General features: G+C 45.2%; 107 protein-coding genes, 5 pseudogenes and 4 riboswitches (2 of these 116 running past the window's edge). Of the genes and pseudogenes, 80 read left to right on the top strand and 32 right to left on the bottom strand.

The annotated features are described in order from the left end of the window. Window positions 1-290, top strand: partial view of a TetR/AcrR family transcriptional regulator gene (locus MHH82_RS36175; RefSeq protein WP_072175860.1) — the 3' end only. 853 nt of this gene lie to the left of the window's left edge; only the last 290 of its 1,143 coding nucleotides appear in the window; the start codon falls outside the window, past its left edge; the stop codon is at window positions 288-290. 28 nt (window positions 291-318) lie between these two features. On the opposite strand, the gene MHH82_RS36170 is transcribed toward MHH82_RS36175, so the two are convergent. Beyond that, entirely contained in the window at window positions 319-1,140 is an 822-nt protein-coding gene (locus MHH82_RS36170; RefSeq protein WP_069323024.1) for an SDR family oxidoreductase, read from the bottom strand. A gap of 116 nt (window positions 1,141-1,256) precedes the next feature. On the opposite strand from MHH82_RS36170, the gene MHH82_RS36165 reads away from it, so the two are divergent. Together MHH82_RS36165 and htpG are read left to right on the top strand one after the other, a co-directional pair. Next, complete coding sequence (locus MHH82_RS36165) at window positions 1,257-1,508, top strand: hypothetical protein (RefSeq protein WP_014481429.1); 252 nt, start codon at window positions 1,257-1,259, stop codon at window positions 1,506-1,508. A 167-nt stretch (window positions 1,509-1,675) separates the two neighbouring features. Then, complete coding sequence (htpG, locus tag MHH82_RS36160; protein WP_049140855.1) at window positions 1,676-3,556, top strand: molecular chaperone HtpG; 1,881 nt, start codon at window positions 1,676-1,678, stop codon at window positions 3,554-3,556. A 41-nt stretch (window positions 3,557-3,597) separates the two neighbouring features. Here the strand turns inward: htpG and MHH82_RS36155 are convergent, their stop codons facing one another. The 5 genes from MHH82_RS36155 to iolR form a co-directional block, all read right to left on the bottom strand. Next, complete coding sequence (locus MHH82_RS36155) at window positions 3,598-4,983, bottom strand: sugar porter family MFS transporter (RefSeq protein WP_021481038.1); 1,386 nt, start codon at window positions 4,981-4,983, stop codon at window positions 3,598-3,600. 237 nt (window positions 4,984-5,220) lie between these two features. Then, window positions 5,221-5,529, bottom strand: a complete 309-nt coding sequence (locus MHH82_RS36150; RefSeq protein ID WP_003227046.1) for a YxcD family protein — start codon at window positions 5,527-5,529, stop codon at window positions 5,221-5,223. A 3-nt stretch (window positions 5,530-5,532) separates the two neighbouring features. Next, window positions 5,533-6,183, bottom strand: a complete 651-nt coding sequence (locus MHH82_RS36145) for a hypothetical protein (RefSeq protein WP_003244225.1) — start codon at window positions 6,181-6,183, stop codon at window positions 5,533-5,535. Between the two features lie 261 nt (window positions 6,184-6,444). Beyond that, complete coding sequence (locus MHH82_RS36140; RefSeq protein ID WP_003227049.1) at window positions 6,445-7,377, bottom strand: aldo/keto reductase; 933 nt, start codon at window positions 7,375-7,377, stop codon at window positions 6,445-6,447. Window positions 7,378-7,418: 41 nt separating this feature from the next. Beyond that, a complete protein-coding gene (iolR, locus tag MHH82_RS36135; protein ID WP_038828963.1) occupies window positions 7,419-8,186 on the bottom strand; it encodes a myo-inositol utilization transcriptional regulator IolR in 768 nt (255 codons plus the stop codon). 416 nt (window positions 8,187-8,602) lie between these two features. Here iolR and iolA point away from each other — a divergent pair, with 416 nt between their 5' ends. The 15 genes from iolA to MHH82_RS36060 all read left to right on the top strand — a co-directional run bounded on the left by iolA (window position 8,603) and on the right by MHH82_RS36060 (window position 24,797). Continuing rightward, complete coding sequence (gene iolA, locus MHH82_RS36130; RefSeq protein ID WP_003243682.1) at window positions 8,603-10,066, top strand: methylmalonate-semialdehyde dehydrogenase; 1,464 nt, start codon at window positions 8,603-8,605, stop codon at window positions 10,064-10,066. Window positions 10,067-10,140: 74 nt separating this feature from the next. Beyond that, window positions 10,141-10,956, top strand: a complete 816-nt coding sequence (gene iolB, locus MHH82_RS36125) for a 5-deoxy-glucuronate isomerase (protein ID WP_014478486.1) — start codon at window positions 10,141-10,143, stop codon at window positions 10,954-10,956. A gap of 23 nt (window positions 10,957-10,979) precedes the next feature. Continuing rightward, complete coding sequence (gene iolC, locus MHH82_RS36120; RefSeq protein WP_049140860.1) at window positions 10,980-11,957, top strand: 5-dehydro-2-deoxygluconokinase; 978 nt, start codon at window positions 10,980-10,982, stop codon at window positions 11,955-11,957. 32 nt (window positions 11,958-11,989) lie between these two features. Further along, window positions 11,990-13,903 (top strand): 3D-(3,5/4)-trihydroxycyclohexane-1,2-dione acylhydrolase (decyclizing), encoded by a 1,914-nt coding sequence (gene iolD, locus MHH82_RS36115; RefSeq protein ID WP_072175859.1) that lies wholly within the window; start codon window positions 11,990-11,992, stop codon window positions 13,901-13,903. Window positions 13,904-13,919: 16 nt separating this feature from the next. Further along, window positions 13,920-14,813, top strand: coding sequence for a myo-inosose-2 dehydratase (iolE, locus tag MHH82_RS36110; RefSeq protein WP_064671727.1), 894 nt, complete (start codon window positions 13,920-13,922; stop codon window positions 14,811-14,813). Between the two features lie 14 nt (window positions 14,814-14,827). Continuing rightward, window positions 14,828-16,144 (top strand): myo-inositol transporter IolF, encoded by a 1,317-nt coding sequence (iolF, locus tag MHH82_RS36105; RefSeq protein ID WP_072175858.1) that lies wholly within the window; start codon window positions 14,828-14,830, stop codon window positions 16,142-16,144. Window positions 16,145-16,166: 22 nt separating this feature from the next. Beyond that, window positions 16,167-17,201: a bifunctional inositol 2-dehydrogenase/D-chiro-inositol 1-dehydrogenase gene (iolG, locus tag MHH82_RS36100; RefSeq protein WP_072175857.1), complete on the top strand. Its 1,035-nt coding sequence runs from the start codon at window positions 16,167-16,169 to the stop codon at window positions 17,199-17,201. A 19-nt stretch (window positions 17,202-17,220) separates the two neighbouring features. Further along, complete coding sequence (locus MHH82_RS36095) at window positions 17,221-18,090, top strand: sugar phosphate isomerase/epimerase family protein (RefSeq protein ID WP_064671729.1); 870 nt, start codon at window positions 17,221-17,223, stop codon at window positions 18,088-18,090. Window positions 18,091-18,175: 85 nt separating this feature from the next. Continuing rightward, the gene (iolI, locus tag MHH82_RS36090) at window positions 18,176-19,012 is read left to right on the top strand and encodes a 2-keto-myo-inositol isomerase (RefSeq protein WP_049140862.1); all 837 of its coding nucleotides are present in this window, start codon (window positions 18,176-18,178) and stop codon (window positions 19,010-19,012) included. 20 nt (window positions 19,013-19,032) lie between these two features. Next, on the top strand, window positions 19,033-19,905 hold the full coding sequence (gene iolJ / locus MHH82_RS36085; protein WP_064671730.1) for a 6-phospho-5-dehydro-2-deoxy-D-gluconate aldolase: 873 nt from the start codon (window positions 19,033-19,035) through the stop codon (window positions 19,903-19,905). A gap of 107 nt (window positions 19,906-20,012) precedes the next feature. Beyond that, on the top strand, window positions 20,013-20,702 hold the full coding sequence (yxdJ, locus tag MHH82_RS36080; RefSeq protein WP_003243527.1) for a two-component system response regulator YxdJ: 690 nt from the start codon (window positions 20,013-20,015) through the stop codon (window positions 20,700-20,702). Beyond that, complete coding sequence (yxdK, locus tag MHH82_RS36075) at window positions 20,699-21,676, top strand: two-component system sensor histidine kinase YxdK (RefSeq protein ID WP_072175856.1); 978 nt, start codon at window positions 20,699-20,701, stop codon at window positions 21,674-21,676. The genes yxdJ and yxdK overlap by 4 nt, the downstream gene beginning before the upstream one ends. A gap of 143 nt (window positions 21,677-21,819) precedes the next feature. Further along, window positions 21,820-22,593, top strand: coding sequence for an ABC transporter ATP-binding protein YxdL (gene yxdL / locus MHH82_RS36070; protein WP_014115765.1), 774 nt, complete (start codon window positions 21,820-21,822; stop codon window positions 22,591-22,593). Beyond that, window positions 22,568-24,436, top strand: a complete 1,869-nt coding sequence (gene yxdM, locus MHH82_RS36065; protein WP_021481024.1) for an ABC transporter permease YxdM — start codon at window positions 22,568-22,570, stop codon at window positions 24,434-24,436. The genes yxdL and yxdM overlap by 26 nt, the downstream gene beginning before the upstream one ends. 13 nt (window positions 24,437-24,449) lie before the next feature. Next, complete coding sequence (locus MHH82_RS36060; RefSeq protein ID WP_003227084.1) at window positions 24,450-24,797, top strand: YxeA family protein; 348 nt, start codon at window positions 24,450-24,452, stop codon at window positions 24,795-24,797. Window positions 24,798-24,837: 40 nt separating this feature from the next. Here MHH82_RS36060 and MHH82_RS36055 read toward each other — a convergent pair whose 3' ends face one another. Then, complete coding sequence (locus tag MHH82_RS36055; protein WP_021481022.1) at window positions 24,838-25,803, bottom strand: iron-hydroxamate ABC transporter substrate-binding protein; 966 nt, start codon at window positions 25,801-25,803, stop codon at window positions 24,838-24,840. 177 nt (window positions 25,804-25,980) lie between these two features. Between MHH82_RS36055 and MHH82_RS36050 the strand changes: the two genes are divergently transcribed. Continuing rightward, entirely contained in the window at window positions 25,981-26,379 is a 399-nt protein-coding gene (locus MHH82_RS36050) for a hypothetical protein (RefSeq protein WP_003243293.1), read from the top strand. A gap of 43 nt (window positions 26,380-26,422) precedes the next feature. Here MHH82_RS36050 and MHH82_RS36045 read toward each other — a convergent pair whose 3' ends face one another. Further along, the gene (locus MHH82_RS36045; protein WP_043858345.1) at window positions 26,423-26,776 is read right to left on the bottom strand and encodes a hypothetical protein; all 354 of its coding nucleotides are present in this window, start codon (window positions 26,774-26,776) and stop codon (window positions 26,423-26,425) included. Window positions 26,777-27,023: 247 nt separating this feature from the next. After that, window positions 27,024-27,389 carry an inner spore coat protein CotNE gene (cotNE, locus tag MHH82_RS36040; RefSeq protein WP_003227093.1) on the bottom strand — a complete coding sequence of 122 codons (366 nt, stop codon included), beginning with the start codon at window positions 27,387-27,389 and terminating at the stop codon, window positions 27,024-27,026. 90 nt (window positions 27,390-27,479) lie between these two features. Here cotNE and MHH82_RS36035 point away from each other — a divergent pair, with 90 nt between their 5' ends. The 17 genes from MHH82_RS36035 (at window position 27,480) to MHH82_RS35955 (ending at window position 44,009) form a co-directional block, all read left to right on the top strand. Next, window positions 27,480-27,914, top strand: coding sequence for a DUF3255 family protein (locus tag MHH82_RS36035; protein WP_038828955.1), 435 nt, complete (start codon window positions 27,480-27,482; stop codon window positions 27,912-27,914). Continuing rightward, window positions 27,895-28,452, top strand: a complete 558-nt coding sequence (locus MHH82_RS36030; RefSeq protein WP_038828953.1) for a hypothetical protein — start codon at window positions 27,895-27,897, stop codon at window positions 28,450-28,452. The genes MHH82_RS36035 and MHH82_RS36030 overlap by 20 nt, the downstream gene beginning before the upstream one ends. 39 nt (window positions 28,453-28,491) lie before the next feature. Then, window positions 28,492-29,304, top strand: coding sequence for a sugar-phosphatase (gene yidA / locus MHH82_RS36025; RefSeq protein ID WP_041850318.1), 813 nt, complete (start codon window positions 28,492-28,494; stop codon window positions 29,302-29,304). A 154-nt stretch (window positions 29,305-29,458) separates the two neighbouring features. Beyond that, window positions 29,459-30,445, top strand: coding sequence for a penicillin V amidase (yxeI, locus tag MHH82_RS36020; protein WP_041850319.1), 987 nt, complete (start codon window positions 29,459-29,461; stop codon window positions 30,443-30,445). 430 nt (window positions 30,446-30,875) lie between these two features. After that, the gene (locus MHH82_RS36015; protein WP_003227105.1) at window positions 30,876-32,201 is read left to right on the top strand and encodes an LLM class flavin-dependent oxidoreductase; all 1,326 of its coding nucleotides are present in this window, start codon (window positions 30,876-30,878) and stop codon (window positions 32,199-32,201) included. Window positions 32,202-32,214: 13 nt separating this feature from the next. Further along, window positions 32,215-32,712, top strand: coding sequence for a sulfur-containing aminoacid acetyltransferase SnaB (gene snaB / locus MHH82_RS36010; RefSeq protein WP_072175855.1), 498 nt, complete (start codon window positions 32,215-32,217; stop codon window positions 32,710-32,712). Between the two features lie 24 nt (window positions 32,713-32,736). Then, on the top strand, window positions 32,737-33,531 hold the full coding sequence (locus MHH82_RS36005) for an amino acid ABC transporter substrate-binding protein (protein ID WP_003227109.1): 795 nt from the start codon (window positions 32,737-32,739) through the stop codon (window positions 33,529-33,531). Window positions 33,532-33,553: 22 nt separating this feature from the next. Next, window positions 33,554-34,228, top strand: coding sequence for an amino acid ABC transporter permease (locus tag MHH82_RS36000; RefSeq protein WP_003227111.1), 675 nt, complete (start codon window positions 33,554-33,556; stop codon window positions 34,226-34,228). A gap of 12 nt (window positions 34,229-34,240) precedes the next feature. Beyond that, window positions 34,241-34,990, top strand: coding sequence for an amino acid ABC transporter ATP-binding protein (locus MHH82_RS35995; protein ID WP_049635769.1), 750 nt, complete (start codon window positions 34,241-34,243; stop codon window positions 34,988-34,990). A 15-nt stretch (window positions 34,991-35,005) separates the two neighbouring features. Further along, window positions 35,006-36,148: an N-acetyl-sulfur-metabolite deacetylase SndB gene (gene sndB / locus MHH82_RS35990; protein WP_049635770.1), complete on the top strand. Its 1,143-nt coding sequence runs from the start codon at window positions 35,006-35,008 to the stop codon at window positions 36,146-36,148. Next, the gene (locus MHH82_RS35985) at window positions 36,145-37,482 is read left to right on the top strand and encodes an MmgE/PrpD family protein (RefSeq protein WP_049635771.1); all 1,338 of its coding nucleotides are present in this window, start codon (window positions 36,145-36,147) and stop codon (window positions 37,480-37,482) included. Before sndB ends, MHH82_RS35985 begins: the two co-directional genes overlap by 4 nt. Before the next feature lie 69 nt (window positions 37,483-37,551). After that, the gene (gene eutH, locus MHH82_RS35980; RefSeq protein WP_038429904.1) at window positions 37,552-38,664 is read left to right on the top strand and encodes an ethanolamine utilization protein EutH; all 1,113 of its coding nucleotides are present in this window, start codon (window positions 37,552-37,554) and stop codon (window positions 38,662-38,664) included. Between the two features lie 72 nt (window positions 38,665-38,736). After that, complete coding sequence (locus tag MHH82_RS35975) at window positions 38,737-39,564, top strand: DUF1206 domain-containing protein (RefSeq protein ID WP_072175854.1); 828 nt, start codon at window positions 38,737-38,739, stop codon at window positions 39,562-39,564. Window positions 39,565-39,697: 133 nt separating this feature from the next. Next, window positions 39,698-40,639: a DNA-binding transcriptional repressor DeoR gene (deoR, locus tag MHH82_RS35970; RefSeq protein ID WP_003227124.1), complete on the top strand. Its 942-nt coding sequence runs from the start codon at window positions 39,698-39,700 to the stop codon at window positions 40,637-40,639. Between the two features lie 105 nt (window positions 40,640-40,744). After that, window positions 40,745-41,416: a deoxyribose-phosphate aldolase gene (gene deoC / locus MHH82_RS35965; protein WP_003227127.1), complete on the top strand. Its 672-nt coding sequence runs from the start codon at window positions 40,745-40,747 to the stop codon at window positions 41,414-41,416. An 80-nt stretch (window positions 41,417-41,496) separates the two neighbouring features. Beyond that, window positions 41,497-42,678: a nucleoside permease NupC gene (gene nupC, locus MHH82_RS35960; RefSeq protein ID WP_003227130.1), complete on the top strand. Its 1,182-nt coding sequence runs from the start codon at window positions 41,497-41,499 to the stop codon at window positions 42,676-42,678. A 29-nt stretch (window positions 42,679-42,707) separates the two neighbouring features. Continuing rightward, window positions 42,708-44,009, top strand: coding sequence for a pyrimidine-nucleoside phosphorylase (locus tag MHH82_RS35955; RefSeq protein ID WP_064671740.1), 1,302 nt, complete (start codon window positions 42,708-42,710; stop codon window positions 44,007-44,009). Window positions 44,010-44,051: 42 nt separating this feature from the next. On the opposite strand, the gene MHH82_RS35950 is transcribed toward MHH82_RS35955, so the two are convergent. The 6 genes from MHH82_RS35950 to hutP all read right to left on the bottom strand — a co-directional run bounded on the left by MHH82_RS35950 (window position 44,052) and on the right by hutP (window position 51,525). Beyond that, a complete protein-coding gene (locus MHH82_RS35950; RefSeq protein WP_019712856.1) occupies window positions 44,052-45,479 on the bottom strand; it encodes an amino acid permease in 1,428 nt (475 codons plus the stop codon). A gap of 75 nt (window positions 45,480-45,554) precedes the next feature. Beyond that, window positions 45,555-46,514: a formimidoylglutamase gene (gene hutG, locus MHH82_RS35945; RefSeq protein WP_072175853.1), complete on the bottom strand. Its 960-nt coding sequence runs from the start codon at window positions 46,512-46,514 to the stop codon at window positions 45,555-45,557. Then, window positions 46,507-47,772, bottom strand: a complete 1,266-nt coding sequence (gene hutI / locus MHH82_RS35940; RefSeq protein WP_049140875.1) for an imidazolonepropionase — start codon at window positions 47,770-47,772, stop codon at window positions 46,507-46,509. Before hutI ends, hutG begins: the two co-directional genes overlap by 8 nt. Before the next feature lie 12 nt (window positions 47,773-47,784). Further along, window positions 47,785-49,443 carry a urocanate hydratase gene (hutU, locus tag MHH82_RS35935; protein ID WP_003243634.1) on the bottom strand — a complete coding sequence of 553 codons (1,659 nt, stop codon included), beginning with the start codon at window positions 49,441-49,443 and terminating at the stop codon, window positions 47,785-47,787. Next, entirely contained in the window at window positions 49,440-50,966 is a 1,527-nt protein-coding gene (gene hutH, locus MHH82_RS35930; protein ID WP_085185376.1) for a histidine ammonia-lyase, read from the bottom strand. Before hutH ends, hutU begins: the two co-directional genes overlap by 4 nt. Window positions 50,967-51,078: 112 nt before the next feature. Continuing rightward, window positions 51,079-51,525, bottom strand: a complete 447-nt coding sequence (hutP, locus tag MHH82_RS35925) for a hut operon transcriptional regulator HutP (protein ID WP_003243875.1) — start codon at window positions 51,523-51,525, stop codon at window positions 51,079-51,081. Between the two features lie 288 nt (window positions 51,526-51,813). On the opposite strand from hutP, the pseudogene MHH82_RS35920 reads away from it, so the two are divergent. From MHH82_RS35920 to dbpA, 25 genes and pseudogenes are all read left to right on the top strand, one after another. Continuing rightward, window positions 51,814-51,977 (top strand): annotated as a pseudogene (locus MHH82_RS35920) (hypothetical protein). 135 nt (window positions 51,978-52,112) lie between these two features. Further along, window positions 52,113-53,522 (top strand): arabinan endo-1,5-alpha-L-arabinosidase AbnB, encoded by a 1,410-nt coding sequence (gene abnB, locus MHH82_RS35915; RefSeq protein ID WP_125121036.1) that lies wholly within the window; start codon window positions 52,113-52,115, stop codon window positions 53,520-53,522. A gap of 309 nt (window positions 53,523-53,831) precedes the next feature. Continuing rightward, a complete protein-coding gene (locus tag MHH82_RS35910; protein ID WP_072175850.1) occupies window positions 53,832-54,197 on the top strand; it encodes a YwqH-like family protein in 366 nt (121 codons plus the stop codon). 11 nt (window positions 54,198-54,208) lie between these two features. Then, complete coding sequence (locus MHH82_RS35905) at window positions 54,209-54,478, top strand: YwqI/YxiC family protein (RefSeq protein WP_003218942.1); 270 nt, start codon at window positions 54,209-54,211, stop codon at window positions 54,476-54,478. Window positions 54,479-54,497: 19 nt separating this feature from the next. Continuing rightward, window positions 54,498-55,230, top strand: a pseudogene (locus MHH82_RS35900) (ribonuclease YeeF family protein); the annotation flags it as partial. 834 nt (window positions 55,231-56,064) lie between these two features. Continuing rightward, window positions 56,065-56,313, top strand: a complete 249-nt coding sequence (locus MHH82_RS35895) for a hypothetical protein (RefSeq protein WP_041850329.1) — start codon at window positions 56,065-56,067, stop codon at window positions 56,311-56,313. A 12-nt stretch (window positions 56,314-56,325) separates the two neighbouring features. Beyond that, window positions 56,326-56,604 carry a DUF4176 domain-containing protein gene (locus tag MHH82_RS35890; protein ID WP_041850330.1) on the top strand — a complete coding sequence of 93 codons (279 nt, stop codon included), beginning with the start codon at window positions 56,326-56,328 and terminating at the stop codon, window positions 56,602-56,604. Then, window positions 56,605-56,811, top strand: coding sequence for a hypothetical protein (locus MHH82_RS35885; RefSeq protein ID WP_041850331.1), 207 nt, complete (start codon window positions 56,605-56,607; stop codon window positions 56,809-56,811). 31 nt (window positions 56,812-56,842) lie between these two features. Continuing rightward, window positions 56,843-58,030 (top strand): annotated as a pseudogene (locus MHH82_RS35880) (polymorphic toxin type 50 domain-containing protein); the annotation flags it as partial. A 16-nt stretch (window positions 58,031-58,046) separates the two neighbouring features. Further along, the gene (locus MHH82_RS35875) at window positions 58,047-58,385 is read left to right on the top strand and encodes a hypothetical protein (RefSeq protein WP_015250873.1); all 339 of its coding nucleotides are present in this window, start codon (window positions 58,047-58,049) and stop codon (window positions 58,383-58,385) included. Window positions 58,386-58,808: 423 nt separating this feature from the next. Then, entirely contained in the window at window positions 58,809-60,638 is a 1,830-nt protein-coding gene (bglP, locus tag MHH82_RS35870; protein WP_072175324.1) for a PTS beta-glucoside transporter subunit IIABC, read from the top strand. 21 nt (window positions 60,639-60,659) lie between these two features. After that, window positions 60,660-62,069: an aryl-phospho-beta-d-glucosidase gene (gene bglH / locus MHH82_RS35865; RefSeq protein WP_072175325.1), complete on the top strand. Its 1,410-nt coding sequence runs from the start codon at window positions 60,660-60,662 to the stop codon at window positions 62,067-62,069. 102 nt (window positions 62,070-62,171) lie between these two features. Further along, window positions 62,172-62,618 carry a universal stress protein gene (locus MHH82_RS35860; RefSeq protein ID WP_003227162.1) on the top strand — a complete coding sequence of 149 codons (447 nt, stop codon included), beginning with the start codon at window positions 62,172-62,174 and terminating at the stop codon, window positions 62,616-62,618. Window positions 62,619-62,769: 151 nt separating this feature from the next. Further along, window positions 62,770-63,705, top strand: coding sequence for a DMT family transporter (locus MHH82_RS35855; RefSeq protein ID WP_072175326.1), 936 nt, complete (start codon window positions 62,770-62,772; stop codon window positions 63,703-63,705). Between the two features lie 164 nt (window positions 63,706-63,869). Further along, window positions 63,870-70,901 (top strand): tRNA nuclease WapA, encoded by a 7,032-nt coding sequence (gene wapA, locus MHH82_RS35850; protein ID WP_340797463.1) that lies wholly within the window; start codon window positions 63,870-63,872, stop codon window positions 70,899-70,901. 182 nt (window positions 70,902-71,083) lie between these two features. Continuing rightward, window positions 71,084-71,563 carry a YxiG family protein gene (locus MHH82_RS35845; protein ID WP_043940235.1) on the top strand — a complete coding sequence of 160 codons (480 nt, stop codon included), beginning with the start codon at window positions 71,084-71,086 and terminating at the stop codon, window positions 71,561-71,563. Further along, complete coding sequence (locus MHH82_RS35840) at window positions 71,564-71,950, top strand: YxiG family protein (RefSeq protein ID WP_014481357.1); 387 nt, start codon at window positions 71,564-71,566, stop codon at window positions 71,948-71,950. A gap of 75 nt (window positions 71,951-72,025) precedes the next feature. Then, window positions 72,026-72,352: pseudogene (locus MHH82_RS35835) on the top strand (DNA-binding protein); the annotation flags it as partial. A 72-nt stretch (window positions 72,353-72,424) separates the two neighbouring features. Further along, window positions 72,425-72,877, top strand: a complete 453-nt coding sequence (locus MHH82_RS35830; protein WP_072175368.1) for a hypothetical protein — start codon at window positions 72,425-72,427, stop codon at window positions 72,875-72,877. A gap of 17 nt (window positions 72,878-72,894) precedes the next feature. Next, the gene (locus MHH82_RS35825; protein WP_072175328.1) at window positions 72,895-73,383 is read left to right on the top strand and encodes a DUF2716 domain-containing protein; all 489 of its coding nucleotides are present in this window, start codon (window positions 72,895-72,897) and stop codon (window positions 73,381-73,383) included. A 26-nt stretch (window positions 73,384-73,409) separates the two neighbouring features. Continuing rightward, complete coding sequence (locus MHH82_RS35820; protein ID WP_017697289.1) at window positions 73,410-73,706, top strand: YxiJ family protein; 297 nt, start codon at window positions 73,410-73,412, stop codon at window positions 73,704-73,706. A 15-nt stretch (window positions 73,707-73,721) separates the two neighbouring features. Beyond that, a complete protein-coding gene (locus tag MHH82_RS35815; protein WP_014481350.1) occupies window positions 73,722-74,174 on the top strand; it encodes a hypothetical protein in 453 nt (150 codons plus the stop codon). Window positions 74,175-74,193: 19 nt separating this feature from the next. Then, window positions 74,194-74,322, top strand: a pseudogene (locus MHH82_RS35810) (hypothetical protein); the annotation flags it as partial. Window positions 74,323-74,673: 351 nt separating this feature from the next. Beyond that, window positions 74,674-75,822 (top strand): rhamnogalacturonan acetylesterase, encoded by a 1,149-nt coding sequence (locus MHH82_RS35805; protein ID WP_072175329.1) that lies wholly within the window; start codon window positions 74,674-74,676, stop codon window positions 75,820-75,822. An 82-nt stretch (window positions 75,823-75,904) separates the two neighbouring features. Beyond that, a complete protein-coding gene (gene dbpA, locus MHH82_RS35800) occupies window positions 75,905-77,344 on the top strand; it encodes an ATP-dependent RNA helicase DbpA (RefSeq protein ID WP_041850337.1) in 1,440 nt (479 codons plus the stop codon). 18 nt (window positions 77,345-77,362) lie between these two features. On the opposite strand, the gene MHH82_RS35795 is transcribed toward dbpA, so the two are convergent. After that, window positions 77,363-78,649 carry an MFS transporter gene (locus tag MHH82_RS35795; protein WP_072175330.1) on the bottom strand — a complete coding sequence of 429 codons (1,287 nt, stop codon included), beginning with the start codon at window positions 78,647-78,649 and terminating at the stop codon, window positions 77,363-77,365. A gap of 206 nt (window positions 78,650-78,855) precedes the next feature. Here MHH82_RS35795 and MHH82_RS35790 point away from each other — a divergent pair, with 206 nt between their 5' ends. The 3 genes from MHH82_RS35790 to bglS all read left to right on the top strand — a co-directional run bounded on the left by MHH82_RS35790 (window position 78,856) and on the right by bglS (window position 81,489). Further along, a complete protein-coding gene (locus tag MHH82_RS35790) occupies window positions 78,856-79,536 on the top strand; it encodes a hypothetical protein (protein ID WP_010886641.1) in 681 nt (226 codons plus the stop codon). Between the two features lie 95 nt (window positions 79,537-79,631). Next, a complete protein-coding gene (gene licT, locus MHH82_RS35785) occupies window positions 79,632-80,465 on the top strand; it encodes a transcriptional antiterminator LicT (RefSeq protein ID WP_003242598.1) in 834 nt (277 codons plus the stop codon). 295 nt (window positions 80,466-80,760) lie between these two features. Beyond that, on the top strand, window positions 80,761-81,489 hold the full coding sequence (gene bglS / locus MHH82_RS35780; RefSeq protein WP_128738423.1) for a beta-glucanase: 729 nt from the start codon (window positions 80,761-80,763) through the stop codon (window positions 81,487-81,489). Window positions 81,490-81,647: 158 nt separating this feature from the next. On the opposite strand, the gene citH is transcribed toward bglS, so the two are convergent. Next, window positions 81,648-82,928, bottom strand: coding sequence for a citrate transporter CitH (gene citH, locus MHH82_RS35775; RefSeq protein ID WP_003227205.1), 1,281 nt, complete (start codon window positions 82,926-82,928; stop codon window positions 81,648-81,650). A 200-nt stretch (window positions 82,929-83,128) separates the two neighbouring features. Here citH and MHH82_RS35770 point away from each other — a divergent pair, with 200 nt between their 5' ends. The 3 genes from MHH82_RS35770 (at window position 83,129) to MHH82_RS35760 (ending at window position 86,345) form a co-directional block, all read left to right on the top strand. Further along, entirely contained in the window at window positions 83,129-85,189 is a 2,061-nt protein-coding gene (locus MHH82_RS35770; RefSeq protein WP_072175331.1) for a catalase, read from the top strand. A gap of 49 nt (window positions 85,190-85,238) precedes the next feature. Further along, entirely contained in the window at window positions 85,239-85,529 is a 291-nt protein-coding gene (locus MHH82_RS35765) for a hypothetical protein (protein WP_014478421.1), read from the top strand. Window positions 85,530-85,673: 144 nt separating this feature from the next. After that, window positions 85,674-86,345, top strand: coding sequence for a DUF3298 and DUF4163 domain-containing protein (locus MHH82_RS35760; protein WP_072175332.1), 672 nt, complete (start codon window positions 85,674-85,676; stop codon window positions 86,343-86,345). Window positions 86,346-86,386: 41 nt separating this feature from the next. Here MHH82_RS35760 and MHH82_RS35755 read toward each other — a convergent pair whose 3' ends face one another. Next, window positions 86,387-87,580, bottom strand: coding sequence for a NupC/NupG family nucleoside CNT transporter (locus tag MHH82_RS35755; RefSeq protein WP_072175333.1), 1,194 nt, complete (start codon window positions 87,578-87,580; stop codon window positions 86,387-86,389). 127 nt (window positions 87,581-87,707) lie between these two features. Then, window positions 87,708-87,809, bottom strand: a riboswitch (purine riboswitch). Between the two features lie 385 nt (window positions 87,810-88,194). On the opposite strand from MHH82_RS35755, the gene MHH82_RS35750 reads away from it, so the two are divergent. The 5 genes from MHH82_RS35750 (at window position 88,195) to MHH82_RS35730 (ending at window position 92,792) form a co-directional block, all read left to right on the top strand. Next, window positions 88,195-89,043 carry a methyltransferase domain-containing protein gene (locus tag MHH82_RS35750; RefSeq protein ID WP_120027635.1) on the top strand — a complete coding sequence of 283 codons (849 nt, stop codon included), beginning with the start codon at window positions 88,195-88,197 and terminating at the stop codon, window positions 89,041-89,043. A 153-nt stretch (window positions 89,044-89,196) separates the two neighbouring features. Next, window positions 89,197-90,615, top strand: a complete 1,419-nt coding sequence (locus MHH82_RS35745; protein WP_003243205.1) for a GntP family permease — start codon at window positions 89,197-89,199, stop codon at window positions 90,613-90,615. 23 nt (window positions 90,616-90,638) lie between these two features. After that, window positions 90,639-91,355 (top strand): CoA transferase subunit A, encoded by a 717-nt coding sequence (locus MHH82_RS35740; RefSeq protein WP_041850343.1) that lies wholly within the window; start codon window positions 90,639-90,641, stop codon window positions 91,353-91,355. After that, complete coding sequence (locus tag MHH82_RS35735; RefSeq protein WP_003243049.1) at window positions 91,352-92,002, top strand: succinyl-CoA--3-ketoacid CoA transferase subunit B; 651 nt, start codon at window positions 91,352-91,354, stop codon at window positions 92,000-92,002. Before MHH82_RS35740 ends, MHH82_RS35735 begins: the two co-directional genes overlap by 4 nt. 16 nt (window positions 92,003-92,018) lie before the next feature. After that, a complete protein-coding gene (locus tag MHH82_RS35730) occupies window positions 92,019-92,792 on the top strand; it encodes a 3-hydroxybutyrate dehydrogenase (protein WP_014481333.1) in 774 nt (257 codons plus the stop codon). A 52-nt stretch (window positions 92,793-92,844) separates the two neighbouring features. On the opposite strand, the gene MHH82_RS35725 is transcribed toward MHH82_RS35730, so the two are convergent. The 9 genes from MHH82_RS35725 to MHH82_RS35685 form a co-directional block, all read right to left on the bottom strand. Next, window positions 92,845-93,981: a 5-methyltetrahydropteroyltriglutamate--homocysteine S-methyltransferase gene (locus MHH82_RS35725; RefSeq protein WP_064671767.1), complete on the bottom strand. Its 1,137-nt coding sequence runs from the start codon at window positions 93,979-93,981 to the stop codon at window positions 92,845-92,847. Window positions 93,982-94,058: 77 nt separating this feature from the next. After that, window positions 94,059-94,165: riboswitch (SAM riboswitch) on the bottom strand. A 68-nt stretch (window positions 94,166-94,233) separates the two neighbouring features. Beyond that, entirely contained in the window at window positions 94,234-95,367 is a 1,134-nt protein-coding gene (locus tag MHH82_RS35720; protein WP_072175334.1) for a 5-methyltetrahydropteroyltriglutamate--homocysteine S-methyltransferase, read from the bottom strand. An 82-nt stretch (window positions 95,368-95,449) separates the two neighbouring features. Continuing rightward, a riboswitch (SAM riboswitch) is annotated at window positions 95,450-95,556 on the bottom strand. Window positions 95,557-95,621: 65 nt separating this feature from the next. Next, window positions 95,622-96,110: an LURP-one-related/scramblase family protein gene (locus tag MHH82_RS35715; protein ID WP_014481330.1), complete on the bottom strand. Its 489-nt coding sequence runs from the start codon at window positions 96,108-96,110 to the stop codon at window positions 95,622-95,624. A 128-nt stretch (window positions 96,111-96,238) separates the two neighbouring features. Further along, a complete protein-coding gene (locus MHH82_RS35710; RefSeq protein ID WP_072173222.1) occupies window positions 96,239-96,502 on the bottom strand; it encodes a hypothetical protein in 264 nt (87 codons plus the stop codon). 289 nt (window positions 96,503-96,791) lie between these two features. Then, window positions 96,792-96,920, bottom strand: a complete 129-nt coding sequence (locus tag MHH82_RS35705; protein WP_003227241.1) for a hypothetical protein — start codon at window positions 96,918-96,920, stop codon at window positions 96,792-96,794. Between the two features lie 104 nt (window positions 96,921-97,024). After that, the gene (pepT, locus tag MHH82_RS35700; protein WP_024571478.1) at window positions 97,025-98,257 is read right to left on the bottom strand and encodes a peptidase T; all 1,233 of its coding nucleotides are present in this window, start codon (window positions 98,255-98,257) and stop codon (window positions 97,025-97,027) included. A 49-nt stretch (window positions 98,258-98,306) separates the two neighbouring features. Next, a complete protein-coding gene (yxjL, locus tag MHH82_RS35695) occupies window positions 98,307-98,963 on the bottom strand; it encodes a two-component system response regulator YxJL (RefSeq protein WP_024571477.1) in 657 nt (218 codons plus the stop codon). Further along, window positions 98,950-100,173, bottom strand: a complete 1,224-nt coding sequence (locus MHH82_RS35690) for a sensor histidine kinase (protein ID WP_072175335.1) — start codon at window positions 100,171-100,173, stop codon at window positions 98,950-98,952. Before MHH82_RS35690 ends, yxjL begins: the two co-directional genes overlap by 14 nt. Before the next feature lie 17 nt (window positions 100,174-100,190). Further along, window positions 100,191-100,664 carry a DUF1453 family protein gene (locus MHH82_RS35685; RefSeq protein WP_017697230.1) on the bottom strand — a complete coding sequence of 158 codons (474 nt, stop codon included), beginning with the start codon at window positions 100,662-100,664 and terminating at the stop codon, window positions 100,191-100,193. A 227-nt stretch (window positions 100,665-100,891) separates the two neighbouring features. Here MHH82_RS35685 and galE point away from each other — a divergent pair, with 227 nt between their 5' ends. Beyond that, window positions 100,892-101,911: a UDP-glucose 4-epimerase GalE gene (gene galE / locus MHH82_RS35680; RefSeq protein ID WP_041850350.1), complete on the top strand. Its 1,020-nt coding sequence runs from the start codon at window positions 100,892-100,894 to the stop codon at window positions 101,909-101,911. A 74-nt stretch (window positions 101,912-101,985) separates the two neighbouring features. On the opposite strand, the gene MHH82_RS35675 is transcribed toward galE, so the two are convergent. Continuing rightward, a complete protein-coding gene (locus MHH82_RS35675; RefSeq protein WP_125121167.1) occupies window positions 101,986-102,528 on the bottom strand; it encodes a DUF4352 domain-containing protein in 543 nt (180 codons plus the stop codon). 388 nt (window positions 102,529-102,916) lie between these two features. Further along, a riboswitch (guanidine-I (ykkC/yxkD leader) is annotated at window positions 102,917-103,019 on the top strand. 76 nt (window positions 103,020-103,095) lie between these two features. Here MHH82_RS35675 and MHH82_RS35670 point away from each other — a divergent pair. Beyond that, on the top strand, window positions 103,096-103,932 hold the full coding sequence (locus MHH82_RS35670) for a YitT family protein (RefSeq protein ID WP_003242615.1): 837 nt from the start codon (window positions 103,096-103,098) through the stop codon (window positions 103,930-103,932). A 41-nt stretch (window positions 103,933-103,973) separates the two neighbouring features. Here the strand turns inward: MHH82_RS35670 and MHH82_RS35665 are convergent, their stop codons facing one another. Next, complete coding sequence (locus tag MHH82_RS35665; protein ID WP_021480972.1) at window positions 103,974-105,431, bottom strand: aldehyde dehydrogenase family protein; 1,458 nt, start codon at window positions 105,429-105,431, stop codon at window positions 103,974-103,976. Window positions 105,432-105,614: 183 nt separating this feature from the next. On the opposite strand from MHH82_RS35665, the gene MHH82_RS35660 reads away from it, so the two are divergent. From MHH82_RS35660 to MHH82_RS35650, 3 genes are all read left to right on the top strand, one after another. Then, window positions 105,615-106,508 carry a PucR family transcriptional regulator gene (locus MHH82_RS35660; protein ID WP_021480971.1) on the top strand — a complete coding sequence of 298 codons (894 nt, stop codon included), beginning with the start codon at window positions 105,615-105,617 and terminating at the stop codon, window positions 106,506-106,508. Window positions 106,509-106,628: 120 nt separating this feature from the next. Beyond that, on the top strand, window positions 106,629-107,726 hold the full coding sequence (gene msmX, locus MHH82_RS35655) for a maltodextrin ABC transporter ATP-binding protein MsmX (RefSeq protein ID WP_003242648.1): 1,098 nt from the start codon (window positions 106,629-106,631) through the stop codon (window positions 107,724-107,726). Window positions 107,727-107,833: 107 nt separating this feature from the next. Then, the gene (locus tag MHH82_RS35650; RefSeq protein ID WP_072175336.1) at window positions 107,834-108,673 is read left to right on the top strand and encodes a polysaccharide deacetylase family protein; all 840 of its coding nucleotides are present in this window, start codon (window positions 107,834-107,836) and stop codon (window positions 108,671-108,673) included. A 13-nt stretch (window positions 108,674-108,686) separates the two neighbouring features. Here MHH82_RS35650 and MHH82_RS35645 read toward each other — a convergent pair whose 3' ends face one another. The 3 genes from MHH82_RS35645 to cimH form a co-directional block, all read right to left on the bottom strand. After that, window positions 108,687-108,887: a hypothetical protein gene (locus MHH82_RS35645; protein ID WP_072175337.1), complete on the bottom strand. Its 201-nt coding sequence runs from the start codon at window positions 108,885-108,887 to the stop codon at window positions 108,687-108,689. Between the two features lie 57 nt (window positions 108,888-108,944). Next, window positions 108,945-110,633 (bottom strand): M56 family metallopeptidase, encoded by a 1,689-nt coding sequence (locus MHH82_RS35640; protein WP_072175338.1) that lies wholly within the window; start codon window positions 110,631-110,633, stop codon window positions 108,945-108,947. 121 nt (window positions 110,634-110,754) lie between these two features. Further along, entirely contained in the window at window positions 110,755-112,107 is a 1,353-nt protein-coding gene (cimH, locus tag MHH82_RS35635) for a citrate/malate transporter CimH (protein ID WP_015714950.1), read from the bottom strand. 553 nt (window positions 112,108-112,660) lie between these two features. On the opposite strand from cimH, the gene cydA reads away from it, so the two are divergent. The 3 genes in view from cydA to cydD are tightly spaced (each overlapping or abutting the next) and all read left to right on the top strand, a layout consistent with a single transcriptional unit that may run on beyond the window. Further along, window positions 112,661-114,067 (top strand): cytochrome ubiquinol oxidase subunit I, encoded by a 1,407-nt coding sequence (cydA, locus tag MHH82_RS35630; RefSeq protein WP_003243795.1) that lies wholly within the window; start codon window positions 112,661-112,663, stop codon window positions 114,065-114,067. Then, window positions 114,051-115,067, top strand: a complete 1,017-nt coding sequence (gene cydB, locus MHH82_RS35625) for a cytochrome d ubiquinol oxidase subunit II (protein WP_072175339.1) — start codon at window positions 114,051-114,053, stop codon at window positions 115,065-115,067. Before cydA ends, cydB begins: the two co-directional genes overlap by 17 nt. Continuing rightward, on the top strand, window positions 115,067-115,343 hold the beginning of the coding sequence (gene cydD / locus MHH82_RS35620) for a thiol reductant ABC exporter subunit CydD (protein WP_072175340.1). Its footprint extends 1,427 nt past the window's final position; the window shows 277 of its 1,704 coding nt (coding positions 1-277); the start codon lies at window positions 115,067-115,069; the stop codon falls past the right edge of the window. The genes cydB and cydD overlap by 1 nt, the downstream gene beginning before the upstream one ends.

The raw sequence follows: 115,343 nt of genomic DNA, 5'->3' as shown, positions 1-115,343 counted from the left end.
CCAGTCTGCTTTCTGCTTTGTCAAACATGCCCATTGTCTATTTTCTCAATCGGGAATGGGGTGTTCCTCATGTGATACCTGATATGTTCAAAGCGCTGGAATCGTTTTATCTGCATCAGCAAACTGATATTCACGCAGAGAAAAAGCTTTATGCCCATTATGTATCCGCAATGATTATTGGGTTGCTTTTGTATCGGCTGGATGAAGGAAAGGCGCATCCGCCTGAAGTGCTCGCGAGGGAATTTTTGCAGTTTTTGGATGTGAAAAAGTATAAGGTTGTATTGCTTTAAAAGACAAAAAGAGAGGGGGCTCCCTCTCTTATTTCGTTTCTTCCTTCCATTTCTCATCAATCAGCATCTTCCCAGGCCATGTGTACGCCATGATGCCGCCGTCTGCGGTGATGTCTTCTCCCGTGACGTATGAGCTGTCGTCTGACGCGAGAAACAGGGCCACTGTTGCCATTTCTTTGGGCTGGCCAAGACGTCCGAGCGGCGTGATCCATTTGTTGGCTTCGCGGAATTGTTCGCCCATTTCCTGTTCTTTGGTGCCTGCCAGTTTATCAATCAGCGGTGTTTCGATCGTGCCCGGTGAGATAGAATTGACGCGGATGCCGTTTCGAGCGTAATCAATCGCCATCGCTCTAGTCAGGTTCGTGATCCCGCCTTTTGCAGCATTGTAGCCGGAGCGGTCGAGATCCGCGGCACGGCCTGACATGGAGGAGGTATTGATGATGGAGCCTCCTTTTTCGAGCATGAGCGGAATCAGATATTTGCTGCAAAGGAACGTGCCGCGCAGGTCTACGGCGATAATGCGGTCAAACAGGTCAACCGGATATTCGTGCACCTTTCCGCCTTCCTGATCAACGCCGGCATTATTAAACAGTATATCAATCGTTCCGCATGCATCCTTGATTTGATCAGCAAATGCTTTCACACTGTTTTCATCTGACACATCGAGGTGAAAGGATTCGGCCTGTCCTCCGTTTTTTCTGATTGCGTCAACTGTTTCCTCCATTTGATCTTTATTGATATCTCCGATGATCACACGCGCGCCTTCATTGGCAAAAACCTCTGCCGTCGCTTGCCCAATGCCTGTCGCGGCGCCTGTGATCACTGCTGTTTTGTTTTCAAGTCTTCCCATGATACGAGACCTCCTTTTTCTATTTGTCTTCCCGCTATGTGCAGTGATAAACATGCGAGAAAAGAAAGGCCAGCATATGTTAAGATGAATTAGAAATTGTTGGGAGGTTTGTATGTTTGAAGGTACAGCATAAGAAGGAGCTCAAGTTTTATTGCTTCATTACCATTCCATCTGCATTTGTTGTGCTGACTGTCATCTCTTTTTTATTGCAAGAGATTACGTTTCCGGTGACTGCAAGCGCATTTCTGAATGCTTCATGGCATAATCTATTGTTTTTAATACCGTTCGGTTTGTTTTTCTACCCGGTGCATATATGGATGAAGCGGGAGTTTGGCCGCTGGAATGACACAGAAAAAAAGAGAGGATGATGAAGCCTCTCTTTTTTATGAGAATGAGTGAGAAAAAGAGTGAAAACAAATCCAACTAATGTTAAATTTACATATATATGCATCTATCAATCTAATTGACAATTGTCATCTTATGTGATAAATAGATGCTGAAAAGGGTTTACATAATGGTAAAGGAGCGATCAAGAGTGGCAAAAAAAGAGTTTAAAGCAGAGTCTAAACGCTTGCTGGATATGATGATTAACTCCATTTATACCCAAAAAGAAATTTTCCTGCGCGAGTTAATCTCCAATTCGAGTGATGCGATTGACAAAATCTATTACAAAGCGCTTACGGACGATGCGCTTACGTTTGATAAAGACAGTTACTACATAAAGGTCGCAGCTGACAAAGATGCGAGAACATTAACCATCTCTGATACGGGGATCGGAATGACAAAGGATGAGCTTGAACAGCATCTTGGAACAATTGCAAAAAGCGGTTCCCTCGCGTTTAAAAAGGAAAACGAGCTGAAAGACGGACATGACATTATCGGGCAGTTCGGTGTCGGTTTTTACGCGGCATTTATGGTTGCCGATGTCGTGACAGTCATCAGTAAAGCGCTTGGCAGCGAAGAAGCTTATAAATGGGAGTCTGCGGGTGCAGACGGCTATACGATTGAACCGTGTGAAAAGGATTCTGTCGGTACAGACATTATCCTGAAAATCAAAGAGAACACAGAAGATGATAGCTATGACGAGTTTTTAGAGGAATATCGTTTAAAAGCGATCATCAAGAAGTACTCCGACTTCATTCGCTACCCGATCAAAATGGATACAACCATTAATAAGCCGAAGGAAGGCAGCGAAAATGAATTTGAAGAGGTGCAGGAAGAGCAGACGGTCAACAGCATGGTGCCGATCTGGAGAAAAAACAAAAGCGAGCTGACAGATGAGGATTATGAAAAATTCTATGCTGAAAAGCATTACGGGTTTGATAAACCGCTCACACACGTTCATATCAGTGTGGATGGAGCCGTTCGCTACAACGCGATTCTATTCGTCCCTGAAAACATGCCGTTTGACTACTATTCCAAGGAATATGAGAAAGGCTTGGAGCTGTATTCCAATGGCGTGCTGATCATGAATAAGTGCGCAGACCTGCTACCGGACCACTTCAGCTTTGTGAAGGGCATGGTCGATTCTGAGGATCTGTCGCTGAATATTTCCAGAGAAATGCTGCAGCATGACCGCCAGCTGAAGCTGATCGCGAAAAACATCAGCAAGAAAATCAAAAGCGAGCTGCAAAGCCTGTTGAAAAAAGACCGAGAGAAATACGAGACGTTCTATAAGTCGTTCGGCAGACAGCTGAAATTCGGCGTGTACAATGATTTTGGCGCGAATAAGGATCAATTGAAGGAGCTCCTATTATTCTACTCTTCAAAAGAGAAAAAACTGGTCAGCTTAGACGAGTATGTTTCCAGAATGCCAGAGGAGCAGAAATACATTTATTACGCGACCGGTGATTCTTACGACCGCATTGAGAAACTGCCGCAAACGGAAATGGTGGCGGACAAAGGCTATGAAATCCTCTACTTTACTGAGGACATTGATGAGTTTGCAATTAAAATGCTGGCTTCTTATCAGGAAAAAGAATTCAAGTCCGTATCAAGCGGAGACCTTGGCATAGACACGGATGAGGATCAAAAGCAGTCCGAGGAAGAGGAAAACAAGTATAAGGATCTGTTTGAGGAAATGAAAAACATTCTGTCAGACAAAGTGAAAAACGTCAGAATCTCAAAACGGCTTAAATCACATCCAGTCTGCCTTGCTGCTGACGGCGAAGTGACAATTGAGATGGAAAAAATCTTAAACGCGATGCCTGACAGCCAAAATGTGAAGGCGGAAAAAGTGCTGGAAATCAACCCGAATCACGAGGTATTCCAAACGCTGCAGGACGCGTTTGAACAAGATAAAGAGAAGCTGAGCCTGTACACAAACCTTCTGTACAATCAGGCGCTTCTCATCGAAGGCCTGCCGATTCAGGACCCTGTGGAATTTACGAACAATATTTGCAAGGTCATGGTGTAAACAGAAAAAGGAATCGTCCCATAAGGAGACGATTCCTTTTTTTATAATGTACGCTCATTCAGCATTTGGTTTTGGGTGCTTTTCTTCTTTTTAAACCGGTTTTTCAGGCTTGCTTCAATTTCCTCCAAGCTTCGCCCTTTGGTTTCCGGCACCATGTAGAAAGCGAAGAAAAATGAGAGAAGACAAATGACTGAGAAAACCATAAAGACCCATGCGATGCCCATTGCGCTTAGCATCAGCGGGAAGACGAGCGACACGATCAGGTTGGCTGCCGATAACACCAAAGTCGTGAACCCTGTCGCGGCTCCGCGCGCTTTGGACGGGAAGAGCTCAGGCATGAGCACCCACACTACAGGACCCCATGTCGCCTGGTAAAAGACGATATAGACGCCGAGAAAGACTACTGTCATCCACGCTGTTGATGCGGAAAGCCCCAGTGTCAGGAGCACGCCTGATAAAGCAGCAAGGCTCAGTGTGATGCCGACACTTCCCCAGATCAGAAGTTTTTTGCGTCCGACACGGTCAATTAAGATCATGGCAGTGATACACATGATGACGTTAAGGACGCCGATTCCCATTGTGCCGAGTGCGGAAGCTGACGTGCCAAGACCGGCCTTCGTAAAAATGGTCGGCGCGTAGTAGATGACCGTGTTAATGCCGACAGCCTGCTGGAAAATAGCTAGGCCGACGCCAATCAGAAGCATGGGGCGAATCCATTTGGCTTTTAGGACGCTGAGTGTCGTTTCTTTTTTCTCTGCTTCCCCTTGCTTCATCTCTGCCAATTCCATTTCGATGTCTTGGGGATCATGAGTGATGTTCATGATTCGTCTCGCTTCTTCTTCACGGCCGCGCTTCACGAGCCATCTTGGCGATTCCGGCATGAACGCGATGCCGATTAATAGAAGCACGGCAGGCACTGCGGCCAGACCGACCATCCAGCGCCACGCTTCAAACGGTGTGAACAGGTAGTTCACAATATAGGCGAGCAAAATTCCTGTGACAATCATTAAGTTGTTCATTGTGCCGAGTGTCCCGCGAATTTTTGTCGGTGCCATTTCGGAAAGATACACGGGCACAAGCGCCGTTGAACCGCCGACGGCCAATCCGAGTATCACCCTAGATGCAATCAGCATGCCGATTGTTTGAGAAAACGCGCAAGCGAGCGCACCGATAATAAAAATGATGGAAAGGACAAATACAACCTTTCTCCTGCCCCAGCGGTCTGAGCATGTGCCGCTCAAGGCAGAACCGAAAATCGCGCCAAGGAGCAGCATGCTGACAACCAATCCTTCTGTCAATGTCGTTAAAGGAATATCGTTATTGATAAACAGGAGTGCTCCTGAGATAACGCCTGTATCGTAACCATATAGCAGTCCCCCTAGAGCGCCGAAAAAGTAGATCATATATTTCCTTGTGTCTTTCTTCACAAATGTCTCCTCCTCAGTTGTTGAGCCAATGAGTATCTAAAAATATGTAACAAAGTTAATAGATTAGTACCCATTTCCTATCTCATTTGAAACATTTGTTTTGAAAAAACGGAAACGTTAAAGCCAAAAGAGATGATCACAGATCCGCTGAGTTTAGGAAAAACGAAATAACTTTATGCTCAGAGAAACCATTAAAAAAACCTTACCCGCGCGGAGTAAGGTTTGATTAAGACATTTTTATTCTTCTGCTTCGTTGACGAAAACCAAGGCGGAGAAGCCTTTTTTCTTATCAAATTGCAATTCAACGACGGTAACGTCCGGATTGAAGTTGTGGTATTCCTCTAAGAACTGAATAATGCCTTCTGAAATGTCATCTGACATAAGCTGCTTGTGGTGCAGGCCAAATGTAGCTTCAGCGAAGAACCCTGTACGCTTGTTATAAGATAGCTCCTTTACTTCAACGTCTTCAGGGTAGATATCTTCTTCATTGGAAATATACACGCAAATTCCGTCTACAATTTCTTGCTCATTTAATATTAATCTCATTGCCTAAAATCTCCTTCTGTACGTCTTCGGTGCTTTAAATGCGCGAATCAATGCGATGACAATGATTAAAATAATAATCAAAGCGATGATATCAACGATCCAGGCAATGGGTGAAGCGCCATAAGAAACATAGCCGGGGCCTCCGACTGGATGATAGGTGTAACCCCACGGGTGCATCATGCTGATCATGAACATACCCATTGTAAATCCGCTATAATATCCAAACCATCCTGATGGCGCGAAACCTGCGTGATAGTAATGATTGACTGAAACATAACGTCCGCCAACATAAGCTTTAGACGTTTTTCCGCTGTATGTCTTTCCGGTTACTTTTGATGTAGCGCCGGAAAAGGTGCCTGACGATTTTTTAGAGCTTGAGGAGCTTGCCTTTTCCGAAGGCTTCTTTTTAAGCGAAATCGATGATGATGAATCGTCAGACGTCTTGGATTTTTTGCTAGAAGAGCTTGATCCTGAGCTGTAGCTTGATTTCGGGCTTGATTTATAGCTTCCGCTGTATGACGAGCTTGAACTTCGGCTGCTGTAACTAGATGATGAGCGGCCGCTAAAGCTCTTTGCATGAGAAATCGTTGATGGCAGCAGTACACCTAAAGCAACGGTTACTGCAACTAAGGCTTTTACATATTTAAGTTTCATTCTGTTTCCTCCATAGACCATCGAAACGGTCCGCTATTCTGACCAGCAAATAAAAGAAGCTGGGTCAGCTTTATTTCATATGAGCTAGATGATATGAACGTTTCATACTTTTGCTTTCTCAATCACTTTCTTTCTGAGATAAACTACCTTTATTTTATCGGATTTATGGCTCATTTTGTAAGGTTTTGCTTCAAAATCAGTTATTTAGGAATTTATCGCACAAAAAAGCAGCCTTCTCCATTGGAGAAGGCTGCTTTCTTCTTATGCGAACAGCTTATCAATAAATGAAATATCCTCTTGAGAAAGCGTCACGTCGGCTGTTTTGATGTTATCAATCAGCTGATCGGCACGTTTTGCTCCCGGAATTAAAATATCAATTTCCGGTCTTGCTAAATACCAGGCCAATACGATGTGAGGGATATCCACGTTGTGTTTTTCGGCAATCGGCGCAAGCTTGTTGACCTTTCTGATATTTTCTTTGAAACGCTCGCCCTTGAAGTGTTCCTGTTCGTTTCGCAGGTCGCCTTCTGGGAACGTTGTATCTTCTGTATACTTTCCTGCCAATAAACCTGATACGAGCGGGAAGTAAGGGATAAATGAAATATTATGCTCCTTCGTATACGGGAAGAATGTTTTTTCCGCTTCACGGTTTAACAGGTTGTATTCGCCTTGCAATACATCTACCAAACCGTCTTTGTTTGCTTCTTTCAATTGCTCTAAAGAGAAGTTGGATACACCGATGGAGCGGATTTTTCCGGCTTTCTTCATCTCATTCAGCGCGTTAACGGCTTCATCCTTAGGCGTATGTTCGTCAGGGAAGTGAATGTAGAACAAATCGATATAATCGGTATTCAAGCGCTTCAGGCTTTCATCAACTGATTTTTTAAGAAATTCTGGTGAATTATCAAAGACAAAGTCATTGCCTTGTTTTCTGTGAGCGGCTTTTGTCGCGATGACAACATCTTCACGGTTGAATTCACGCAGCACTTCACCAATTAATTCTTCGGAACGGCCGATCCCGTAAATGTAAGCGGTGTCTAACATTGTCACGCCATTACGGATCGCCTCGCGCACCAATTCTTTTCCGGTTTCTTCATTTAGGTTCGGGTAGAGGTTATGTCCTCCGACAGCATTTGTTCCTAATCCGATAGGGAATACCTGCAAGTCTGATTTTCCGAGCTTCGCTTTTTTCATGATCTGCCTCCTAGAATAAAATGGATGATAGACTCTCAACACTATTGTAAACGTTCGGCCAGATGAATGCCGATTTGATGCTCATTGCAGTACTGCGTGTACTCGTCGTCTAATGGCTGAGAGGTCACAATGCAATGCAGCCTGTCAAACGGCGCATATGTCAGAAGCGTTGATTTTCCGAATTTAGAATGGTCAGCCAATAGATACACTTCTTTTGCTTTTTCCGAAATCCTCTTTTTAATTTCATACTCCAGCAGATCCGAGTTGGTCAATCCGTGTGTCAGCGTCGTTCCGGTAGCGGACATAAAGGCTTTGTTGATATTGTACTTATCAAGCATAGCCGGGTCGTCCATGCCGACAAAGGAGCGGGTTTTTCTCTTATAGTTGTTTCCGATAATGATTAAGTTGATATTCTTCAAAGCTGACGCCGCATTGATAATGTCTAAACTGTTGGTTAAGATGGTGACATTTTTGGCTGGATCAAGCGTATCAAGAATAGACTTTGTCGTCGTTCCTGAATCAATGAAGACCAAATCGTGATCTTCAATAAATCGGGAAGCATAATGGGCGATTTTTGTTTTTTCATCCTGGTGCTGAATGGTGCGATTTTCAAAAGGAACTAATGCGGTTTTTTCAATAGATGTTACGCCGCCGTATACTTTTTCAATCGCACCCTTTTCTGTTAGCTTGTTGATATCACGTCTGACTGTGTTTTTGGAAACATTGAACACCTGGCACAGCTCATCTAAGGAAACAGTGCCATGCGATAAAATGTACTCCTCCATTTCCTGAATCCGCATCAGTTTCATATTAAAAACTCCTTCTTGAATCTTTACGTAACATAAATATATAATAAAAACCAAAAGTTAATCAATAGTTGCTTAAAAAATGATAACATCGGTGTATATCTTTTTCAAGATTCGGCGGGCTTCTCTTACCTCTCTTACTTGATTAAAAGATTAATATAATAAAAATAATGAAAAAATTTAGTGTTTATGATTGACTTATGGGTATTATGCGATTAGAATATAACCAAGAAATGACCAAAAAGTAACCTGTTGTGCATGAAATGGTTGCTTGTATGTAAATATGCATCCGCCATTTATTTTTTTGGTTTTTTTGAAAGCGTTTAATTCTTGGCTTGCTGAAAAGTGGATATTGATATGAATCTATCCGGAACCATCCATACAAGTGTATGTGTTTACTAATGAAGGAGGCAATAAGAATGGCAGAAATCAGAAAATTAAAAAACTACATCAACGGTGAATGGGTTGAAAGCAAAACAGATCAATATGAAGATGTCGTCAATCCGGCGACGAAAGAAGTACTATGCCAAGTGCCGATTTCTACAAAAGAGGATATTGATTACGCAGCGCAAACGGCTGCTGAAGCATTTAAAACATGGTCAAAGGTGGCGGTTCCGCGCCGTGCCAGAATTCTATTTAACTTCCAGCAGCTGCTGTCTCAGCATAAAGAAGAACTTGCTCATCTAATTACCATTGAAAACGGAAAAAACACGAAAGAAGCTTTAGGTGAAGTGGGACGCGGGATTGAAAACGTAGAGTTCGCCGCTGGAGCACCTTCCCTGATGATGGGTGACTCACTTGCTTCCATCGCAACGGACGTTGAAGCGGCGAACTACCGTTACCCAATCGGAGTTGTCGGCGGAATCGCGCCATTCAACTTCCCGATGATGGTTCCTTGCTGGATGTTCCCGATGGCGATCGCGCTCGGCAACACATTTATTTTAAAGCCGTCTGAGCGGACTCCGCTATTAACAGAGAAATTGGTTGAGCTTTTTGAAAAAGCGGGCCTTCCGAAAGGGGTATTCAACGTCGTATACGGTGCGCATGACGTTGTAAACGGCATCCTCGAGCATCCCGAAATTAAAGCGATTTCATTTGTAGGCTCCAAGCCAGTCGGCGAATACGTCTACAAAAAAGGAAGCGAAAACTTAAAACGCGTTCAATCTCTGACTGGCGCGAAAAACCATACGATTGTCTTGAACGATGCGAATCTTGAAGACACGGTCACAAACATCGTTGGAGCTGCCTTCGGTTCTGCCGGTGAACGCTGCATGGCTTGTGCGGTTGTGACAGTTGAAGAAGGAATCGCCGATGAATTTATGGCGAAGCTGCAGGAAAAAGTGGCGGACATTAAAATCGGTAATGGCCTTGATGACGGCGTGTTCTTAGGACCGGTGATTCGCGAAGACAACAAGAAGCGCACGCTCAGCTATATCGAAAAAGGTCTTGAAGAAGGTGCCAGACTCGTATGTGACGGACGTGAAAATGTGTCAGACGACGGCTACTTTGTCGGCCCGACGATCTTTGACAATGTCACAACAGAGATGACGATCTGGAAAGATGAAATTTTCGCTCCGGTCTTATCTGTCATTCGTGTGAAAAACCTGAAAGAAGCGATTGAAATCGCCAATAAGTCTGAGTTTGCGAACGGCGCCTGCTTGTTCACATCCAACTCAAACGCAATCCGCTACTTCCGTGAAAACATTGATGCGGGAATGCTAGGAATCAACCTTGGTGTGCCGGCTCCAATGGCGTTCTTCCCATTCTCAGGCTGGAAATCTTCATTCTTTGGAACGCTGCATGCGAACGGAAAAGACAGCGTCGACTTCTATACACGTAAAAAAGTGGTAACGGCAAGATATCCGGCACCTGATTTCAACTAAACGACGAACAGCCGAACGGCGTCCATGTGCGCTGTTCGGACTCATTCTGCCAATAGAAAGAGGAGGGCTTCACTATGAGTTATTTGTTGCGTAAGCCGCAGTCGCATGAAGTGTCTAATGGGGTCAAACTCGTGCACGAAGTAACGACATCCAACTCTGATCTCACTTATGTAGAGTTTAAAGTGTTAGATCTTGCATCAGGTTCAAGCTATACAGAAGAATTGAAAAAACAAGAAATCTGTATTGTGGCGGTAACGGGAAAAATTACAGTGACAGATCATGAGTCGACTTTTGAGAATATCGGCACGCGTGAAAGCGTATTTGAACGAAAACCGACAGACAGCGTCTATATGTCAAATGACCGTGCATTTGAGATCACAGCGGTCAGCGACGCAAGAGTGGCGCTTTGCTATTCTCCATCGGAAAAGCAGCTTCCGACAAAGCTGATCAAAGCGGAAGACAACGGAATTGAACATCGCGGGCAATTTTCAAACAAACGTACTGTTCATAACATTCTTCCGGATTCAGACCCTTCAGCTAACAGTCTATTAGTAGTTGAAGTCTATACAGACAGCGGCAACTGGTCCAGCTACCCGCCTCACAAACATGATCAAGACAACTTGCCGGAAGAATCTTTCTTAGAAGAAACGTACTACCATGAGTTAGACCCGGGACAGGGCTTTGTATTTCAGCGCGTATACACAGATGACCGTTCTATTGACGAGACAATGACTGTGGAAAATGAAAACGTTGTCATCGTTCCTGCGGGATACCACCCGGTAGGCGTTCCGGACGGATACACATCCTACTATTTAAATGTCATGGCAGGGCCGACGCGAAAATGGAAGTTTCATAACGACCCGGCGCATGAGTGGATTTTAGAACGCTAACAAGTGAGGAGTGGCTGTTTACGATGAAGTATACATTCAATGAAGAGAAGGCTTTTGACATTATTGCCATCGGCCGGGCATGTATTGACCTGAACGCACTCGAATACAACCGCCCAATGGAAGAGACGATGACATTTTCCAAATACGTCGGCGGTTCACCTGCGAATATCGCGATCGGCAGCGCGAAGCTTGGCTTAAAAGCGGGCTTCATCGGCAAAATTCCGGATGACCAGCATGGAAGATTCATAGAGTCCTATATGAGAAAGACCGGCGTTGATACAACACAGATGGTTGTTGATCAAGATGGACACAAAGCAGGCCTTGCATTTACAGAAATCCTCAGCCCTGAAGAATGCAGCATTTTAATGTATCGCGATGATGTGGCGGATCTTTATCTTGAGCCTTCAGAGGTAAGCGAGGACTATATCGCAAATGCGAAAATGCTGCTTGTTTCCGGGACAGCGCTCGCCAAAAGCCCGTCACGGGAAGCGGTATTAAAAGCTGTTCAATACGCGAAGAAGCATCAGGTTAAAGTGGTGTTCGAACTGGATTACCGCCCGTATACGTGGCAGTCATCAGATGAAACAGCCGTTTATTATTCTTTGGTTGCCGAGCAGTCTGATATCGTCATCGGCACACGCGATGAATTTGATGTGATGGAAAACCGCACAGGCGGAAGCAATGAAGAATCCGTCAATCATTTATTTGGCCATTCAGCCGACCTCGTTGTCATCAAACACGGCGTCGAAGGCTCTTACGCATACAGCAAATCCGGTGAGGTATTCCGCGCCCAAGCGTACAAGACAAAAGTGCTGAAAACCTTTGGAGCTGGTGACTCCTATGCGTCAGCCTTTATCTATGGCCTTGTCAGCGGAAAAGACATTGAAACGGCATTGAAATACGGCAGTGCTTCAGCTTCCATTGTGGTGAGCAAGCACAGTTCGTCAGAAGCGATGCCGACTGCGGAAGAAATCGTACAGCTTATTGAAGCACAGTCATAATTGAAAAAGATCGAGTAAAGGTGGGATCGTTTGTGGGCAAGAAAATTCGCTTAACAACAGCGCAGGCGCTGATTAAATTCTTAAACCAGCAGTACATCCATGTTGATGGAAAGGAAGAGCCTTTTGTCGAAGGGATTTTCACAATTTTCGGTCATGGAAACGTATTAGGGATCGGGCAAGCGCTTGAGCAGGATGCAGGCCATTTGAAAGTCTATCAAGGGAAAAATGAACAAGGAATGGCGCATGCGGCCATGGCGTACAGCAAGCAAATGCTGAGAAGAAAAATATATGCAGTGTCTACATCCGTCGGACCGGGAGCGGCTAACTTGGTGGCGGCAGCCGGCACTGCATTGGCAAACAATATCCCAGTTCTCTTGATTCCGGCAGACACATTTGCGACAAGACAGCCAGACCCTGTACTGCAGCAAATGGAGCAAGAATACAGCGCGGCGATTACGACAAACGATGCATTGAAACCTGTATCGAGATACTGGGACCGCATTACGCGCCCTGAGCAGCTGATGAGCAGTTTGCTGCGCGCGTTTGAAGTCATGACTGATCCGGCAAAAGCAGGTCCGGCAACGATTTGTATTTCTCAGGATGTTGAAGGGGAAGCATACGATTTTGATGAAAGTTTCTTCGTCAAACGGGTTCACTATATTGATCGCATGCAGCCGAGCGAGCGCGAGCTTCAAGGTGCGGCGGAGCTGATTAAATCCAGCAAAAAACCTGTGATTCTCGTCGGCGGAGGCGCAAAATATTCCGGTGCGCGCGATGAATTGGTTGCCATTTCTGAAGCCTATAACATTCCGCTAGTTGAAACGCAGGCAGGAAAGTCTACCGTTGAGGCAGATTTTGCAAACAACCTTGGCGGAATGGGCATCACAGGTACACTTGCGGCAAACAAAGCGGCCCGCCAAGCTGATTTGATTATCGGCATCGGCACAAGGTATACAGATTTTGCGACATCCTCTAAGACCGCTTTTGATTTTGATAAAGCGAAGTTTTTGAACATTAACGTCAGCCGAATGCAGGCGTATAAACTTGATGCATTCCAAGTGGTGGCGGATGCGAAAGTGACGCTTGGCAAACTGCACGGCTTGCTTGAAGGCTATGAGAGCGAGTTCGGCACAACGATCCGGGAGCTGAAGGACGAATGGCTAGCTGAACGCGAGCGTCTCAGCAAAGTGACGTTTAAGCGGGAAGCATTTGATCCGGAAATCAAAAATCACTTTTCTCAAGAGGTCCTGAATGAATATGCTGACGCGTTGAATACGGAGCTTCCGCAAACAACGGCATTGCTGACAATCAACGAGACGATTCCTGAAGACAGCGTCATCATCTGTTCAGCAGGCTCACTCCCAGGAGATTTGCAGCGTCTGTGGCATTCTAATGTTCCGAATACGTATCACCTGGAGTATGGATATTCTTGCATGGGCTATGAAGTGTCCGGGACACTCGGTCTTAAACTGGCCCACCCTGACAGAGAAGTGTATTCAATCGTCGGAGACGGCAGCTTCCTGATGCTTCATTCTGAATTGATCACGGCGATTCAGTACAACAAGAAAATCAATGTGCTGCTCTTTGACAACTCAGGATTCGGATGCATCAACAACCTGCAAATGGATCACGGCAGCGGCAGCTACTATTGCGAGTTCCGCACAGATGACAACCAAATCCTGAATGTCGATTACGCGAAAGTCGCTGAGGGATACGGCGCGAAAACCTACCGCGCAAACACAGTAGAAGAATTAAAAGCGGCGTTAGAGGATGCGAAGAAACAGGATATATCAACATTAATTGAAATGAAGGTGCTGCCTAAAACAATGACGGACGGCTATGACAGCTGGTGGCATGTCGGGGTGGCAGAGGTATCTGAACAAGAAAGCGTTCAGAAGGCATACGAAGCAAAAGAGAAAAAGCTGGAATCTGCGAAGCAGTATTAGAGGGGAGGCACCATAGATGGGCAAAAATGAAATCCTGTGGGGAATCGCTCCCATTGGGTGGCGGAATGATGACATGCCTGAAATTGGAGCGGGAAATACACTTCAGCATTTGTTAAGTGATATCGTTGTCGCACGTTTTCAAGGCACGGAGGTCGGGGGCTTTTTCCCCGAACCTGCCATCCTGAACAAAGAGCTGAAGCTTCGGAACTTACGCATTGCAGGAAAATGGTTCAGCAGTTTTATTTTGCGTGACGGACTTGGTGAAGCGGCAAAGGCATTTACCCTGCATTGTGAGTATTTGCAGCAAGTAAACGCGGATGTCGCAGTTGTCTCTGAACAAACGTACAGCGTGCAAGGCTTGGAGAAAAATGTGTTCACAGAGAAGCCGCACTTTACGGATGATGAATGGGAGCGGCTTTGCGAAGGGCTGAATCACCTTGGCGAAATTGCCGCTCAGCATGGCTTGAAGCTTGTCTATCATCATCATCTCGGCACTGGTGTCCAAACAGCGGAAGAAGTGGACCGCCTGATGGCAGGAACAGACCCTGCGCATGTACACCTCCTCTATGATACAGGCCATGCGTATATTTCTGACGGCGATTACATGGGGATGCTTGAGAAGCATATCGGCCGCATTAAGCATGTGCACTTTAAGGATGCCCGCCTGAATGTCATGGAACAATGCAGGCTCGAAGGACAATCGTTCCGGCAATCATTTTTAAAAGGCATGTTTACGGTTCCTGGTGACGGCTGCATTGACTTTAGAGAAGTATATCAGCTGCTGTTGAAGCACAGTTATTCCGGATGGATTGTCATTGAAGCTGAACAGGACCCCGATGTTGCAAACCCGCTGGAGTATGCATTGATTGCGAGAAACTATATTGATCAGCAGTTGTTGGATCTGGCTTAATGGGGAATGAACATATGGGCAATACCAATGGAGATTCAGCCTTCAATAAACGGACAATCGCGGCAGCATTGGCCAACTATATTGATGCCGGTTCAATTGTGGCAGGCTCCGCCGGTTTATCATTATGGGTCAGTTACCTTAAGCTATCCGATACACAAATCGGGCTGCTCGGCGCGCTGAGCGCAAATGCGATTTCTGCCGCTGTCGGCGCGCTGCTTGGCGGGTTTCTGGCTGATAAAGTCGGACGGAAGGCTGTTTATACCAATAGTATGCTGGTTTATGCACTAGGGATTTGTTTGGTTTTGTTCGGGGTTAATTTCCCCATGTTGTTAAGCGGTTACATCATTATCGGTTTATCAGTAGGAGCTGACATAACCGCGTCATGGACCATTATTGCGGAAAATGCGCCAAAGAAGAAACGGGCCAGGCATTGCGGCGTAGCACAAGTCGCTTGGGCCGCGGGCGCTGTCGTTGTACTGCTACTCTCCGTACTGGCCGGTGACTTGGGACTCCTGGGAAATAAAATTGTATTTGCCCACCTGCTTGTGATTGCGCTGATTACGTACATCCTGAGAATCAGGCTTCCGGAATCAGACGCCTGGCAGACAAAAAATCAGCCGGAGGATGCTCAGGCAGAGAAGCCGGCTGTACTGAATAAGACATCGTATTTTGATTTGCTCAAGCCTATGTATCTAAAAAGCATACTGTTTTTGATGGGTGTGTACTTGGTTTGGAACTTAGCCGCCGGGGTCATGGGCTTCTTTATGCCATACATTTATCAGCAGGTCGGCGGTGTATCTGCCAACATGGCCAATCTTTTGCAAATGGGGCTGTTTATCTTCACAGGATTGGGGGTCGCTTTGATCTTCATGCCCTTTGCCGACAAATATAGAAAAACCGTATTTGGAATCGCCGCTTTCATGGCGGTGATCGGGTGGACACTGTTTCTGCTGCCAGTTGAAGGCCTGCCGATTCTGCTCCTGTTTATTGTCGTGATCGGCATCAATAACGGAGCAGGGCAGCAAGCGAACTATCAGTTATGGGCCAGTGAAATCTTTCCTACGCAATATCGTGCTTCCGCACAAGGACTGATGTTTTTCCTTGTCCGTATTTCAATAGGGATTTGGAGTCTGTTTGTCCCAATGATTATCACCAATTTCGGCATTGGAACGATGGCTGCAATTCTTCTCGGATGTGTGACGGCCAGTATGATCATCGGGCTGCTCTTTGCGCCGAATACGTCTGGCAAGTCGCTTGAACAAATTCAAGAGGAACTCTACGGGTCTCCTCAGAGCCAAGTAAAGCAAGGAACAGAAAGCAAAATCATGTAACCAACAGAAGGAGTGGCTGTCAATGAGTTTACGTATTGGCGTAATTGGAACTGGAGCAATCGGAAAAGAACATATTAACCGCATCACGAACAAGCTGTCCGGCGCAGAAATTGTAGCTGTAACGGATGTTAATCAAGAAGCTGCACAAAAGGTCGTTGAGCAATACCAATTAAACGCGACGGTTTATCCGAATGATGACAGCTTGCTTGCAGACGAAAATGTAGACGCTGTCTTAGTGACAAGCTGGGGGCCTGCGCATGAGTCAAGCGTGCTGAAAGCGATTAAAGCCCAGAAATATGTGTTCTGTGAAAAACCGCTCGCGACAACGGCTGAAGGATGCATGCGCATCGTCGAAGAAGAAATCAAAGTGGGCAAACGCCTTGTTCAAGTCGGCTTTATGCGCCGTTATGACAGCGGTTACGTACAGCTGAAAGAAGCGCTCGAAAATCATGTCATCGGCGAGCCTCTTATGATTCACTGCGCGCACCGCAACCCGACTGTAGGAGATAACTATACAACGGATATGGCTGTAGTCGACACGCTTGTTCATGAAATTGACGTGCTCCACTGGCTCGTCAATGATGACTACGAGTCCGTTCAAGTCATCTACCCGAAAAAATCGAAAAACGCGCTGCCGCATTTAAAAGATCCGCAAATCGTCGTAATTGAAACAAAAGGCGGTATCGTCATCAATGCTGAAATCTATGTGAACTGTAAATACGGCTATGACATTCAATGCGAAATCGTCGGAGAAGACGGCATCATCAAGCTTCCCGAGCCATCAAGCATCAGCTTGAGAAAAGAAGGCAGATTCAGCACTGATATTTTGATGGATTGGCAGAGACGCTTTGTCGCTGCGTATGATGTGGAAATCCAAGACTTTATTGATTCGATTCAAAAGAAAGGCGAGGTCAGCGGACCGACGGCATGGGACGGCTATATTGCTGCTGTCACGACTGACGCGTGTGTAAAAGCCCAGGAATCTGGACAAAAAGAAAAGGTTGAATTGAAGGAAAAACCGGAATTCTATCAATCTTTTACAACAGTTCAAAACTAAAAAACAGAGGAGTGAAAATATGAAGTTAGCATTGGATCCATCCATGTATCGTGATGATTTAACTTTAGAGGAAACGGTCTATAAAACGGCGGAGCTTGGCTATGAATATATCGAATTGTCTCCGCGTGAGGATTTTTGCCCGTTTTATAAATATCCGAAAGTCGATTCAGCAAAGATCAAACAATTAAAGCGCCTTTTAAGAGATACAGGTGTTAAGCTTTCATCGCTTCTTCCTCTTTACCACTGGGCGGGTCCTGATGAAGACCGCCGGCAGGCAGCGGTGCGCAATTGGAAACGGGCAATCGAAATTGCGGTTGAACTTGAAGTGGATTTGATGAACAGCGAATTCAGCGGTTCAAAATATGATCCTTTAACAAGTGAAGAAAAATTTATCAAATCCATGGATGAGCTTCTGCCAGTCTTTGAAAAAGAAGGTATTAAACTTAATCTTCAAGCCCACCCATACGATTTTATCGAAACGCACAAAGGTGCGATGGATATGATCCGCGCGCTTGACAAGGATTGGATCAATCTTGTCTACTCGACTGCGCATACGTTCTTCTATGATGACGGCAAAGGCGACATCGAGACCATGTTTGACGAAGCCGGCGACCGCCTCACACATGTTTTATTTGCAGATACCTATAATCATAAAGCGGCTCATGGTCTTCGCTATATCGTCAATCCGCCTGACGCGAAAGTAACGGTTCACCAGCATTTGGACATTGGTCAAGGCGAGGTTGATTTTGATACGATTTTCAGAAAACTGAGAGAGATGAAGTTCGACGGAATTGCGACGAATGCCGTATTTGCTTGGGTCGATGAAAGAGCGGATGAATCAAGCCGATTTATGCTTAAGAAAATAAAAGAAGAATTAGGTCTGGCATAAGCTGAGCATGGAGTTCGGCGGGATATGGCGACAGCCTTCCTGCCGAACTCCCTTCATATCTAAAACGCAGATGGGGGAGTCTGGCATGAAACTTTGTTTTAATGAAGCGACAACATTGGAAAACTCAAACCTTAAACAGGATTTAGAACTATGCGAAAAGCACGGCTATGATTATATTGAAATCCGCACAATGGATAAGCTGCCGGAGTACTTAAAAGATCATTCATTGGCAGATCTTGCGGAATATTTTCAAACCCATCACATCAAACCGCTTGCTTTAAACGCGCTTGTTTTCTTCAACAACCGTGATGAAAAGGGCCACAACGAGATCATCACTGAATTTAAAGGCATGATGGAAACATGCAAAACCCTCGGTGTGAAATATGTGGTGGCCGTTCCGCTTGTGACAGAGCAGAAGATTGTAAAAGAAGAGATCAAAAAGAGCAGTGTAGACGTGCTGACTGAGCTGTCAGATATCGCGGAGCCGTACGGCGTAAAAATCGCGCTTGAATTTGTCGGCCATCCGCAATGTACGGTCAATACGTTTGAACAGGCGTATGAGATCGTAAACACAGTTAACCGTGACAATGTCGGGCTTGTCCTTGACAGTTTTCACTTCCATGCAATGGGTTCAAATATTGAGAGCTTAAAGCAGGCGGACGGAAAGAAAATCTTCATCTATCATATTGATGATACAGAAGATTTCCCAATCGGCTTTTTAACAGATGAGGATCGTGTATGGCCGGGACAAGGGGCAATTGACTTAGATGCCCACTTATCAGCACTGAAGGAAATCGGCTTCTCTGATGTTGTATCGGTTGAGCTCTTCCGGCCTGAATACTATAAGCTGACTGCTGAGGAAGCCATTCAAACAGCGAAAAAAACAACAGTGGACGTCGTATCAAAATACTTCAACATGTAATGGATAAAGGAGGGGTGGACATGGCTTTTGTATCGATGAAAGAGCTTCTTGAAGATGCAAAGCGGGAGCAATATGCAATTGGCCAGTTTAATATCAACGGCCTGCAATGGACGAAGGCGATTTTGCAGGCGGCGCAAAAGGAGCAATCACCGGTCATCGCCGCGGCTTCCGATCGCCTGGTCGACTATTTAGGCGGATTTAAAACGATTGCCGCCATGGTAGGGGCGTTAATAGAGGACATGGCAATTACCGTTCCGGTCGTGCTTCATCTCGATCACGGCAGTAGTGCGGAACGCTGCAGACAGGCCATTGATGCCGGATTCAGCTCAGTGATGATTGACGGCTCCCATCAGCCGATTGACGAGAATATCGCAATGACAAAAGAAGTCACCGATTATGCCGCAAAACACGGCGTATCAGTAGAAGCCGAAGTCGGCACGGTCGGCGGAATGGAAGACGGACTTGTCGGCGGGGTCTGCTATGCCGATATCACGGAATGTGAGCGGATCGTCAAAGAAACCAATATCGACGCGCTGGCCGCCGCCCTCGGCTCTGTACACGGCAAATATCAGGGTGAGCCGAATCTCGGATTTAAGGAAATGGAGGCTATCTCCTGCATGACTGATATTCCCCTCGTTCTTCACGGGGCATCCGGGATTCCGCAGGATCAGATCAAAAAAGCCATCACGCTCGGCCACGCGAAGATCAATATCAATACGGAATGTATGGTAGCGTGGACAGACGAAACACGCCGCATGTTCCAGGAAAACAGCGATCTGTACGAACCGCGCGGCTATTTGACACCCGGCATTGAAGCCGTGGAAGAGACAGTGCGAAGCAAAATGAGAGAGTTCGGATCAGCCGGTAAAGCAGCTAAGCAGCAGGTCGGCTAAAGAGACCAGAAACCGCCGAGATGGCGGTTTTTTTGTGCGGTGTTGCGTCCATATGCCCAAAACGATTATGATGATGGCAGCAGTGTAAGAAACGGGAGTGGTTCAGTTTGAATAAAATCATGATTGTGGAAGACAGTGAAGACATTCGCGGACTATTGCAGAATTACCTTGAAAAATACGGATATCAAACAGTGGTCGCCGCGGATTTTACAGCTGTTCTTGATGTCTTTTTGCGGGAAAAGCCCGATGTGGTGCTGCTTGATATCAATTTGCCGGCATATGACGGATATTATTGGTGCCGGCAGATCCGCCAGCACTCCACAAGCCCGATCATCTTTATTTCTGCCAGAAGCGGGGAAATGGATCAGGTGATGGCGATTGAAAATGGGGGAGACGATTATATCGAAAAACCGTTTTCTTATGATATTGTGCTTGCGAAAATCAAAAGCCAGATCCGGAGGGCGTACGGGGAGTACGCCGCAAAGCAGGGAGAGAAAGTGGTTGAATATGCTGGCGTTCAGCTCTTTGTGGAACGGTTTGAACTGCGTTTTCAGGATGAAAAAAGCGAGCTTTCTAAAAAAGAAAGCAAGCTTTTGGAAGTGCTGCTTGAGCGGGGAGAAAAGGTGACGAGTCGGGACCGTCTCATGGAAAAGACGTGGGACACCGACATATTCATCGATGATAATACACTTAACGTGTATATCACGCGGCTCAGAAAAAAACTGCGAGAGCTGAATGCGCCTGTTTCTATTGAAGCGGTGCGGGGCGAAGGCTACCAGCTGAGGGCGCAGTCATGAAGCTGTTTCTCCGGTCTCATGCAGTGCTGATTCTGCTTTTTCTCCTTCAAGGGCTGTTTGTCTTCTTTTATTACTGGTTTGCGGGTCTTCATTCTTTTTCTCACTTGTTTTACATATTGGGCGTTCAGCTTCTTATTTTGGCGGGTTATCTTGCCTATCGCTGGTACAAAGACCGCGGCGTGTATCATTGGCTCAGCTCGGGGCAGGAAGGGACGGATATCCCGTATCTCGGTTCTTCAGTGTTCTGTTCAGAGCTGTATGAAAAGCAGATGGAGCTGATCCGGCTGCAGCACCAGAAGCTCCATGAGACCGAAGCCAAGCTGGACGCGAGGGTGACGTATATGAATCAATGGGTGCACCAAGTAAAGACGCCGCTGTCGGTCATTAATTTAATCATTCAAGAAGAGGATGAGCCCGTTTTTGAACAAATCAAAAAAGAAGTCCGGCAGATTGAATTCGGACTGGAGACGCTTCTTTATTCTTCAAGGCTCGACTTGTTTGAACGGGATTTTAAAATCGAAGCGGTTTCCCTGTCCGAGCTTCTCCAATCAGTCATTCAAAGCTATAAACGATTTTTTATTCAATATCGCGTTTATCCGAAAATGAACGTTTGCGATGATCATCAGATTTACACCGATGCCAAATGGCTCAAATTTGCGATTGGCCAAGTGGTCACAAATGCGGTCAAGTATTCAGCGGGCAAGAGTGACAGACTTGAGCTGAATGTCTTCCGCGATGAAGACAGGACGGTGCTTGAAGTCAAAGATTACGGTGTCGGGATTCCCTCACAAGACATCAAGCGGGTGTTTGACCCTTATTACACGGGTGAAAACGGGCGGCGTTTCCAAGAATCTACGGGAATCGGCCTCCATCTCGTCAAAGAAATTACAGATAAGCTCAATCATACGGTGGACATCAGCTCGTCTCCCGGTGGAGGGACATCAGTTCGATTTTCATTTCTTACAAAAATGTAAGGCTGCGTTAAGAAAACAACATAGCCCGCTTTGTTTCCCCTTGATAACATGGATTTATGTCAAGGGGATTTTTATGTTGAACGTCCCGGCACTACATGAAAGCAGCCCAGATCAACAAGAATAAAACCATAAGGAGGATTTTCATGGCGAATATGCTTGAAGTCAAACATATAAATAAAACCTATAAAGGACAAGTGTCCTATCAGGCCTTAAAGCAAATTTCATTTTCAATAGAAGAAGGCGAGTTCACGGCGGTAATGGGGCCGTCCGGGTCCGGAAAAACAACGCTTTTGAATATCATTTCAACGATCGACCGTCCGGATTCAGGCGATATCCTGATTCACGGAGAAAACCCGCATCGCCTGAAGCGGACAAAGCTCGCTCATTTCCGCCGCAAGCAGCTTGGATTTGTGTTTCAGGATTTCAACCTTCTGGACACGCTGACAATCGGTGAAAATATCATGCTGCCGTTAACGCTTGAAAAAGAAGCGCCGTCTGTCATGGAAGAAAAACTGCAAGGCATCGCGGCAAAGCTCGGAATCGAAAACCTGCTCAACAAACGGACGTTTGAAGTATCCGGAGGACAGCGCCAGCGTGCCGCCATCGCAAGAGCGGTCATTCATAAGCCGTCACTCATCCTGGCCGATGAACCGACGGGCAACCTTGATTCCAAAGCGTCAAAAGACGTCATGGAAACGATGCAGAGCCTGAATCAGGATGATCATGTCACGGCTTTGATGGTGACCCACGATCCTGTTGCGGCAAGCTACTGCCGCCGCGTCATCTTTATAAAAGACGGCGAACTGTTTAATGAGATTTACCGCGGGGAAAACCGCCAAGTATTTTATGAACAAATTCTCGATGTGCTGTCTATGCTGGGGGGAAACGCAAATGACCTTTCTTCAGTTCGCTTATAAAAACGTCACGAGAAACAAAAGGGCCTATCTTGCATTCTTTTTAAGCAGCGCCTTTTCCGTTTTGATTTTCTTTACCTTTGCGATGTTCTTGTTTCATCCGGCATTAAAGGAAGGCTACCTGAATAACATCGCCAAAAAAGGCTTAACCGCCGCGGAATGGATGATCTTTGTTTTTTCTTTCTTATTTGTTCTGTATTCGGTTAATGCATTTTTGAAATCGAGAAATAAAGAATTCGGCATTCTGCTCATGCAGGGCATCACGCCGGGGCAGCTGAGAAAGCTCATTACGGCGGAAAATATGATCATCGGCGTCATGTCAATTGCAGCCGGTATTATCGGAGGATTCATTTTTTCAAAGACGTTCTTTACGGTCGGCGCTTATATTTTAGAAATGGACGCGCTGCCTTTGTATATGCCTTGGAAAGCGCTCGGTATTACGGCCGGTGGATTTCTGCTCTTATTTTTCCTTTTATCGCAGTTTACGATCCTTTTTGTCAGATCAAATACGGTTATCAAATTAATAAAGGGCACTGACAAGATTAAGCCGGAGCCTAAGCCGTCCGTGCTTCTGTCCTTATTCGGCATCGCCTGTCTGTGCGGCGGGTACGGCATGGTCCTTAAAGGCAATGTCCACGGGGCCGAGCCGTTTATCATTTTACTGCTCACCGTCATCGGAACATATTTCTTTTTCAGCCAAAGCAGCATTTGGATTCTGCGCGCGCTGAAGAAGTGGAAAACCTTTTATCTGCGCGGGAAAAACGTCATTTGGGTTTCTGACCTTGTCTATCGTTTAAAAGACAACGCCCGCCTGTTCTTTATTGTCAGCATTATTTCCGCGGTTGCGTTTACTGCGACAGGCGTGCTCGCGATGTACAAATCGACCGTCGGGGCGGAAGAGTCCGCTTATGAAATGGAGTATTTATCTTACAGCAACAATCCAAAAGAACAGACTCATTTGAAAGATATTGACCATGAACTGAAAACACACGGCTTTACGTATAAGAAAGACAAAATAGATGTTTCCTATGTTCGCTATCAGGAAGGAGAAACTGTTCCCCCTGTTTACATGATCAGTGAATCGGATGCGGCAAAATACTTCCATGTCAAAGTGAACGGCCTGAAAGAAGACGAGGCTGTCTATTTCCCGGGAACGTATGACCGCAATTTCAAAAACGAAGCGCCGGATCAGCTGAAGCTGCTGAACCAAAAAGGGGAGCTGTCTGATCAAAAACTGTCGGTAAAAGAAGTCAAAAAACCGCTGATCTCATTGAATGCCATCATCGCAGTGAATGATCAAACCTTTGATCAGCTGAAATCACTCGGTGATCAAGCGTCATTATACGGCTACAGCTATGATCATTGGAAAGACAGTCTTGAGATCAGCCAATCCTTGCAAAATGAGATTTACGGCAATTATATCGACGTGCATTCTGATTTTGCTTCAAAAGCGGGGACTTACTATGATACGGTGCAGCTGCCGAGCCTGAGTTTATTTATCGGCCTGTTTATCGCAATTGTATTCTTTGTCGCGGCAGCAAGTTTCTTATATTTCAGGCTGTTCACTGATTTAGATGAAGACCGGGAGCGCTACCGTTCACTGGCCAAAATCGGCCTGAGTGAGCGAGAAATGGCGCAAAGCGTGACAATACAATTGGCGATTCTTTTCTTCTTTCCATTTGTCATTGCCGTCATGCATACACTGTTTGCCTTGAGAACATTGGCTGTGGAAGGCTATTCTGATGTCGCGGGGCCGCTCAGTCTCACCATCGGAGGGTTTTTCATATTTCAGCTTTTATTCTTCCTCGCGGTGCGGTCAAGCTATTTGAAAAAAATGAACAAGTAAGGGGAGTGCAAAGATGAAAAAAGCAATGGCAATCCTGGCCGTCTTGGCGGCTGCTGCCGTAATATGCGGGCTTCTCTTTTTTCATAACGATGTTACAGACAGATTTAATCCGTTTATTCACCAGCAAGATGTCTATGTTCAGATTGATCGAGATGGCAGACATCTTAGTCCGGGCGGTACTGAATATACATTAGACGGATATAATGCATCCGGGAAAAAAGAAGAAGTGACCTTTTTCGCCGGCAAAGAGCTTCGGAAGAACGCGTATTTGAAGGTAAAGGCGAAAGGAAAGTATGTCGAGACTTGGGAAGAAGTCAAGTTTGAAGATATGCCGGACTCCGTACAGTCAAAATTAAAGTGAATCATAAAAAACGGCACAGCGTCATGACTGTGCCGTTTTTTTATTTTTTATTTTCTTCGGCCCGTTTGATCAGCATGTCGGTGATGATATCCACCTGTTTGCTGACAGAAATCGGGTCGTACGGGTAGAACGTGTCAAAGTCATTGATAAACACGCGATTATGTTTAACAGCGTCAAGATTTTTCCAAATAGAGGAATGCTCCAGCTTGTCGAGTGTTTTGCTTTCGCCTTTCGGGTTGTAATCCGTAATGAACATATAATCTGCGGCATACTCAGGAATAACCTCTTGAGAGAGCTGTTTCATCTCTCCTTTTTTGATGACATCTTGCTCAATTTTTTCAGGCGCTTTTAACCCAAGTGCATTGTATACAGCTTGGCCGCCGCGTCCGCCATTGTCATTGAACACCCAGAATTCGCCCTTGTCTGTGTTTTCATAAATGCCGAAGGTCGCATCTTTGTCGATGACGCCGGCAATTTTCTTCTTAGCTGCTTCCGCTTTTTTGTTAAAGTCAGCCATAAAGGATTTTGCTTTGTCTTTCGCTCCGGCGATTTCTCCGAACATGCTGACTGTGTCTTCTACGTTTTTCGCTGTGTTATAAGGTATGACAACAGTCGGAGCGATTTTCTTTAATTTATCAACATTCTCTTCATTCATGACAACAATTAAGTCAGGCTGAAGCTCCATCACTTTTTCAACGCTGATTGGATCACCAACATCCTTCACATTTTTCAGCTTTGATTTTAAAAACGGATTATCAAATGACCATGAGCCTGAGCCGACCACATTGGCCCCGACAGACAGCAATTCACCGGCATAAAAATCAGTGACGATGCGTTTCGGATGTGCAGGAATGTTGACGTTCCCTTTTGGTGATTTGTATGTTCTCATTTCTGTTTTTTCGGAAGCAGAATCGCTTGAGCTCCCTTTAGAAGCCGTGCCGCTGCAAGCGCTGACAAACATGAGAAGCAGCACAAGCATGCCCACGAGCAATATGTTCTTTTTCATCAAGAACCCTCCCACTATGTATCTCAATAGATTAGTAATGATTATCATTATCAATTAATAATATAGCAAGAAACCTGTTCCCCGTCTATCACTATTTTTAAGGGAGAAAGTTTTTCCCGTTTATGGGTGACGCGGTATGCCTAATCGATTATTATAGGTAAATAGGAGGAGAAAAATATGGGAATTACAAAAAGAGGTGCCGCTTGGGAATGGCTGCATAGCTGGTGGATGCTGTTTATTTTCATGCCTTTTGCCATTACCAGTTTTTTTGCCTTTTTATTTATTGGCATCAAGGTTAGAAATAGAAAGTGGATCATGTACGGCATCATTTATTTTTTCATTTTTGCGTTTGGTTTTGTATTGCCCGATCTGCCCGGTGTTTTTATTGTGGTCCCGTTATGGGCGGTGACCATTATTCATGGATTTAAAGTGCGCCCGCTGTATTTGATTCAGCTGGATGTCTACAAAGATCATGTGGAGGCGCGGGCTTTTGCCGAGGCAAGAAGTGAAGCCGAGAGCAGATTTCATGCACCGAAACAGTCTATTCAGGATATACATATTCGCAAAGAACAGTAAGAAAAAAAGCTCAACACTCGCATTGTGTTGAGCTTTTTATATGTTACTGCTGATAGGATTGCTGCTGAAATGGCGTGTTTTGGCCGAATGGAAGTGTAGACACATTCGTATTCATGACGCTGGATTGTCCAGTAAGTTCCTGTTGCATTTGGTTGCACATGTTGACAACCTGCTGGCACTTTTGAATCGCCATGTCATGCCCGTGCAGTGCTTGCTGAATGGTATGTGCAGCTTGTTGTTCGTGGTTTAGAATCTGCTGCAGCATTTGGATGTTTTGCTGTTCCTGATGAAGCATGTGGCGATATTGCTGGCTGCTTTGCTGTGTTTGCTGAATGAGCTGCTGAGCAGTCTGGCGGCATTGATTCAGCTGCTGCAAGCCGTGTTGTGTATTATGCATGAATGATCCCTCCATGTATCGATTGACGTGAGTCGGTATTATCATGCAACCTGATTGAAAAGAAATTCTGCAAATAAGGAACTACAATTATTTTCCTCAGCCCCTCTGTCTTTGAATGAAAACGGTAAAGATTGTATACTGGGTACAAACCCTTTTTATGTAAATGTTCCGTTTTAACATATAAGAATGGCGGAAAACGAAACCCTGAGATGGGAGAATCGTATTCCGCTTTTTTTCTTTGTTTCGCTCAGAAACCGCCTTCCCCTGCAGTAAATGGGATATTCAGCCGGTTTTCTACTGTACGGAGGCGCTGATTGAGCCGGTTTAAGCGGCGTGTATGGCGTTCAACAGCCTGGCTTAGCTGATTGACCTGTTCGGCAATCCGTGCAATTTCCCGATTTTGACGGCGGTCTTCGTTTGTCAGACGGGTTAATTCTCTTGACTGCTGTTCATTTTGCCGTTCAAGTGCTGCGATTCTTCTTTCCAATGCCGGCTGTCTGTCCATTTGGTATGGATCGTATACATCCTGCTGCGGATAAGGATTGTACTCATAGTGGCTATAGTAAGGTTCCTGCTGAGGCAGCTGAGGGCTGTAATATTGATAAGGGTTCATTATGATCAATCTCCTTGTGGGTGAATTCCTTATAACTTATGTAGTCATTGGCACAGTGGCACGGCATTCGCCCAAAAAGAGGAGGAAAGGATGGTGATCCCCTTGAGAAACAAATATGGCATTTTGTTTTTACTTGCTGTATGCATCATGGTATCGGGCTGCCAGCAGCAAAAAGAAGAGACGCCGTTTTATTACGGAACGTGGGATGAGGGGCTTGCCCCCGGGCCAACGGACGGCGTGAAATCAGCAACAGTCACATTTACCGAAGACGAGGTTGTGGAAACGGAAGTGATGGAAGGAAGAGGAGAGGTACAGCTGCCTTTTATGGCATACAAGGTGATTTCCCAAAGCACTGACGGGTCTATCGAGATTCAGTACCTCGGCCCCTATTATCCGCTCAAAAGCACGCTGAAAAGAGGAGAAAACGGGACATTGATATGGGAGCAAAATGGCCAGACAAAAACGATGACAAGAATCGAATCAAAGACCGGCAGGGAGGAGAAAGATGAGAAATCAAAAAGCTGAAAGACTGGTGGCAGCGGGGCTTGTTTTACATATTATTCAGTGGATATTTATATTATGGGCTTTTCTCAAAGTCAAACATTTATTTAGTGACTATACGATCTATAACCCTAATGTCATCAGCGGCTCCATGCAGTCCTTATCGTTTATACAAATGATGCGCGCTATGATGTACTCAGGGGCAATCGTGAATTATGTGTTGTTTTTTGCCCTTGTATTGCTGATTTATGGCATAGTGCTTCATGCCATCCTGATCGTTCTGGAAATGGCGGCTTACGTCATGATCAGACGGAATCCATCATCTTCATGGGGGTTCTTTTTCATCGCGGCGGGTGTGAAGCTTGCCATCTTGAATATAACCGGCATTCCTTTTCTAGCTGCCGGCTTTCTGCTGATGAAACAGAAAAAAGCAGAAAACGGCGTCAAGGCAGAAGGAAAGCGGAAACCGCGCTTGCGTATCCGAAGACAAGGGCGGCGTCTAAACAGAATCCGGAGAAAACCATCTCTTCCGGTTGAATATCAAAAAGAAAAAACGATATGATGGGACTATAGCCTGAAAACGACATGAAGGAGATGCAGGATGTACAAACTAATTGCAATTGATATGGATGGAACACTTTTAAATGATCATCATGAAGTAACAGAGGAGGTCCGCGACGCCCTTCACGCGGCAAAAGCGGAAGGTGTCAAAATTGTGCTTTGCACCGGCCGGCCTATCGGGGGTGTGCAGAGATATTTAGATGAACTGAATTTAATTGAAGAAGGCGACTATGTCATTGCGTATAATGGAGCGCTTGTTCAAAATACGCATACAAATGAAGTGGTCTCGGAGCTGTCTCTCGGCTATGATGATTTGACTTCATTATATGACCTGAGCTTAGAGCTGAAGACGCCGATGCATTTCTTTGACTCATCTAATTTGTATACGCCTAACCGGGATATTAGCGAATTTACCGTATACGAATCCTATGTGACACAGGTGCCGCTTCATTTCCGCAAGATTGACGAGGTGCCAAAAGATATCCTCATCCCGAAAGTGATGTTTATTGATAAACCGGAGAACTTAAACCGCGTCATTACATCGATTCCAAAAGACGTGAGAGAAAAATATTCAATGGTCAAAAGCGCGCCTTTCTTTTATGAGATTCTGCACCCGGAAGCCAGCAAAGGAAATGCTGTACGCCAGCTGGCTCAGCTGCTTGGAATTGAACAGGCGGAAGTCATGTGCATAGGCGACAATGGGAACGACCTGACAATGATCGAATGGGCGGGCTGCGGGGTTGCCATGGCAAACGCCATCCCAGAAGTATTGGAAGCCGCAAACTTTCAAACACGCTCCAATAATGAACATGGTGTTGCGCATGCGATTCACGAGCTTGTTTTGGCTAAATAATAAAAAATCCAGCCTTCTAAAGGCTGGATTTTTTCGTTTTATTTGATGTAATGTCAATTCTTTGACGAACCGATTTGACTTTCGTTATGCTGATAAAACCAATTCGTTCACAATATGTATGATATTAATCTGAATTGAAAAGGGGACTGAACAAATGTGCACAAGTCTTACATTGGAAACTGCTGACCGTAAACATGTATTAGCGAGAACAATGGATTTTGCATTTCAGCTGGGGACAGAGGTGATTCTCTATCCGCGCCGTTACAGCTGGAAGAGTGAAGCTGACGGAAAGGCCCATCAGACACAGTACGCGTTTATCGGTATGGGGAGAAAACTTGGAAATATATTATTTGCCGACGGTGTTAATGAAAGCGGTTTATCGTGTGCTGCACTTTATTTTCCTGGCTATGCGGAGTACGAAAAAACGATACGGGAAGATACCGTTCACATTGCCCCGCATGAGTTTGTGACATGGGTGCTGTCAGTCTGTAAGTCTTTGGAAGACGTAAAAGAAAAGATTCGATCTTTAACGATTGTAGAGAAAAAATTAGATCTATTGGATACAGTTTTACCGCTTCACTGGATATTGTCAGACCGGACGGGCCGAAGCCTGACGATAGAACCGAGAGCAGACGGCCTCAAAGTCTATGATAATCAACCTGGTGTCATGACGAACAGCCCCGACTTTATATGGCATGTAACCAATCTGCAGCAATATACAGGAATCAGACCGAAGCAATTAGAGAGCAAAGAATTGGGCGGATTAGCCCTTTCTGCTTTTGGCCAAGGCTTAGGAACTGTTGGTCTGCCGGGGGATTATACACCGCCTTCCCGGTTTGTCAGAGCTGTTTATTTGAAAGAACATCTAGAGCCGGCGGCCGATGAAACGAAAGGTGTAACAGCCGCTTTTCACATTTTGGCAAATATGACGATACCAAAGGGCGCAGTGATAACGGAAGAAGACGAAATTCATTATACGCAATATACTTCCGTGATGTGCAACGAAACTGGAAACTACTATTTCCACCACTATGACAATCGGCAAATCCAAAAAGTGAGTTTATTTCATGAAGACCTAGACCGCCTTGAGCCTAAAGTGTTTTCCGCTAAAGCAGAAGAAAGTATTCTAGAACTTAATTAAGATTCAATTAGCTGATTTCGGTATGAATCCGGGATCAGCTTATTTTTTTATGTGATGTCTCAGCTTCTGAATGAGTTGGAAAATGGACCGTTCTACGACGGCGACACGCGCGTTTATTAGCAAAGAGCAAAAGCGACGGCAAAATGCGTATGGTCGGATGTAGAGATAAGGTACAAGCTACATTTATATAAAACTTGGATCAAAACGAGGTTCAGCATCAGACTGGTTTTGCCAGTATACAGGTTGCACAAATGCCGTCCCATGATACTGCGAAATTCTTTTCAGCTTAAAAAGAAAAATTTAATCTTAACTCATTGACAAACGTCCAAGACAAAGGTACATTTTGATTTATTCATATTAAACGACTAGGAATATAGGAGTTTATTTTTCGGATTATTCAGCCTAAAAACATGATAAAAGGAGTATCGTCATGACAAGCAAAAAGAAACAAATCAAATTAGGGGTATTTTTAGCAGGTACAGGCCATCATGTTGCGTCTTGGCGGCACCCGGACGCGCCGTCAGATGCGAGCATGAATTTGGATTATTTTAAAGAGCTTGCGAAAACAGCGGAGCGGGGCAAGCTGGATATGCTGTTTTTAGCGGACAGCCTTTCTATTGACAGCAAATCACATCCAAATGTATTAACAAGGTTTGAGCCATTCACCCTGCTCTCTGCTTTGGCGCAGGTCACATCAAAAATCGGACTGACAGCAACAGCCTCCACTACATACAGCGAGCCATTCCATATTGCCAGACAGTTTGCTTCATTGGATCATTTGTCCAATGGCCGTGCCGGATGGAACGTCGTCACTTCATCTATTGAATCCACAGCGCTGAATTTCAGCGGTGAAAAGCACCTTGAACACCATTTGCGCTATCAGCGGGCAGAGGAATTTGTCGAGGTTGTAAAGGGGCTTTGGGATTCATGGGAAGAGGACGCCTTTATCCGTAATAAAGAAACGGGTGAATTCTTTGACAAAGAAAAAATGCACGAGCTGAACCACAAAGGAGAATATTTCTCGGTTCGCGGACCTCTGAACGTTTCAAGAACGCCGCAGGGCCAGCCGGTCATTATCCAGGCAGGATCATCAGGAGACGGAAAAGCGCTGGCTGCCAAAACAGCCGAAGTGATCTTCACAGCACAAAACCACCTGGAATCAGCTCAGGAATTTTATCAATCCATTAAAGAACAGGCTGCGGAATTCGGACGTGATCCAGAAAAAATTGCCATCATGCCGGGTATTTTCCCAATCATTGCCGATACAGAAGAAGCAGCGCAAGCCAAATACAAGGAGCTTCAAGATCTGATTATCCCATCTGTCGGTCTGCAAATTCTCCAAAATTACTTAGGCGGAATTGATTTGTCGGCATATCCGCTTGATGGGCCGCTGCCGAAGCTTGACGCAGAAGCTTCCAATGCGGTGAAGAGCCGCTTCAAGCTTGTTCAGGAGATGGCTGAACGTGACAATATGACGATACGAGAGCTTTACAAATACGTTGCAGGCTCCAGAGGCCACCATATCTTCGTCGGCACGCCGGAGCAGCTCGCCGACAAGATGCAGGAATGGGTGGATACGAAAGCGTGTGACGGGTTTAACATCATGCCTCCGCTTCTTCCAGAAGGAATTGAAGTGTTTGTTGATCAAGTGGTTCCGATTTTACAGGAGCGCGGCGTGTTCAGAAAAGAATATGAAGGCACAACATTACGAGAGCACTTCGGTTTGGAAAAGCCGGTAAACCGCTATGCAAAGTAAGGAGGAACGCTAGATGAAGCCACAATACCGCCTTGCAGTTGAACGTGATGCCGAACAGCTTCTCGAGCTGACATTGCGGGCTTATGAACCGATTCGAAAGCTCGGCATTCGTTTTGCTGCCGCTCATGCGGATTTGGATTTGGTGCTGAAAAATATTCGGCAAAATGCTTGCTACGTCATGGAAGAAGACGGGCGGATCATCGCGACCATCACCTTGAGAATGCCTTGGGGAAAACAGCCGGGACCGTATGGTGTTCCGCATATCTGGTGGTTTGCTGTGGACCCCGACACCGGAAAAAAAGGAATCGGAACAAAGCTGCTTCAATGGCTGGAGGAAACAATCCTTCGTGATACGTTAAAGGTTCCGTTTGTCTCACTCGGAACAGCGGATAAGCATCCGTGGCTGATTGAGATGTACGAACGAAAAGGATATGTCCGCTCAGGTGAACAAGACCTTGGAAAAGGGCATATCACAGTTTATATGAAAAAACAATTGCGACATGATCTATAAAAATAGAAAAGGCGGGAAAATCAAATGAAGATGAAAAAATGGACAGTGCTGGTCGTTGCTGCATTATTAGCGGTGCTCTCAGCTTGCGGCAATGGAAACAGCAGCAGTAAAGAGGATGACAATGTGCTTCATGTCGGTGCGACAGGACAAAGTTACCCATTTGCTTATAAAGAAAACGGAAAGCTGACAGGTTTTGACGTGGAAGTGATGGAAGCAGTCGCTAAGAAAATTGACATGAAACTGGACTGGAAGCTGCTTGAATTCAGCGGGCTGATGGGAGAACTTCAAACAGGCAAGCTTGACACCATTTCCAACCAGGTAGCTGTGACAGACGAACGTAAGGAAACGTATAACTTTACGAAACCATACGCTTATGCGGGAACACAGATTGTCGTCAAAAAAGACAATACAGACATCAAATCAGTAGACGATTTAAAAGGCAAGACAGTCGCAGCCGTTCTCGGTTCAAATCACGCGAAAAACCTTGAAAGCAAAGATCCTGATAAAAAAATCAATATCAAAACGTACGAAACACAAGAGGGTACGCTGAAGGATGTTGCGTACGGCCGTGTAGACGCTTATGTCAACAGCCGAACTGTATTGATCGCGCAAATCAAGAAGACCGGTTTGCCATTAAAGCTTGCAGGAGATCCGATTGTTTACGAACAGGTTGCATTCCCATTTGCCAAGGACGATGCGCACGACAAGCTCCGCAAAAAAGTCAATAAGGCCCTAGATGAATTGCGTAAAGACGGAACACTGAAAAAACTCTCTGAAAAATACTTTAATGAAGATATCACAGTAGAACAGAAGCATTAAGAAACGGCGGTGACTCACCAGAATGAACACGATTGATTGGGAATTCATGATATCAGCGTTCCCGACTTTAATTCAGGCCCTTCCGATCACCTTGTTTATGGCCATAGCAGCTATGATCTTTGCCATTATCGGAGGACTTATTCTCGCACTCATTACAAAGAACAAAATTCCAGTGCTTCATCAGCTGTCAAAGCTGTATATATCCTTTTTCCGAGGCGTGCCGACACTGGTGCAGCTGTTCTTAATCTATTACGGGCTGCCGCAGCTGTTTCCAGAGATGAGCAAAATGACAGCTCTCACAGCCGCTATCATCGGGTTAAGCTTAAAAAATGCAGCATATTTGGCAGAAATCTTCCGGGCCGCCCTCAATTCTGTTGATGACGGGCAGCTGGAGGCGTGCCTGTCTGTCGGTATGACAAAATTTCAGGCATACAGACGGATTATTTTGCCGCAAGCGATCCGAAATGCGATTCCGGCAACGGGCAATACATTTATCGGGCTCCTGAAAGAAACGTCACTGGCCTTTACATTAGGGGTCATGGAGATGTTCGCCCAAGGGAAGATGTACGCTTCAGGAAACCTCAAATATTTTGAGACGTACTTGGCGGTTGCGATCGTCTATTGGGTTCTTACCATGATCTACAGCATGTTGCAGGACTTGTTTGAACGTGCCATGAGCAAGCCATACCGGACTTAGAGGTGAAATCAGTTGATAACAGTAAAAAATATTCGCAAAGCGTTTAAAGATCTCGTCGTGCTCGACGGAATCGATCTAGAAGTGAAACGCGGAGAAGTGGTGGCAATCATCGGTCCGTCCGGTTCCGGAAAATCAACGCTTCTCCGGTGCTTAAATCTATTAGAGCGTCCGGATCAAGGCCTTATTGAAATCGGAGAAGCCAAACTGAATGCGGAAAAGTTTACACGCAAGGAAGCACATCGGCTTCGCCAGCAAACGGCCATGGTCTTTCAAAACTACAATCTGTTTAAAAATAAAACGGCTCTGCAAAACATTACAGAAGCTTTAATCGTGGCTCAACATAAACCACGCGACGAAGCGAAACGTATTGGAATGGAGATTCTGAAACAAGTCGGTCTGGAGCATAAGGCTGACAGCTATCCAATCACAATGTCCGGCGGCCAGCAGCAGCGAATCGGCATTGCGCGGGCGCTTGCGGTCAATCCGCATGCGATTTTGCTGGATGAACCAACGTCAGCGCTTGACCCTGAGCTCGTCACAGGGGTGCTTCAGGTCATCAAGTCCATTGCGGAAAAACAAACAACGATGATCATTGTTACACACGAAATGGCGTTTGCAAAAGAGGTCGCTGATCAAGTGATTTTTATGGCAGACGGCCATATTATCGAGCAGGGAACGCCAAAAGAACTGTTTGACCATCCGAAAAACGAACGGACGAAACGATTTATCAAGCAGGTGGGAGAGCCTGCAGAGCTTATATAAGAAGGGAGAAGAACAATGGCCGACACAGCGTTTCATACCCGTTTAATCAATATGCGGCGTGATCTTCATGAACATCCTGAGCTGTCATTTCAAGAGATTGAAACGACGAAAAAAATCCGCCGCTGGCTTGAGGAGGAGCAAATCGAAATACTTGATGTTCCTCAATTGGAGACTGGTGTGATTGCAGAAATCAAAGGACGGGAAGACGGCCCCGTGATAGCAATACGAGCGGATATTGACGCGCTCCCGATCCAAGAACAGACGAATCTCCCGTTTGCATCTAAGGTTGATGGCACAATGCATGCGTGCGGACACGATTTTCATACTGCTTCTATTATTGGCACAGCGATGTTGCTGAATCAAAGAAGGGCCGAGCTGAAAGGTACAGTCCGCTTTATCTTTCAGCCGGCAGAAGAAATTGCCGCAGGAGCAAGAAAGGTCATAGAAGCTGGTGTACTTGATGACGTTTCCGCGATTTTCGGCATGCACAATAAGCCGGATCTGCCTGTCGGAACCATTGGTGTAAAGGAAGGTCCGCTTATGGCAAGTGTTGACCGGTTTGAGATCGTCATCAAAGGGAAAGGCGGACACGCCGGCATCCCGAATAACAGTATTGATCCAATCGCTGCAGCCGGACAAATCATCAGCGGGCTGCAATCTGTGGTCAGCCGCAATATCAGCTCACTGCAAAACGCAGTCGTCAGTATCACAAGAGTACAGGCGGGCACCTCGTGGAACGTAATTCCAGACCAAGCTGAAATGGAGGGGACGGTTCGAACCTTTCAAAAAGAAGCGAGGCAGGCTGTTCCGGAGCATATGAGACGAGTGGCTGAAGGAATTGCAGCGGGCTATGGGGCACAAGCAGAATTCAAGTGGTTTCCTTATTTGCCTTCCGTTCAGAATGACGGCACATTTTTGAATGCGGCATCCGAAGCTGCGGCACGGCTTGGCTATCAAACCGTTCACGCTGAGCAGTCTCCGGGCGGAGAAGACTTCGCTCTGTATCAAGAGAAGATTCCGGGATTTTTTGTCTGGATGGGAACGAACGGGACGGAGGAGTGGCATCATCCGGCCTTTACACTGGATGAAGAAGCCCTTACGGTTGCCTCTCAATACTTTGCGGAGCTGGCGGTTATTGTATTGGAGACCATCAAATGAGCAAACAAGGGCTGACAGCAGGTCTTGCAGCGGCTGTGAGAACGTCACAACCTGAGCATTCAGTTGACGCGATTCACGAAGCAAAAAAGGGATTACTTGATTTTACTGCCGCTTCATTCGCAGGAAGAGAAGATAAAGGAATTCAAAAGCTCCTCCGTCTGATAGAGGATGAAGGAGGCCGGCCCCTTGTTCCTATTATCGGACAGGGCAAAAAGGCCGCGCCATTACAATCCGCGATGCTCAATGGATTTATCGCCCATGCATTGGATTTTGATGATGTCCACTCCGATGTAAGAGGACACCCCAGTGCAGTCATCGTACCGGCCCTTATTGCTTCTGCCGCTCGCGGACATGACGAGCGGCTTCTTGGCGCTTATATTGTTGGTGTTGAAGTGATGGCACGGCTGGGAGAATCAATTGGCAGCCGCCACTATGAAAAGGGCTGGCATAATACAGGAACGCTTGGTGCCATCGCTGCTGCCTGCGCCGTAGGTTATGCTGAGGAGCTGACTCAGGAAGAGCTGGAAAAGGCAATTGGTTTTGCGGCTACGCAATCTGCTGGGATGAGGGTGCAATTTGGAACAGAAATGAAACCGCTGCACGCCGGTTTGGCGGCTCAGGCTGGCTTGCTGGCCGTTAAGCTGGCCCAATCAGAATTTGGCGGGTCCCGCACGGCACTTGAAGGAGAAACTGGTTTCTTCAGTCTGTACGGTGACGTTGAAAAAGCACAACATACTTTGCTAAACGATTGGGGGGCACCGTGGAGAATTGTGCAGCCGGGTCTATGGTTTAAAATCTATCCATTTTGTTCCGCGGCACACCATGCTGCAGATGCGGTACGACAGCTTATCTCCGAAGAAACCATTTCTGCTGCCAATACCGAACGTATTGAAGTGATTTTTCCGCCAGGCGGAGATGCTGCATTGACGGAAAGATCTCCGAAAACTGGAGAGGAAGGCCGTTTCAGCGTTGAATATGTGATTGCTCTTGCTTTGCACGGACACGAGCTGACCGTTGAACATTTCAACAGCCAGCCGATCCCAGGCGGTATTCAAACGACAATAGGGCATATTCAGCGCGTATATGACAATGCTACTCAGCCGGCTCCCCGTGCTGTTCCAAAAGGCCGTTTCACGATTGTCCGGGCCTATTTATCAGACGGCCGGATTTGCGAAGCGCGTGTGGACTGCCCAAAAGGGGCGCCAGGAAATGAGCTGTCTGAAGAAGACATAATAGAAAAATTGACATTAACGGTCCCGCAAGAAAAAGCGCGGAGCATCATAACAGCCGTTGAAAAAGCCGATATAAAAGAATTTTTAGCTCATATTGAATAAGATAAACTCTATTCGGTGATTTCAGATGATATGATAAAACCAATCATACGTTTGAAAAAGGAGAAAACCATGACGGTGAATGACGCGGTTGTATTCATTTTGGCTGCCTTTTTACTATGGGGAGCGGCGGATTATTGTTTGGGAAACAGATGGGGGCTAGGCGAGCGGTTTGCGGACGGCTTTAAGGCTATGGGGCCGCTGGCGCTGTCCATGATCGGAATTGTGTCGCTGGCGCCCGTGCTGGCAGCAATCCTGATTCCCATTGTTGCTCCGTTTTACACAGCGATTGGCGCGGACCCTTCTTCCTTTGCGAACACCATTTTGGCGATTGATATGGGAGGATATGCGCTGGCTGGAGAAATGGCGAAAGATCCGCAGGCCGGGCTGTTTTCATGGGTGTTTTTAGGAACAATGATGGGACCGGCAATCGTCTTCACAATTCCCGTCGCTCTTGGCATCATCGAAAAAGAGGATCATCCGTATTTTGCGAAAGGCATATTAATCGGGCTGTGCACAGTGCCGATCGGTTGCTTAATCGGCGGATTATGCGCAGGCTTTGACATTGGCATGATAGGTAAAAATCTTCTGATCCCGAGTCTGTTATCTGCTGTGATCGCTTTTGGGTTATGGCGATACACCGACAATATGATTCAGTTGTTTCATCTCTTCGGGAAAGCGGTCAGTGTGGTTGCGATTATCGGGCTTGCAGCTGTTTCTGTCGAAGCGATGACCGGCATTGTGCTGATTCCGGGAATGGAGAATGTCGAGACAGGGATACAAACGACAGGGACCATCGCCATTGCCTTGGCAGGGGCGTTTCCAATGACGGCTTTTATTACAAAAACCTTTAAAAAACCGCTTCAGGCCCTGGGGAAACACCTTCATTTAGATGAGACAGCAACAGCAGGCTTAGTGACCTCTTTGGCGCATCATATCCCAATGTTGGCTTCATTAAAGGATATGACGCCGAGAGGAAAGGTCATCAATGTCGCGTTTGCGGTCAGCGGCGCCTTTGTACTCGGCAGCCATCTCGGTTTTGTAGCTGGAATGAAAAAAGAAATGGCGGCGGCCATGATCATTGGGAAATTAGCAGGCGGAGTCACAGCTGCCGCAGCGGCTGCTTGGATGACACCTGCACAATCAGCTAAACAGCAAAAACGTATCTCAGCCAGCCATAGCTGAGGCAGAAGCTGTTTCAACTTTGTCCAATCGGGAATGTTACAGTAAAGATTTCTGTGAAAGAGGGTTGGACACATGGCGGTGAAAGACCGGTACATGTCAAAAATAAAACAGGAAACCAAGCCTTGGATCAAGCGATTCGGGAGGCTTGGTTATTTTGCATTCGGCGGCGTTTTTATTCTGCTTGGGGTTTTGGCCTTTATGACGACTGCCGGGGCAGGCCGCGCGAAAGATTCGAGCGGAGCGCTCCAAACGCTATCACGCATGCCGTATGGGTCACTATTGCTTTTTTTAATAGGTATTGGCCTTATCGGCTATGTGATCTGGATGGTGTTAAGCGCGATCAAGGACACGGAGGGGCACGGAAATAGCAGGCGAGGCTTGTCACGGAGAATAGGAAACTTTTTCAGTGCCGCCGTTTACACATCCATCGCTTGGAATGCCTTGCGATTTGTGTTTGGCCAAGGGGACGGCGGCACTTCAGAACAGACGTGGTCCGCTTATGTATTGGCGCAGCCGTTCGGCCAATGGCTCACAGGGCTTACGGGTGCGGGTTTTATCGTATTTGCGATTGTTCAATTTATGAAAGGCGTTCGGGCTGCTTTTATGAAAGAATTCGATACGTCAAAAATGAACAAACAAATGATATGCATCACGAAAAACACCGGACGTGCAGGCAATATCGCCCGGGCCATTATTTTCTCGGCTATCGGCTATTTTCTCATCAAGACAGCCATGACCGCTGATCCCGACGACACAAGAGGCTTTGACGGTGCGCTCGCCGAACTCGCGCAGCAGCCGCATGGCAAATTGATTCTGTCTATATTGGCATTAGGCCTGATCCTATATGGAATGTACGCTATTATGAAAGGCATTTATCAGCATATGACCTGGGAGAAGTAAGCTCTGGGCAGGTCCGCGCCCAGAGCGTTTTTCAGTTTCTTAGAAATCAGGTGGATGAAAGCCGGCGCCAGCCTGTATAATAAAAGCAAATCAAAAGCAGTTTTATCAGGACTGATCCACAGGGAGGTGCAGAATGGATCGGGAAAAACAACAATTAAGCATAGAAGCGGCAAGGCTTTACTATCAGTCTGACTACAGTCAGCAGCAAATTGCTGAGCAGCTCAACATTTCAAGGCCAACCGTTTCCCGGCTGCTGCAATATGCAAAGGAAAAAGGGTATGTCCAGATTCGCGTCATGGACCCTTTTGAGGATTTGGATGCGCTCGGTTCCATACTTGAAGAGAAATACGGGCTCCTTGAGGCGCATGTTGTGTTTTCCCCGACACCCGATTATGCAGGAATTACACATGACCTAAGCCGCTATGGTGCAGAATATATGCATGAAACGGTAAAAGACGGCGACATTGTCGGCGTCAGCTGGGGAACCACCATGTATCAAATCGCGCAAAACATGCAGCCGAAGCAGGTAAAAGGCGTCGAGGTCGTCCAGCTGAAAGGCGGCATCAGCCATTCCCGGGTAAACACGTATTCGGCTGAAACGATTCAGCTGTTTGCAGAGGCTTTTCAAACGATGCCGCGCTATCTCCCGCTTCCCGTCGTGTTTGATAATGCGGATGTGAAGCGAATGGTGGAGAAAGACCGTCATATTGAACGGATCATCGAGATGGGAAAGCAGGCGAATATCGCTCTCTTCACGGTGGGGACTGTCCGTGACGAAGCGCTGTTGTTCCGGCTCGGATATTTTAACGAAGAAGAGAAAGCCCTGCTGAAAAAACAGGCCGTGGGGGATATTTGTTCACGCTTTTTTGATGCGAAAGGGAATATTTGCAGCAGCGCCATCAATGACCGGACCATCGGTGTTGAGCTTCAAGACCTTAGACTGAAGGAACGCTCCATTTTAGTTGCCGGCGGAAGCAGAAAAGTATCTTCCATTCACGGAGCATTAACCGGAAAATATGCCAACGTTTTAATCATTGACCAGCATACCGCGAGGGCGCTTGTTAATGATTTGTGACACGTTCAAACCTTTCATTGAACAAAATTTCAATTACCAATTTACATATGTTCAAAAGTCGGTTATGCTAAAAAATATCTTAACAAAAAAGGAAGTGTGCGAAGGATGTCATTAGCCAACATAATTGATCATACAGCTTTGAAACCGCATACACAAAAAGCGGACATTCTAAAACTAATTGAAGAAGCGAAAACATACAAATTTGCTTCAGTATGTGTCAATCCGACATGGGTGGAGCTTGCTGCAAAAGAGCTTAAGGGAACTGGAGTCGACGTTTGTACGGTCATCGGCTTCCCGCTCGGTGCCAATACAACTGAAACAAAAGCGTTCGAGACAAAAGACGCCATTTCAAAAGGCGCCACTGAAGTGGATATGGTCATTAATATTGCCGCTTTAAAAGACAAGGAAGACGATGTGGTGGAAGCTGATATCCGCGGTGTAGTGGAAGCTGCAGCCGGAAAAGCGCTTGTCAAAGTCATTATCGAAACGTGCCTTCTGACTGATGAAGAAAAAGAACGTGCATGCCGTTTAGCGGTGTCTGCGGGAGCGGATTTCGTAAAAACATCAACAGGCTTTTCTACAGGCGGCGCAACGAAGGAAGATATCGCCTTAATGCGCAAAACAGTAGGACCTGATATCGGCGTGAAAGCATCTGGCGGCGTCAGAACGAAAGAAGATGTAGACACAATGGTAGAGGCCGGAGCAAGCCGAATTGGCGCCAGCGCAGGCGTTTCTATCGTAAAAGGAGAAAATGCATCAGGCGGAGACAACTATTAAGAGCTGACGGAAGGCAGACTGCTTTCCGTTTTCTGAGGAAACAGTAATTGTAAGCGAATACAAATAAAGGAGAAACACATATGAAGTATTTGATTGGGATTATCGGTTTACTCGTGTTTTTAGGCCTCGCGTGGATCGCGAGCAGCGGCAAAAAAAGAATTAAGATCCGCCCAATTGTTGTTATGCTCATTTTGCAATTTATTCTTGGCTACATTCTCCTCAATACCGGAATAGGGAATTTCCTCGTGGGAGGATTTGCAAAAGGATTCGGTTACCTGCTTGAATACGCGGCAGAGGGAATTAACTTTGTGTTTGGCGGCTTGGTGAATGCGGACCAAACGACATTCTTTATGAATGTTCTCTTACCAATCGTGTTTATTTCCGCTCTGATCGGGATTCTGCAAAAGTGGAAAGTCCTCCCGTTTATTATTAGATATATCGGCCTTGCCCTCAGCAAGGTAAACGGTATGGGAAGATTGGAATCGTATAACGCAGTGGCTTCTGCGATTTTAGGGCAGTCAGAAGTATTTATCTCCTTGAAGAAAGAACTCGGTCTTTTAAATCAGCAGCGCTTGTACACGCTTTGTGCATCTGCGATGTCAACTGTATCAATGTCGATTGTCGGCGCGTATATGACAATGCTGAAACCGGAATATGTTGTAACAGCGCTGGTCTTGAACTTATTTGGCGGTTTCATAATTGCTTCTATTATTAATCCGTACGAGGTTGCAAAAGAAGAGGATATGCTTCGTGTTGAGGAAGAAGAAAAACAATCCTTCTTCGAAGTGCTCGGAGAATACATCCTTGACGGTTTCAAAGTAGCGGTTGTCGTCGCTGCGATGCTGATTGGATTTGTCGCGATTATTGCCTTGATCAATGGCATTTTTAATGCAGTATTCGGTATTTCGTTCCAAGGCATTCTTGGATATGTGTTTGCTCCATTCGCTTTTCTTGTCGGTATCCCATGGAATGAAGCTGTTAATGCGGGAAGCATTATGGCAACAAAAATGGTATCGAATGAATTTGTCGCCATGACGTCGCTTACGCAAAACGGTTTCCATTTCAGCGGCCGTACAACAGCGATCGTATCGGTATTCCTTGTGTCATTTGCGAACTTCTCCTCAATCGGAATCATTGCCGGTGCCGTAAAAGGACTGAATGAAAAGCAAGGAAATGTCGTCGCTCGTTTCGGCTTGAAATTATTATACGGTGCTACGCTTGTCAGCTTTTTATCAGCAGCAATTGTGGGCTTGATTTACTGAACTTAATCGAAAAGGATCGGTGACCAAACATGAGAATGGTAGATATCATCATCAAAAAACAAAACGGAAAAGAACTCACCACTGAAGAAATTCAATTTTTCGTGAACGGCTATACAGACGGAAGCATTCCTGATTATCAGGCAAGCGCGCTTGCTATGGCGATTTTCTTCCAGGATATGAGTGACCGTGAACGCGCGGACTTGACGATGGCTATGGTGAACTCCGGTGAAACGATTGATCTTTCTGCCATTGAAGGAATTAAAGTGGATAAACACTCCACCGGCGGCGTCGGCGACACGACAACGCTCGTTCTCGCTCCGCTTGTTGCGGCTCTTGAAGTGCCGGTTGCTAAGATGTCCGGCCGCGGCCTCGGCCATACGGGCGGCACGATTGATAAGTTAGAGGCAATCGATGGCTTCCACGTGGAACTGACGAAGGATGAATTTATTAAACTTGTGAACCGCGACAAGGTTGCGGTCATCGGCCAAAGCGGCAATTTAACGCCGGCTGATAAAAAACTGTACGCGCTTCGTGATGTAACGGGAACGGTCAATTCCATTCCGCTCATTGCAAGCTCGATTATGAGCAAAAAAATCGCTGCCGGGGCGGACGCCATCGTGCTTGACGTAAAAACGGGTGCGGGCGCCTTCATGAAAACAGAAGAAGACGCTGCTGAACTTGCCAAAGCGATGGTACGGATCGGAAATAACGTCGGCCGTCAAACAATGGCTGTCATTTCAGACATGTCCCAGCCGCTCGGCTTTGCGATCGGAAATGCGCTTGAAGTCAAAGAAGCGATCGACACACTCAAAGGCGAGGGACCTGAGGATCTTCATGAGCTTGTCTTAACGCTCGGCAGCCAGATGGTTGTGCTTGCGAAAAAAGCCGATACATTGGACGAAGCAAGAGCGAAGCTGGAAGAAGTCATGAAAAACGGAAAAGCGCTTGAGAAATTCAAGGATTTCCTGAAAAACCAAGGCGGCGACAGCTCAATTGTTGACGATCCGTCTAAGCTTCCGCAAGCCGCATATCAAATTGATGTGCCTGCCAAAGAAGCGGGTGTCGTCTCTGAAATCGTTGCGGACGAAATCGGCGTCGCGGCGATGCTGTTAGGTGCCGGCCGCGCCACAAAAGAAGACGAAATCGATTTAGCCGTCGGCATCATGCTCCGCAAAAAGGTCGGCGACAAAGTAGAAAAAGGGGAACCGCTCGTAACGCTTTACGCTAACCGAGAAAACGTCGATGAAGTCATCGCAAAAGTCTATGACAACATCCGCATCGCCGCGGAAGCGAAGGCGCCGAAGCTGATTCATACGTTGATTACTGAATAAAAATAAAGCACATCCCATCCTGAGTGGGGTGTGCTTTTTTGATTACAGGATGTGATCAGCCTGATATTCCTCTTGGCTGATTTTTTTCGCTTTTGTAACATTTCTTTTGAAATGGTAGATCAGATAGCAAAGGATGATACAAGGAACTCCGCAGAAAAGTGCGATTCTTTGATTGGGATCAAAAGCAAGACCGATACAAGAAGCAGAACATAATAAGAGAGCGGCTATAGGCATAAGAGGATAAAGCGGCGTGCGAAATGTCAGATCTTTTACATTCCCCCCTTTTTTCAGAAATCTCTTTCGAAACAAGAGCTGGGACAAGGCAATGCTCATCCAGACCACGACTCCTGCAAATCCAGCAATTGCGACCATCACCACATAGACAGTTCCAGGGGCCACGATACTGGAAACGAGAGATAAACAAGATACAGCCATACTGATCATTAAGGCATTTAAAGGAATGCCTTTAGAGGTCACTTTCTTAAAACGGGAGCTGATCATGTTTTCATTTGCTAAAGACCACATCATACGGGTCGAAGCATATAAGCCTGAGTTGGCGACAGACAGCAAGGCTGTTAATATCACGAAATTCATAATGTCCGCAGCGTAAGGGATTCCGATCTCCGCAAATACGGCGACAAACGGGCTTTCAATCACGCCTGCGTCCTTCCACGAAATCAACCCGGATAATATGAAGACAGCGCCAATGAAAAAAATCACGGTTCTCCATGCGACATTACGGATGGACCGCGGAATATCCTTTTGAGGATTTGCTGATTCTCCTGCTGTAACGCCGATTAATTCTGTACCAGAAAAGGCGAAACTCACAGATATCATGGCGATAAAAACGGCGAGAAAGCCATTCGGAAACAGCCCGCCATGGTCCGTGAAGTTTGACAACATAGGAGCATCCGCCGTTCCGTTTAAAGAGATCAGGCCAAACATGGCGGCTCCTCCCAAAATGATAAATAAAATAATGGTGACAATCTTTACGCTTGAAAACCAAAATTCAGTCTCCGCAAATAACTTAACTGAAAATGCGTTGCATATAAAAAGAAGGGCTGCAAAAATCGCACTCCACATCCATACACTGCTGTCAGGGAACCAGCGCTGCATGAGAATACCGGATGCGGTAAACTCAGAGCCTACCGTCACCACCCAATTGATCCAGTACATGATGCCGACCATAAAACCGGTAGATGGACCAATAAATGTTGTAGCATATTTTTGAAAAGAGCCGGTCACCGGCATGGCAACCGACAATTCGCCGAGACATTGCATGACGAGGTACATCATCAACCCGCCGATTACATAAGCGAGTATCGTACCGCCGGGTCCGGCTTGATGTAGCGTATAGCCGGTACTGAGGAAAAGTCCTGTGCCTATGACGCCTCCCAATGAGATCATAAATAGGTGCCTGCTTTTCATTGTGCGTTTTAGCTGTTGGCTGCTGTTCTCCTGAAGATTCACTGTCTCGCCCTCCTTTTAGCTGCCATTCATTAGGCAGATGAGTTTCTTATACCCAAAATACAACCTGCCAGAAGATCACTTGAATGGGGAGAGTTTCATTCCTTTTAATGCGTGTAACAGAACATGAGCTGCAGCTCTGCTTGTCATATCTCGAAAATCGAGGGTAGGATCGACTTCAACAATTTCAATCCCGGCGACATTGGGCTGTTGTGCGATGTACTTGACTGCTTCAAGCAATTCGTCTGTATAGAGGCCGCCCGGGCCAATCGCTGGACAGCCGGGTGCATGGGACTGGTCTAAGACATCCATGTCAACAGATATAAAAATGAAATCTGTTTTATCTTGAACAACAGGCAAAATCTCTTTTATCGTTGGGATTAGTCCTTTTTCCCGGATCATGTCCATCGTGTGAATGTTCACGCTATGTTTTTTTGCATATGCTTCATAGGCCTGGCTGTTGCTGAATTCTCTGATACCCAGCTGGATCAAATGTTGACCTTCAATGATCTCTTCATCCAAAAGGCGGCGGAAGGGTGTGCCGTTTGTCGGCCCCCCGTCCTCCGTATTGCGAACATCGTGATGGGCATCAAATTGAATCACCGCTGTCGTTCCTTTTGTTTGTGCTATCGCTTTTATGGTGGAGTAGCTGATAGAGTTATCTCCCCCGAGTATGAGCGGCACCCAATCCGGATGATCCGAAAGCAGAGCGTGCATGGTTTGGAAAATGTGATGATGTGACTTTGCGATATCAGTGACATGAATATCGATATCCCCCAGATCATATAGAAGCTCTGATACGACGTGCTCTCCAAGCTCAGCAGAATAGGCTGATGAATGTTTCAGAGCCTGGCGTATTGTTCCGGGTGCAAAGGAAGCGCCTGAATGACTGATGGAGGATTTTGATAGGGGGACACCTATCAACGCCGGTCCCTTAATGTCTTGGCCGTCCCATGTTGCGATCAGGTCGCTCATTTTTGTGACATCCCGGTCTTTAAACGAAGATCCGGCCTCTCTGAGAAAAGGGTACTTATCCAAGAATGGCTCCCTCCCTGTTGACAACAATTGTTCCGTTTTTCATGACTTGATGTACATGATTGACCCCGTAGTGATACGGAATATACATATAGTTCGAGGCTTGCCAAATGACTAGATCAGCTGAGCGGCCGACTTTGAGCTGACCGGCTTCTTCTCCTTTCCCTATGGCATATGCGGCATTGACTGTGACCGCATGCCAAATTTCTTCTGCAGTCATTTTCAGATGAAGCGCGGCAATCGACATGATCAGCTGGATATTTTCAGTCGGCGAGCTGCCAGGATTAAAATCCGTTGCCAAGCTGACACATACACCTTCATCAATCATAGCTCTAGCCCTGGCGTATGTGCTTTTGCCAAGATAAAATGTCGTGCCCGGCAAGAGGACGGCGATCGTTCCTGCCTCAGCCAATTTCTTTATGCCTTCGTCCGATGCACCTACCAAATGGTCGGCTGAGACGGCCTTTAGCTCACCTGCTAATTCAGCGCCTCCAAGCGGATCGATTTCATCTGCGTGTATTTTTAATCCGAAGCCTGCCTCAGCTGCTTTTTGTAAATAACGGCGGGATTGGCTGACTGTAAAAACGCCTGTTTCTGTAAAAATATCAGCAAAGCTGGCGAGCTCCTGCTCTTTGATTTCCGGCAAAAGGGAAAGCATTTGATCCAGAAATTCATCTGGATCGTTTTGATATTCGGGAGGAATCGCATGGGCTCCCATAAATGTGGAAACAAGGTCAACAGGCTGGCTTTCATGCAGTTTCTTTGCGACACGCAACTGTTTGAGCTCTGTCTCTTTTTCCAAGCCGTAGCCGCTTTTCACTTCTGCTGTGGTTGTGCCGTAGGACAGCATTCTTTGCAGATGAAAATGGGCTTTTTGCAGCAGCTCTTCTTCTGAAGCCGCCCTGGTATCCTTGACTGTAGACAGAATCCCGCCGCCCTGCGCCAGAATATCCAAATATGAAATGCCCTGAAGCTTAAGGTTCATCTCCTTTTCACGAGATCCGCCAAATACAAGATGGGTGTGCGGATCAACGAGGCCAGGCGTTACAAGGCGTCCCGAACAGTCAATGATTTCGTCTGCCTCGTAACCGGCTTCAGCCCCTTTTTGTCCGGCGAACACAATTTTCTGTTCATGGATGCCGACAACAGCGTCTTCGATCACATGAAGATCCTGCATGCTTTTGCCTGCCCGCGGACCGCTGCTTTCCATCGTCAAAAGCTGACCGATGTTGATGAGAATCGTATCAATTTGCTTTGGCATGTCATCACTCCTTTATTTTTGCATCGGCACGATAATGTCCTGTTCCTTCGCTACTTCAACGGCACGTTCATAACCCGCATCCGCATGACGGATAATGCCCATTCCTGGGTCGCTCGTTAAGACCCGCGCGAGCCGCTCGTCAGCCAGCTCACTTCCATCGGCCACTGCGACCATGCCGGCATGAAGGGAATAGCCCATTCCGACGCCGCCGCCATGGTGGAAGGAAACCCAGCTTGCACCCGCCGCCGTGTTGACAAGCGCATTTAGCACAGCCCAATCACCGACAGCGTCACTTCCATCCTTCATCGCTTCTGTTTCCCGGTTTGGAGAGGCGACAGACCCGCAGTCCAAATGATCTCTCCCAATAACGACAGGCGCTTTTAGCTCCCCGGTTCTAACCAGCTCGTTAATGGCGAGGCCCATCTTTTTTCGTTCTCCATATCCAAGCCAGCAGATACGGGACGGCAAGCCTTGGAAGGTGACTTTTTCCTGTGCCATATCAATCCAGCGGTGAAGGGCTTTATTTGTCGGGAACAGCTCTTTTAATAACGCATCCGTACGGTAAATATCTGCCGGATCTCCGGAAAGCGCCGCCCAGCGGAACGGCCCTTTTCCTTCACAGAATAAGGGGCGGATGTAGGCAGGGACAAACCCCGGAAAATCGAAGGCATTCTCCAACCCTTCATCCTTTGCGACTTGCCGGATATTGTTGCCGTAGTCAAATACAATAGAGCCCTTTTGCTGAAAGGCCAGCATGGCTTCGACATGTTTTTTCATGCTTTGCTTCGCAAGGCGCACGTAAAGCTCTGGAGTGTCTTGACGCAAACGGTCAGCTTCATCAAGGGAATAGCCCTCGGGAACATAACCGATTAAAGGGTCATGGGCAGATGTCTGATCTGTCACAATATCAATTTTGACGCCTCGGTTCAAAAGTGTGTGATGCACCTCAGCTGCGTTTCCGAGAAGTGCAATGGACAAAGGTTTTCCTGCCAGCTTTGCCTCTTCAGCCCAAGCTAAGGCTTCCTCAATCGATGCTGTTTTTCGATCGCAGTATTTTGTTTCGATCCGCTTGTCGATGCGTTTCTCGTCAACCTCGACGGCAATCACGACGCCTTCATTCATCGTGACTGACAGCGGCTGGGCGCCTCCCATTCCGCCGAGACCCGCTGTCAGCGTCAACGTTCCTTTTAAGCTGCCCCCGAAGTGCTGTCGCGCCAGCTCAGCGAAGGTTTCATAGGTTCCTTGCAATATGCCTTGTGAGCCAATGTAAATCCAGCTGCCAGCCGTCATCTGTCCGTACATCATCAACCCTTTTTTCTCAAGTTCGTGGAAATGCTCCCAGTCTGCCCACTTCGGAACAAGAACAGAATTTGCTAAGAGCACGCGCGGGGCCTGCGGGTGTGTACGGAACATGCCAACGGGCTTTCCGGATTGCACGAGCAATGTTTCATCATTTTTTAGTGTTTTCAAGGAATGCTCAATGGCGTGAAAAGCGTCCCAATCTCGTGCGGCTTTGCCAATCCCGCCATATACGATGAGGTCCTCCGGCTTCTCGGCGACTTCTGGATCAAGGTTGTTTCGAAGCATCCGAAGCACTGCCTCTTGCTCCCATCCTAAGCATTCAAGCTCTGTTCCTCTGTTGGCACGGATTGATTTTTTTACATCAGTCATATGTTCATCCCCCTTAGTTCTTTATTCTGATGATCAGGTATTAAAGATTCCTTCTTCAGCCAGTCAGTCAAGCGTTCAATGTCATAGGAAAAAACACGGTCCTGCTGAATGGACGGCACGACTTTTCTCATTTCCTGAAAAAGCTGTTTCGTATAGGACGCTGCATGTTCTATGCCTCTGTATTCAACCGCCTGCAATGCGCAAATCGCTTCGATCGCAATGACTCTCCTTGTATTTGCGATCACCTGATAAGCATGCCGAGCGGCGATGGTTCCCATGCTGACATGGTCCTCTTGGTTGGCGGATGACGGAATGGAATCCACACTTGCCGGATGGGCCAGTGTTTTATTTTCAGAAACGAGTGAGGCCGCGGCGTACTGCATGATCATTGCACCGGATTGCAGACCGGGATGAGGGCTCAGGAACGGCGGCAGGTCATTCAGCTGCGGATTCACAAGTCGTTCGATCCTGCGCTCTGCGATATTCGCAAGCTCTGATATTGCGATTTTCAGAAAATCCATGGCAAAGGCGATCGGCTGTCCGTGAAAGTTTCCGCCGGAAATCACTTTGTCACCGTCATTGAAAATGAGTGGATTGTCTGTAGCTGCGTTCATTTCAATCTCTAATTTTTCTTTGACATAGCCTAGTGTCTGCCAAGTCGCACCGTGTACTTGCGGAATACAGCGCAATGAATAGGCATCCTGAACCCGCAGTTCTCCCTGGGAGGTTGTCAGGCCGCTGTCAGATAGATAAAAGCGAATTCGTTCTGCGACATCGATCTGCTCCTGATAGCCGCGGGCTAAGTGAATATCCTCGTCAAATGCATCGATAATTCCCCGCAAGCCTTCAATCGTTAAGCTGGCAATTCGCTCTGTTTGATAGGCTAGTTTCTCAGCTTCAATGTAGGCGACCACTCCCATTGCAGTCATGGCCTGAGTCCCGTTAATCAAGGCAAGCCCTTCCTTGGATGTCAGCGTTACCGGCTGAATACCGGCTTTTTTCAAGCCTGTCATTGCCGGCATTCTTTCCCCCTCAAAAAAGACCTCTCCTTGCCCGATCAGCGCAAGCGCCAGGTGGGAAAGCGGCGCCAGATCTCCACTTGCGCCAAGTGATCCCTGCTGGGGGATGACAGGATGGACGCGGTTATTTAAAAAAGCAAGCAACTGTTCGATCAGCTCAGCACGTACACCGGAAAAGCCTTTTAACAGCGCATTGGCGCGCAAAAGCAGCATTGCCCTGGAAACACACTCGGGAAAAGGATCGCCGACTCCGCAGGCATGAGAAAGGATTAAATTCAGCTGCAGCGCCGCCGAGTCTTCTTTCTGAATCAGGACATCGCTGAATTTGCCAAATCCGGTGTTGATGCCGTAGATTGTCTTTTCGTCGCGTACAATCCGTTCCACTGCCGCTCTGCTTTTTTTCACGCGCTCCATACTTTCCTCGGAAGCCGCTGCCTCCTCAAAATCAAACAGCACACGAGCGACGTCGGCTGTTGTCAATGTAGAACCGTCTAAAGTCACCATAAGCCCAACTCCTTTTTCTTTACTTTGGTAAAGCGCCCATACAAAAAGGAGCTATGCTGTGAACACCTGTTTTCACGCATAGCCCCCTATCGTCTAAGATCTATGGGCTGTTTCATATGTGATTAATTCCAACACCGAATGTCTCGTGCTCAAGACCTTTAATCGGCGCCCCGATTGTTCCGTAAAGCGAGACAGCAATCCAATCGCCTTCCGCTTCACTTTCATAAGGATTTCCCCTCAAAACGGCAAACCTCAAGCCCACCGTCCGAAGCAGCGATCCCAGCAGCATTTCACCTCTGGTCACGCCATGCAAAGCCTCCATCGTCGCATGATAAAGCGCATGTGACTCCCGATAACCCTCAGATTGAATGACACCGCTCTTTTTGGAAGCGGTTTCAATTGCGGCTACTACTTTATGCGCGTCCATTGATCCTACCTTGCCAAGACAGACCTTCCATCCGTCTCGCTCCAGCTCCTCAACCTGCGTACTTTCTTCCGCCTCATTCAGCAGCAGGAGAACAGACAGCCGTCCGATCCGACGCTCTTTATGCAGTGTCATATGAATCACTCAATTCCTAAAAATTCTGATAACTATTAACTGAGTATTATATTAATTGGTTCAGCAGCAGAAGTCAAAAGATTTTTTACAGTCTTTAACAAGTTAGATTGCTATTGTGATAGCGAGACGCAGACACGATATCCAGACAGGAGGCAAGCGGCCGCTGTCTAACTCTCAATATGCGTTTACTAAGTCGTATTTTTCGCAAGGCGTTTTATAAAGAGCCAGCCGAATGACTCTGGTGTTGACGGGCAATCAGGCATCATCTTAAAAAACGCCGACAACGAAATGGCTGTATCACAGTTGATGCAAAACCTGACAAAGCAGTTATTACATGTACGCGAAAGAAAAACAGACGTGATGCAAGAAGGAGAAACAGCAAAAGAGTTGAACTATGAAGGAGAGGATATGCAAGCAGCAGTTCCGCGCAAAACAGACAGACATCAGTCTGACTATGTAAGAGAACAGTGAGAAATCACCTATCTGTTTGAATATGAAAACATTCGGCTGTTTTAATAGGCCGGGGTATCTTCATAGAGAAATGTAAGCGTTTAAAATTCAATAAAAAAGAGAGGCGAATTGTTTAGATGTTCAACCGATTGTTCCGTGTATGTTTTCTTGCAGCTCTTATCATGGCCTTCATCCTCCCAAGCTCCGTCTATGCACAAAAACCAGTATTTAAAGAAGTCAGCGTCCATGACCCTTCCATCATTGAAAGAAACGGCACCTTTTATGTTTTTGGATCTCATCTCGCTTCAGCAAAAACAAATGACCTTATGCAATGGCAGCAGCTGACCAACAGCGTAAGCAATGACAACCCACTTATTCCGAATGTCTATGAAGAATTAAAAGAAACCTTCGAATGGGCCCAATCGGATACTCTTTGGGCGGCTGACGTCACGCAGCTGGCGGACGGCAAATACTACATGTACTACAACGCCTGCCGCGGCGACTCACCAAGATCCGCCATGGGTGTTGCCGTTGCTGACAACATCGAAGGCCCATACAAAAACAAAGGCATCTTTTTGAAATCAGGAATGGAAGGCACAAGCAGTGATGGAACACCGTATGACGCAACCAAACACCCGAATGTCGTCGACCCGCATACCTTCTTTGATAAAGACGGCAAGCTGTGGATGGTGTACGGATCATACTCAGGCGGCATTTTCATACTTGAAATGAATCCGAAAACGGGCTTCCCGCTTCCTGGGCAGGGCTACGGCAAAAAACTGCTCGGCGGCAACCACAGCAGAATCGAAGGCCCGTATGTTCTCTACAATCCAGACACCAAATACTACTACTTATACCTATCATATGGCGGTCTTGATGCAACAGGCGGCTATAACATCCGTGTGGCCCGCTCCAAGAAACCAGACGGCCCTTACTATGATGCAGAAGGCAATCCAATGCTCGACGTCCGCGGCAAAGAAGGCACATTCTTCGACGACCGTTCCATCGAACCATACGGCGTCAAACTCATGGGCAGCTACACTTTTGAAACAGAAAATGAAAAAGGCACCGGGTACGTCTCACCAGGCCACAACTCCGCATACTATGACGAAAAAACCGGGCGTTCCTATTTAATCTTCCACACCCGCTTCCCGGGCAGGGGTGAGGAACACGAAGTCAGAGTCCACCAATTGTTCATGAATAAAGACGGCTGGCCGGTAGCAGCGCCCTATCGTTATGCGGGCGAAACACTGAAAGAAGTAAAACAAAAAGATATCACAGGAACATACAAACTCATCCAGCACGGAAAAGACATCTCAGCCGACATCAAAAAAACCATCAACATCCAGCTCAACAAAAACCACACCATTTCCGGGGAAATGACTGGAACATGGAAGAAAACCGGAAAGAATACAGCTGAACTTACGTTAGCTGGCAAGAAGTATAATGGCGTATTTTTACGCCAGTGGGATTCGGTGAGAGAGAAGAACGTGATGACGTTTAGTGTGTTGAATGGCAGCGGTGAGGCTGTATGGGGATCTAAATAAAGCTCATAAAAAAGCGCCTTCTAGAGAAGGCGCATTTTTATGAGCTTTATTTACTATAAGAAATGGTTGAGCGAGAGAAAAAAACAGAAGTGATAGCGGGGTTCAAGACCTAAACGAAAAGTCCCCATCATGATGATTCTCCCTCTTACAAAGTTATGAAATTGAATTTTTAGCTATTTAGAACCGGGATAAAGTTCCTCAAAACAATCCTTTTTACCTATTTATCCAATATGACCCACCATGTAATATGAAAATAGTCTGTATTGTAAAGAATTGACACAGTTTGATAGAAACACGAGGTGTTGCGGCATGCATAGTGAAATGTTGTTACATTCGGTAAAAGCCGACTTACATGAAAAGCAGGAACAGATCCATCAATTAAAACGAGTGCTGCACAAAATTAGGCAAATCAAACACGATTTCTCCGAGGCCCAGCATCTCATTCACCGGCCTCATCTTAACCGGGAGGCATGGAGAGGAACACATGCTCAGCGGTTTGAAGATATTCGTGAAGGAATGAACAAAGCATATCAGCAAATCAAAAGAGATCAAGTCAGCGGAATCATCGAAAGCATAGAAGGAAAAATCCACTCATTAGAGGGCGATGTCTATTCCATAAGACGCCAAATTACGAGGATAGAGCATGAAATAGAGAAGGAAAAACATAAAAAGTGAGGTGAGCACAAATGGCACAGGAAATTAAAATGGTGTATGGCACAGTGAAGCAAGGGCTTTCTCAGCTCAAGAATTCAGCTGAACTCAAGTCCTCCTTGCCCGGCCATCTCTCAGGCAGAAACCATTTGAATGTTGTGAAGTCCATCGAGCAATTAAATAAGGACATCAAAGAGCTCACTGAAGCATATGCGTCTGTTCTGGCCAAGCATATCGCACAAACGGAAAGCGCGGTAAACGCCATGAAGGAAACGGACGAAAACATATCATCTTCCATGAAATAAAGCGCGGGAGGACAAGGGATTGAAAACATTAGATGTCCACGCTCTTCACGAGGGCATTCAGCATACGATTGAGAAACTGGACAAGCAAAAGCAACAGCTGGAGAAGCTGGAAAAAAGCGTTGAGCATCTGGCAGGCATGAAGGATGCGCTGAAAGGAAAAGGCGGAGATGCCATCCGGACCTTTTACGAGGAGTGCCACAAGCCTTTTCTCCTTTTCTTTGGCATGTTTATCGACGAATACAAAAAAGTGCTGAAACAAACACAGCATGCGATTTCCTCTGTAGAATCTGACTCCCACGGCATGATCGCAGAGGCTTTTCTCTCACACGATGCGAGACATGGGGTCAAGCATGCACGAGAAGTGACAGAGCAGCTCACTGACGCAGTCAATCGCCAGACATCAGCCATAGATCACATCGTCAGCCTGCCGACAGTCAATGATACCTTTTTCCGAATGGAAACAGAACAGGCTGAGCGACTGATTTCAGACACCCTGAATAAGCTTTTTCAATTTGACGGCCATCAAACTCAAGCACTAGAAACCGCAAAATCAGATTTCCAAACGATGAAAAAATATATAGACCAGCTCGAAACCATGTACACCGGCCCGAAAATTGAAATCACAGGCTACAAAAGCGGCTCCATCCTGAAATCACAGGAAGAAGAAAACATCAACCAAACCTTCGGCGCGATTAACCCGCAAATGAAGCAGTCGGATGATTCACCGATGGAGATGATGATTGAGAAGCTAAAAGATAAAATTAGCAACAAAGCTAGTCATATAAAAAAAGACAAAGGCAACACAAACAACATTCAAACAACAATTTTTACTGCAAAAAGAGACATAGGTGATTATAACGAAACGATAAACAGTCCTGAAATCCAAGGTATAGCTGGGAACAGGGATGAAAATATCCTTGATTTATATAAAAAATTTATGGACTATCGTGTTAAAATTAAAGAAGAAAGAAACGGAATCCTTGGTTTCTATGGAACAGGAAATGTTTCAGGACTTTTTGAAATTAGTGATGAACAATTAGTTAATACAAAAATTGATATGAGCCTTTTTGATACGAATAAGGCTATAAAGGATAAAAACAAAAAAGAAAAAGTTAAAAAAATTAAGAAATCAGAAACTTATTTTACTGCTTTGGGAGGAAGTGCAGAATTTTCGATTCCGAGATTTTCTAATGTTTTTAATACTTTATTATCTGGTGATATGATTGGCGGTTCTGCTGAACTTAATGGTATTAATGCAGTGATTAACCATGAAAAATCGCCACTTGCTCTTGAATTTAAATTACTTCATGCAGGGGTAGAGGCGAATGTTTCGAATACTGGAGGAGGTCTAGGAGGATCGGCTAGCGTATCTGAAGTAGGAGTAACTGCGTCCCCTCTAAATTGGTTTGGTTATGAGCCTTTAGAAGAATGGTTTGGAATAGAAAATAAAAATCCGTACATCGGTGTAGGGTTTTCTATAGGAAGTTTAGGATTAGGCGCTTCGGCTAACGAGGGTTTTGAAGTTTATATAGCTGATGGAGTTGGAATTTCATTTAAGGCAGGTATAGAGGATGAGGATAAGGAAGATGAATGAAGACTTTTTATTAAGAAAAATAAATGAAGCATTATTGATAATGCAGATTGTTTTCCCTATAGCTGGTATATTTCTTACCATAATGACAATTTGGTTAGCAAATACAAATCAAGTTAACGATATAGAGTTATATGTTATTGCCGGTTTTACATATGGTGTATTTTTCTTTTTGTTTCCATTAGGAATTTATATCTTTAGAAAAAAAATACTGCTTAAAAAGTTAAAAAAAAATAATCCTTAGGAGTATATAGAAATGAGTCGGATTAGAAATTGGTTTCCAATAGGAACTATAGTAAAGTTAAAAAATATGAAAAAACTTGTAATGGTTTTCGGTAGACATCAGATACAGTCTTCCAGTGGAAAGGAATTTGATTATGTCGCAGTCCCATATCCAGAAGGGAACATTAGTGAAAACTTCAATGTGTTCTTTGATGAAGAAATGATAGAAAAGGTAATTTATGAGGGATATACTGATAATGAAGACCAATTGTTAAGAGATAAGTTAAATGAAATTATAGAGGAGGAAAAATAGATGGAGGAATTCTGGAAGAAATTCAGAAAAAAAATCATGTTTTTTTTCTCCCTATTTTTACTTTTTACATGGACTCTTGCTATTTTATTAATAGAGGGATTTTCAATTAAAGAGAAATTAATAATGTATGCAATTGGATTAATTATGATAATTTTTTGTTTAGTGTTAGGTTATATAGTAACAAATAAAATGCTCAATAGAAAATAAATTTTGCCCCTCCAAAGAAGTGTCTTTGGAGTTTTTTTATAAAACAGAACAGGCTGAGCGACTGATTTCAGACACCCTGAATAAGCTCTTTCAATTTGACGGCCAGCAAACCCAAGCACTAGAAACCGCAAAATCAGATTTTCAAACGATGAAAAAATATATAGACCAGCTTGAAACCATGTACACCGGTCCGAAAATTGAAATCACAGGCTACAAAAGCGGCTCCATCCTGAAATCGCAGGAGGAAGAAAACATCAACCAAACCTTCGGCGCGATTAACCCGCAAATGAAGCAGGCGGATGATTCTCCGATGGAGATGATGCTGAAGAAATTAGCCGAGAATGAAAAGTCTAAAGTGGATTCAGTTGTCAAAACGGGTGATTCTAAAAAGGTAAGTAAAAATATCATCGTTATCAATGGTAAAGTGTATAATACGAGTGAACATAGAGAACATATAAAAACTGATTTCTCAAATGCAGAGGTTAAGCAAGTCGTTTATAATGATACACTTTACAATGTATACATATCTGGTAATGACATGAAGCTTGAACCTGTCGTCTCGCTTTCGGACATTAAAGTGGATGAGAATGGATATGTGAAAATTTTAGAGACAGCTGTAGAACTTACCGGCGTGTATGATCTTTTTAAGGCAGCCACGGGCAGAGATCCGGTATCAGGCGAAAAAGTCACAGGGAAAGACCGTGTTGTTGCCTCCATAAACTCAGTACCATTTGCCAAAATAGCTAAGTTAGAAAAGTTAATAGATATTAATAAACTTATTAATGATGGGAAAAAGGCTAAGAAGGCCTCGGAAGTTAAAAACGTTGCTAAGGATACGGGTAATGGTGTACCTTCTTATGGAAAGAAGTCAGTACCTAAAGGACCTTACAGAGAAGTACATGGATTCCCAGTTAAAGTAAAGCCAGGTGCTCAAGAGAAACATATTCCTAATACGCCAAATTACAAACAAGAAATAGCAAATGGTAAAAACAAGAGTATTTTCTATGGTGATAATAAAACAGCACAGGAATTGCTTGATAAGTTTGCAGGAAAAGGTCAACTACTACCAAACGGTAAAAAAGAAAGAGTAGACTTTGGTAAACCAATTGGAAAATACTATGATCGTGATACTGGTGAATACATTGAAACTACTAGAGGAATGATTCATTACGGAAAAGACGGAGCGCATATAGTGCCTTCAGAACCATTAAAGAAGTAATAAGAGGAGGATATACATGGAATATGATCCTTTAATAAAAGCGTTAAAAGAGTATAAAGATAGTGACTTGATAATAGAGTGGGATAGTGGATTAAAGATTATTGGTGAACCAGACACACTCTTTGAAACAGACAATGGGTTGGATGACGATGATGTGAATTTTATCGAATATTATGCAGTTACATTTCAAGTAAATGATATTTTAGCTCATCCTACTAGTGAAGAAAGTAGTTTATATAATTGGTTAATACAAAAGAAAGGTTCATTAGTTGAAATTTCACTTTATGATGATCCGCCAAGTGCAGTTTTTTTAACTGACGGAGAAAGTATATGGAAAAGGGATAGTCAAAAATAAAACATATACCTTGATGGGCTAAATTGCCTTTCAAGGTTTTTTACTTTTATATTAAGTCAGCTGATATATTTGATAGTATTTTCGGAAAAATAAAACAAAATATACAAAATGGCTTCCCTCTATAACAAAACAGTCCTCAATAAGTATTCCCTTTAGTCAAAACCCAAAAATGAAAGCGTTGACATCCTGTAAATCTAGTGCTAAAGTATACCTACAAACAAATAAAACGAACCGTCAGGATTGTTACTGTGAAAGCAGGCAAAACCTAAATGGTGCAGGTGCAGGAGGAGACTCTCGCAATCTGTGTCATTTAGGTTTTTTTTATTCTCTTTTAGGAGGTGATGCGGCATTTGATACAAAAAAAGCTGGTGAAAGGCGGCCATCTTTCATCCAGCAGTCCCCCCATAAAAAGGAGGTATACACATGGATTATGATAAATTATCGAAGGACATATTACAACTCGTAGGCGGTGAAGAAAACGTTCAGCGCGTGATTCACTGCATGACGAGGCTGCGTTTTAATCTTCATGACAATTCGAAGGCGGATCGCAGTCAGCTGGAGCAGCTGCCTGGCGTGATGGGCACCAATATCAGCGGGGAGCAGTTTCAAATCATTATCGGAAACGATGTGCCGAAGGTGTATCAGGCGATTGTGCGGCACAGCAATCTCAGTGATGAAAAGAGCGCTGGTTCATCCTCTCAGAAAAAGAATGTGCTGAGTACGGTCTTTGATGTGATTTCGGGTGTGTTTACTCCGATTCTGCCTGCGATTGCGGGAGCGGGGATGATCAAAGGGCTTGTTGCGCTGGCAGTTACGTTTGGCTGGATGGCGGAGAAGAGCCAGGTTCATGTCATTTTGACGGCTGTCGGTGACGGTGCGTTCTACTTCCTGCCGCTCCTGCTAGCGATGAGTGCGGCGAGAAAATTCGGAAGCAATCCGTACGTAGCGGCAGCCATTGCGGCTGCGATCCTGCATCCGGATTTGACAGCCCTGCTCGGTGCGGGGAAACCGATTTCCTTTATCGGGCTTCCTGTAACCGCTGCCACTTATTCGTCAACGGTCATCCCGATTTTGCTGGCGATATGGATTGCTTCATACGTGGAAAAATGGATTGACCGTTTTACACACGCATCTCTCAAATTGATTGTGGTTCCGACATTCACGCTATTGATTGTCGTGCCGCTGACATTGATTACAGTCGGTCCGCTTGGCGCTATTTTAGGAGAATACTTGTCTTCTGGGGTCAATTATTTGTTTGATCATGCAGGGCTTGTGGCGATGATTTTGCTGGCGGGTACATTCTCTTTAATCATTATGACGGGCATGCACTATGCCTTTGTGCCGATTATGATCAACAACATCGCTCAAAACGGCCACGATTATTTACTGCCGGCTATGTTTTTGGCGAATATGGGGCAGGCGGGAGCATCATTTGCAGTCTTCCTTCGCTCCAGAAACAAAAAATTTAAATCACTCGCGCTTACCACAAGCATCACGGCGCTGATGGGGATCACAGAACCTGCGATGTACGGCGTGAATATGCGATTGAAAAAGCCGTTTGCGGCCGCTTTGATTGGCGGTGCAGCCGGTGGCGCGTTTTACGGCATGACGGGTGTTGCTTCCTATATCGTCGGGGGGAATGCAGGTCTGCCGAGCATCCCTGTCTTTATCGGCCCAACGTTTATTTACGCGATGATCGGCCTTGTGATTGCGTTTGCGGCGGGAACAGCAGCTGCGTATTTGCTTGGATTCGAGGATGTGCCTTCTGACGGCAGCCAGCAGCCGGCAGTGCATGAGGGCAGCAGAGAGATCATTCACAGCCCGATTAAGGGAGAAGTGAAAGCCTTAAGTGAAGTCAAAGATGGAGTTTTTTCTGCCGGGATCATGGGAAAAGGATTTGCCATTGAGCCTGAAGAAGGAGAAGTTGTGTCGCCTGTTCGTGGAAGCGTTACCACCGTTTTTAAAACAAAACACGCAATTGGCATTACGAGTGATCAGGGAGCTGAAATACTCATACACATTGGATTGGACACGGTAAAGCTGGAGGGACAATGGTTCACGGCTCACGTCAAAGAAGGCGACAAGGTCGCACCGGGAGATCCGCTCGTGTCCTTTGATCTGGAGCAAATCAAAGCCGCGGGATATGACGTCATTACCCCGGTGATTGTGACCAACACAGACCAATATTCGTTTTCGCCGGTGAAAGAGATCGGTAAAGTGCAGCCAAAAGAAGCGCTGCTTGCTTTATCTTAAAAAACTGATGGGGTGATCAATATGAGTTCAAATGCAAAACGATTTCCAGAAGGATTTTTATGGGGCGGCGCAGTTGCTGCCAACCAAGTGGAGGGTGCTTATAACGAGGGTGGTAAGGGGCTTTCGACAGCTGACGTATCGCCGAACGGGATCATGTCTCCATTTGATGAATCAATGACTTCCTTGAATCTGTATCACAACGGGATTGACTTTTATCATCGTTATAAAGAGGATATCGCCTTATTTGCAGAAATGGGATTTAAGGCGTTCCGCACATCGATTGCGTGGACGAGAATTTTTCCGAATGGCGATGAAGAGGAGCCCAATGAAGACGGTCTCAGATTTTATGATGATCTGTTTGATGAGCTGTTAAAGCATCATATTGAGCCTGTCGTAACCATCTCTCATTATGAAATGCCGCTCGGTTTAGTGAAAAATTATGGCGGCTGGAAGAATCGCAAAGTCATAGAGTTTTATGAACGCTATGCCAAAACGGTTTTTAAACGCTATCAACACAAAGTGAAGTATTGGATGACGTTCAATGAAATTAACGTGGTGCTCCATGCGCCGTTTACCGGAGGCGGTCTTGTCTTTGAAGAAGGAGAAAACAAATTAAACGCGATGTACCAGGCGGCACACCACCAATTTGTGGCCAGTGCTCTTGCTGTCAAAGCGGGCCACGACATCATTCCTGATTCGAAAATCGGCTGTATGATAGCGGCAACGACAACCTATCCGATGACTTCTAAGCCGGAGGATGTCTTCGCGGCAATAGAGAATGAGCGCAAAACACTTTTCTTCTCAGATGTTCAGGCAAGAGGCGCATACCCGGGATATATGAAACGCTATCTGGCAGAAAACAATATTGAAATTGAAATGGCTGAAGGCGATGAAGAGCTCTTGAAAGAACATACGGTGGATTATATTGGATTCAGCTACTACATGTCGATGGCGGCGAGCACAGATCCGGAAGAGCTTGCAAAATCAGGAGGCAACCTGCTGGGCGGAGTCAAAAACCCTTACCTCAAATCATCAGAATGGGGCTGGCAAATTGATCCGAAAGGCTTGCGCATCACGCTCAACACCTTATACGACCGTTATCAGAAGCCGCTGTTCATTGTTGAAAATGGCCTTGGCGCTGTAGACAAGGTTGAAGAGGACGGCACGATTCAGGACGATTACAGAATCAACTATCTGCGTGATCATTTATTTGAAGCGCGCGAAGCCATTGCGGACGGCGTTGAATTAATCGGATACACATCATGGGGGCCAATTGACCTTGTGAGCGCATCTACTGCGGAAATGAAAAAACGCTACGGTTTCATTTATGTGGACAGGGACAATGAAGGAAATGGAACATTTAACCGCATCAAGAAAAAAAGTTTCAACTGGTATCAGCAGGTTATCGCCACAAACGGAGAGAGTATCTGACAAATTTTTGAAAACTCATACGCTTCAATTGACAATAACGAAATGCAGGCTGACAATAAAAGAGAAAGATGAACCACCCACAGTCCGAAAGGCGGGAAGACAATGTTTAACAAAATGTTAGTTGCGATTGACGGATCAGACATGAGTGCAAAAGCGCTTGATGCCGCAGTGCATTTGGCAAAAGAGCAGCAAGCGGAACTAAGCATTCTTCATGTGGGGAGAGAAGCCGTCGTCACGACTTCTTCTCTGACGGGAATTGTCTATGTGCCTGAACACTTTATTGATGAAATCAGGAACGAGGTTAAAAAAGAGGGCCTGAAAATCCTTGAAAATGCAAAAGAAAAAGCAGCCGAAAAAGGCGTTCAAGCTGAAACCATTTACGCGAATGGCGAGCCGGCGCATGAGATACTAAATCACGCAAAAGAGAAAGGCGTCAGCCTGATTGTAGTTGGCAGCCGGGGGATCAGCGGCCTGAAAGAAATGATGCTTGGAAGCGTCAGCCATAAAGTGTCTCAATTATCAACATGCCCGGTTTTGATTGTTCGATAGATTTGTAAAAAAAGCGCCCTTGGGCGCTTTTTTTTATTTAGAATAGAAGTGTTATAATATCTACATGTAAAAAAGAGGAATTCTATGTGTAGATTTCTGAATTCACAAAAAACAGTTTATGCTATGCAGTACTGGAGGTAGAATACGTTTGATGCAACAGGATCTTTCCATATCGTCAAAACAAAAATCAACAGCCGTAATCAAAATGGTCATCTCTATGGTGATTTTCGGCTCCATCGGCTTTTTCTCAGAGCATACCAATCTGCCGTCATTTGAATTGGTCTTTGTCCGCTGCCTTTGCGCAACGCTGTTTTTAGGTCTTTGCTGGCTGACGTCCGGCCAGTATAAAACTGAAAAATGGAGCAAGAGAGACGTGCTGCAAACATTGGCGTGCGGTTTCTTTCTTGTATTCAACTGGGTGTTCTTATTTAAGTCTTTTGAAGAAACGTCCGTTACAATTGCCATCTCCGTTTATCATCTAGCGCCGGTGCTTGTTCTTCTTCTGGGGAGCTTCTTCTACAGAGAGAAATTAAATGTGATCTCCGTCAGCTCCATTATCATCTGCTTTCTGGGAACTGCGCTGATTTCCGGGATTAACGGCAGCACTTCATTGACACAGCTGATGGGATCAGGGATCATATGGGCAGTTCTCGCCGCACTGTTTTATGCGTTCACCACTTTATTGGGAAAAGGCATTCACAATCTCAGTCCTTACACGACCACCTTCTTGCAGACGGGTTTAGGGGTTATCATCTTGATTCCGTTTATTCACTTTGGCGCTTTTGCTGACCTATCTCAGGGAAACTGGATTATGGTGGTATCTACCGGCATCATCCATACGGGTATTGTATATTTGTTGTTTTTTGACAGTTTACGATTTTTATCAACGAAATTTATTTCAATTATTGTATTTCTCGACCCCGCTGTCGCAATCGTGCTCGATACCGTCTTCACAGGCTTCCGCCCTGACCTCTATCAAACGCTTGGCATCGTAATGATCTTTGCGGGCATGGCCTTGACGCTTGTCAGGAGGCAGGGGAAGGTGAATGTGGCAGCTGAGGGTACGGATATTGAACAAATGCAATAATGGAAAATGTAAAAAGGCCTATGCGGCCTTTTTTTGTTTTAGGTCAATTGACTCTCGCTAATCCTTAAAATAAGATAAATTTTCTAGAAAAATATTGTAATAATATTTCAGTCTAGTTAAGATTATTGAGTAAATATTACTTTTATTACAAAAGGAGAGAGAAAATGAAAAAAAGAAAGAGGCGAAACTTTAAAAGGTTCATAGCAGCATTTTTAGTGTTGGCTTTAATCATTTCATTAGTGCCAGCCGATGTACTAGCAAAAACCACAGAAGAAGAGAATGGAAATCGTATTGCTGCCGATGATCCAGAAGAAACTCTTCAGAAAGAACAATCTGAGGAAGCTGTACCTTTTGATCCAAAAGATATAAACAAAGAGGGTGAGATCACCTCTGAAAGAACAGAAAATACAAAACTCTATTATGAAGGTGACGGTGTCTATAAACAGGAAGTATATCTTGATCCTATTCATACAAAGGAAACACCTGATGCCGACTGGGAAGACATTTCTCCTGAGTTAAAAGAGTCGACAAGCAAACAAGTCCAGACAGAGAACGCTATTTTGAATTCAGATTTTCAAAAGCAAATGAAGAACGGGCTTTATGCGACTTTTGAGCATAATGACCATAAGGTTACATATTCACTTGTAGAAGCGAAAGGCCCGAATAAAACTTCACTTACTCCGAAAGATACCTCAGCAGATTATAAGACTGACAGTAATGAGATTGTGTATCCGGATGTTTTTCCGAATATTGATCTTCAGACTTTCACATTCAATGAAAACATAAAAGAAGATTTAGTCCTTCATCAGTATGATGGATACAACACATTTACATTTCAGTTAAAAACCGATTTGCAGGCTAAAGAACAAGAGGATGGATCCATTGATTTTTCTGATGAAAAAGGCAAAGTTGTTTTTTCTGTGCCTAAACCTTTTATGACGGATTCAAAACTAGATGAGCTTTCCGGCGAGGTTGAACGGTCAGACAAAGTCAGCTATAAGCTAGAAAAGAATGAAGAAGGGTATTTGCTTCATCTTACGGCAGACGAGAACTGGCTGAAAGACCCAGAACGCGTATATCCAGTATCTATCGACCCGTCAACTTCTTTATCTGTTTCATCGGATACGTTTGTCATGAGTGCCTACCCGACGACGAACTATTCGGCCTCCTCACAAAAATGGGATGCTAATTTAAAGGCCTATGTACTGAAAACGGGCTATTATGACAAAACAACAGGCACAAACTATGCGTTCATGAAATTTAACAACCTAAAGCCAATTCAAAATATGACTGTCACTAAAGCTACATTAAAAACATACGTAGCCCATTCCTATTATGGAACAAAGGCAACCGGTCTTTGGCTGGATACGGTCAACAGCAATTATGATAATGCAAAAGTGACATGGAACACCAAACCGGCATCTAAAAATATCGGAAAAGCCGACGTCCATAAAGGACAGTGGGCGAGTTATGATGTGACCGCTGCTGTAAAGTCATGGAACTCCGGCGGGGCCAACTATGGGTTTAAGCTTCATACAAACGGAAACGGTAAGGAATACTGGAAAAAACTAATTTCTTCAGCGAACTCCGCCAACAAACCGTATATTGAAGTGACGTATACCATACCAAAGGGAAACACCCCTACAATTAAAGCCTATCACAATGGTGATTCCACTGGTTATTTTGATATCAGTTGGAAAAAGGTTGAAGGTGCGAAAGGGTATAAGGTATGGATTTACAATGGTAGAGAATATCAAGCGATCTCTACAGGCAACGTCACGTCGTGGAGCACAAAAGGGAAAAAAATCTGGCCTACGAGCGCAGAAATTGCCTCCAAGCGATATAAACTGCATCTGGACGGCAAGGATGGAGCTGAATTGGCATTAGACCCATCCCCGGTCTATAAGAACTCCGGCGGAAGCTATGCCACAAGCAAAAACTATTGGATTGGCGTCAGTGCGATATTTGACCAAGGTGAAGGAGCGATGTCCGCACCGGCAAAGCCCGTTATCCCTAATGTAGGAAAAGCACAAGCACCGTCAGCAAAGGGCTACAATAATGGGAATGCCACAGGATACTTCGACCTTTCTTGGAAAGCTGTATCCGGTGCAACCGGCTATAAGGTTCAGGTGTTCAATGGGAAAGGCTTTGAGACACTTGATCTCGGAAATCAGACGTCTTGGACCACAAAAGGGAAAAAGATCTGGCCGACAAGTGCAGAAATCAAGGCGGGAAAATATGCTCTTCACCTAAAGGACGGAAGCGGAGCAGAGCTGCCGATCAATCCCGGACCAACCTATAAAAACGCCGGGGGAGATGGAGCCAAAAGAAATTACTCGTTTAAAATTATCGCATACAACAAAGACGGCGAAGCCATTGCATCCCCGGCTGCTAACCCGGCACTTCCTGATATCGCTAGGCCAAAGAATGTAACTGGCTATTTGTATACAAATACAAAATCGAGTCAAACGGGTTATGTGAATTTGATATGGGAAAAGGTTCAAAATGCGAAAGGCTATAAAGTTAACATTTACAACGGTAAGGAATATCAGTCCTTTGATGTGGGTGACGCGGATCATTGGACAACCCAAAATAAAAACATTTGGCCGACTTCTGAGGAAATCAAAGCCGGAAGCTATAAGCTTCATACAGATGGAAAAGGCGGGGAATTAGCCCTCGATCCGTCACCTGTCTATAACAATGCAAATGGAAATTACAAAGGGAAGAAGAATTATTCTTTCACGCTTGTCGCTTATGATGCGAATGGTGAAACGATTCCGACAGCGCCCTTTAACCCAACGTTCCATGAAGGCGCAGAATTCCTTGGGACAGAAGAATACTGGTCTATCATTGATATCCCAAGCGGCCAGTTAAATGGTGCGACAGGCAATGTCATTGTGAATGAAGAAGATTTGTCAATTGACGGACGCGGTCCGGGACTTGGCTTATCGAGAACCTACAACAGTCTTGACAGCTCTGATCACTTATTTGGGCAAGGCTGGTATGCTGATGCAGAAACATCTGTCATCTCAACGGATGGCGGGGCAATGTATATCGATGAAGACGCTACGACACATCGATTCACGAAAAAAGCCGATGGCACGTATCAGCCGCCGACCGGTGTATATCTTGAATTAACAGAAACAGCTGATCAGTTCATATTAAAAACAAAGGATCAAACCAATGCTTATTTCAATAAAAAAGGCGGCAAACTCCAAAAAGTAGTGGATGGCCACAACAATGCAACTGTCTATACTTACAATGACAAAAATCAACTGACCGCCATTACAGATGCATCAGGCCGCAAGCTTACATTTACCTATGATGAAAACGGCCATGTGACTTCCATCACAGGACCTAAGAATAAGAAAGTCACCTACTCATATGAGAATGATTTGCTGAAGAAGGTTACAGATACAGACGGGACTGTTACAAGCTATGACTATGATGGCGAAGGACGCCTTGTCAAACAGTATTCAGCCAACAGTACCGAAGCAAAGCCTGTCTTTACCGAATATCAGTATAGCGGACACCGTCTCGAAAAAGCGATCAACGCTAAAAAAGAAACATATGTCTACAGCTATGATGCTGATAAAAAGACACTTCTCATGACACAGCCAAATGGCCGGAAGGTACAGTATGGCTATAATGAAGCGGGAAATCCGATTCAGGTCATTGATGATGCTGAAGGGCTAAAAATTACAACGAATACAAAATATGAAGGCAACAATGTCGTAGAAGATGTCGATCCAAACGACGTGGGCACCGGAAAAGCAACGGAAAGCTATCAATATGACAAAGATGGCAACGTTACGTCGGTTAAAGACGCATATGGAACTGAGACATACGAATATAACAAAAACAACGATGTCACAAAAATGAAGGATACCGAGGGCAATGTCACGGATATTGCTTATGACGGACTGGATGCTGTATCCGAAACCGATCAGAGCGGAAAATCATCGTCAGCAGCCGTTTATGATAAATACGGAAATCAGATTCAATCCAGCAAAGATTTATCAGCTTCAACTAATATTTTGAAAGATGGAAGCTTTGAAGCGCAAAAATCCGGCTGGAATCTGACTGCCTCTAAAGACAGCGGCAAAATTTCAGTCATCGCCGATAAAAGCGGAGTTCTTTCTGGATCAAAGGCATTGGAAGTCTTGAGCCAATCAACGTCTGCAGGAACCGATCACGGGTATTCCTCAGCGACTCAAACAGTTGAACTGGAGCCGAATACAACCTATACATTAAGCGGGAAAATCAAAACGGATCTAGCGAAATCAAGAGCCTACTTTAACATTGATCTGCGAGACAAAGATCAAAAACGAATTCAATGGATTCACAATGAATACAGTGCATTAGCCGGAAAAAATGACTGGACAAAACGGCAAATCACTTTTACGACTCCAGCGAATGCAGGAAAAGCCGTTGTGTATATGGAAGTCGATCATAAAGATAAAGATGGCAAAGGAAAAGCATGGTTTGATGAAGTCCAGCTGGAAAAAGGCGAAGTATCATCAAGCTATAACCCAGTTCAAAACAGCAGCTTCACATCAGCAACGGAAAACTGGAATGTAAGCGGGGCATCCGTTGATTCTGAAGAAGGCTTTAATGATGATGTATCATTAAAAGCTGCCCGGACCAGTGCTTCCCAAGCCGGATCAGTAACAAAACAAACCGTTGTCTTAGGGCAAAGCGCAAATGACAAACCGGTTTATCTCACACTGACAGGAATGTCGAAAGCAAGCAGCGTCAAATTTACAGATGAAAAAGACTATTCTCTGCAGGCGAATGTCACTTACGCTGACGGCAGCACAGGCGTCTACAATGCGAAATTCCCTTCTGGAACACAGGAATGGAACCGAGCAGCTGTCGTCATCCCTAAAACAAAGCCGATCAATAAAGTCGATATCAGTATTCTGTTCCAAAAGAGTGCGACAGGCACAGTCTGGTTTGATGATATCCGTTTGATTGAAGGAAGCCTTCTAACAAAAAGCACGTATGACAGTAATGGTAACTATGTGACTAAGGAAGAAGATGAACTAGGATACTCTACTTCAACTGATTACGATGAAACTGGTAAGAAAACGTCTGAAACAGATGCAAAAGGTGAAAAAACAACCTATACGTATGATCAGGCAGACCAATTGACAAACATGACGCTCTCTAACGGCACGTCTATCCTTCACAGCTATGATAAGGAAGGCAATGAGGTAAGCAAAACCATCCGGGCGGGAGCAGATCAAACCTATAAATACGAATATGATGTGATGGGCAAGCTTGTCAAAACAACTGATCCTCTGGGCAATGTGTTAGCAAGCGAATATGATGCCAACAGCAACCTGACCAAAACCATTTCACCGAATGGCAACGAAGTGTCTCTTTCTTATGATGGAACAGACCGGGTGAAATCAAAGTCGTATAACGGTACAGAAAAGTACAATTTCACGTATGACAAAAATGGAAATGAAACGTCGGTCGTCAATAAAGAGCAGAACACCACAAAGAAACGGACATTTGACAACAAAAACCGTTTAACCGAATTGACAGACCGCGGCGGCAGCCAAACTTGGACATATCCTAGTGACTCCGATAAGCTGAAAACCTTCTCGTGGAGCCATGGGGACCAAAAAGGAACGAATCAATTTACGTATAACAAGCTGGATCAAATGATTGAGATGAAAGACAGTACATCTTCATATTCATTTGATTATGATGAAAATGGCAACGTCCAAACCTTTATTACGGGCAACGGCGGCGGAACAAGTTTTTCATATGACGAAAGAAACCTTGTAAGCTCGCTGCATATCGGTGACAAAAACGGCGGAAACATTCTGACGGAAAGCTATGAATATGATGCCAACGGCAATCGCACAACGATAAACAGCTCAGCAAGCGGCAAGGTGCAATATGAGTATGGGAAGCTGAATCAGCTTGTCAAAGAAACCCATGAAGACGGTACTGTCATTGAATACACATATGATGGATTCGGGAACCGGAAAACCGTTACAACTGTAAAAGACGGCTCAAGCAAAACGGTGAACGCTTCCTTCAACATCATGAACCAGCTGACAAAAGTCAATGATGAAAGCATCTCTTACGATAAAAACGGCAACCGCACATCCGACGGCAAATTCACATATACGTGGGATGCAGAAGATAACCTGACCGCCGTTACCAAAAAAGGCGAAGACAAGCCATTCGCAACATATAAGTATGACGAAAAAGGAAACAGAATCCAAAAAACGGTCAACGGAAAAGTCACGAATTACTTCTACGACGGAGACAGCTTGAACGTCTTGTATGAAACAGACGCAGACAACAACGTCACAAAATCATACACGTACGGAGACAGCGGCCAGCTGTTATCCTACACAGAAAATGGCAAGAAATATTTCTATCACTACAACGCTCACGGCGACATCATCGCGATCTCAGACAGCACCGGAAAAACGGTTGCAAAATATCAATACGATGCGTGGGGAAATCCAACAAAAACCGAAGCAAGCGATGAAGTGAAAGATAACCGTTACCGCTACGCAGGCTACCAATACGACGAAGAAACCGGCCTGTACTACCTCATGGCCCGCTACTACGAGCCAAGAAACGGCGTGTTCCTATCGCTCGACCCAGACCCGGGCAGCGACGGCGACTCATTGGATCAGAATGGGTATGCTTATGGAAATAATAACCCGGTGATGAATGTTGATCCGGATGGGCATTGGGTTTGGATGGTAGCAGGTGCTTTAATTGGAGGAGTCTCTTCTTACAAAGCTGCCAAGGCAAAGGGAGCAAGAGGTTGGAGATTAGTTGGATCTGTAGCCTTAGGTGCTGCTGGCGGAGCAATCGGAGGAAACTATCTAAGAGTAGGGCGTACTCTATTTAAAGCTGGAAAATTATCTAAAACGTATTGGAATGCTAGAAAAGTCGCAAAGGCAAACAAAGGTGTGATTAAAAGGGCTAAAACTAATAAAGGTTGGGTAGTTACTACTAAAAAACATACAGTAAGGTTAATGGGGAAAAATTCTGGTCAACGAAAGAAACCATACTATAGAATGTCAGTTAGAAATAAAGGTCCTTTAAATGCAAAAGGGCATTTCTCAAATAATCCTGCTGAGACTCATATAAAGTTAAGATGGTCATCATATAGAAATATAAATAAACGCTTGCGCAATAAGTCACACAGAAGATAATAGTATTAATATAATTAAATCTATAAATCAAATGTAAAGATCATTTAGGGATTAATAATAGCAATTAACATAGTTAGAGATGCAGATGGTTATTCAGGTGGATTCTATTTAAGAATCTTGTCTAAGTTTCCATCTGCATTTACAAACATTTTACTTAATTAAAGTGAGGAGAATGTTATAACATGAACAGTATTGAGCAATGGATAGATTATATAAATCACGATGTTAATTGCTTTATGTACGATATTAATTTTGAATACCTAGAGAATAGATTAACTCTTTATCTTAAGTTATATGAAGAAGAAGAAAAAGCCACTTTAAAAGAAATTTCATTTAAGGATATAAGTGGAATTTATTGCGATTTTAGTGTTCATAACAAGTTTGATAAAACTATACCCATTGATACTAATTGGTACCTTGAAGAAATCAGTTATTTCAAAGAAGGAATTGGAAAACTACAAAATGGTATATTAGGTAATCAAGTCTTAAATGCTAATTTTCTTATAGAAATTAACGGGACTTTACTTGCTATAGAATCTAAATGTGTATCCTTTGATTCTAAAGAATATCAAGCGTTTAATGATTATGAAAAAACTGAAAAAAAACAAAAAAATAATATAGTGGCTGGGATCAAGAAATTTTTTCAAGGAGGCAGGATTTAAGTGAATAATCCAATACAAAAGCATCTGATTGATTCGGAATTCACCATATTAAAAACAGATTTTCAGTTCTTTAAAAAAGAATTTATTCTTTATTTAGAAATGGATACGAAGGGAAAGAAGCAGCAGCATCGTATTTTATTCAAGAATGTATCATCATTATTTTTTTATGCCGGCAAGGAATCGTCTTTAAAAGATGTTGCTTATGGGGAAAAATGGATTTTGAATTCATTCTCTTACTATCCGAAGGGTATTGGAACATTATATCACCCTTTAATTGAAGATTATGAATCGAATGCAAACGTTTTGATTGGAATTAATCAAGCTGTCTATGCAGTTGAAACTGAAAGGGTTTTCTTTGATTCAACTGAAATATATGCCTCAACATAGAGGTGATCGTAATAATGAAGTAAATAAACGAGTAAGAGGACTTATCTCACCATTTCAAACCTAGGAGCATAACAAATGAAAAAATTAAAAATGAATAAAATTATCAACATGGACACCCAAGATTGTTTTTTCCATGCTGATCCACTGGGGCGTGTCTACATTGGAAAAGGTGTGAAAGGTGATGTGACCATCTCAATCTATGATCCTTCCGGTGATATTCGGGTTTTTAAAGTGAAAGAGCAGATTTCATACAGTGATATCCTGCTCTTTCAACAATGTGCAGATGGCTATGTCTTCGTTTATTACGAATCGTACGAGCCGAAGGTAAAGGTTTTTTCAGAAGAGGGAAGGGTGAAAAGTGCTTTTCACTTGCCTTCAGGGGTTTCCTGCTGTCTTTTGGATGAGAAACAAAACCTTTGGGTCGGTTTAAATGATGAAGGCATTTATGATGATGAAAATCCCAACGGCCATAGTGTGTGGTGTTTTACGTTAGATGGTCAGCAGAAGGAAATACACATTGATAGAAAGCTCGAAGAAATGGATGCGCCGGCTGTAGATGATTGTTATGGACTTGCAGAAAAAAACGGCTTGATTTATATGCTGTATTACGGAGATGCAGTCATTGCCGCGTTTGACGACACGGTCGTGAGACGGGTATGGATTCTGTCGGATAAAGAGCCGAACTCAGAAGCATTTTATCAGCTTGCGATATCTGAAGAAGGTTTTTTGGTTGGGACGTTCAATTGTTACAGTGAAGAGCTTGAGTCGTCTCTTTATTTGATTTCTGCCGATGTGAGTCAAGAGATGGAAGAGATAACATGCTGTGACTCGAACGGTGAAGCCCTAGACGTTCAACAGCTGAAACTGACAAGTAACGCTGTTTACGCAGTGGCCTCATCTGGTGTTTATAAGCAGGATGTCCAATAAGGTGTAGGGATGAGATTATGATGAATTGGCGCGCTTTAAGTCAGACAAAACAAGACCGCATCTGGTCAGAAGTGAACAAGATCATAAAATGGAAACCCGGAAGCAGATGTCATCACATCATCCCGTCTGATCCATATCAAGTGTTTGATATTTCTAGCGGGATGAGCGGTAAAGCCAGTAATGATGATGTGGTCAGAGTGCTGAATGATTTAGAGACTTCGATTTTAAAAGCATTTCAATCATGTACTGGAAAACACGATGTGATGTACGCATTAGACTGGCAGCATGTCGGATATATCTTTAGCCCTCATCAGACAATGCCTCAGGATGAATTTGGCGAATGGCCTGTTCCCGTATTTCCAAATGGAGACTATTATTTCTTTTTTCATCAGGACTTCTCCTGGGGACTTTTGGGAGACCCGTGGAAATGTACAATCACAGTGTTTGGTGAGGAGCTGTTGGAGGCGATTGATCATGATCCGCCTATCTTGTTTCAAGATAAATGAGATTGTTGCGAAGGGAGGGGATCAGCATGTTTGAAAAACTGAGAAAAAGACAGCAAGAGCTTGAAGAAAAGGCATACCCTGATGAACTGTACGAATTTGAAGCGGAAATCTATGAGTTTTTTATGCTTGTTGATGGCAGTTTGGATTATGTGCTGGCGAATAAAAGGATGCCCCGGCATCAGCGGCGTACGTTGGAGAAAAGCTTTTTTGAGCTTTATCCTGACATACTTCCGGGTATGATCAAAAACGATAAAGATCTGTATCAGCACATTCTCTTGTATGAACAAGTCAGACAAGAGATTTGCGTTGCGCTATCCAACTGATAAGGGGAAGATTTTATGGAAATAACCTCTATAAGCAGTATCGGAAATTTAGATATGGTCGATCTAAAGCCTGACCAAATTGTTATGTCGTGTGAACTTGAAGATGCAGAGTCGTTTTATCGTGTATGGCAAGGGCTTGCCTATGAGCGAATTATGATACAGGTGATAACGACTGGTTCATTTATAGAAGACCTATCCAAGTACTTTGAAGGTTATGCTTACAAGGTGACGAAGCTGGCGAAACGAGAATTTCATTTTCAATCTGTATTACAGAAAGCAGACCGGGACATTGCAGGCTTTCTCTTTCTGTTAGCTTCTATCAATGACGATGTTTTTCTGATCACTGATCCTCAACCGGATAAAAGCTATTTTTCCGATGGGAAGCTCCAATGCCTAACAGACTCAGGCGAACGGATCATGTGGTTTGAATATGATGCTGTTGACATTTATATGGTTGGCGGTAACTAAAAAGAGGAGGAATCCATGTTTGAATATCACACAATACGAGAAATTGAAAAAGCATCTTTCTGATGCGGATACAGGTCCATTTACATTAAACGAGTTTTCGTTCTATATGAAAGAAGATGATCGTTATATACATATTCCTGTGTTTGAATTAAAACTATCAGCTCAAACCTGTGACATTCATTTACGGTTTGAAGACGTTAGTGCATCAAAGCTGGATGATCTTGAATCCATCGATTCTGTTGCATTGGAGATTGTACCGACTGACGATCAATGGGAAAGACTCCGTTATTATGTGTATGACGAAGAAAACCAAATAAGCTTCTATTGCGGAGGTTGGGATGTGATCAAGTGTGACAAGAAGTCACACTAATTTTCCCCTTCTTGAGACTCTCCCCTCATTTTTATTCCTCAACGCCATTTTTTTCTCCCTTCAGTCATCATAAAGAAACAATCACCGAGTATGCATTAATGTATGCGTTTTCATAGAGGGGGAGTCTTGATGAAAAAATGGATGGCAGCGGCTTTTGTAATGATGTTGATGTTGTGTTTTGGCGGGATTGAGAGTGTGAAGGCAGTGGAGCCAAAGGTGTATCAATTTGACTTTGGAAGCGGTTCGGTGGAGCCTGGTTATATTGGTGTCAGGGCGTCTGATCGGTATGACCGGTCAATGGGCTACGGTTTTCAAACACCGGAGAATATGAGGGATGTGGCGGCATCCGGGACTGGTGTGAAGAGGGATGCGGTTCAGTTTTTAGCGTATGGGACGAAAAGCAATAACACGTTTAATGTGGATCTCCCGAATGGCCTTTATGAGGTGAAGGCGACGCTTGGCAATACGGCAAGGGCCAGTGTGGCGGCGGAGGGCGTGTTTCAGGTTATTAATATGACAGGGGATGGCGCGGAGGATACGTTCCAAATTCCTGTCACCGACGGGCAGCTGAATCTGCTGGTGACAGAGGGGAAAGCTGGCACCGCTTTTACGCTTAGCGCTTTGAAAATAAAGAAATTGTCTGATCAGCCGGTGACGAACCGAACCATTTATGTCGGCGGCGACTCGACGGTGTGCAATTATTATCCGCTCAACAGCAGCAAGCAGGCGGGCTGGGGGCAGATGCTGCCTCACTATATCGATAAACATACCTTTCAAGTGAGAAACATGGCGTCTGGCGGGCAGATCGCGAGAGGGTTCAGAAATGATGGACAGCTTGAGGCGATCCTGAAGTACATCAAGCCGGGGGATTATTTTATCTTGCAGCTTGGCATTAATGACACAAATCCGAAGCATAATGAATCTGAAGCGGAATTTAAAGAGATGATGCGTGATATGATTCGTCAGGTGAAAGCGAAAGGAGCGGACGTCATCCTATCAACACCCCAGGGCCGGGCGACCGATTTTACTTCTGAGGGCATCCATTCGTCTGTAAATAGATGGTACAGGGCTTCTATTTTAGCTTTGGCCGAAGAGGAAAAAACACACCTCATTGACTTAAATGTCCTCAGCTCGGCATACTTTACATCGATCGGTCCGGAAAGAACACTCGGGCTTTATATGGATGGAGATACGCTGCACCCGAACCGCACGGGGGCCGACGCACTGGCGCGATTGGCTGTTCAAGAGCTAAAACGCCAGGGAATCGATGGCTTTTAACACGTCATTTTTTCGACAAAACACATACGCCTTCGTCAATTAGAGTATAATGAGAACATCTGCAAGAGACAGGAGTTTATACATGAGTCATTTTAAAAACTATCAAATCAGTCATGACATTTTACGAGCACTGGAAGGACTAGGATATAGAGAACCGACCAAGGTGCAGCAGAGCGTGATCCCCGCTGCCCTTGAACGAAAGGATCTTGTCGTCAAATCACAGACGGGAAGCGGGAAAACGGCTTCGTTCGGAATTCCTCTCTGTGAGCTGGCGGATTGGGATGAAAACAAGCCGCAGGCGCTTATTTTAACTCCAACCCGTGAGCTTGCGGTGCAAGTAAAGGAAGATATCACGAACATCGGACGATTTAAACGAATCAAAGCGACAGCCGTATTTGGAAAATCCTCCTTTGATAAACAAAAAGCTGAGCTTAAGCAAAAAAGCCACATTGTTGTCGGCACGCCGGGACGTGTTCTGGATCATATCGAAAAAGGCACGCTTCCGTTGGATCGTCTCTCTTATTTGGTCATTGATGAAGCGGATGAGATGCTGAATATGGGCTTCATTGAGCAGGTGGAGGCGATTATCAAGCATCTGCCGACTGAGCGCACGACGATGCTGTTTTCAGCGACGCTTCCGCAGGATATCGAGAAGCTGAGCCGTCAATATATGCAAAACCCCGAGCATATCGAGGTCAAAGCGGCCGGCCTAACCACAAGAAATATTGAACATGCGGTGATTCAAGTAAGAGAAGAGAATAAGTTTTCATTGCTGAAAGATGTGCTGATGACGGAGAATCCCGACAGCTGCATCATTTTCTGCCGAACGAAGGAGCACGTCAATCAGCTGACCGATGAATTGGATGACTTAGGATATCCATGCGATAAAATTCACGGCGGAATGATTCAGGAAGACCGATTCGACGTCATGAATGAATTTAAACGTGGCGAGTACCGTTACTTAGTGGCAACGGATGTCGCCGCGCGCGGGATTGATATTGAAAATATCTCCCTTGTCATCAACTATGATCTGCCGCTTGAAAAAGAAAGCTATGTCCACCGCACGGGCCGAACGGGACGCGCAGGGAACAAAGGAAAGGCCATTTCGTTTGTCACGGCCTTCGAAAAACGGTTTTTAGCCGACATTGAAGAATATATCGGATTTGAAATCCAAAAAATAGAAGCCCCTTCTCAAGAGGAAGTGGCAAGGAAGAAACCAGAATTTCTAGCTAAACTGAATGACCGTCCGGAAAGCAAAAAGGACAAAAGCGAAGAGTTGAATAAAGACATTATGAAGCTGTATTTTAACGGCGGAAAGAAAAAGAAAATCAGAGCCGTTGATTTTGTAGGAACGATTGCCAAAATTGACGGTGTGTCAGCTGACGACATCGGCATCATCACGATCATGGATAACGCCTCATACGTTGAGATTTTAAATGGTAAAGGCCCTCATGTTCTCAAAGTGATGAAGAACACAACCGTCAAAGGGAAACAGCTGAAGGTGAATAAAGCGAATAAATGATGAATGACCTGCTCCCAGTTAAAGGGGCAGGTCATTTTGCTGCTGGCTGACATCTGTGCTGGTTTCCTCGGGAACAAAGGCAAGAATCACAATACCAATCACAAACAAAATGATCAGGCTGAACACCGCAGTCGAGGATTTACCGGTCAGCTGGGCGGTAACGGCAATGAGCAGCGGCCCCATAATTGAGGCGAATTTTCCAAAAATGTTGTAGAAGCCAAAGAATTCATTGGCGTGGCGCTTTGGCACAAGCTTGGCGAAATAGGAACGGCTGAGGGCTTGAATACCGCCCTGCGAGGTGGCGACAAGCATAGCCAGTATCCAGAAATCAAGCGTTGTCTCCATAAAATAGGCATACACGCAAACGATCATATAAATGACGATCCCGACGTACAGCATGGTCTTCCCCGTGAAGCGTTCTGCCAGTTTTCCGTATATAATCGAAAACGGCGCAGCGACCACCTGGGTGACAAATAGGATGATCAGGAGGCTTGAGGAACCGATCCCTAAGTCTGATCCATAGGATGTCGACATCGTAATAATCGTGCCGACTCCGTCGATATAAAAGAAATAAGCGAGCAAAAAGAGGAAAAGTGCCCGGTATTGCCTGATCCGTTTCATCGTCTGGCCGAGCCGCTTAAAGCTGTTGATGACAATATGAGGTTCTCTTTTGATGTAATAGCGTTGATGGACATGTTTAATCATTGGGATGGTGAACAGCCCCCACCAGGCAGCCGTTATGAAAAAGGACAGCTGGCTTGCGGCCGATACAGACACTGGAATAGTCTCTGCTTGCGCGAGCAGGATGACAGCAATACTGATGATAAATGGAATCGTGCTTCCGATGTATCCTAAGCCAAAACCCCGTGCCGAGACGAGATTCATCCGCTTCTCAGTCGTGACGTCAACGAGAAAGGCATCATAAAACACATTGGCTCCGGAAAAACCGATAGCCGATATCGTATAAAACAGCAGCAATAGCAGCCAATGCTCACTTGGGATAAAGGCCAGCATTGCGGTGCTGGCGACACCGGCTGACACAAAGAAACCGAAGAACTTTTTCTTGCACCCTTCATAGTCGGCGATTGTGCCTAAAATAGGCCCGAGCATCGCAAGAATAAACGTTGAAATCGCAATGGTATAGCCCAGATAGGCAGTCGATTGAGCGGCGCTGACACCGCTTTCCGCAGCTGCTGATTTATAAAATAACGGAAATACCGCGGTGGTCACGACAATTGAGTAAGCAGAATTTGCCCAGTCATATAATACCCAGCTGTTTTCTTGTTTCGTAAAACGTTTCATCATCAGAGCCCCTCTCCGGTAACGATACTTCTATTGTACGAGAAATGGGCCTGAAAAGAATGGAATGAACGTCAATTTTTACAAAATATTTATGTTTTTTCGCTTCAAATCATACTTTTGATTTATTGCTTGGGTTAGGTGCATCTGGTACCATTTAACTATATTTTATGGTATTTTCCAGAAGGGATTCAGCAGAGAGGAGACAGAGCATGAGGCGAATAGGCTTGTGTATAAGCCTGCTGGTCACAGTTCTTGTGATGAGCGCATGCGAAAGTGAAGGTGAGGCTCAGATGTTCGCAGACTGTGATCAAAAGACAGTAAAACAAACCGCAGCCAAACCGATGAGCAGTAAGAAAAAGCAGGATTTCCAAGCCCTCGCAAGCGACAGGCAGCTGGCCATTGTGTTCAGTTCCATGATACAAGTGAGCGAAGCATTTGATTATGGAATCGGCAATCCAGAATACTTCGTGCGAATCAGCATGACTGAAGAAGAAGCAGACATTGCGAAGGAGAATCTCGAATCGATTAAGCTTGAGAACAAATCGCTCAAAAAACAAAACAGCGAGGCGGTTGCCTTGCTTCAAAAAACGCGTAATCAAGATATGAGCCGCATCGAAATTCAGCAGCTGACAGAAAATAGAGCCGGTTTTTTTGAGACCGCAGACAGTATGATCAAACTCATCAACCAAGTCACACCGAAAAACGCGAAGAAGACAAGACAGCAGCTGGATCAGCTGAAAAAACAATATACACAATACAGCGCTGAAAGCATTAAAATCATGAACAGCATTGTCAAAAAGCAGAAAGCTGACAAGGCATCATTTGAACGCCATCTGGAGGCGCTGCTTCAAAAACAGCCCGGGCAGCAGGTACGGAGTGAATTGTACTGACCAGCTTCCGTCTTTCCCTGATGATATTGACCTAGTACAAAAAGAATGTACAATCAAGATATAGTCTGTTCTTAGTAGATTTGGAGGGACATGCCATGAAAATTGCGAAGGTGATCAACAATAATGTGATCAGCGTGGTCAATGAACAGGGGAAAGAATTGGTCGTCATGGGCAGGGGGCTCGCGTTTCAGAAAAAGTCCGGCGATGATGTCGATGAAGCCCGCATTGAGAAAGTGTTCACGCTCGATAACAAGGATGTATCAGAAAAGTTCAAAACCCTTTTGTATGATATACCGATCGAGTGTATGGAAGTATCCGAAGAGATTATCAGCTACGCAAAATTACAGCTCGGCAAAAAGCTCAACGACAGCATCTATGTGTCGCTGACCGACCATATTAACTTTGCCATCCAGCGCAACCAGAAAGGGCTTGATATCAAAAACGCCTTGCTGTGGGAAACAAAACGGCTCTACAAAGACGAATTTGCGATCGGCAAAGAAGCGTTGGTTATGGTAAAAAACAAGACTGGTGTGTCTCTGCCAGAGGATGAAGCAGGCTTTATTGCTCTGCATATTGTAAATGCCGAGCTGAATGAAGAGATGCCCAATATTATCAACATTACAAAAGTCATGCAAGAGATTTTGAGTATTGTAAAATACCATTTTAAGATTGAATTCAACGAAGAATCGCTTCACTATTATCGGTTCGTCACCCACTTAAAGTTTTTCGCGCAGCGTCTATTTAACGGCACTCACATGGAAAGCCAGGACGATTTTTTGCTGGATACAGTGAAAGAAAAGTATCATCGCGCGTATGAGTGCACGAAGAAAATCCAAACCTACATTGAGCGGGAGTATGAGCACAAGCTCACAAGTGACGAGCTGCTGTATTTAACCATTCACATAGAAAGGGTAGTTAAACAAGCATAATGAGAGCGCTGACATTTGTGTTTCCTTGTGTTCACTTTTTCTTACATTCACATATGAAAATGGTAGGATTGTTACTGATAAAGCAGGCAAAACCTAAATTGCAATGAGTGCGGATCATCTCTGTCTGTGCTGATGGTAATTTAGGTTTTTATTTTTTTCAGAGGGAAGATGATGATAGTTACAGGATTCAAGTTAGTAAGATTCGATATTATCATTATTTTGACCGATGTTCCCTTTTAAAAGAATCATGTAAGATCAACATGGAAAACGCTTTCAATGAAAGGGGAATGCCAATATGCCTTATCTGAAACGAGTGTTGCTGCTTCTTGTCACTGGATTGTTTATGAGTTTGTTTGCAGTCACTGCTACTGCCTCAGCTCAAACAGGTGGATCGTTTTTTGACCCTTTTAACGGCTATAACTCCGGTTTTTGGCAAAAAGCAGATGGTTATTCGAATGGAAATATGTTCAACTGCACGTGGCGGGCTAATAACGTATCAGTGACGTCATTGGGTGAAATGCGTTTAGCGCTAACAAGCCCATCTTATAACAAGTTTGACTGCGGGGAAAACCGTTCTGTTCAAACATATGGCTATGGACTTTATGAAGTCAGAATGAAACCAGCTAAAAACACAGGGATCGTTTCATCGTTCTTCACTTACACAGGTCCAACAGATGGAACTCCTTGGGATGAGATTGATATCGAATTTTTAGGAAAAGATACAACAAAGGTTCAATTTAACTATTATACAAATGGTGCAGGAAACCATGAGAAGATTGTTGATCTCGGGTTTGATGCAGCCAATGCCTATCATACGTATGCATTCGATTGGCAGCCAAACTCTATTAAATGGTATGTCGATGGGCAATTAAAACATACTGCAACAAACCAAATTCCGACAACACCTGGAAAGATCATGATGAATTTGTGGAATGGTACGGGTGTCGATGAATGGCTTGGCTCCTACAATGGTGTAAATCCGCTATACGCTCATTATGACTGGGTGCGCTATACAAAAAAATAATGCCAAATGTGAAAGAGCCTGCTGCAAATATAGCAGGCTCTTATGATTGTAATGAGAAGTTGTTGGCATGAATCTTCTATTCACTCATAATATCCTATTTGATCTTCTCCCCTCTGTAAATCACGTACTCACTCAATGCTACGATCAAGCTCATACATTTAGAAAGAAATAATCCCAATCAAAAGTGCGGCAATCGTCATCACAATCGTTGTTCCCACGGCCCATTTAATAGTGAATTTTTGATGGTCGCCAAAGCTGACGCCTGCCATTCCAACCAAAAGATAGGTGGAAGGCACAAGCGGGCTGAGCAGATGCACAGGCTGCCCCAGCAAGGAGGCCCTTCCGATTTCAGCGGCGTCTATTCCGTAAGCGGAAGCGGCTTCGGCGATGATGGGAAGGACACCGAAGTAAAAGGCGTCATTCGACATGAAAAAGGTGAATGGCATGCTGACGATCGCAGTGATCAACGGCAGGTGCGGGCCCATGGCATCAGGGATGAGTGAAACGAGAGAATGCGCCATGGCATCGACCATTTTTGTGCCGGAGAGAATGCCTGTGAATATGCCCGCAGCAAACACCATTGAGACAACGTTTAACGCATTACCCGCATGCGCCGAGATTCGTTTCTGCTGCTCTTTGACATTTGGATAGTTGACCATCAAGGCGACGGCGAACGCAGTCATAAAAAGAACAGGGAGCGGCAGCAGGCTGGTGATCAGTGCGGCCATCAGAGCGACAGTCAGCAGCAGGTTAAACCATTGAAGAGCGGGGCGCTTGAGCGGTGCGGCCTCCGGATCGGAAGACGGTGCGTGATCAATCGAAATGACGCCGAGCCGCTTCCGCTCTTTCTTTCCGAGGATATAAGCAACGGCGATCACCCAGAGAATGCCGGCGATCATAGCGGGAATCAGCGGCGTGAAGACCTCTGACGTGTCCAATTTTAAGGAAGCCAAAACCCTCGCAGTCGGCCCGCCCCACGGGATAATATTCATAACCCCCGAACCGAGCATCGCTATTCCCGCTAACACCAAACGGTTCATGCCGAGCCGTTTGTAGAGAGGCAGCATCGCTGCAATGGTAATCATATAGGTTGTTGTCCCATCTCCGTCCAGCGAAATGGTCATGGTCAGAACCGCTGTGCCTACAGCGATTTTTAACGGATCTCCTTTGACAAACGATAAGATTTTGGCAATGAGAGGATCAAACAGGCCTGAGTCAATCATAATGCCGAAATACAGGATGGCGAATAACAGCATGATACCGGTAGGGGCGAGGTCTGTAACGCCCTGAATCATCATCTCGCCGAGATCTTTGCCAAATCCGCTGATCAGGGCAAACACAATAGGAACGACAATCAAAGCAATAAGAGCGGAAAGCCGGTTAGACATAATAAGGTACATAAAGACAATCATCATCACAAAACCGAGTATGGCAAGCATGATATGACCTCCCCTATTCAACAGCTTTTTTGGTAAGCGCTTCCATACTTTCTTTCTGTAAAGAAGGCTTATTTCAAATGTGTATGACCGCATATTTATATGTAGACCAAAAATCCTAATGAGCGGATTAGCAGTTTATATGAAGAACGCCACGGGTAAATGTGCTGTAGAATGTTTCGTTTTAAAAAGGGGGAACAGACATGAGTGATGACCAAAACAAACGTGTAAATGAACACTCAAAGGACGAGCAGCTTGAGCAGTACAGGACCGATAACAGCGGGAAGAAAATGACGACAAACCAAGGCTTGCGGGTGTCAGAGGATGAGCATTCGTTAAAAGCCGGGGTTCGCGGCCCGACGCTGATGGAGGATTTTCACTTCCGGGAGAAAATGACGCACTTTGACCATGAGAGGATTCCGGAGCGCGTTGTGCATGCGCGCGGATTTGGCGTGCATGGCTTTTTTCAGGTTTACGAACCAATGACGGAATATACACGGGCCAAATTTCTTCAGGACCCTTCGGTGAAGACACCGGTATTTGTCCGTTTCTCTACGGTTGCGGGTTCTAAAGGCTCCGCAGACACGGTGCGGGATGCCAGAGGCTTTGCGACAAAATTTTATACTGAAGAAGGAAACTATGACCTTGTGGGAAATAACATTCCGGTGTTTTTCATTCAGGACGCAATCAAATTTCCGGATTTGGTTCACGCGTTTAAGCCTGAGCCACACAATGAAATGCCTCAGGCCGCGACTGCCCATGATACGTTTTGGGATTTTGTCGCCAATAACCCTGAGTCTGCCCACATGGTGATGTGGACGATGTCTGATAGAGGCATCCCCCGCAGCTACCGAATGATGGAGGGCTTCGGCGTGCACACGTTCCGTTTTGTCAATGAACAAGGAAAGGCACGTTTCGTGAAATTTCACTGGAAGCCGGTGCTCGGCGTGCATTCTCTCGTATGGGATGAAGCACAGAAAATTGCAGGGAAAGATCCGGATTTCCATCGCCGTGACCTGTGGGAAACAATTGAAAACGGCGGCAAGGTTGAATACGAGCTCGGCGTGCAGATGATTGATGAGGAAGATGAATTCAAGTTTGATTTTGATATTCTTGATCCGACTAAGCTGTGGCCGGAAGAGCTTGTGCCGGTGAAGATCATTGGGAAAATGACGCTGAACCGCAACCAGGATAATGTGTTTGCGGAAACAGAACAAGTCGCATTCCACCCGGGAAATGTCGTGCCGGGCATCGACTTTACAAATGACCCGCTCCTGCAGGGACGGCTTTTCTCTTATACAGACACACAGCTCATCCGTCTTGGCGGCCCGAACTTCCATGAGCTTCCGATTAACCGGCCGGTATGTCCATTCCATAACAATCAATACGACGGCTATCACCGGATGACGATCAATAAGGGACCTGTCGCTTATCATAAAAACTCTTTGCAAAACAATGATCCGTCGCCAGCGACAGCTGAAGAAGGCGGCTACGTCCACTATCAGGAAAAAGTCGAGGGCAAAAAAATCCGCCAGCGAAGCGACAGCTTCAACGATTATTACTCACAGGCGAAGCTTTTCTGGAACAGCATGTCTCCTGTGGAGAAACAGCACATCATTTCTGCTTTCTGCTTCGAGGTCGGGAAGGTCAAAAGCAAAGACGTACAGCGGCAGGTCGTTGATGTCTTCAGCAATGTCGATGCAGATTTAGCAGAAGAAATCGCCAAAGGGGTAGGCGTGGCGACGCCCGCGAAGCGTAAAGCATCTAAAGAAATTCTTACTTCGCCTGCGTTAAGCCAAGCCCGTACAGTGAAAACTGCGTCAACAAGAAAAGTCGCTGTACTCGCCGGAAACGGATTTCATGAAAAAGAGCTGCAAACAGTGCTGGAAGCCTTAAAGCAAGAAGGAATCACAGTGGATATCATCAGTCAAAATCTGGGGTATATGACAAGCGGCAGCGGACAGCAGCTTGAGGCCAGCGGCACGTTCCTGACGGTTGATTCTGTTCTGTATGATGCCGTCTATGCCGCAGGAGGCCCGGAGTTAAAAGAAAACAAACAAGCGATGGCGTTTATCAGAGAAGCTTACAATCACTACAAGGCGATCGGTGCGGCAAATGAAGGAATTGGCCTTCTTCAATCCTCTGTCGGGACAACAGAGGGGCCAGGCATCGTAACGGCTAAAGATGAACCTGACTACACCGCTTTCAGCAAGGCATTTATCGATGCGGTTTCTGCTCATCGCCATTGGGATAGACGAATTTGACCTGCTCCTGTATCTTTAAGGAAGATACTTTTCATAAGGAGCATGACAAATGAACGAAAAACAGCTCGCTGAAGCTTACGAACGCGATGAAAATATGATGATTTTGGTGTTTGCCCAATGGTGCGTGAACCATGATCTTGATCCGATGGAGCTGTACGCCAAAGCGTATCCGCAGCAAAAGCTGAATGAAAGCTTGAAAAAAACCATGGACGATCTGGTCGTGCCAAAACACGAAGCAGAGCACATTCCGGACCAGACTGTCATTGCGGTATTAGAGATGTTCGGAAATACAGATTTGGCACAGGCCGTTCATGAAGCGATTTCTGGGCGCAAACAGTAAAAAAAGAGACATCCTGTGTCTCTTTTTTTATTGGAAAAATCATGCTGTTAGACCTAGAAACTTCTTTCAATTTAATCAGTCTATAAAAGTGTGTATTGCTTAAATAAGGGAATGTTAAACAACGACATCGAAGGAGGAGATCGTATGAAATGGAATAACATGATGAAAGCCGCGGGGATTGCAGTCTTGCTTTTTTCCGTAGTTGCATATGCGGCCCCATCTCTAAAAGCAGTTCAAACGAAAACACCGACTGTCAGCACCCATACGTACAAAAAGATCAAGGAGTTAACGTATCCACAAGTGCATCACGTCGGGAATGCCGTGTTTGAAAAGAAAATCAATCAAGAGCTGAAAGCCTACATTGAACAATCGTATCAGGAATATCTGAAAAACAAAAAAGCAGGCGAACAGCAGGGCTTTAAAACGGAATATCAAACATCCTTCAGCGTCAAATACAATGCGGCAGGCAAGCTCAGCATTCAAACACTCAATTATATCTATTCAGGGGGCGCTCACGGTTTAACGTCTGTCCAGTCCTTCAACTATGACTTGAAAGCACAAAAGCGGGTGACGCTGGATCAGATTCTGAACACCAAAACAAAAGTCAGCAAAACGAGAGATTACCTATATAGCTATATCAAAAAACACGATGAGCTGTTTTTCCCTGATGTAAAGAAAGAGGATATAACCCTAAACAAAGACACAATGTTTTACTTTACGGCAAACGGGATCGCCATCGTCTTCGGCCAGTATGACTTGGGGCCTTATGCAGCGGGAATCCGGGATGTGCATGTGCCAGCCTCTATTTATCAATAATGAAAAGAGCCATATCCGAAAAGGGATATGGCTGAATGTTTCTACCACACAAACAGGCCGACAATCGCAGCACTTAATAAAGATACCGCAATTCCGCTGACGAGCAGTTTCCACACGTTTCTCCCGATGACCGTTGACTTTTCTCCGTCAAGGATCGAATTGTACGTGCCGTAAATCATGCCGACCGTACTGAAGTTTGCAAAGGACGTCAGGAATGTCGTCGCCACCGCAACGGTGTGAGGCGGAAGGGATTTGAGATTGTTTTTCAAGTCAAGCATCGCAACAAACTCGTTCGTTGCTAATTTCATGCCCATCAGCTGAGCGACATACATCGCATCGTGCACTGGCAATCCAAGCAGGAATGCGAACGGACTGAACAGATAAGCAAAAATCGTCTGGATGGTCAGGCCGTGTACGAAAACGCCAAGAATGCCATTAACTGCTGACGTTAATGCGACATATCCGATCACCATTGCCAAAATAACGATAACCATGTTCATGCCGACAAGCATACTGTTAGAAATCGTAGAGAAAAAGTCTTTCTTCTCTTCTTTAGGCGGTGTATAGATGATATCTTCATCCTCCGGCACGTGAACAGGATTCAGCAGGTTTGCGATAATCAGCGCGTTTAAGCAGTTCAAAGGAATCGCTGTAAACACGTATGTCGCAGGCACCATTGACAGATAAGATCCGATAATGGAGCCGCTGATGCTGCTCATGCTCATTAAGCCGAATGTGAGCAGGCGGTTGTTGCTTAAAACCGTTAGCTGCTGGCGAATAACCGCAAGTGCTTCGGTATTTCCCAAGAACATCATTTGAATAGAGAAAAAGCTTTCTAATTTCGGCAAGCGGGAAGCCTTTGAAATCACCCATCCGATTTTATCAATCAGCCAAGGCAAAATGCCGAAATACGTTAAAATATCAAAGAATGTGACGATAAAGATAATTGGAAGAAGCGCACTAAAGAAAAAGTCTACTGTTTCATTCGCCATTACTGACGGAAAGGCAAACGCGATACCGTCACTAGCGCAAGCAATCAGCCAAGTGAAGAAATCACCGATTTTACCGATGGCCCAGCTTCCGACTTTTGTTCCCAGCATAAACCAAGTAATCAGCAATTCCAGAACAATTAACGTCATGATCGGGCGCCACTTGATTTTCTTTTTCTGCGGAGAACATAGGAATACAACTGCCATAATCACAATGAGACCGATAAGGTTTAGTAAAAAGTACATGATAGCAACTCCTATGAGGGTTATTATGGAAACAAAAAAAGCTCTTATTCTTCACAAATTCTGGAAGTGCAGAAAGTGTGAAAAATAAGAGCAAACAGAAAAGAACTTGTCCTTTTCAACTCGTTCAAATTTATTCAAACTTTCTTGTAGTCTAGTTTTTTACGGTTACTAGGTAGAAACAATCAGACCATATTACTGATCATATACAAGAATGTCTTTTTCTAAGATGATAGCAGTATTTTATCCTTTCACTTTTTGAAAATCAACCTTTTTAACTATTTTCACAATAATAAAATTTATATTCTAAAATGAGAAAATAAAGGAAAAACATGTCGGATTGCTATGCTGATATGATGTTGGCGGGATACCAGCATTTCATACTGATTTTTCCTCACCATAAGATTCCAGCTCCTGGAGATTTGTTGTATGATGGAAATGGGGAAACCCATACAGCAGAAAGGGAGTTTTTTTCATGATTATCCAATTCATTCGTTATAGATAATGACAGGTGTAGACAAACTGCCAGACCTGGCCAATTTTTGAGATAGGCCTAGGTTTATTTGTCTATGCCTTTTTCATTTATCTAAAAATGAATGAATGAGGTGTTTTTTATCATGAAGCAAACAGTTGATTTCAGCTTGTTTCGATGTCCGCTCTGCGGTTCTTCCATGGATGCGGCATCAGGAAAAAGCTTGATTTGTACAGAACGGCGGCATACATTTGATTTATCTCGGCACGGCTACGTGAACTTCCTGACAAAGCCGGTCAAAACCAGTTACGGTGCCGAGCTTTTTGAAGCGAGAAGCAGGCTGATTGGAGAATATGGTTTTTTTGAGCCGCTCCATGATACGATTGCAGAACTCATCAGCCATCCCAAATCCGGTCAAGAGGCATTTACCATCCTGGACAGCGGTTGCGGTGAGGGTTCCCATTTGAACGCGCTTTGCGGGTTTGATTATTTAGGGAAAGAAGCGATAGGAACCGGCATCGATCTTTCGAAGGATGGGATCTTAAAAGCTTCTAAGGCATTCAAAGATCAGATGTGGGCGGTTGCCGATGTGGCGCGTGCTCCTTTTCATGATCGCCAATTTGATGTTGTGCTGTCTATTTTTTCCCCGTCCAATTATGCAGAGTTTCATAGACTGCTGAAGAATGATGGCATGCTCGTAAAAGTAGTGCCGCGAAGCGACTATTTAATAGAATTAAGGCAATTTTTATATGCTGATTCACCAAGGCGCACGTATTCCAATGCGGCAGCTGTTGAGCGTTTTACAGCAAATGCAGCATACAGCCGTCCTGTCAGGCTGCGCTATGTTAAAACGCTTGACCAGCAGGCGATCCACTGGCTTCTCAAGATGACGCCGCTTGCCTGGTCGGCGCTGAAAGATCGAGTCAGCCTGCTGAAAGAGATGAAATCAGTCGATATTACGATTGATGTTGATATCCTAGTAGGAATGAAATGAATGGCAGAGGAAAGCTCCGAAAAAAGGAGCTTTCCTTTTTTAATCGGAATAGTTGGCCCACGCTTCTCGTACATATGGAAAGGGGACGGAAACAGCCGATGCGGACAGGTTTTTGTAAACGCTTTCTCGTTCGCGGAAATGGGGGATGTGTGTGTGGAACTGATCATCATTCTATTGGCGTTAGGTTTGCTGATGTTTACGGCGTATCGGGGATTTTCTGTCATATTGTTTGCGCCGATTTGCGCGTTATTCGCGGTGCTGCTGACAGATCCAAGCCATGTGCTTCCTTTTTTTTCATCAATTTTTATGGAGAAGATGGCGGGTTTTATTAAGCTGTATTTCCCAGTGTTTTTGCTCGGTGCCATTTTTGGAAAGGTCGTTGAAATGGCCGGGCTTGCGGCATCAATCGCGAAAACAATTGTCCGGCTTGTCGGGGCAAAAAGAGCGATACTTGCCATTGTGCTGATGGGCGCTGTCTTGACGTACAGCGGCGTCAGCCTGTTTGTTGTCGTATTTGCCGTATATCCTTTTGCGAAAAACATGTTCCAAGAAGCAAACATACCAAAACGCCTCATCCCGGGAACGATTGCTTTAGGGGCTTTTACGTTTACGATGGACGCACTTCCGGGAACGCCGCAAATCCAAAATGTCATCCCGACGTCGTTTTTCAAAACAGACATTTATGCCGCCCCTTGGCTGGGCTTGATGGGCGCAGTGATTGTGCTGGCAGCTGGGATGCTCTATTTGGAATCAAGGCGGAAGAAAGCGCAGGCATCTGGCGAAGGTTATGGCGGTTTTGATTCGCAGAATGCTCCTGCTCCTGAATCGATTGAGTCCGCGGCTGAACCGGACAAAAGCCCGATTCGGCACGCGCTTGCCTTTGTCCCGCTTATTCTCGTCGGTGCAGTGAATAAATATTTCACCATTTACCTGCCAAAGTGGTATCCGAATGGATTTGATTTTTCTTCCATAGGATTAAAGGAGTTCGGCAGGCTTGATATTTCTTCAGCGGCTGCTATTTGGTCGGTGGAGATTGCTTTAGTGATTGGCATCATCACAACGATTTTATTTGATTGGAGAAGTGTGTTTGCCCAATTGAAGGAAGGGCTGAATGAAGGAATTGGCGGCGCCTTGCTGGCATCTATGAATACGGGTGCCGAGTACGGGTTCGGCGGCATTATCGCCGCGCTGCCGGGGTTTCATAAGCTGAGCAGCGGAATTTCACATACTTTTACCGATCCGCTTGTAAATGGCGCCGTTACGACAACTGCGCTGGCGGGAATCACCGGCTCGGCTTCAGGAGGAATGGGCATTGCGTTAAGCGCGATGTCAGAACAATACTTACAGGCGATTCAGGCTTACAATATTCCGCCAGAGGTGATGCATCGGGTCATTTCAATGGCATCAGGCGGGATGGACACACTGCCGCATAATGGCGCTGTTATCACGCTTCTGGCCGTGACGGGTTTGACACACCGGCAATCCTATCGCGATATTTTTGCGATCACGCTCATTAAAACGGCTGCCGTATTTGCTGTAATCGCGATTTACAGCCTGACTGGTCTAGTGTAGAAGAAAACGAAAGGAGCATCAATATGGGAAAAGTGCTGTCATCAAGCAAGGAAGCTGCGAAACTGATTCATGATGGGGATATGCTGATCGCGGGAGGGTTTGGGCTGTGCGGCATCCCTGAACAGCTCATTTTGTCTATAAGAGATCAGGGAGTAAAGGATTTAACCGTTGTCAGCAATAACTGCGGAGTCGATGACTGGGGGCTTGGTTTGCTTCTGGCTAACAAGCAAATCAAGAAAATGATTGCTTCCTATGTCGGTGAAAATAAAATTTTTGAGCGGCAGTTTTTAAGCGGAGAGCTTGAGGTCGAGCTTGTTCCCCAAGGAACGCTCGCTGAGAGAATTCGTGCAGGCGGTGCAGGCATACCGGGATTTTATACGGCGACAGGCGTCGGCACCTCCATAGCCGAGGGAAAAGAACATAAAACATTCGGCGGCCGGACTTATGTGCTGGAGCGAGGCATTACCGGCGATGTGGCGATCGTCAAAGCGTGGAAAGCGGACACCATGGGCAATTTGGTTTTTAGGAAAACGGCGAGAAATTTCAATCCCATTGCCGCCATGGCAGGCAAGATCACGATTGCCGAGGCGGAAGAAATCGTGGAAGCAGGAGAGCTCGATCCAGATCACATCCATACGCCGGGAATTTACGTACAGCATGTCGTGCTTGGCGCGAGCCAAGAAAAACGGATTGAAAAACGAACAGTTCAGCAAGCATCGGGAAAGGGTGAGGCCAAGTGAAGGAAGCGAGAAAACGAATGGTCAAACGGGCTGTACAAGAAATCAAGGACGGCATGAATGTGAATCTCGGGATTGGAATGCCGACGCTTGTCGCAAATGAGATACCCGACGGCGTTCACGTCATGCTTCAGTCGGAAAACGGCTTGCTCGGAATTGGCCCCTATCCTCTGGAAGGAACGGAAGACGCGGATTTGATCAATGCGGGAAAGGAAACGATCACTGAAGTGACGGGCGCCTCTTATTTTGACAGCGCTGAGTCATTCGCGATGATAAGAGGCGGGCATATCGATTTGGCTATTCTTGGTGGAATGGAGGTTTCGGAGCAGGGTGATTTGGCCAATTGGATGATCCCGGGCAAAATGGTAAAAGGGATGGGCGGCGCTATGGATCTCGTCAACGGGGCGAAACGGATCGTTGTCATCATGGAGCACGTCAATAAGCATGGTGAATCAAAGGTGAAAAAAACATGCTCCCTTCCGCTGACAGGCCAGAAAGTCGTGCACAGGCTGATTACGGATTTGGCTGTATTTGATTTTGTGAACGGCCGCATGACACTGACGGAGCTTCAGGATGGTGTCACAATTGAAGAGGTTTATGAAAAAACAGAAGCTGATTTCGCTGTAAGCCAGTCTGTACTCAATTCTTAATGGGAAGGTGTTTGACATGAGAAAACAAGTCGCCTTGGTGACAGGGGCTGCCGGCGGAATCGGATTCGAAATGGCAAGAGAATTCGCCCGGGAAGGTGCCAGCGTCATCGTTTCAGACCTCCGTCCGGAAGCATGTGAAAAAGCAGCCTCCAAACTTGCAGAAGAAGGCTTTGACGCGGCGGCCATTCCGTATGATGTGACAAAGGAAGCGCAAGTTGCTGATACGGTGAACGTCATCCAAAAACAATACGGCCGCTTGGATATTCTGGTGAACAATGCCGGTATTCAGCACGTCGCTCCGATTGAAGAGTTTCCGACAGACACCTTTGAACAGCTGATCAAGGTCATGCTGACGGCCCCCTTTATTGCAATGAAGCATGTTTTTCCGATCATGAAAAAACAGCAGTTTGGCAGAATCATTAATATCGCGTCTGTTAATGGATTAGTCGGCTTTGCAGGGAAATCCGCTTATAATAGCGCCAAGCACGGCGTCATTGGACTCACAAAAGTAGGGGCGCTGGAAGGCGCGCCCCACGGCATTACAGTCAATGCGCTCTGCCCGGGTTATGTCGATACCCAGCTTGTACGCAATCAGCTTAGCGATCTATCGAAAACTAGAAATGTCCCTTACGACTCTGTACTTGAACAAGTCATTTTTCCGCTTGTGCCGCAAAAGCGACTGCTTTCCGTCAAGGAAATTGCGGATTATGCCGTGTTTTTGGCAAGCGAGAAGGCGAAGGGCGTCACTGGGCAGGCTGTCGTCCTTGATGGGGGCTACACCGCACAGTGACATAAAAAAACACACTTGCTCCGCTAGGGAATCAAGTGTGTTTTTTCTTTGCTTATTTCCAAACATCATTAGCGATCTCAACCACATGGCGGAGCTTCGCCCATTGCTCTTCTTCAGTCAGCTTGTTGCCTTCCTCAGTTGAAGCAAATCCGCATTGAGGGCTGAGGCAAAGCTGGTCTAAGCTTACATAACGGGACGCTTCTTCGATACGGCGTTTCACGTCATCCGGATTTTCAAGCTCACCGAATTTAGATGTCACTAAGCCAAGAACAAGCTGAAGATCAGACCGTTTTACGTAACGTAGCGGCTCAAATCCGCCTGAGCGTGAATCATCATACTCTAAGAAAAGTCCGTCAAGATTCAAGCCGTCAAAAATGGTTTCGGCTGCTGCGTCATAGCCGCCTTCCGCTGTCCAAGTGGACTGGAAGTTGCCGCGGCAAATATGCATGGTTACCGTCAAGTCATCCGGGCGGTCTGCAATCGCGTCGTTAATCGATTTCGCAAACAGCTGGCGAAGCTCATCAGGCGTTGTTCCGAACGCTTCGATTTGTTTTAAGCCTTTTTCTGATAAGAAAACGGCCCACGCTGTATCATCAAGCTGGAGGTAGCGGCAGCCTCTGTCATAAAACGCTTGAATCGCTTTTTTATATGCTTTGGATACATCATGCTGGAAAAGGTGATAGTCGTTTTTGTATGCACCTTTTTCCAATTTCCCGCGGAAAAACAGCATATTCGGGCTTGGAATGGTCATCTTTGGCGTCGCGTCACCGGCAATGCTATGGAGAAATGAGTAATCTTCAAGCATTGGGTGTGTTGAAAAGTCGATATCGCCTGTGACTTTAATGCCGCGTGCTTTTGTCTGTACGTTATGGAATTGAATGCCTTGCTCAGGAGTAAACGGCTCAACGCCATCTAAGTTTTCCAGGAAATCAAAGTGCCACCATGCTCTGCGGAATTCACCGTCTGTCACGACGTTCAGGCCGGTTTCCTTCTGTTTTTCCACAATGCGGATGATTTCATCGTTTTCAATTTGGCGAAGCTGCTCAGCGGTCATTTCGCCGGCCGCTTTTTGCAGCCGCGCTTTTTTGACGGGCTCAGACCTTAGCAGGCTTCCGACTTGATCCGCGCGAAACGGCGGTTTTTTTCTTTGAAGTGATTTTTGTTCTGCGGGTGTTGTTTGTTGTGACATGTTGTCCATTCCTTCTTTCCATTCAAATGTAAAAAAGCTCTTCCTTTGGATAAGGAAGAGCTTGCGTGACAATCTCAACCTTATCTTCAAGAGCAATCATTGCTCTAAAGGATTTAGCACCATTCTGTTAAACAGCGGTTGCCGGGTATCGCAGGGCCAGTCCCTCCACCTCTCTTGATAAGGAAAACCTTTTTATGAAATTTTCTGATAGTATCTATTATTCACACATTTTCTATTTCTGTCAATGATAGATTATCTCCACACATCGTTGGCAATGTCGATGACATGGCGAAGCTTTGCCCATTGCTGCTCCTCTGTCAGAAGGTTGCCTTCTTCTGTAGAGGCGAAACCGCACTGCGGGCTCAGGCATAGCTGGTCCAAGCTGACAAAACGCGCGGCTTCATTGATACGGCGTTTCACATCCTCAGGATTTTCAAGCTCGCCGTATTTCGATGTGATCAAGCCGAGCACAATTTGCAGATCCTTGCGCTTCACAAAACGGAGCGGATCAAAGTTTCCGGAGCGGTCATCATCGTATTCCAAGAAAAGGCCGTCAAGGTTTAAGCCGTCCAAAATCGTTTCCGCTAAAGCGTCGTACCCTCCTGATGCCGCCCAGGTTGAGCGGAAGTTGCCGCGGCAAATGTGCATTGTGATCGTTAAATCGTCAGGCCGGTCTGCGACGGCATCGTTAATTGTTTTGGCAAATATGGCTGGCAATGTTTCTGGATCGCCGCCGAGCGCCCGGACAACCTCTCTGCCTTTTTCCTCAAAGAAGAGAGACCATGACGTATCATCGAGCTGGAGATAACGGCAGCCAGCATCATAGAAGGCTTTGATTGCTTTTTTGTACGCTTGGGCCAGATCATGAAAGTATTCCTCTTGATCGTCATAAATCCCTTTATCCGCCTTTTCGCCAAAAAACAGCATATTTGGGCTGGGAATGGTCAATTTTGGCGTCGCGTTACCAGCAATCTCATGTAAAAATTGATAATCAGCAAGCGCTGGGTGGCTCGTAAAATCGAGTTTTCCCGTCACTTTGATGCTGCGCGCTTTCGTTTTTGTGTTATGGAACTGAATTCCCTCAGCCGGGATGAACGGTTCCACACCGTCAAGCCCTTCCAGGAAGTCATAATGCCACCAGGAACGTCGGAATTCCCCGTCTGTTACCACATCGAGACCGATTTCTTTTTGTTTTTCCACGATGCGGGTGATCTCTTGATTTTCGATATCACGAAGCTGTTCCGCTGTCATCTCACCAGCCACTTTTTTTTGCCGGGCTTCCTTTACCGGAACGGAACGAAGCAAGCTGCCGACATGATCGGCGCGGAAAGGTGCTTTGCGTTGTTTTTCTGTTTTTTGTCCTGCAACATTCGTTTGTTGAGCCATGTTATTCGCCTCTTTTCTGAAATATTGAGCATGTAAAAAGCTCTTCCTTTGTGTAAGGAAGAGCTTGAACGATCAAATCTCCGCCTCATCTGCAAGAACGCAATGTTCTTAAGGATTTAGCACCATTCTGTTTGAAACAGCGGTTGCCGGGTATCATAGGGCCAGTCCCTCCACCTCTCTTGATAAGGTACAACTTCATATTCAGATTTCAATTATCTTAATATTATTACTTTTGGATCAATTGTCAATGCTTTTTAGAAAATACTTTCATCTTCATCGTTATATAAAACCATATCAAGCACGATAGCGATGGCAGTGCAAATCAGAACATCTCCCTCGTTTGCAATCTGCAAGTGATAGGAATCACCCCAACTGAGCCACTTTTTGCTCACTGACATCCGGACATTTTCCCCGTCCGTCAGCTGGAATTCATCCCTCCATAAATCACCATCGATTTCCCAGTTAAGCCCGGAAATCACAAATTTCGGTTTGAAAAACGTTACTTTCTTCGTTACCTCACAAACTGTTTTCCCGCCAATTGAAATCTCATAGCGCGGCAATAAAGACATTAGTTTTTGTTCTATGGAAACGAGCGTTTTCCCGGATGAGTCTGTCATTTGTAATGAGTCTCCTAACGAGAAAAAACGCCCCTCCACCTTGAATGTTTCTTGTTCATCCCGGTCATAAATGTGAAATGCATCTTTAAATGAGAACATTTTTTGTTTCATAAATAACTCGATCATTGCTGAAGTCTCCTTTGGGTTTGCCTTGTATGAAATTACGGATAGGTGGCGAAAAGGTTTCAGGCTCTAAATCAAAACAATTTTAAAAGGCTGCGTGATTCAGCAGCCTTTTCATTTGAAATATAGAATTAGGAAAGATGCATCCGGCGTTTTTGGCGGATGGCGTCAAGGTCGATTAGGTTGTTGTGATGAGGTGCAGCTGCTGGCAGAGGGCTTGTCTTTTGCGGTTTGCGGCGATTGTCCTTGCTGAAAGAAAAAAGAAGATAGCCGCATAATGCGATGATAATAAATAGGATCATATTACATACCTCCCAAAAAAAGTTTTGGTACTCTCTATTGTACGGATAAAAAGTCAAAAAGTATTCAAAAAATTCTAAATCAATAAATAACAAGAAACTGTCCCTCTAAAACAGTATAACCTGATGACCTGAAAATAGTCTTGAATCACGCTGTTTGCTCTTGTTGATGATTGGTTCTATAGTTACTATCGACGATAAAATAAATTCCTTTATATAACTTTTAACCTAAGTTTGAGTAATTCGAATTGCCTGTTTTTGGGTGCTGTATTCTTGCTTGTTTGGTTTATACCCTATTTTGCGGAATTGAACACAAAAAACCCAAATTACGGAGCATTTGGGCGGTACGGGTGAATACGGATTGTATTTAGGGGATTTGAATGTTTTATTTGAAGAAGCGTTTGAACATTTTTCTGATTTTTTGAAATGGGCTGGATTTCTTTTGCATGTTAAGCGGCCTGGAAATGATCCATTTTTTCAAGAGACTCTTTGCAGCGATTGCATGTTTTGTCATTGTTTTTCCTCCTCATTTGTTGATACTTGTTTTACGGAGGACGTGTTTAAAATGTTTCATTTTCACACAAAAAAGCCAGTCCTTTTTTGGACTGGCTTTTGGCATTAGGCTTGCGCTTCAAACTGCTTTGCAATCTCAACGATGACATTTACGGCTTTGACCATATTATCAACTGAGATGTATTCAAATTTGCCGTGGAAGTTTTCCCCGCCTGTAAAGATGTTTGGCGTCGGAAGCCCCATGTAGGACAGCTGCGATCCGTCGGTGCCGCCGCGGATGGGGGAAATCTTCGGTTCAATGCCGAGGTTTTCCATTGCTTGCTTGGCAATGTTGACGATTTCGATGACAGGTTCAATTTTCTCTCTCATGTTGTAGTATTGGTCGTTCATATCCAGCAGAATCCGGTCTTGCCCGTATTCGTTTTGAAGTTCTTCAACGGCACGCTTCATTGTTTCTTTTCTGTTTTGGAAATTCTCTTTGTCAAAGTCTCTAATAATGTAGTGGAGCTTTGTTTCCTCTACGTCTCCTTGAATCGACAGCAGGTGATAGAAGCCTTCATAGCCTTCCGTATATTCAGGCGCTTCGTCTGCCGGCAGCAGGCTGTTCAGCTTCATCGCGATTTTCGCAGAGTTGATCATTTTCCCTTTAGCTGTTCCGGGATGTACGTTGTTGCCTTTAATCGTAATTTTTGCGGCAGCGGCATTGAAGCTTTCGTATTCAAGCTCGCCGAGCGGCCCGCCGTCAACCGTGTAGGCAAAGGATGCATTGAACCGTTTCACATCAAATTTGTGCGGCCCTCTTCCGATTTCTTCATCAGGCGTAAAGGCGACTCTGATTGTGCCGTGCTTGATTTCAGGGTGTTTGATGAGGTAATCCATGGCTGTCATGATTTCAGCGATACCGGCCTTATTGTCTGCGCCGAGAAGGGTGGTGCCGTCTGTGGTGATGAGTGTATGGCCCTTATAGCCGGACAGCTCAGGGAATTGATCAGGTGACAGGGTGACCTGCAGCTGTTTGTTGAGAACGATGTCTTTTCCATCATAGCTTTCGATGATTTGCGGATTCACGTTTTTGCCGGTAAAGTCTGTAGCGGTGTCAACGTGAGCGAGAAAGCCGATTGTCGGCACGTCTTTTTCAGTATTGGAGGGAAGAGTTGCCATGACATAGCCGTTTTCATCAATGGCTGCATCCTGCATGCCGATGGACTTCAATTCATCAACGAGCATGTTTCCTAATGTCAATTGGCCGGGTGTGGAAGGACAAGTGTCAACGGATTCATCGGACTGTGTGTCGACTTTTACATATGTAGTAAACCGTTCAATGATTTCTTCTTTCATTTCCAATCATCTCCTTTGTCTTATTTTAGCATGACGGGATGAGAGATTTCTATTGCACAATACCGTTTCGAATGGCAAATACGACTGCCTGTGTCCGGTCTTGGGCATTGCATTTTTGCAGGATGCGGTGCACGTGGGTTTTCACAGTGCTTTCACTGACGAAAAGCTTTTCAGCAATATCCTCATTTCTCAGTCCGTAGGCCATTTGCTGAAGAACCTCAAGCTCTCTTTTGGTGAACGGCTCTGCCAGTTCTTCTGCATGAGGCTGTTGCTTCGCTCGAAATGTCTCACTGATAATTTTAGCAGCTGTGACTGTACGGAAAATCGCCTCGCCTCTCGCCGCAGCGCGAATCGCATCTATCAACTCCTCAGGAAGTGTATCCTTCAGCAGATAGCCGACTGCGCCCGCACGGATGCCTTCAAATACGTATTCTTCCGTGTCAAAGGTGGTTAAAATGACTATCTTTGTATTTGGAAGTGCGGACATAATGTCTTTCGCCGCTTCGATGCCTGAGCAACGCGGCATCTGGACATCCATGAGGATGACATCGGGTTTTGTTTGTTTTGCGAGTGCTATAATATCGTGACCGTCGCCGGCCTCGCCAGAAACCGTCATATCCGTCTGTGCGTTGATGACGTAGCGGAAGCCTTCACGCACAAGCGGCTGATCATCGGCAAGCGCGACGCGTATTTTATCTTTGTTCATCTTTTTGCTCCTTATTCGTTGTCATGAGCGGCAATGACAGCTCAATTTTCAGGCCGCTCGGCTGTACGGCACTGAAAGTAAGGGAACCGCCTGCTTTTTCTGCGCGCTCTTTCATTCCTGTCAGGCCAAATCCATAAGTAAGGCTGCCGGTGAATTGTCCGTCGTCGGTGATTGTGACATAGAGATGGGACTTGTCATTAGAAATGACGGCCGCCGCATGAGAAGCGTCAGCGTGACGAATGATATTGGTCAGCGCTTCCTGCAAGATGCGGTAGATCGTTTCGCTCACGTTTGGAGGCCAAGACTCTTCTGACAGTCCGGCAGTATCTAAAGAAACGTGCAAGCCGCTCCGTTCCTCCACTTGATGAATGAGCCCCCGCAAAGCGGTAAGCCCCACCATCGATTCACTACGGCCCATTTGGTGAACGACAGACCGTACTTCTTGAAGACATTCCCTGGCGACACTCAGTACATTTTGAATGACTTTTTCTGAATCCTCCTTGCTGCTTTTGAGGATATAGGGAAGAGATTGAAGCTGAACAATCACAGAAGTCAGCTCGTGACCGATGCTGTCATGAATGTCGCGGGCGATTCTTGTACGTTCCTCAAGGACCGCGTACCTTAATGAAAGAACAGAAGCCTCCTGCAGCTCTGCATGGGCTTTCTGGAGTTCTTTATGAGCATGCTCCAGCTGCACATGCATTTTTGCCAATTCAGCATGATTCCGTTCAGCCTCCTTTCTCGCTTCTCGTCTGAAACGCATGGAGGAGAAGAAGACGTAGAGTCCGATCATGATCGAGATGTTGCTGATGATATCGTCCCAGCTGCTGTCAAAAACAGAATACAAAAAGAAAGCATTGCCCCCAATTAGGCACACTGTAAGGATCAAAGACAGCCGTGCAGGAAGCTTTATGGCTGCATAAACCATTAAAAATACGAGTAAAAAAAAGGCGGCTCCCTGCTCTTGGCCGGAAACAGCCCAAAGAAAAACGGTCAGGATCCAAAGCCCGACGAATATGCTCAAACTAACAGCGGTGGATGCCACATAGGGAATGATCCAAATGAATGCTAAGTATACCGCAAATACAAATGCTAACAAAATGGGATCAGCCTTAGTTGGATGAGATAAAAATTGTATGCAATTCAAAATGAGAATAAGGCTCGGCACAAGCTTCTTGTAGTAGTGCCGAGCCGGAGTTTGTCCGTTCATGCTGGTCCTTCTTTCGGTTATTGAATGGATACTTTGCCGGCGGTCAGCCGTCTGTATGCTTTGTAAAGCATGATGTTGCGGGCTGTGATGGTGCCGAGGGGAACGAAGAACATAGAATGAATAATGGCAATAAACATCTCGTTGCTCTCAGGCAGCCATGTTCTCGCGGCCATGCGCAAAGAAAGTATCACTAGAATGAGGATAACACTCCCAAGTGAGCCGCGTGAAGTGACCTTTCCGGTTTCCGGGTGAATCCGTACATTTACCATCTTCCCAATGCCAAACCCGCAGGCCAGCCCGATCAATAATAAAATGCCGCTGATCGCCACATGTAATACGGAATGAAAATACGCCGGCTGAAACGATGCTGATACGCCCCATAAGAGCAGCAGCGGAATGATCAGCAACTTCCCGGGTCTGACAGCTCTCTCTCGGTACATCGATAAAATAATAAGAATCAATACAATAAAAATATATGGGCTCATCGCCATGTCATCAAATCCTTTCTGCATTAAGCATAGCGAAAAAGGGAAAGGAAAACGTCAACCGGCAGATTGATTTTTCAGCTGCTATACTTGTTCGCGCTGCATAAAGGTATGAAAATGCTGATAATATATGAAAAAACTATTAATAAACGATTAAACTTCTTAAAAATGGATGTGGACCGGTTCTAAACACTATATAATGAAAACAGGTCATTTTTTAGGAGGGTTACATCATGGCAATACTTGTTACTGGCGGTGCCGGGTACATTGGCAGCCACACATGTGTTGAACTATTGAACAGCGGCTACGAGATTGTTGTTCTTGATAATCTGTCCAACAGTTCAGCTGAAGCGCTGAACCGTGTCAAGGAGATTACAGGAAAAGATTTAACGTTCTACGAAGCGGATTTATTGGACCGGGAAGCGGTAGATTCCGTTTTTGCTGAAAATGAAATCGAAGCTGTGATTCATTTTGCAGGGTTAAAAGCAGTCGGTGAATCTGTTGCGATTCCCCTCAAATATTATCATAACAATTTGACAGGAACGTTTATTTTATGCGAGGCCATGGAGAAATACGGCGTCAAGAAAATCGTATTCAGTTCATCTGCGACAGTATACGGCGTTCCGGAAACATCGCCGATTACGGAAGACTTTCCATTAGGCGCGACAAATCCTTATGGGCAGACGAAGCTCATGCTTGAACAAATATTGCGTGATTTGCATACAGCCGACAATGAGTGGAGCGTTGCGCTGCTTCGTTACTTTAACCCGTTCGGCGCGCATCCAAGCGGACGGATCGGTGAAGACCCGAACGGAATCCCAAATAACCTTATGCCGTATGTGGCACAGGTAGCAGTCGGGAAGCTCGAGCAATTAAGCGTATTCGGAAATGACTATCCGACAAAAGACGGGACAGGCGTACGCGATTATATTCACGTCGTTGATCTCGCAGAAGGCCACGTCAAGGCGCTGGAAAAAGTATTGAACTCTACAGGAGCCGATGCATACAACCTTGGAACAGGCACAGGCTACAGCGTGCTGGAAATGGTCAAAGCCTTTGAAAAAGTGTCAGGGAAAGAGGTTCCGTACCGTTTTGCGGACCGCCGTCCGGGAGACATCGCCACATGCTTTGCAGATCCTGCGAAAGCCAAGCGGGAACTGGGCTGGGAAGCGAAACGCGGCCTTGAGGAAATGTGTGCTGATTCCTGGAGATGGCAGTCTTCTAATGTGAATGGGTATAAGAGTGCGAAATAAGAATGGAGGCCTTCTCAATAGAGAAGGCCTTTTTTAAAGAACAAGGGTGCCTAAACAGGCACCCTTGTTAGCTGTTATTTGATTTTCACAATAACATCATTACTGAATTTTAGTTTCCAAGTGCCTTTTGCATAAGCTTCCTTGTCAACTTCAAATGCTTTTACACCTGTTACTTTAATATTAGGATTTAGATCACTCAAAATTTTAGAGTTATCAACTTTTGTCTCAGTTGCATAGTTTACAGAAGCATCAATATCAGAATCATAAGAAGTACCATCAGCATCAACTAATTTAACAGTTGGAATTGAAAAAGAGCTAATCGGCTTTTTAGATACGTTTTTAATTGTATATTGAACTGCTACAATTGTACCACCATCAGATGCTTTCTTTTCAACATATTGAGTACCGACAGTATCTCTGTCCTCTACCTTCGTAACTGTCACTTCAGTTTTTTCAGTTTTTACGGTATCACCGATATTGTATGTTTTTTCAGTTTCTGCTTTGCTGCTGCTTGATGTTTTGGAAGTGGCTTCTGAGCCGCCTCCGCCGCCAATCATATTACCGATAATAATGATGACAACAACTGCGAGAATAAACGTAATGATTTTATGTCGCATAAAAAAGTTACGTTGATCCTTACCGCAGTTAGGACATTTTTTTACACCCTTTGCAATTTCTTGACCGCAAGCTTTACAGGGTACTAGTTTTCCTGCCATTATATTTCCTCCTATGTAATAAAATGTACGAAACATATGTACTATAATGCCTATATTATTTCACTTAGTCAATATAAAATTATGAATTTCTTATAATTATTATCATTTATAGTTAAATTCGCTTGTAAAATATATGCTTTTTTTCTTATCGGTTATATCTGTTCTTTTTTAATAGATAAATCGTATTTTCTTCCAGATTATCTGATGAAATCTCCGCAAATACCCCTTGAACCAATTCGAACCGTCCCTTATAATGCTAATATTGGAAAGTGAAAAGGATATGATAAAAACAGTGGTTTTCTAGGGTTCCGCAATGCAAATTGGACTGTGACCGAGAGAAAACACATAGCAGCTTGGCTGTTATGACACGGTGGGATAAAAGCCCAGGAGTTTCTGCTCTTTTTCGAGAGCGTTCTCCTGGGTTTTTTTATTTGCTAGAACAGAACAATGAGAAGGAGTGTTTTCGTGATGAAAAAGAGAATGCTGGATGTACTTATGCTTGTGATTGGCGCTTTTTTCTTCGCGCTTGCGGTTAATTTATTTGCGATTCCCAATGATCTTGGGGAAGGCGGAGTCACTGGGATTACGCTGATTTTGTATTATCTGTTTCAATGGTCTCCTGGTGTCACGAACTTTATCTTAAATGCGTTTTTGCTTTTAATTGGCTACAAGTTTCTTGATGGAAAAACAACGGTTTATACGATCATTGCGGTTGCGGCAAATTCGCTTTTTCTTCATCTGACACATGGGTGGAGCATTCCGTCTGATGAATTGATCATTAATACGATTTTCGCAGGTGTATTTGCCGGAGTCGGGATCGGCATGATTATCCGGGTCGGCGGGACGACGGCTGGTTCCGCGATTCTGGCCAGAATTGCTAATAAATATTTAGACTGGAATATCAGCTATGCACTCTTGTTTTTTGATTTAATCGTAGTATTCAGCTCTTATTTTATTATTGGTGCAGAAAAAATGATGTTTACGATCGTGATGCTGTATATCGGTACCAAAGTGATGGACTTCATTATTGAAGGTTTGAATACGAAAAAAGCCATTACGGTCATTTCAGAAAATAAGAGTGAGATTGCAGAGCAGGTAAATACCTTGATGGATCGGGGCGTGACGATTTTATCAGGGAAGGGAAATTATACGGGCCAGTCAAAAGAGATTTTGTATATCGTCATTAACAAACAGGAGCTGTCTATGCTGAAAAAAATCATTAGAAGCTGCGACAAAAAAGCGTTTGTGATCGTACATGACGTACGCGATGTGTTTGGCGAAGGGTTTGTGGATATATCTAAATAAAGAAAAATCCCTCTGTACTTGAAACAGAGGGATTTTTTCATTTAGAACGGATATTTGCGGTATTGCTTCTGTATCGAAATCCATTTCGTCACGGTAAATTCCTCGACGACCCACGGATTGCCGAAACGGCCGACACCGCTTGCTTTGTTGCCGCCAAAGGCAATATTCGGCGAATCATTGACGGACTGGTCGTTGACATGGGTCATGCCGCTGTCAATTTGCAGGGCGAACTTTTCGCCTTTTTCTAAATCAGAAGTGAAAACCGCAGAGCTGAGGCCGTATTCAGTATCATTTGCCATGTCAATCGCTTCCTGGTCGCTGCCAGCTTTAATAATGGTTGCGATTGGGGCAAACAGCTCCGTTTGGGCAATTTTGCTGTTGTTGTCCGCACCGACAAAGACGTACGGCGTCAGCACGTTTCCGACGCGTTTTCCTTCAACCGCAAGCTCAATGCCGTCTGCCTTTGCCTGCTCAATGATCTCTAGCGCTTTCTCGATTTGGCGCTCGTTGATCAGCGGGCCGACAACGGTTTTCGGATCGGTTTGATCGCCGTACGGAAGCTGTTTGACACGGGCGGTGAACTTTTCTACAAACTCATCGTACACATCTTGATGAACGATGATCCTGTTGATAATCATACAGATTTGTCCCTGGTGAATAAATTTTCCGAAAATCGCGGCATCCACAGCACGATCGACATCCGCATCTGAAAGAACGGCAAATGGATTGTTGCCGCCGAGTTCAAGGGCCATTCGTTTGAAGGCGCGACCGGCGATTTCACCGATGTGGCGCCCGACTGCGGTTGATCCCGTAAAGCTGATTAATCTCGGGATTGGATTGGTGAGCATGCCGTCCCCGATTTCCTTTACATCCGTCAGCATGACGTTAAGGACACCGGCAGGAAGACCGGCGTGTTCAAACGCTTTCGCAATGATGGTCCCGCCCGAAATAGCAGTTTGGATATCAGGCTTGTGAACAACACTGTTACCCAGCGCAATTGCGGGCGCAATGGATCTCATAGATAAATTCATTGGAAAATTAAATGGAGAAATCGATGAAATGACACCTAGCGGAAGGCGGTAAATCTTATTGGTTTTCCCTTCAATGTCGGATGGCACCTCTTTGACGCCGCCTAATTCACCAGTATACGTCATGGCTTCATCTAAAATCGCAATCGTTTGTTCCAGCTCGATCGTTGATTTAATAATCGTTCCGCCAGTTTCGCGGGCGATCATCATGATGATGTCATCACGGTTTTCCTGTAAATAGCCGCGCGCTTTTTGCAGGACGGCTTTTCGGTCTTCCGTTGTGCTCTTGGCCCACTCTTTTTGGGCTTTCTGTGCAATGTCAAACGCATCCTCCAGCTGTTTGCCCGTTGCCAAAGATGCTGTTGTGATCACAGACTGGTCATACGGATTCAAAATGTCCTCCGTACGTCCGCTTTCTCCCTCAGTCCATTTTCCGTTGATAAAACTTTTGTTTAACGTTTCGAAACTCATAAGATGACCCTCCTTTGGTCCTGCATGTCCTCTTCTATTTCCGCTGAAGCCAATATGTAAACGAATGAGGTTTCCCTTTCAGTTTCTCGTCTATCTATACTGGATATACTCTTTTTTAGTGGAGAACATGTGTGTTTCGCCTTATACTGAATATACAGATCCTTACATAAGAGAGGAGACTCTATGAAATCGCTGCTGGCTATTTATCCCGGTTCGATTGTGTCTGAGGAGCTTTGCATAAGGGAAGGCTGTCTATGTTTTTTTGATGAAAGCAGTCAGAGATATATCTCCATTCCGAAAACAGAGATCAGTGAAAAAGAAGTATTGGTGCTGCAGTCATTTTTGACGCCTGCGGATGAGGGCAATCAACTGTCTATGAAATCACCTGAGGAAAACAAGTGGTTTTCATTCCTTTTTTCCAGAGGGGAATTGCCGGCGTATATAAAGAAACGGACGAGATTTGTTCACTTTCATTTATTCGGCAAAATAGAAAGGACGTCCTTTACGGAAGCGGTTCGCCATTTTTGGCCGGTGTCTTTTGTGATTGTGTGGATCCATGAGGACAGAGGCGTGATTGTCGAGCAGGAAAGTGAAGCGACGGCGGAGAAGGACGAACTGGAATCGCTCGCTAAGGTTCTTGAAAGTGATTTCTACTTCAGTGTCCGTTTTTACGCCGGAAGATTTTACGAGCCGGATGAGTGTCTGCGAAAACATTACGCTCGTGAACAGGCGTATTTCCTGTTTGCTGAAAAACGGCTGCCTCAGGTGCAGAGTGTGACCTTTGAGATGATCTTTCCTTTTCTATTATTAGAAACAGAAAAAGAAAAACTGGAAACGCTGCTCTCTGAAGAAGCTGAGCTTTTATTTGGAAGTGAAGCTGAGCTAAGGAAGACCATTAAGCTGTTTATTGAAAACAACTCAAACGTCACATTAACAGCGAAAAAGCTGCATCTGCATCGCAACAGCCTGCAATATCGGATTGATAAATTTATTGAGCGGTCAGGGATAGATATCAAATCGTACAAAGGCGCACTTCTTGCCTATTTTATCTGTCTGCAAAATGAAAGTTCAGAATAAATTGGAAATATGCACGAAAAATGGCTGGGTGATTTTATGAACGCTGCCCATTTTAGCGAGAGAGAATTGCTGTTACACTCAATATAAGAAAGCGTTTACAATAACAAAGGGGGATGTTAGATGGCTGAATTGCGGATGGAGCACATTTATAAATTTTATGATCAAAAGGAACCGGCGGTTGATGACTTTAACCTTCATATTGCCGATAAGGAATTTATCGTATTCGTCGGCCCGTCCGGCTGCGGGAAATCAACGACGCTGCGAATGGTCGCAGGACTTGAAGAAATTTCGAAAGGCGATTTTTATATTGAAGGAAAACGGGTCAATGATGTAGCGCCAAAGGACAGGGATATCGCGATGGTATTTCAAAACTACGCGCTCTATCCGCATATGACGGTCTACGATAATATCGCGTTCGGGCTCAAGCTTCGGAAAATGCCGAAGCCTGAAATCAAAAAAAGAGTCGAAGAAGCCGCTAAAATTCTCGGGCTGGAGGAATACTTGCACCGCAAACCGAAAGCGCTGTCAGGCGGACAGAGACAGCGGGTCGCGCTTGGGCGGGCAATCGTGCGGGATGCAAAGGTGTTCCTGATGGATGAGCCTTTGTCAAACCTGGACGCCAAGCTGAGGGTGCAAATGCGGGCGGAAATCATTAAGCTCCACCAGAGACTGCAAACCACAACGATTTATGTGACGCATGACCAGACAGAAGCGCTGACGATGGCGACACGGATCGTAGTCATGAAAGATGGGAAAATTCAGCAGATCGGGACGCCGAAGGATGTTTATGAATTCCCTGAAAACGTCTTTGTCGGCGGGTTTATCGGATCACCGGCGATGAACTTTTTCAAAGGAAAGCTCACGGATGGCTTAATCAAAATCGGTTCTGCGGCATTAACCGTCCCGGAAGGAAAAATGAAAGTGCTGCGTGAAAAAGGCTACATCGGCAAAGAGGTCATCTTCGGCATCCGTCCTGAGGATATACATGATGAATTGATTGTCGTGGAATCATATAAGAACTCTTCGATTAAGGCGAAAATCAATGTTGCAGAGCTGCTCGGTTCTGAAATCATGATTTATTCGCAGATCGACAACCAAGACTTTATTGCGCGGATCGACGCCCGCCTCGATATTCAATCGGGCGATGAGCTGACGGTCGCATTTGATATGAACAAAGGCCATTTCTTTGACAGTGAGACAGAAGTGAGAATCCGATAAGATCAAAAAAACCGGACATGGAGACATGTCCGGTTTTTTTGCTATTGAAAATCTCAGAATCAAACCGATGAAAAAGGAGGAAGAAATAGACAGAAAGCAGGAGAACGATGAAACGATTGTTTTTAAGCATCTTTCTTTTGGGCAGCTGTTTGGCGCTTGCGGCTTGCGCTGATCAAGAGGCGAATGCAGAGCAGCCGATGCCAAAAGCGGAACAAAAGAAACCGGAAGAAAAGGCAGTACAAGTTCAGAAAAAAGAAGACGATACATCTCCATGGATCAAAACAGAGAAACCGGCAAAGCTGCCGATTTTGATGTACCACAGCATTTCTTCAGGAAACAGCCTCCGTGTGCCAAAAAAAGAATTCGAGGCGCATATGAAGTGGCTTCATGATAACGGCTATCAGACATTAACGCCGAAAGAGGCGTATCTCATGCTGACGCAGGATAAAAAACCTAGTGAGAAGTGCGTGCTGATCACATTTGATGACGGGTACACCGACAATTATCAAGATGCGTATCCGGTGCTGAAAAAGTATGGGATGAAGGCAACGATTTTTATGATCGGCAAATCGATCGGACATAAGCACCATCTGACAGAGGAACAAATGAAGGAAATGGCACAGCACGGCATATCGATTGAAAGCCATACGATTGACCACCTTGAGCTGAACGGATTAACGCCTCAACAGCAGCAAAGTGAGATGGCTGATTCGAAAAAGCTGTTTGACAACATGTTTCATCAGCAAACCACCATCATCAGCTATCCAGTAGGGCGCTACAATGAGGAGACGCTGAAGGCCGCTGAAAAAACAGGCTATCAAATGGGCGTGACGACAGAACCGGGCGCGGCTTCGAGAGACCAGGGAATGTATGCCCTCCATCGTGTGCGCGTGTCCCCAGGCATGTCAGGCTCGGCTTTTGGTGCGTACATCGAATCAATGAAATAAAAAAAGGCGGCGTTTAATCGCCGCCCCCTCCGCCGCCACAGCCGGAATCGCTGAAACCTCCGTCACTGCCGCATCCATCATGGTGTGAGCCGTTGTCTGAATAACCGAAATACCGGCTGTCCGCCTGCTGGCGGCTTTTATTATCCGATGGCTGCGGCTGAATGACTGAAAGAAAAACAATAATAGATATAAACAATAAGATGATCACAATCACTTCGCGTCACTCCCTTTTTTCACCATATCTGTTATACGGATGAAACGCTGACCGGTTTCATTTCAAAGTGATCGATTCTTTCAGGCGGTCTCTGAGCCAGCGCTTCAGCACCCCATGTCCTTTGTTTGACAATAAAGTGCCGACACGCCAATACATAGGGGGATGAGGAGCGAACTGAAAATCAATCAGTCTGAAAAGCCAGCTTTTATCACGGGTGAGAGAATCAATTTGAAGCTCGTCTTCACCTGCTTCAGAGCTGTAGGCACTTTGTTTCTGTATGTCCTCATCCTGCCGAACCGCCAAGATTCTCAAGGCTTCAGCCATTTGTTTGTAACCGCCCTCCAGCAATGATGCGCCAAGATTGTCAGCACGCACCTCCATCCATTGTGAACAAAAGGATTGATAGAGCTGGAATAGGATAATGATTGCCATAATGAAAGCCCAAAGCACAATTTTATGGGCCTCGGGATGGGTGATATGCTGCTCAAACAAGAGGAAAATCCCAACGACAGCTCCAAGATATAGAAAACGCAAAAGCTGTGAAGACAGAACGTCACGTTTTTTGATATGAATCGCCTCATGGGCCAGAATGCCTTCAATGACACGCTGTGGAAGTGTTAGTGTGGCGCTTGTCAGGATGACCATTGACCTCCCGACATTCATGCCTACTGCCATTCCGTTGTAATCATCACTCTCCGTTTCGTATATGCGGACATGGGAAATGCCGGCCGATCGAAAAATCTTATCGGCCGCTGCCTGTACATGCGGATGATGACAAGGCTTGGCGTCCATCGCCGCCCGCAACACACGGTCTGACATATACATGTTGAATACCCAATACAGGATTACGGCAACAGCCATGACCCATGGAGAGGCGTGTAATGCGTATAACGCGAGCACCAATAAGGCGTAAGCGGATACCCCTTTTACGCTGGCGGCAAAATAAAGCTTACCGAGCAGCCGCTTCACATTTTTTCTATGATAAAACGGCAAAACAGAAATTACATTGTCCACATCGTTTTCTGCATCTGTGTACTCCTGGAGAATTGTTTTCCATTTTTGCGGTTCCTTCACCGTCAAAAACAGTGTTTCGCCGGGAAGAGACAGTTTAATGACTTGCTGAAAGCTTGTTGTTAAATCTAGACGTGATGAATACATCGTCAGGAGCGGATGGAGCTTTAAGAGATCAGCCGTTGATTCAAGCTGAATGTCCTTCAAATCGGAAAGCGGGTATGTACGGGTTTCATAGTGTGAGCTGATATGCAATTTTTCTAAGGCTGATGAATAAAAAACCTTTACGCTGAAAACATTCAGTATACGCTTCACCAGTGCCCCTCCGCCGGAGATCATGCCGAGAAGGATCACATATTTGAGAGGGCTTGTGTCAGGTCCATAGATGAAAAAAATAACAGCCCCTGCAAACACAATGGCGGTCAGCGTAATGTCTGACAGGAGACGTGTTTTGTTTCTGGCCAGCTCGATTTCCTGCCAGTCTCCCGAAGGTTTTTCCACACGCTCTGAAACAATGAGATCCATTGCGGTCCAATAGCAGTAGAACATTGTCGCGATTGAGACAATGCCGTCCATGAATGAGAGATGAGAGAAGATGTAAACTGCAGCGCCGACCCATAGAACAATATCAATCCAGAAGTCTATGGCCGGAATGAGTTTTGCAGCCAGGGCTGATATCAAATAAAATCCCAGCCCGAGAAGCATAAAGAGAAATAGATGAGTTCCCATAGGCATGCCATATTCCTTTCTATCTAGTATTTCCAACTATTACTATAGCATGAGGCGGGAATTTGCAAAAATATGGACATGCAAAAAAGCAAGCTCTTTCGTTTGACGAAGAACTTGCTTGCGGGGATCAATAAAACTGGTGCAGCAGCAATAAGGTTAAGGATACTGTAATCGCGCCCCCGATGCGGGTAGACACTTGGGCGAAAGGCATTAGCTCAAGCCTTTCAGCGGCGCTTAAAATGGCAACGTCACCCGTGCCGCCTTGCCCAGAATGACACGCATTGATTATGGCGGTTTCAATCGGATACATGTTCAGCCATTTTCCAGTGAAGAAGCCAACGGCCATCATGGTCACAACGACAGACAGAATCGTGATAATATTGCTGAGGTTAAAAGCGGCGACAAGCTTGTCCCACGGAGTCATGGATACCCCGATCGCAAAGAGAAGCGGGTAGGTCACAGCTGTTGAAAAGAAGCGGGACACTCCAAACGCGCCATTTTCAATTGAGGCAGGCACCAATCTGAACAGCTTGATTAGAACAGCCAGTAACAGCATGGCAACGGGTGCCGGAAAACCGAAAAAATCGTGAGCGAGCATGCCGACTAAGTATAAAGAAACAGCAAGGATACCGCCTGACGCAAATAAAGAAAGGTTGAACATTTGCTGTCCGCTTTGAGATTCCTCCAGCGCAGGGGACTCTTCTTCGGAGCGGTCCACTTTGCCGTTGCCTGTCCATTCCGGTTTTTTCTTTCCGATGCGGTTCAGCAATCCCGCTAGAATAATCGCGCACAAGCTGCCCAGCATAATCGATGGCAGAACAAGTGCGAACGCTTCCCCTTGAGAAATGGGCATGATGTCAGAATATCCGATGGACAGCGGGATAGCGCCTTCTCCGACTCCTCCAGCCATAATCGGAATGACAATGTACAGCAGGGTATGCTGAAATCCGAGTCCGAGCAATGTCCCGACAGCCAGTCCGACAATAGCGGCTGTGACAGAACCAACAATAAGCGGAATAAAGATTTTCATAAATGCTTTTACGAGTGTTTCTCTTTTCATGCCAAGAATGCTTCCGACGACAATACCGGCGATAAACAAATAAAGAAAGTTTGAGTTTTCTGTAAATTCTGTGGTGGATTTGACGATATCATTAGGCAGCAGGTGATAGTACACGACAGCGGACGGAATAAAAGTAGCTAGGATGGCCGGGCCGCCGATAGAACGCACAATCGGTATCGATTTGCCGATTTGGGCAAAGGTAAACCCGAAAAACGCCATGACGGCAATGGATGTCAAAATGTCACTTTTTACATCGTGATGCATAACAAAAACAGTGATTAATATAAACAGCAAGGCATACACAGGAAGCGGTATGATGCCTACTTTTATATTCATGGCTTTCGCAAACCAATTCTCTTTTCGAACCCCTTCGTGAATTGTATCCGTTTGCAATTGCATTTGTGTTTGAAGCTCTCCCATTGAAAAACCTCCCCTATTCTTGATGCAGTGAAATTGTTCACTATGTTAAGTATACTAAAAAATTGAAATTATTAATATATTAAAAATTTACTATTCAACTTTTCTCCACTTGCCGGTTCAAATGAAAAGAGGCATCCTGCCTAAAATCTGTTTATGACGGAGTGCTGAGAAACGAGTGCTGGTGCGGGGCAAGCATTTTGTTCGCAAGGAACGATGTGTTGATGTACGATAATAAAGGGTCATTTATCCTAGCAGCCGACATAAATAAGCAACAAAATAGACAAAAATCCGTCACATAGGGCGGGACTTTTTAGGTATTTTAGGCTTTATTTTTGAAATGAATCGTTGTAAAGTACTTAATATGAACCAGTCAGAGATTGTGTCATTTGGTCAGTCTGGCAATCTTGCATCATATTGGATGACTTTTTGACACATTTGTGAAATATTGAGCAATATTTTTTTCGTCTATTTTGTGAATTACTGATCAAAGTCTCGGTTCTATTTGTGAAGTAGTGAGCAAATTACAGTTTTAACCGGAAATGGAGGAGAAAGCATGAGTGAATTGGTATTAGCCCGCATACAATTTGCATCAACAACGTTGTTTCACTTCTTGTTTGTGCCGATGTCTATCGGGCTTGTGTTTATGGTTGCGTTGATGGAGACTCTTTATCTTGTAAAGAAAAATGAGCTGTATCTCAAAATGGCAAAGTTTTGGGGACACTTATTCTTAATAAATTTCGCAGTCGGTGTTGTAACAGGGATTTTGCAAGAATTCCAGTTTGGACTGAACTGGTCTGATTACTCCCGTTTTGTCGGAGATGTATTTGGTGCGCCGCTTGCGATTGAAGCATTATTGGCGTTTTTCATGGAGTCTATTTTTATCGGATTATGGATTTTTGGCTGGGACCGCCTGCCGAAGAAAATTCACGCTCTCTGCATATGGCTCGTATCATTCGGAACGATCATGTCATCTTTCTGGATTTTAACAGCAAACTCCTTTATGCAGGAGCCGGTCGGCTTTACGATCAAAAACGGCCGCGCGGAAATGAATGATTTTGGCGCGTTGATTACAAACCCTCAGCTTTGGGTTGAATTCCCGCACGTTATTTTCGGTGCGCTTGCCACTGGAGCTTTCTTTATTGCCGGAGTGAGTGCTTTTAAACTGCTGAAGAAAAAAGAAGTGCCGTTCTTTAAGCAATCTTTTAAACTCGCAATGATCGTCGGCCTTTGTGCCGGTCTTGGCGTCGGCCTTAGCGGACACATGCAGGCTGAGCACTTGATGGAATCACAGCCGATGAAAATGGCTGCCAGTGAAGGCCTATGGGAAGACAGCGGTGACCCTGCTGCTTGGACCGCTTTTGCGACGATCGATACAAAAAATGAAAAAAGCTCAAATGAAATCAAAGTTCCTTATGCCTTGAGCTACTTGGCTTATCAGAAATTCAGCGGAAGTGTCAAAGGGATGAAAACCCTTCAGGCTGAGTACGAAAAAATATACGGAAAAGGCGACTACATTCCGCCAGTGAAAACGACATTCTGGAGCTTCCGCATCATGGTTGGCGCAGGCGTTGTCATGATTCTTGCTGCGTTAGGCGGCCTCTGGCTGAACCGCCGCAAAAAGCTTGAAAACAGCAAATGGTATTTGCGCATCATGATTGCTTTGATTTCCTTCCCGTTTCTTGCGAACTCCGCGGGCTGGATTATGACAGAAATCGGACGTCAGCCTTGGACGGTTATGGGCTTGATGACAACGGCTCAATCCGTGTCGCCTAACGTAACAGCGGGTTCCTTGTTATTCTCAATCATCGCATTCGGTGTGATGTACATGATTCTGGGCGCGCTGCTTGTCTTCTTGTTTATCCGTGAGATTAAAAAAGGTGCGGAGCATGATAATCATCATGATGTGCCTGTATCAACAGATCCATTTAGTCAGGAGGTATACCATGGCATCTCTTCATGATCTTTGGTTTATACTCGTTGCTGTATTGTTTGTAGGATTCTTCTTTTTGGAAGGCTTTGATTTCGGGGTCGGCATGGCGACCCGTTTTCTTGGCCATAATGAATTAGAACGCAGAGTGCTGATCAACACGATCGGGCCGTTCTGGGACGCGAATGAAGTCTGGCTTTTGACTGGCGCAGGCGCCATTTTCGCGGCATTCCCAAACTGGTATGCAACGATGCTGAGCGGTTATTACATTCCGTTTGTCATAGTGCTGCTTGCGTTAATGGGCCGCGGGGTCGCGTTTGAGTTCCGCGGCAAGGTGGATCATTTAAAATGGGTAAAGGTTTGGGACTGGGTCGTTTTCTTCGGCAGTCTGATTCCTCCGTTTGTGCTTGGTGTGCTGTTCACGACATTATTCCGCGGGATGCCGATTGATGCCGACATGAACATTCACGCACATGTATCTGATTATATCAATGTATATTCTATACTTGGCGGTGTGACGGTAACACTTCTTTGCTTCCAGCATGGATTAATGTTTATCACGCTGCGTACGATTGGTGATTTGCAAAACCGCGCCCGGAAAATGGCGCAAAAGATAATGGGTGTTGTTTTTGTAGCGGTTCTTGCCTTCGCGGCCCTTTCTGCGTATCAGACAGACATGTTTACACGCCGCGACGAGATTACCATTCCGCTCGCTGTTTTGATTGTCATCTGCTTTATGCTCGCGGCTGTATTTATTCGCAAGAAAAAAGACGGCTGGACATTTGGGATGACAGGCGCTGGTCTGGCGCTGACCGTGGGAATGATCTTTATTTCCCTATTCCCTCGCGTAATGGTCAGCTCGCTTCATAGCGCATACGATTTAACAGTAGCTAACGCTTCTTCCGGAGATTATTCGCTTAAAGTCATGTCAATTGCAGCATTAACGCTACTGCCGTTCGTCATCGGCAGCCAGATCTGGAGCTATTATGTCTTCCGGAAGCGCGTCAGCCATAAGGAGCCTATGACTTATTAATGGGAAAAGACCTGTTTCGATATAAAGGAATGAAGCGGATTCTCACCTTGATTACTTGTTTAACGCTGATTCAGACAGCCGCCATTATTATGCAGGCAGAGTGGCTGAGTGAGGCCGTAACCGGACTGTTCAACGGGAAGGGCATTACCTCCCTTTTTCCGATGATCGGCTTTTTCCTCATCGCTTTTATCGCCCGGCACGGGGTGACGGTGGCGCGACAGAAAATCGTCTATCAATACGCCGCTCGGACAGGAGCAGATTTGAGGAGAAGTTTTC

The organism is Bacillus sp. FSL K6-6540 (assembly GCF_038007545.1).
This window is presented reverse-complemented; position numbering and strand designations above follow the sequence as displayed.

Coding starts and splice junctions, on each gene's coding strand:
- MHH82_RS35685 (WP_017697230.1), bottom strand. CDS start 100,664: ATGGCGATGAGCCCATATATTTTTATTGTATTGATTCTTATTATTTTA.
- MHH82_RS35760 (WP_072175332.1), top strand. CDS start 85,674: ATGAAATGGAATAACATGATGAAAGCCGCGGGGATTGCAGTCTTGCTT.
- MHH82_RS35650 (WP_072175336.1), top strand. CDS start 107,834: ATGAAACGATTGTTTTTAAGCATCTTTCTTTTGGGCAGCTGTTTGGCG.
- MHH82_RS36030 (WP_038828953.1), top strand. CDS start 27,895: ATGAGAAATCAAAAAGCTGAAAGACTGGTGGCAGCGGGGCTTGTTTTA.
- MHH82_RS36005 (WP_003227109.1), top strand. CDS start 32,737: ATGAAGATGAAAAAATGGACAGTGCTGGTCGTTGCTGCATTATTAGCG.
- MHH82_RS36055 (WP_021481022.1), bottom strand. CDS start 25,803: ATGAAAAAGAACATATTGCTCGTGGGCATGCTTGTGCTGCTTCTCATG.
- cotNE (WP_003227093.1), bottom strand. CDS start 27,389: ATGAACCCTTATCAATATTACAGCCCTCAGCTGCCTCAGCAGGAACCT.
- MHH82_RS36035 (WP_038828955.1), top strand. CDS start 27,480: ATGGTGATCCCCTTGAGAAACAAATATGGCATTTTGTTTTTACTTGCT.
- wapA (WP_340797463.1), top strand. CDS start 63,870: ATGAAAAAAAGAAAGAGGCGAAACTTTAAAAGGTTCATAGCAGCATTT.
- bglP (WP_072175324.1), top strand. CDS start 58,809: ATGGATTATGATAAATTATCGAAGGACATATTACAACTCGTAGGCGGT.
- iolI (WP_049140862.1), top strand. CDS start 18,176: ATGAAACTTTGTTTTAATGAAGCGACAACATTGGAAAACTCAAACCTT.
- hutU (WP_003243634.1), bottom strand. CDS start 49,443: ATGACTGATGTAAAAAAATCAATCCGTGCCAACAGAGGAACAGAGCTT.
- MHH82_RS35845 (WP_043940235.1), top strand. CDS start 71,084: ATGAACAGTATTGAGCAATGGATAGATTATATAAATCACGATGTTAAT.
- MHH82_RS36000 (WP_003227111.1), top strand. CDS start 33,554: ATGAACACGATTGATTGGGAATTCATGATATCAGCGTTCCCGACTTTA.
- MHH82_RS35875 (WP_015250873.1), top strand. CDS start 58,047: ATGGAATATGATCCTTTAATAAAAGCGTTAAAAGAGTATAAAGATAGT.
- MHH82_RS35855 (WP_072175326.1), top strand. CDS start 62,770: ATGCAACAGGATCTTTCCATATCGTCAAAACAAAAATCAACAGCCGTA.
- citH (WP_003227205.1), bottom strand. CDS start 82,928: ATGCTTGCCATACTCGGTTTTGTGATGATGATTGTCTTTATGTACCTT.
- MHH82_RS35740 (WP_041850343.1), top strand. CDS start 90,639: ATGGGAAAAGTGCTGTCATCAAGCAAGGAAGCTGCGAAACTGATTCAT.
- yxjL (WP_024571477.1), bottom strand. CDS start 98,963: ATGAACAAAGATAAAATACGCGTCGCGCTTGCCGATGATCAGCCGCTT.
- MHH82_RS35770 (WP_072175331.1), top strand. CDS start 83,129: ATGAGTGATGACCAAAACAAACGTGTAAATGAACACTCAAAGGACGAG.
- MHH82_RS36140 (WP_003227049.1), bottom strand. CDS start 7,377: ATGAAAAAAGCGAAGCTCGGAAAATCAGACTTGCAGGTATTCCCTATC.
- sndB (WP_049635770.1), top strand. CDS start 35,006: ATGGCCGACACAGCGTTTCATACCCGTTTAATCAATATGCGGCGTGAT.
- iolC (WP_049140860.1), top strand. CDS start 10,980: ATGAAGTATACATTCAATGAAGAGAAGGCTTTTGACATTATTGCCATC.
- MHH82_RS35640 (WP_072175338.1), bottom strand. CDS start 110,633: ATGCCTATGGGAACTCATCTATTTCTCTTTATGCTTCTCGGGCTGGGA.
- MHH82_RS35750 (WP_120027635.1), top strand. CDS start 88,195: ATGAAGCAAACAGTTGATTTCAGCTTGTTTCGATGTCCGCTCTGCGGT.
- cimH (WP_015714950.1), bottom strand. CDS start 112,107: ATGGGAGAGCTTCAAACACAAATGCAATTGCAAACGGATACAATTCAC.
- snaB (WP_072175855.1), top strand. CDS start 32,215: ATGAAGCCACAATACCGCCTTGCAGTTGAACGTGATGCCGAACAGCTT.
- MHH82_RS35815 (WP_014481350.1), top strand. CDS start 73,722: ATGGAAATAACCTCTATAAGCAGTATCGGAAATTTAGATATGGTCGAT.
- dbpA (WP_041850337.1), top strand. CDS start 75,905: ATGAGTCATTTTAAAAACTATCAAATCAGTCATGACATTTTACGAGCA.
- iolG (WP_072175857.1), top strand. CDS start 16,167: ATGAGTTTACGTATTGGCGTAATTGGAACTGGAGCAATCGGAAAAGAA.
- MHH82_RS36170 (WP_069323024.1), bottom strand. CDS start 1,140: ATGGGAAGACTTGAAAACAAAACAGCAGTGATCACAGGCGCCGCGACA.
- MHH82_RS35705 (WP_003227241.1), bottom strand. CDS start 96,920: ATGACAAAACATGCAATCGCTGCAAAGAGTCTCTTGAAAAAATGGATC.
- MHH82_RS35825 (WP_072175328.1), top strand. CDS start 72,895: ATGATGAATTGGCGCGCTTTAAGTCAGACAAAACAAGACCGCATCTGG.
- MHH82_RS35910 (WP_072175850.1), top strand. CDS start 53,832: ATGCATAGTGAAATGTTGTTACATTCGGTAAAAGCCGACTTACATGAA.
- MHH82_RS35675 (WP_125121167.1), bottom strand. CDS start 102,528: ATGCGACATAAAATCATTACGTTTATTCTCGCAGTTGTTGTCATCATT.
- hutI (WP_049140875.1), bottom strand. CDS start 47,772: ATGCCAAAGCAAATTGATACGATTCTCATCAACATCGGTCAGCTTTTG.
- MHH82_RS35755 (WP_072175333.1), bottom strand. CDS start 87,580: ATGTACTTTTTACTAAACCTTATCGGTCTCATTGTGATTATGGCAGTT.
- yxdK (WP_072175856.1), top strand. CDS start 20,699: ATGAAGCTGTTTCTCCGGTCTCATGCAGTGCTGATTCTGCTTTTTCTC.
- yxdM (WP_021481024.1), top strand. CDS start 22,568: ATGACCTTTCTTCAGTTCGCTTATAAAAACGTCACGAGAAACAAAAGG.
- MHH82_RS35955 (WP_064671740.1), top strand. CDS start 42,708: ATGAGAATGGTAGATATCATCATCAAAAAACAAAACGGAAAAGAACTC.
- hutP (WP_003243875.1), bottom strand. CDS start 51,525: ATGACACTGCATAAAGAGCGTCGGATCGGACGGCTGTCTGTTCTCCTG.
- MHH82_RS35905 (WP_003218942.1), top strand. CDS start 54,209: ATGGCACAGGAAATTAAAATGGTGTATGGCACAGTGAAGCAAGGGCTT.
- bglH (WP_072175325.1), top strand. CDS start 60,660: ATGAGTTCAAATGCAAAACGATTTCCAGAAGGATTTTTATGGGGCGGC.
- msmX (WP_003242648.1), top strand. CDS start 106,629: ATGGCTGAATTGCGGATGGAGCACATTTATAAATTTTATGATCAAAAG.
- yidA (WP_041850318.1), top strand. CDS start 28,492: ATGTACAAACTAATTGCAATTGATATGGATGGAACACTTTTAAATGAT.
- MHH82_RS35790 (WP_010886641.1), top strand. CDS start 78,856: ATGAGGCGAATAGGCTTGTGTATAAGCCTGCTGGTCACAGTTCTTGTG.
- MHH82_RS36145 (WP_003244225.1), bottom strand. CDS start 6,183: ATGAAACTTAAATATGTAAAAGCCTTAGTTGCAGTAACCGTTGCTTTA.
- iolR (WP_038828963.1), bottom strand. CDS start 8,186: ATGAAACTGATGCGGATTCAGGAAATGGAGGAGTACATTTTATCGCAT.
- MHH82_RS36060 (WP_003227084.1), top strand. CDS start 24,450: ATGAAAAAAGCAATGGCAATCCTGGCCGTCTTGGCGGCTGCTGCCGTA.
- MHH82_RS36095 (WP_064671729.1), top strand. CDS start 17,221: ATGAAGTTAGCATTGGATCCATCCATGTATCGTGATGATTTAACTTTA.
- MHH82_RS36050 (WP_003243293.1), top strand. CDS start 25,981: ATGGGAATTACAAAAAGAGGTGCCGCTTGGGAATGGCTGCATAGCTGG.
- MHH82_RS35715 (WP_014481330.1), bottom strand. CDS start 96,110: ATGATCGAGTTATTTATGAAACAAAAAATGTTCTCATTTAAAGATGCA.
- MHH82_RS35890 (WP_041850330.1), top strand. CDS start 56,326: ATGAGTCGGATTAGAAATTGGTTTCCAATAGGAACTATAGTAAAGTTA.
- MHH82_RS35860 (WP_003227162.1), top strand. CDS start 62,172: ATGTTTAACAAAATGTTAGTTGCGATTGACGGATCAGACATGAGTGCA.
- MHH82_RS35895 (WP_041850329.1), top strand. CDS start 56,065: ATGAATGAAGACTTTTTATTAAGAAAAATAAATGAAGCATTATTGATA.
- iolA (WP_003243682.1), top strand. CDS start 8,603: ATGGCAGAAATCAGAAAATTAAAAAACTACATCAACGGTGAATGGGTT.
- eutH (WP_038429904.1), top strand. CDS start 37,552: ATGACGGTGAATGACGCGGTTGTATTCATTTTGGCTGCCTTTTTACTA.
- abnB (WP_125121036.1), top strand. CDS start 52,113: ATGTTCAACCGATTGTTCCGTGTATGTTTTCTTGCAGCTCTTATCATG.
- yxeI (WP_041850319.1), top strand. CDS start 29,459: ATGTGCACAAGTCTTACATTGGAAACTGCTGACCGTAAACATGTATTA.
- MHH82_RS35665 (WP_021480972.1), bottom strand. CDS start 105,431: ATGAGTTTCGAAACGTTAAACAAAAGTTTTATCAACGGAAAATGGACT.
- hutH (WP_085185376.1), bottom strand. CDS start 50,966: ATGGTGACTTTAGACGGTTCTACATTGACAACAGCCGACGTCGCTCGT.
- yxdL (WP_014115765.1), top strand. CDS start 21,820: ATGGCGAATATGCTTGAAGTCAAACATATAAATAAAACCTATAAAGGA.
- iolE (WP_064671727.1), top strand. CDS start 13,920: ATGGGCAAAAATGAAATCCTGTGGGGAATCGCTCCCATTGGGTGGCGG.
- galE (WP_041850350.1), top strand. CDS start 100,892: ATGGCAATACTTGTTACTGGCGGTGCCGGGTACATTGGCAGCCACACA.
- MHH82_RS35720 (WP_072175334.1), bottom strand. CDS start 95,367: ATGGCTCAACAAACGAATGTTGCAGGACAAAAAACAGAAAAACAACGC.
- deoC (WP_003227127.1), top strand. CDS start 40,745: ATGTCATTAGCCAACATAATTGATCATACAGCTTTGAAACCGCATACA.
- MHH82_RS35805 (WP_072175329.1), top strand. CDS start 74,674: ATGAAAAAATGGATGGCAGCGGCTTTTGTAATGATGTTGATGTTGTGT.
- licT (WP_003242598.1), top strand. CDS start 79,632: ATGAAAATTGCGAAGGTGATCAACAATAATGTGATCAGCGTGGTCAAT.
- cydB (WP_072175339.1), top strand. CDS start 114,051: ATGGCATCTCTTCATGATCTTTGGTTTATACTCGTTGCTGTATTGTTT.
- MHH82_RS35730 (WP_014481333.1), top strand. CDS start 92,019: ATGAGAAAACAAGTCGCCTTGGTGACAGGGGCTGCCGGCGGAATCGGA.
- pepT (WP_024571478.1), bottom strand. CDS start 98,257: ATGAAAGAAGAAATCATTGAACGGTTTACTACATATGTAAAAGTCGAC.
- MHH82_RS35690 (WP_072175335.1), bottom strand. CDS start 100,173: ATGAACGGACAAACTCCGGCTCGGCACTACTACAAGAAGCTTGTGCCG.
- MHH82_RS35660 (WP_021480971.1), top strand. CDS start 105,615: ATGAAATCGCTGCTGGCTATTTATCCCGGTTCGATTGTGTCTGAGGAG.
- MHH82_RS36150 (WP_003227046.1), bottom strand. CDS start 5,529: ATGAGATTAATATTAAATGAGCAAGAAATTGTAGACGGAATTTGCGTG.
- cydA (WP_003243795.1), top strand. CDS start 112,661: ATGAGTGAATTGGTATTAGCCCGCATACAATTTGCATCAACAACGTTG.
- iolF (WP_072175858.1), top strand. CDS start 14,828: ATGGGCAATACCAATGGAGATTCAGCCTTCAATAAACGGACAATCGCG.
- MHH82_RS36045 (WP_043858345.1), bottom strand. CDS start 26,776: ATGCATAATACACAACACGGCTTGCAGCAGCTGAATCAATGCCGCCAG.
- MHH82_RS35795 (WP_072175330.1), bottom strand. CDS start 78,649: ATGATGAAACGTTTTACGAAACAAGAAAACAGCTGGGTATTATATGAC.
- deoR (WP_003227124.1), top strand. CDS start 39,698: ATGGATCGGGAAAAACAACAATTAAGCATAGAAGCGGCAAGGCTTTAC.
- nupC (WP_003227130.1), top strand. CDS start 41,497: ATGAAGTATTTGATTGGGATTATCGGTTTACTCGTGTTTTTAGGCCTC.
- MHH82_RS35820 (WP_017697289.1), top strand. CDS start 73,410: ATGTTTGAAAAACTGAGAAAAAGACAGCAAGAGCTTGAAGAAAAGGCA.
- iolB (WP_014478486.1), top strand. CDS start 10,141: ATGAGTTATTTGTTGCGTAAGCCGCAGTCGCATGAAGTGTCTAATGGG.
- iolJ (WP_064671730.1), top strand. CDS start 19,033: ATGGCTTTTGTATCGATGAAAGAGCTTCTTGAAGATGCAAAGCGGGAG.
- MHH82_RS35885 (WP_041850331.1), top strand. CDS start 56,605: ATGGAGGAATTCTGGAAGAAATTCAGAAAAAAAATCATGTTTTTTTTC.
- bglS (WP_128738423.1), top strand. CDS start 80,761: ATGCCTTATCTGAAACGAGTGTTGCTGCTTCTTGTCACTGGATTGTTT.
- MHH82_RS35670 (WP_003242615.1), top strand. CDS start 103,096: ATGAAAAAGAGAATGCTGGATGTACTTATGCTTGTGATTGGCGCTTTT.
- MHH82_RS35765 (WP_014478421.1), top strand. CDS start 85,239: ATGAACGAAAAACAGCTCGCTGAAGCTTACGAACGCGATGAAAATATG.
- MHH82_RS35975 (WP_072175854.1), top strand. CDS start 38,737: ATGGCGGTGAAAGACCGGTACATGTCAAAAATAAAACAGGAAACCAAG.
- MHH82_RS35725 (WP_064671767.1), bottom strand. CDS start 93,981: ATGTCACAACAAACAACACCCGCAGAACAAAAATCACTTCAAAGAAAA.
- MHH82_RS35985 (WP_049635771.1), top strand. CDS start 36,145: ATGAGCAAACAAGGGCTGACAGCAGGTCTTGCAGCGGCTGTGAGAACG.
- MHH82_RS36015 (WP_003227105.1), top strand. CDS start 30,876: ATGACAAGCAAAAAGAAACAAATCAAATTAGGGGTATTTTTAGCAGGT.